This window comes from Glutamicibacter soli, from assembly GCF_052322135.1.
Classification (GTDB): domain Bacteria; phylum Actinomycetota; class Actinomycetes; order Actinomycetales; family Micrococcaceae; genus Glutamicibacter; species Glutamicibacter soli.
Map to the genome: position 1 here is coordinate 114,267 of NZ_CM125969.1, position 110,258 is coordinate 224,524.

Annotated in this window: 116 protein-coding genes, 5 tRNA genes, 3 rRNA genes and 1 pseudogene (2 of these 125 cut by a window edge); 68 read left to right on the top strand and 57 right to left on the bottom strand. The window is 64.3% G+C overall.

Annotation, left to right across the window (positions count from 1 at the left end; translation table 11 throughout):
* The 6 genes from ACTX90_RS00535 to ACTX90_RS00560 all read left to right on the top strand — a co-directional run.
* On the top strand, positions 1–310 hold the final stretch of the coding sequence (locus ACTX90_RS00535; RefSeq protein WP_082123729.1) for a M13 family metallopeptidase. It extends 1,664 nt beyond the left edge of the window; only the last 310 of its 1,974 coding nucleotides appear in the window; its start codon lies beyond the left edge, outside the window; the stop codon is at positions 308–310.
* A gap of 76 nt (positions 311–386) precedes the next feature.
* Positions 387–1,946, top strand: coding sequence for a lysine--tRNA ligase (gene lysS, locus ACTX90_RS00540; RefSeq protein WP_047117704.1), 1,560 nt, complete (start codon positions 387–389; stop codon positions 1,944–1,946).
* 5 nt (positions 1,947–1,951) lie between these two features.
* Entirely contained in the window at positions 1,952–2,119 is a 168-nt protein-coding gene (locus tag ACTX90_RS00545; RefSeq protein WP_181728182.1) for a hypothetical protein, read from the top strand.
* 136 nt (positions 2,120–2,255) lie between these two features.
* Positions 2,256–2,576: a histone-like nucleoid-structuring protein Lsr2 gene (locus tag ACTX90_RS00550; protein ID WP_047117705.1), complete on the top strand. Its 321-nt coding sequence runs from the start codon at positions 2,256–2,258 to the stop codon at positions 2,574–2,576.
* A gap of 264 nt (positions 2,577–2,840) precedes the next feature.
* On the top strand, positions 2,841–5,354 hold the full coding sequence (locus ACTX90_RS00555) for an ATP-dependent Clp protease ATP-binding subunit (RefSeq protein WP_047117706.1): 2,514 nt from the start codon (positions 2,841–2,843) through the stop codon (positions 5,352–5,354).
* A 110-nt stretch (positions 5,355–5,464) separates the two neighbouring features.
* Positions 5,465–5,929, top strand: a complete 465-nt coding sequence (locus tag ACTX90_RS00560) for a hypothetical protein (RefSeq protein WP_146956171.1) — start codon at positions 5,465–5,467, stop codon at positions 5,927–5,929.
* On the opposite strand, the gene ACTX90_RS00565 is transcribed toward ACTX90_RS00560, so the two are convergent.
* Genes ACTX90_RS00565 through ACTX90_RS00580 form a run of 4 tightly spaced genes read right to left on the bottom strand, consistent with a single transcriptional unit; the run spans position 5,926 to position 8,459 of the window.
* Complete coding sequence (locus tag ACTX90_RS00565; protein ID WP_113608004.1) at positions 5,926–6,372, bottom strand: iron chaperone; 447 nt, start codon at positions 6,370–6,372, stop codon at positions 5,926–5,928. The genes ACTX90_RS00560 and ACTX90_RS00565 overlap by 4 nt on opposite strands.
* A gap of 11 nt (positions 6,373–6,383) precedes the next feature.
* A complete protein-coding gene (locus tag ACTX90_RS00570; RefSeq protein ID WP_047117709.1) occupies positions 6,384–6,791 on the bottom strand; it encodes a VOC family protein in 408 nt (135 codons plus the stop codon).
* A 48-nt stretch (positions 6,792–6,839) separates the two neighbouring features.
* Complete coding sequence (locus tag ACTX90_RS00575; protein ID WP_113608005.1) at positions 6,840–7,238, bottom strand: helix-turn-helix domain-containing protein; 399 nt, start codon at positions 7,236–7,238, stop codon at positions 6,840–6,842.
* A gap of 3 nt (positions 7,239–7,241) precedes the next feature.
* Entirely contained in the window at positions 7,242–8,459 is a 1,218-nt protein-coding gene (locus ACTX90_RS00580) for an MFS transporter (RefSeq protein ID WP_181728183.1), read from the bottom strand.
* 131 nt (positions 8,460–8,590) lie between these two features.
* Between ACTX90_RS00580 and ACTX90_RS00585 the strand changes: the two genes are divergently transcribed.
* The gene (locus ACTX90_RS00585; protein ID WP_047117660.1) at positions 8,591–9,097 is read left to right on the top strand and encodes an amino-acid N-acetyltransferase; all 507 of its coding nucleotides are present in this window, start codon (positions 8,591–8,593) and stop codon (positions 9,095–9,097) included.
* 1 nt (position 9,098) lies between these two features.
* Here the strand turns inward: ACTX90_RS00585 and ACTX90_RS00590 are convergent, their stop codons facing one another.
* Together ACTX90_RS00590 and ACTX90_RS00595 are read right to left on the bottom strand one after the other, a co-directional pair.
* Complete coding sequence (locus tag ACTX90_RS00590) at positions 9,099–9,899, bottom strand: DUF1206 domain-containing protein (RefSeq protein ID WP_113608006.1); 801 nt, start codon at positions 9,897–9,899, stop codon at positions 9,099–9,101.
* A 52-nt stretch (positions 9,900–9,951) separates the two neighbouring features.
* A complete protein-coding gene (locus ACTX90_RS00595) occupies positions 9,952–10,860 on the bottom strand; it encodes an iron-sulfur binding domain-containing protein (protein ID WP_047117662.1) in 909 nt (302 codons plus the stop codon).
* 84 nt (positions 10,861–10,944) lie between these two features.
* Between ACTX90_RS00595 and ACTX90_RS00600 the strand changes: the two genes are divergently transcribed.
* Positions 10,945–11,547: a hypothetical protein gene (locus tag ACTX90_RS00600; RefSeq protein ID WP_047117663.1), complete on the top strand. Its 603-nt coding sequence runs from the start codon at positions 10,945–10,947 to the stop codon at positions 11,545–11,547.
* Positions 11,548–11,566: 19 nt separating this feature from the next.
* On the opposite strand, the gene disA is transcribed toward ACTX90_RS00600, so the two are convergent.
* Genes disA through ACTX90_RS00615 form a run of 3 tightly spaced genes read right to left on the bottom strand, consistent with a single transcriptional unit; the run spans position 11,567 to position 15,231 of the window.
* Complete coding sequence (disA, locus tag ACTX90_RS00605; protein WP_047117664.1) at positions 11,567–12,640, bottom strand: DNA integrity scanning diadenylate cyclase DisA; 1,074 nt, start codon at positions 12,638–12,640, stop codon at positions 11,567–11,569.
* Between the two features lie 33 nt (positions 12,641–12,673).
* Positions 12,674–14,068: a DNA repair protein RadA gene (gene radA / locus ACTX90_RS00610; RefSeq protein ID WP_047117665.1), complete on the bottom strand. Its 1,395-nt coding sequence runs from the start codon at positions 14,066–14,068 to the stop codon at positions 12,674–12,676.
* Between the two features lie 20 nt (positions 14,069–14,088).
* Positions 14,089–15,231, bottom strand: a complete 1,143-nt coding sequence (locus ACTX90_RS00615) for an FUSC family protein (RefSeq protein WP_047117666.1) — start codon at positions 15,229–15,231, stop codon at positions 14,089–14,091.
* Between the two features lie 216 nt (positions 15,232–15,447).
* On the opposite strand from ACTX90_RS00615, the gene pstS reads away from it, so the two are divergent.
* The 6 genes from pstS (at position 15,448) to ACTX90_RS00645 (ending at position 20,466) form a co-directional block, all read left to right on the top strand.
* Entirely contained in the window at positions 15,448–16,566 is a 1,119-nt protein-coding gene (pstS, locus tag ACTX90_RS00620; RefSeq protein ID WP_443442684.1) for a phosphate ABC transporter substrate-binding protein PstS, read from the top strand.
* 115 nt (positions 16,567–16,681) lie between these two features.
* Positions 16,682–17,617 (top strand): phosphate ABC transporter permease subunit PstC, encoded by a 936-nt coding sequence (gene pstC / locus ACTX90_RS00625; RefSeq protein ID WP_047117668.1) that lies wholly within the window; start codon positions 16,682–16,684, stop codon positions 17,615–17,617.
* On the top strand, positions 17,617–18,759 hold the full coding sequence (gene pstA, locus ACTX90_RS00630; RefSeq protein WP_082123726.1) for a phosphate ABC transporter permease PstA: 1,143 nt from the start codon (positions 17,617–17,619) through the stop codon (positions 18,757–18,759). Before pstC ends, pstA begins: the two co-directional genes overlap by 1 nt.
* Before the next feature lie 49 nt (positions 18,760–18,808).
* On the top strand, positions 18,809–19,588 hold the full coding sequence (gene pstB / locus ACTX90_RS00635) for a phosphate ABC transporter ATP-binding protein PstB (RefSeq protein WP_047117669.1): 780 nt from the start codon (positions 18,809–18,811) through the stop codon (positions 19,586–19,588).
* Positions 19,589–19,792: 204 nt separating this feature from the next.
* On the top strand, positions 19,793–20,269 hold the full coding sequence (locus tag ACTX90_RS00640) for a hypothetical protein (protein WP_113608008.1): 477 nt from the start codon (positions 19,793–19,795) through the stop codon (positions 20,267–20,269).
* A complete protein-coding gene (locus ACTX90_RS00645; RefSeq protein ID WP_047117670.1) occupies positions 20,269–20,466 on the top strand; it encodes a helix-turn-helix transcriptional regulator in 198 nt (65 codons plus the stop codon). The genes ACTX90_RS00640 and ACTX90_RS00645 overlap by 1 nt, the downstream gene beginning before the upstream one ends.
* A gap of 24 nt (positions 20,467–20,490) precedes the next feature.
* Here ACTX90_RS00645 and ACTX90_RS00650 read toward each other — a convergent pair whose 3' ends face one another.
* The 4 genes from ACTX90_RS00650 to ACTX90_RS00665 form a co-directional block, all read right to left on the bottom strand.
* The gene (locus ACTX90_RS00650; RefSeq protein WP_047117671.1) at positions 20,491–21,510 is read right to left on the bottom strand and encodes an inorganic phosphate transporter; all 1,020 of its coding nucleotides are present in this window, start codon (positions 21,508–21,510) and stop codon (positions 20,491–20,493) included.
* 5 nt (positions 21,511–21,515) lie between these two features.
* Positions 21,516–22,130 carry a hypothetical protein gene (locus ACTX90_RS00655; protein ID WP_047117672.1) on the bottom strand — a complete coding sequence of 205 codons (615 nt, stop codon included), beginning with the start codon at positions 22,128–22,130 and terminating at the stop codon, positions 21,516–21,518.
* A 242-nt stretch (positions 22,131–22,372) separates the two neighbouring features.
* Entirely contained in the window at positions 22,373–23,584 is a 1,212-nt protein-coding gene (locus ACTX90_RS00660; protein ID WP_231736035.1) for an MFS transporter, read from the bottom strand.
* Positions 23,585–23,658: 74 nt separating this feature from the next.
* Positions 23,659–24,324: a hypothetical protein gene (locus ACTX90_RS00665; protein WP_113608010.1), complete on the bottom strand. Its 666-nt coding sequence runs from the start codon at positions 24,322–24,324 to the stop codon at positions 23,659–23,661.
* 113 nt (positions 24,325–24,437) lie between these two features.
* On the opposite strand from ACTX90_RS00665, the gene ACTX90_RS00670 reads away from it, so the two are divergent.
* Positions 24,438–24,513, top strand: a tRNA-Lys gene (locus ACTX90_RS00670).
* A gap of 63 nt (positions 24,514–24,576) precedes the next feature.
* Here the strand turns inward: ACTX90_RS00670 and ACTX90_RS00675 are convergent.
* Positions 24,577–25,158, bottom strand: coding sequence for a TetR/AcrR family transcriptional regulator (locus tag ACTX90_RS00675; protein WP_237562437.1), 582 nt, complete (start codon positions 25,156–25,158; stop codon positions 24,577–24,579).
* A 302-nt stretch (positions 25,159–25,460) separates the two neighbouring features.
* Here ACTX90_RS00675 and ACTX90_RS00680 point away from each other — a divergent pair, with 302 nt between their 5' ends.
* Positions 25,461–26,384 (top strand): alpha/beta fold hydrolase, encoded by a 924-nt coding sequence (locus ACTX90_RS00680; protein ID WP_052772150.1) that lies wholly within the window; start codon positions 25,461–25,463, stop codon positions 26,382–26,384.
* 10 nt (positions 26,385–26,394) lie between these two features.
* On the opposite strand, the gene ACTX90_RS00685 is transcribed toward ACTX90_RS00680, so the two are convergent.
* The 7 genes from ACTX90_RS00685 to ACTX90_RS00715 form a co-directional block, all read right to left on the bottom strand.
* A complete protein-coding gene (locus ACTX90_RS00685; RefSeq protein WP_443442685.1) occupies positions 26,395–28,131 on the bottom strand; it encodes an MOSC domain-containing protein in 1,737 nt (578 codons plus the stop codon).
* Between the two features lie 46 nt (positions 28,132–28,177).
* Positions 28,178–28,765 (bottom strand): dienelactone hydrolase family protein, encoded by a 588-nt coding sequence (locus tag ACTX90_RS00690; RefSeq protein WP_047117675.1) that lies wholly within the window; start codon positions 28,763–28,765, stop codon positions 28,178–28,180.
* 75 nt (positions 28,766–28,840) lie between these two features.
* Positions 28,841–29,092: a hypothetical protein gene (locus tag ACTX90_RS00695; protein WP_047117676.1), complete on the bottom strand. Its 252-nt coding sequence runs from the start codon at positions 29,090–29,092 to the stop codon at positions 28,841–28,843.
* A 65-nt stretch (positions 29,093–29,157) separates the two neighbouring features.
* Positions 29,158–30,762 (bottom strand): ABC-F family ATP-binding cassette domain-containing protein, encoded by a 1,605-nt coding sequence (locus ACTX90_RS00700; RefSeq protein WP_443442686.1) that lies wholly within the window; start codon positions 30,760–30,762, stop codon positions 29,158–29,160.
* 267 nt (positions 30,763–31,029) lie between these two features.
* Positions 31,030–31,731: a class I SAM-dependent methyltransferase gene (locus ACTX90_RS00705; protein ID WP_047117678.1), complete on the bottom strand. Its 702-nt coding sequence runs from the start codon at positions 31,729–31,731 to the stop codon at positions 31,030–31,032.
* A 56-nt stretch (positions 31,732–31,787) separates the two neighbouring features.
* Entirely contained in the window at positions 31,788–32,759 is a 972-nt protein-coding gene (locus tag ACTX90_RS00710; RefSeq protein ID WP_443442687.1) for an SRPBCC family protein, read from the bottom strand.
* Between the two features lie 10 nt (positions 32,760–32,769).
* Complete coding sequence (locus ACTX90_RS00715; RefSeq protein ID WP_113608014.1) at positions 32,770–33,108, bottom strand: ArsR/SmtB family transcription factor; 339 nt, start codon at positions 33,106–33,108, stop codon at positions 32,770–32,772.
* A gap of 298 nt (positions 33,109–33,406) precedes the next feature.
* On the opposite strand from ACTX90_RS00715, the gene ACTX90_RS00720 reads away from it, so the two are divergent.
* From ACTX90_RS00720 to ACTX90_RS00755, 8 genes are all read left to right on the top strand, one after another.
* Positions 33,407–34,630 (top strand): sigma-54-dependent transcriptional regulator family protein, encoded by a 1,224-nt coding sequence (locus ACTX90_RS00720; protein WP_443442688.1) that lies wholly within the window; start codon positions 33,407–33,409, stop codon positions 34,628–34,630.
* A 235-nt stretch (positions 34,631–34,865) separates the two neighbouring features.
* Positions 34,866–36,389 (top strand): acetaldehyde dehydrogenase ExaC, encoded by a 1,524-nt coding sequence (gene exaC / locus ACTX90_RS00725; protein ID WP_443442689.1) that lies wholly within the window; start codon positions 34,866–34,868, stop codon positions 36,387–36,389.
* Between the two features lie 155 nt (positions 36,390–36,544).
* A complete protein-coding gene (gene adhP / locus ACTX90_RS00730) occupies positions 36,545–37,570 on the top strand; it encodes an alcohol dehydrogenase AdhP (RefSeq protein ID WP_047117683.1) in 1,026 nt (341 codons plus the stop codon).
* Positions 37,571–37,723: 153 nt separating this feature from the next.
* Positions 37,724–38,137, top strand: coding sequence for a DUF779 domain-containing protein (locus ACTX90_RS00735; protein ID WP_443442690.1), 414 nt, complete (start codon positions 37,724–37,726; stop codon positions 38,135–38,137).
* A gap of 294 nt (positions 38,138–38,431) precedes the next feature.
* Positions 38,432–39,628 carry an epoxide hydrolase family protein gene (locus tag ACTX90_RS00740; protein ID WP_443442691.1) on the top strand — a complete coding sequence of 399 codons (1,197 nt, stop codon included), beginning with the start codon at positions 38,432–38,434 and terminating at the stop codon, positions 39,626–39,628.
* Between the two features lie 63 nt (positions 39,629–39,691).
* Complete coding sequence (locus ACTX90_RS00745; RefSeq protein ID WP_443442692.1) at positions 39,692–40,150, top strand: pyrimidine dimer DNA glycosylase/endonuclease V; 459 nt, start codon at positions 39,692–39,694, stop codon at positions 40,148–40,150.
* 38 nt (positions 40,151–40,188) lie between these two features.
* Positions 40,189–40,626, top strand: a complete 438-nt coding sequence (locus ACTX90_RS00750; RefSeq protein WP_188949773.1) for an acyl-CoA thioesterase — start codon at positions 40,189–40,191, stop codon at positions 40,624–40,626.
* Positions 40,623–40,955: a DsrE family protein gene (locus ACTX90_RS00755; RefSeq protein WP_443442693.1), complete on the top strand. Its 333-nt coding sequence runs from the start codon at positions 40,623–40,625 to the stop codon at positions 40,953–40,955. Before ACTX90_RS00750 ends, ACTX90_RS00755 begins: the two co-directional genes overlap by 4 nt.
* 70 nt (positions 40,956–41,025) lie before the next feature.
* On the opposite strand, the gene ACTX90_RS00760 is transcribed toward ACTX90_RS00755, so the two are convergent.
* From ACTX90_RS00760 to ACTX90_RS00790, 7 genes are all read right to left on the bottom strand, one after another.
* Positions 41,026–42,009 carry a diaminopimelate dehydrogenase gene (locus tag ACTX90_RS00760; RefSeq protein WP_443442694.1) on the bottom strand — a complete coding sequence of 328 codons (984 nt, stop codon included), beginning with the start codon at positions 42,007–42,009 and terminating at the stop codon, positions 41,026–41,028.
* A gap of 238 nt (positions 42,010–42,247) precedes the next feature.
* Entirely contained in the window at positions 42,248–42,409 is a 162-nt protein-coding gene (locus tag ACTX90_RS00765; RefSeq protein ID WP_188949768.1) for a DUF8730 family Cys-rich protein, read from the bottom strand.
* Positions 42,410–42,442: 33 nt separating this feature from the next.
* Complete coding sequence (locus tag ACTX90_RS00770; protein WP_047117752.1) at positions 42,443–42,721, bottom strand: metal-sensitive transcriptional regulator; 279 nt, start codon at positions 42,719–42,721, stop codon at positions 42,443–42,445.
* Between the two features lie 43 nt (positions 42,722–42,764).
* Positions 42,765–43,136 (bottom strand): thioredoxin, encoded by a 372-nt coding sequence (gene trxA / locus ACTX90_RS00775; RefSeq protein ID WP_443442695.1) that lies wholly within the window; start codon positions 43,134–43,136, stop codon positions 42,765–42,767.
* Between the two features lie 24 nt (positions 43,137–43,160).
* Positions 43,161–44,048, bottom strand: a complete 888-nt coding sequence (locus ACTX90_RS00780; protein ID WP_443442696.1) for a sulfite exporter TauE/SafE family protein — start codon at positions 44,046–44,048, stop codon at positions 43,161–43,163.
* 10 nt (positions 44,049–44,058) lie between these two features.
* A complete protein-coding gene (locus ACTX90_RS00785) occupies positions 44,059–44,664 on the bottom strand; it encodes a rhodanese-like domain-containing protein (RefSeq protein ID WP_188949762.1) in 606 nt (201 codons plus the stop codon).
* Positions 44,665–44,696: 32 nt separating this feature from the next.
* Positions 44,697–46,094, bottom strand: a complete 1,398-nt coding sequence (locus ACTX90_RS00790; RefSeq protein ID WP_443442697.1) for an MBL fold metallo-hydrolase — start codon at positions 46,092–46,094, stop codon at positions 44,697–44,699.
* Between the two features lie 256 nt (positions 46,095–46,350).
* Between ACTX90_RS00790 and ACTX90_RS00795 the strand changes: the two genes are divergently transcribed.
* Positions 46,351–46,551 (top strand): hypothetical protein, encoded by a 201-nt coding sequence (locus ACTX90_RS00795; protein ID WP_443442699.1) that lies wholly within the window; start codon positions 46,351–46,353, stop codon positions 46,549–46,551.
* A 6-nt stretch (positions 46,552–46,557) separates the two neighbouring features.
* Positions 46,558–46,740 carry a hypothetical protein gene (locus ACTX90_RS00800; protein WP_188949756.1) on the top strand — a complete coding sequence of 61 codons (183 nt, stop codon included), beginning with the start codon at positions 46,558–46,560 and terminating at the stop codon, positions 46,738–46,740.
* Here the strand turns inward: ACTX90_RS00800 and ACTX90_RS00805 are convergent.
* Both ACTX90_RS00805 and ACTX90_RS00810 read right to left on the bottom strand, forming a co-directional pair.
* Positions 46,737–47,189 carry a hypothetical protein gene (locus ACTX90_RS00805; protein WP_204676262.1) on the bottom strand — a complete coding sequence of 151 codons (453 nt, stop codon included), beginning with the start codon at positions 47,187–47,189 and terminating at the stop codon, positions 46,737–46,739. The two genes, ACTX90_RS00800 and ACTX90_RS00805, sit on opposite strands and share 4 nt — an antisense overlap.
* Before the next feature lie 20 nt (positions 47,190–47,209).
* Entirely contained in the window at positions 47,210–47,863 is a 654-nt protein-coding gene (locus tag ACTX90_RS00810; RefSeq protein ID WP_443442701.1) for a GntR family transcriptional regulator, read from the bottom strand.
* A 130-nt stretch (positions 47,864–47,993) separates the two neighbouring features.
* On the opposite strand from ACTX90_RS00810, the gene ACTX90_RS00815 reads away from it, so the two are divergent.
* On the top strand, positions 47,994–50,825 hold the full coding sequence (locus ACTX90_RS00815) for an FAD-binding and (Fe-S)-binding domain-containing protein (RefSeq protein WP_443442703.1): 2,832 nt from the start codon (positions 47,994–47,996) through the stop codon (positions 50,823–50,825).
* A 60-nt stretch (positions 50,826–50,885) separates the two neighbouring features.
* Here ACTX90_RS00815 and ACTX90_RS00820 read toward each other — a convergent pair whose 3' ends face one another.
* The 3 genes from ACTX90_RS00820 to ACTX90_RS00830 all read right to left on the bottom strand — a co-directional run bounded on the left by ACTX90_RS00820 (position 50,886) and on the right by ACTX90_RS00830 (position 52,571).
* Positions 50,886–51,497 carry a heme-binding beta-barrel domain-containing protein gene (locus tag ACTX90_RS00820; protein WP_047117696.1) on the bottom strand — a complete coding sequence of 204 codons (612 nt, stop codon included), beginning with the start codon at positions 51,495–51,497 and terminating at the stop codon, positions 50,886–50,888.
* A gap of 15 nt (positions 51,498–51,512) precedes the next feature.
* Complete coding sequence (locus ACTX90_RS00825) at positions 51,513–51,968, bottom strand: Fur family transcriptional regulator (protein WP_443442705.1); 456 nt, start codon at positions 51,966–51,968, stop codon at positions 51,513–51,515.
* 126 nt (positions 51,969–52,094) lie between these two features.
* The gene (locus tag ACTX90_RS00830; protein WP_053797173.1) at positions 52,095–52,571 is read right to left on the bottom strand and encodes a MarR family winged helix-turn-helix transcriptional regulator; all 477 of its coding nucleotides are present in this window, start codon (positions 52,569–52,571) and stop codon (positions 52,095–52,097) included.
* Positions 52,572–52,697: 126 nt separating this feature from the next.
* Here ACTX90_RS00830 and ACTX90_RS00835 point away from each other — a divergent pair, with 126 nt between their 5' ends.
* From ACTX90_RS00835 to ACTX90_RS00850, 4 genes are all read left to right on the top strand, one after another.
* Complete coding sequence (locus ACTX90_RS00835; protein ID WP_443442707.1) at positions 52,698–54,044, top strand: TIGR01777 family oxidoreductase; 1,347 nt, start codon at positions 52,698–52,700, stop codon at positions 54,042–54,044.
* Between the two features lie 288 nt (positions 54,045–54,332).
* Entirely contained in the window at positions 54,333–55,472 is a 1,140-nt protein-coding gene (locus ACTX90_RS00840) for a hypothetical protein (protein ID WP_443442709.1), read from the top strand.
* Positions 55,473–55,674: 202 nt separating this feature from the next.
* The gene (locus tag ACTX90_RS00845) at positions 55,675–57,327 is read left to right on the top strand and encodes a thiamine pyrophosphate-binding protein (RefSeq protein ID WP_443442710.1); all 1,653 of its coding nucleotides are present in this window, start codon (positions 55,675–55,677) and stop codon (positions 57,325–57,327) included.
* 148 nt (positions 57,328–57,475) lie between these two features.
* A complete protein-coding gene (locus tag ACTX90_RS00850; protein ID WP_443442712.1) occupies positions 57,476–58,453 on the top strand; it encodes a hypothetical protein in 978 nt (325 codons plus the stop codon).
* On the opposite strand, the gene ACTX90_RS00855 is transcribed toward ACTX90_RS00850, so the two are convergent.
* Together ACTX90_RS00855 and ACTX90_RS00860 are read right to left on the bottom strand one after the other, a co-directional pair.
* The gene (locus tag ACTX90_RS00855) at positions 58,450–59,751 is read right to left on the bottom strand and encodes a D-arabinono-1,4-lactone oxidase (protein WP_181728185.1); all 1,302 of its coding nucleotides are present in this window, start codon (positions 59,749–59,751) and stop codon (positions 58,450–58,452) included. The two genes, ACTX90_RS00850 and ACTX90_RS00855, sit on opposite strands and share 4 nt — an antisense overlap.
* Positions 59,748–60,938 carry an alanine racemase gene (locus ACTX90_RS00860; protein WP_113608025.1) on the bottom strand — a complete coding sequence of 397 codons (1,191 nt, stop codon included), beginning with the start codon at positions 60,936–60,938 and terminating at the stop codon, positions 59,748–59,750. The genes ACTX90_RS00855 and ACTX90_RS00860 overlap by 4 nt, the downstream gene beginning before the upstream one ends.
* 135 nt (positions 60,939–61,073) lie before the next feature.
* Here ACTX90_RS00860 and ACTX90_RS00865 point away from each other — a divergent pair, with 135 nt between their 5' ends.
* From ACTX90_RS00865 to ACTX90_RS00900, 8 genes are all read left to right on the top strand, one after another.
* On the top strand, positions 61,074–61,838 hold the full coding sequence (locus ACTX90_RS00865; RefSeq protein WP_047117702.1) for a hypothetical protein: 765 nt from the start codon (positions 61,074–61,076) through the stop codon (positions 61,836–61,838).
* Positions 61,839–62,528: 690 nt separating this feature from the next.
* Positions 62,529–64,054 (top strand): 16S ribosomal RNA (locus ACTX90_RS00870).
* Between the two features lie 579 nt (positions 64,055–64,633).
* Positions 64,634–67,772 (top strand): 23S ribosomal RNA (locus tag ACTX90_RS00875).
* Positions 67,773–67,924: 152 nt separating this feature from the next.
* Positions 67,925–68,041 (top strand): 5S ribosomal RNA (gene rrf / locus ACTX90_RS00880).
* Together the 16S, 23S and 5S rRNA genes form the textbook arrangement of a ribosomal RNA operon.
* 207 nt (positions 68,042–68,248) lie before the next feature.
* Positions 68,249–69,118 (top strand): glycerophosphodiester phosphodiesterase, encoded by an 870-nt coding sequence (locus ACTX90_RS00885; protein WP_443442715.1) that lies wholly within the window; start codon positions 68,249–68,251, stop codon positions 69,116–69,118.
* 5 nt (positions 69,119–69,123) lie between these two features.
* Positions 69,124–69,807, top strand: a complete 684-nt coding sequence (locus ACTX90_RS00890) for an alanyl-tRNA editing protein (protein WP_443442717.1) — start codon at positions 69,124–69,126, stop codon at positions 69,805–69,807.
* Positions 69,788–70,519 carry an AzlC family ABC transporter permease gene (locus ACTX90_RS00895; protein WP_047118191.1) on the top strand — a complete coding sequence of 244 codons (732 nt, stop codon included), beginning with the start codon at positions 69,788–69,790 and terminating at the stop codon, positions 70,517–70,519. The genes ACTX90_RS00890 and ACTX90_RS00895 overlap by 20 nt, the downstream gene beginning before the upstream one ends.
* Positions 70,516–70,833, top strand: coding sequence for an AzlD domain-containing protein (locus ACTX90_RS00900; RefSeq protein ID WP_047118190.1), 318 nt, complete (start codon positions 70,516–70,518; stop codon positions 70,831–70,833). The genes ACTX90_RS00895 and ACTX90_RS00900 overlap by 4 nt, the downstream gene beginning before the upstream one ends.
* Before the next feature lie 36 nt (positions 70,834–70,869).
* On the opposite strand, the gene ACTX90_RS00905 is transcribed toward ACTX90_RS00900, so the two are convergent.
* A complete protein-coding gene (locus ACTX90_RS00905; protein ID WP_047118189.1) occupies positions 70,870–71,076 on the bottom strand; it encodes a hypothetical protein in 207 nt (68 codons plus the stop codon).
* A gap of 190 nt (positions 71,077–71,266) precedes the next feature.
* Between ACTX90_RS00905 and ACTX90_RS00910 the strand changes: the two genes are divergently transcribed.
* Complete coding sequence (locus ACTX90_RS00910) at positions 71,267–71,575, top strand: thiamine-binding protein (protein WP_047118188.1); 309 nt, start codon at positions 71,267–71,269, stop codon at positions 71,573–71,575.
* Positions 71,576–71,864: 289 nt separating this feature from the next.
* Positions 71,865–72,554, top strand: a complete 690-nt coding sequence (locus ACTX90_RS00915; RefSeq protein ID WP_443442720.1) for an O-methyltransferase — start codon at positions 71,865–71,867, stop codon at positions 72,552–72,554.
* 9 nt (positions 72,555–72,563) lie between these two features.
* On the opposite strand, the gene ACTX90_RS00920 is transcribed toward ACTX90_RS00915, so the two are convergent.
* Positions 72,564–72,956, bottom strand: coding sequence for a hypothetical protein (locus ACTX90_RS00920; protein ID WP_047118187.1), 393 nt, complete (start codon positions 72,954–72,956; stop codon positions 72,564–72,566).
* Between the two features lie 138 nt (positions 72,957–73,094).
* Between ACTX90_RS00920 and ACTX90_RS00925 the strand changes: the two genes are divergently transcribed.
* A complete protein-coding gene (locus tag ACTX90_RS00925; protein ID WP_047118186.1) occupies positions 73,095–73,610 on the top strand; it encodes a GNAT family N-acetyltransferase in 516 nt (171 codons plus the stop codon).
* Positions 73,603–74,430 (top strand): spermidine synthase, encoded by an 828-nt coding sequence (locus ACTX90_RS00930; protein ID WP_443442722.1) that lies wholly within the window; start codon positions 73,603–73,605, stop codon positions 74,428–74,430. Before ACTX90_RS00925 ends, ACTX90_RS00930 begins: the two co-directional genes overlap by 8 nt.
* Here ACTX90_RS00930 and ACTX90_RS00935 read toward each other — a convergent pair.
* Positions 74,427–74,966, bottom strand: coding sequence for a DUF2087 domain-containing protein (locus tag ACTX90_RS00935; RefSeq protein ID WP_082636919.1), 540 nt, complete (start codon positions 74,964–74,966; stop codon positions 74,427–74,429). The two genes, ACTX90_RS00930 and ACTX90_RS00935, sit on opposite strands and share 4 nt — an antisense overlap.
* A 101-nt stretch (positions 74,967–75,067) precedes the next feature.
* Positions 75,068–76,519, bottom strand: a complete 1,452-nt coding sequence (locus ACTX90_RS00940) for an NCS2 family permease (RefSeq protein ID WP_181728130.1) — start codon at positions 76,517–76,519, stop codon at positions 75,068–75,070.
* Positions 76,520–76,688: 169 nt separating this feature from the next.
* On the opposite strand from ACTX90_RS00940, the gene ACTX90_RS00945 reads away from it, so the two are divergent.
* Positions 76,689–77,666 (top strand): universal stress protein, encoded by a 978-nt coding sequence (locus ACTX90_RS00945; RefSeq protein ID WP_113607556.1) that lies wholly within the window; start codon positions 76,689–76,691, stop codon positions 77,664–77,666.
* Between the two features lie 129 nt (positions 77,667–77,795).
* Here the strand turns inward: ACTX90_RS00945 and ACTX90_RS00950 are convergent, their stop codons facing one another.
* Together ACTX90_RS00950 and ACTX90_RS00955 are read right to left on the bottom strand one after the other, a co-directional pair.
* Complete coding sequence (locus tag ACTX90_RS00950) at positions 77,796–79,451, bottom strand: C40 family peptidase (protein WP_443442725.1); 1,656 nt, start codon at positions 79,449–79,451, stop codon at positions 77,796–77,798.
* A gap of 544 nt (positions 79,452–79,995) precedes the next feature.
* Positions 79,996–80,367, bottom strand: a complete 372-nt coding sequence (locus ACTX90_RS00955; RefSeq protein ID WP_443442727.1) for a metallopeptidase family protein — start codon at positions 80,365–80,367, stop codon at positions 79,996–79,998.
* Positions 80,368–80,502: 135 nt separating this feature from the next.
* On the opposite strand from ACTX90_RS00955, the gene ACTX90_RS00960 reads away from it, so the two are divergent.
* From ACTX90_RS00960 to ACTX90_RS00975, 4 genes are all read left to right on the top strand, one after another.
* A tRNA-Glu gene (locus ACTX90_RS00960) sits at positions 80,503–80,575 on the top strand.
* 55 nt (positions 80,576–80,630) lie between these two features.
* A tRNA-Asp gene (locus ACTX90_RS00965) sits at positions 80,631–80,704 on the top strand.
* Positions 80,705–80,753: 49 nt separating this feature from the next.
* A tRNA-Phe gene (locus tag ACTX90_RS00970) sits at positions 80,754–80,826 on the top strand.
* 60 nt (positions 80,827–80,886) lie between these two features.
* A tRNA-Asp gene (locus ACTX90_RS00975) sits at positions 80,887–80,960 on the top strand.
* Between the two features lie 78 nt (positions 80,961–81,038).
* Here ACTX90_RS00975 and ACTX90_RS00980 read toward each other — a convergent pair.
* Together ACTX90_RS00980 and ACTX90_RS00985 are read right to left on the bottom strand one after the other, a co-directional pair.
* Positions 81,039–81,881 (bottom strand): DUF8083 family protein, encoded by an 843-nt coding sequence (locus ACTX90_RS00980; protein WP_047118250.1) that lies wholly within the window; start codon positions 81,879–81,881, stop codon positions 81,039–81,041.
* Positions 81,882–81,896: 15 nt separating this feature from the next.
* Entirely contained in the window at positions 81,897–82,697 is an 801-nt protein-coding gene (locus ACTX90_RS00985) for an exodeoxyribonuclease III (protein ID WP_053797186.1), read from the bottom strand.
* 104 nt (positions 82,698–82,801) lie between these two features.
* Here ACTX90_RS00985 and ACTX90_RS00990 point away from each other — a divergent pair, with 104 nt between their 5' ends.
* Complete coding sequence (locus ACTX90_RS00990) at positions 82,802–83,854, top strand: 3-hydroxyisobutyryl-CoA hydrolase (RefSeq protein ID WP_443442729.1); 1,053 nt, start codon at positions 82,802–82,804, stop codon at positions 83,852–83,854.
* Positions 83,851–84,747, top strand: coding sequence for a 3-hydroxyisobutyrate dehydrogenase (mmsB, locus tag ACTX90_RS00995; RefSeq protein ID WP_047118178.1), 897 nt, complete (start codon positions 83,851–83,853; stop codon positions 84,745–84,747). The genes ACTX90_RS00990 and mmsB overlap by 4 nt, the downstream gene beginning before the upstream one ends.
* On the opposite strand, the gene ACTX90_RS01000 is transcribed toward mmsB, so the two are convergent.
* Positions 84,742–85,245: a MarR family winged helix-turn-helix transcriptional regulator gene (locus ACTX90_RS01000; protein ID WP_047118177.1), complete on the bottom strand. Its 504-nt coding sequence runs from the start codon at positions 85,243–85,245 to the stop codon at positions 84,742–84,744. The genes mmsB and ACTX90_RS01000 overlap by 6 nt on opposite strands.
* Positions 85,246–85,316: 71 nt before the next feature.
* Between ACTX90_RS01000 and ACTX90_RS01005 the strand changes: the two genes are divergently transcribed.
* From ACTX90_RS01005 to ACTX90_RS01020, 4 genes are all read left to right on the top strand, one after another.
* Positions 85,317–86,462, top strand: coding sequence for an acyl-CoA dehydrogenase family protein (locus tag ACTX90_RS01005; protein ID WP_443442731.1), 1,146 nt, complete (start codon positions 85,317–85,319; stop codon positions 86,460–86,462).
* Positions 86,463–86,638: 176 nt separating this feature from the next.
* Complete coding sequence (locus ACTX90_RS01010; protein WP_047118176.1) at positions 86,639–86,845, top strand: hypothetical protein; 207 nt, start codon at positions 86,639–86,641, stop codon at positions 86,843–86,845.
* Positions 86,842–87,282 carry a hypothetical protein gene (locus tag ACTX90_RS01015; RefSeq protein WP_443442732.1) on the top strand — a complete coding sequence of 147 codons (441 nt, stop codon included), beginning with the start codon at positions 86,842–86,844 and terminating at the stop codon, positions 87,280–87,282. The genes ACTX90_RS01010 and ACTX90_RS01015 overlap by 4 nt, the downstream gene beginning before the upstream one ends.
* Positions 87,279–87,578, top strand: coding sequence for a winged helix-turn-helix domain-containing protein (locus tag ACTX90_RS01020; protein ID WP_443442733.1), 300 nt, complete (start codon positions 87,279–87,281; stop codon positions 87,576–87,578). Before ACTX90_RS01015 ends, ACTX90_RS01020 begins: the two co-directional genes overlap by 4 nt.
* 6 nt (positions 87,579–87,584) lie before the next feature.
* Here ACTX90_RS01020 and ACTX90_RS01025 read toward each other — a convergent pair whose 3' ends face one another.
* From ACTX90_RS01025 to ACTX90_RS01035, 3 genes are all read right to left on the bottom strand, one after another.
* Positions 87,585–87,971, bottom strand: coding sequence for a hypothetical protein (locus tag ACTX90_RS01025; RefSeq protein ID WP_443442734.1), 387 nt, complete (start codon positions 87,969–87,971; stop codon positions 87,585–87,587).
* Between the two features lie 107 nt (positions 87,972–88,078).
* Positions 88,079–88,903 (bottom strand): NAD(+) synthase, encoded by an 825-nt coding sequence (gene nadE, locus ACTX90_RS01030; protein WP_443442736.1) that lies wholly within the window; start codon positions 88,901–88,903, stop codon positions 88,079–88,081.
* A 92-nt stretch (positions 88,904–88,995) separates the two neighbouring features.
* Positions 88,996–89,433 carry a MarR family winged helix-turn-helix transcriptional regulator gene (locus ACTX90_RS01035; protein ID WP_047118172.1) on the bottom strand — a complete coding sequence of 146 codons (438 nt, stop codon included), beginning with the start codon at positions 89,431–89,433 and terminating at the stop codon, positions 88,996–88,998.
* 39 nt (positions 89,434–89,472) lie between these two features.
* Here ACTX90_RS01035 and pyrE point away from each other — a divergent pair, with 39 nt between their 5' ends.
* Positions 89,473–90,030 (top strand): orotate phosphoribosyltransferase, encoded by a 558-nt coding sequence (gene pyrE, locus ACTX90_RS01040; RefSeq protein ID WP_181728131.1) that lies wholly within the window; start codon positions 89,473–89,475, stop codon positions 90,028–90,030.
* A gap of 140 nt (positions 90,031–90,170) precedes the next feature.
* Complete coding sequence (locus tag ACTX90_RS01045; protein WP_443442738.1) at positions 90,171–90,383, top strand: AsnC family protein; 213 nt, start codon at positions 90,171–90,173, stop codon at positions 90,381–90,383.
* A 50-nt stretch (positions 90,384–90,433) separates the two neighbouring features.
* Here ACTX90_RS01045 and ACTX90_RS01050 read toward each other — a convergent pair whose 3' ends face one another.
* From ACTX90_RS01050 to ACTX90_RS01065, 4 genes are all read right to left on the bottom strand, one after another.
* Complete coding sequence (locus tag ACTX90_RS01050; RefSeq protein ID WP_443442739.1) at positions 90,434–91,159, bottom strand: ABC transporter permease; 726 nt, start codon at positions 91,157–91,159, stop codon at positions 90,434–90,436.
* The gene (locus ACTX90_RS01055) at positions 91,156–91,938 is read right to left on the bottom strand and encodes an ABC transporter ATP-binding protein (protein ID WP_244910900.1); all 783 of its coding nucleotides are present in this window, start codon (positions 91,936–91,938) and stop codon (positions 91,156–91,158) included. Before ACTX90_RS01055 ends, ACTX90_RS01050 begins: the two co-directional genes overlap by 4 nt.
* A gap of 78 nt (positions 91,939–92,016) precedes the next feature.
* Positions 92,017–92,256 (bottom strand): hypothetical protein, encoded by a 240-nt coding sequence (locus ACTX90_RS01060; RefSeq protein WP_443442741.1) that lies wholly within the window; start codon positions 92,254–92,256, stop codon positions 92,017–92,019.
* A 106-nt stretch (positions 92,257–92,362) separates the two neighbouring features.
* On the bottom strand, positions 92,363–93,160 hold the full coding sequence (locus ACTX90_RS01065; RefSeq protein ID WP_113607713.1) for an HAD-IIA family hydrolase: 798 nt from the start codon (positions 93,158–93,160) through the stop codon (positions 92,363–92,365).
* A gap of 197 nt (positions 93,161–93,357) precedes the next feature.
* On the opposite strand from ACTX90_RS01065, the gene ACTX90_RS01070 reads away from it, so the two are divergent.
* The 7 genes from ACTX90_RS01070 to ACTX90_RS01100 all read left to right on the top strand — a co-directional run bounded on the left by ACTX90_RS01070 (position 93,358) and on the right by ACTX90_RS01100 (position 100,347).
* Entirely contained in the window at positions 93,358–94,011 is a 654-nt protein-coding gene (locus ACTX90_RS01070; protein WP_082123777.1) for a TrmH family RNA methyltransferase, read from the top strand.
* A 122-nt stretch (positions 94,012–94,133) separates the two neighbouring features.
* A complete protein-coding gene (locus ACTX90_RS01075) occupies positions 94,134–95,381 on the top strand; it encodes a M23 family metallopeptidase (RefSeq protein WP_443442743.1) in 1,248 nt (415 codons plus the stop codon).
* Positions 95,382–95,526: 145 nt separating this feature from the next.
* The gene (fbaA, locus tag ACTX90_RS01080) at positions 95,527–96,549 is read left to right on the top strand and encodes a class II fructose-bisphosphate aldolase (RefSeq protein WP_047118166.1); all 1,023 of its coding nucleotides are present in this window, start codon (positions 95,527–95,529) and stop codon (positions 96,547–96,549) included.
* A 2-nt stretch (positions 96,550–96,551) separates the two neighbouring features.
* On the top strand, positions 96,552–96,965 hold the full coding sequence (locus ACTX90_RS01085; protein WP_053797195.1) for a DUF3151 domain-containing protein: 414 nt from the start codon (positions 96,552–96,554) through the stop codon (positions 96,963–96,965).
* A 100-nt stretch (positions 96,966–97,065) separates the two neighbouring features.
* Positions 97,066–99,267 (top strand): RHS repeat-associated core domain-containing protein, encoded by a 2,202-nt coding sequence (locus ACTX90_RS01090; protein WP_443442744.1) that lies wholly within the window; start codon positions 97,066–97,068, stop codon positions 99,265–99,267.
* The gene (locus tag ACTX90_RS01095; RefSeq protein WP_147407300.1) at positions 99,252–99,611 is read left to right on the top strand and encodes a hypothetical protein; all 360 of its coding nucleotides are present in this window, start codon (positions 99,252–99,254) and stop codon (positions 99,609–99,611) included. Before ACTX90_RS01090 ends, ACTX90_RS01095 begins: the two co-directional genes overlap by 16 nt.
* Positions 99,612–99,945: 334 nt before the next feature.
* Positions 99,946–100,347, top strand: coding sequence for a hypothetical protein (locus tag ACTX90_RS01100; RefSeq protein WP_047118159.1), 402 nt, complete (start codon positions 99,946–99,948; stop codon positions 100,345–100,347).
* Positions 100,348–100,643: 296 nt separating this feature from the next.
* Here ACTX90_RS01100 and ACTX90_RS01105 read toward each other — a convergent pair.
* Positions 100,644–100,790 (bottom strand): annotated as a pseudogene (locus tag ACTX90_RS01105) (IS110 family transposase); the annotation flags it as partial.
* 750 nt (positions 100,791–101,540) lie between these two features.
* On the opposite strand from ACTX90_RS01105, the gene ACTX90_RS01110 reads away from it, so the two are divergent.
* Both ACTX90_RS01110 and ACTX90_RS01115 read left to right on the top strand, forming a co-directional pair.
* Positions 101,541–102,176: a DUF4956 domain-containing protein gene (locus ACTX90_RS01110; RefSeq protein WP_047118158.1), complete on the top strand. Its 636-nt coding sequence runs from the start codon at positions 101,541–101,543 to the stop codon at positions 102,174–102,176.
* Positions 102,176–103,027, top strand: a complete 852-nt coding sequence (locus ACTX90_RS01115) for a polyphosphate polymerase domain-containing protein (protein WP_443442746.1) — start codon at positions 102,176–102,178, stop codon at positions 103,025–103,027. Before ACTX90_RS01110 ends, ACTX90_RS01115 begins: the two co-directional genes overlap by 1 nt.
* Before the next feature lie 103 nt (positions 103,028–103,130).
* On the opposite strand, the gene ACTX90_RS01120 is transcribed toward ACTX90_RS01115, so the two are convergent.
* The 4 genes from ACTX90_RS01120 to ACTX90_RS01135 form a co-directional block, all read right to left on the bottom strand.
* Positions 103,131–103,799 carry a response regulator transcription factor gene (locus ACTX90_RS01120; protein WP_047118157.1) on the bottom strand — a complete coding sequence of 223 codons (669 nt, stop codon included), beginning with the start codon at positions 103,797–103,799 and terminating at the stop codon, positions 103,131–103,133.
* Positions 103,796–105,256 carry a sensor histidine kinase gene (locus tag ACTX90_RS01125; RefSeq protein ID WP_231736031.1) on the bottom strand — a complete coding sequence of 487 codons (1,461 nt, stop codon included), beginning with the start codon at positions 105,254–105,256 and terminating at the stop codon, positions 103,796–103,798. Before ACTX90_RS01125 ends, ACTX90_RS01120 begins: the two co-directional genes overlap by 4 nt.
* Entirely contained in the window at positions 105,240–105,653 is a 414-nt protein-coding gene (locus tag ACTX90_RS01130; RefSeq protein ID WP_113607565.1) for a hypothetical protein, read from the bottom strand. Before ACTX90_RS01130 ends, ACTX90_RS01125 begins: the two co-directional genes overlap by 17 nt.
* Positions 105,654–105,878: 225 nt before the next feature.
* The gene (locus ACTX90_RS01135) at positions 105,879–106,364 is read right to left on the bottom strand and encodes an Lrp/AsnC family transcriptional regulator (RefSeq protein ID WP_047118154.1); all 486 of its coding nucleotides are present in this window, start codon (positions 106,362–106,364) and stop codon (positions 105,879–105,881) included.
* Between the two features lie 106 nt (positions 106,365–106,470).
* On the opposite strand from ACTX90_RS01135, the gene kynU reads away from it, so the two are divergent.
* Both kynU and ACTX90_RS01145 read left to right on the top strand, forming a co-directional pair.
* The gene (kynU, locus tag ACTX90_RS01140; RefSeq protein WP_443442748.1) at positions 106,471–107,751 is read left to right on the top strand and encodes a kynureninase; all 1,281 of its coding nucleotides are present in this window, start codon (positions 106,471–106,473) and stop codon (positions 107,749–107,751) included.
* A gap of 121 nt (positions 107,752–107,872) precedes the next feature.
* Complete coding sequence (locus ACTX90_RS01145) at positions 107,873–109,255, top strand: amino acid permease (RefSeq protein ID WP_443442750.1); 1,383 nt, start codon at positions 107,873–107,875, stop codon at positions 109,253–109,255.
* Here ACTX90_RS01145 and ACTX90_RS01150 read toward each other — a convergent pair whose 3' ends face one another.
* A complete protein-coding gene (locus tag ACTX90_RS01150; protein ID WP_443442752.1) occupies positions 109,256–109,552 on the bottom strand; it encodes a hypothetical protein in 297 nt (98 codons plus the stop codon). It lies immediately after the preceding gene.
* 341 nt (positions 109,553–109,893) lie between these two features.
* Between ACTX90_RS01150 and ACTX90_RS01155 the strand changes: the two genes are divergently transcribed.
* Positions 109,894–110,258 carry the 5' portion of a thymidine kinase gene (locus tag ACTX90_RS01155; protein WP_047118150.1) on the top strand. It continues 259 nt past the right edge of the window, so the window shows 365 of its 624 coding nt (coding positions 1–365); the start codon lies at positions 109,894–109,896; its stop codon lies beyond the right edge, outside the window.

Genomic DNA, 110,258 nt, shown 5'->3' on the forward strand with positions numbered 1-110,258 from the left:
CGACCTGGGCGGGCTGGGCATCGCCTACAAGGCCTACAAGCTCGAGCTCGCCGCCAACGGCATCGTCGAGGACGAGGTCATCGACGGCGTCACCGGCGACCAGCGCTTCTTCTATTCGTGGGCCGAGTGCTGGCGCACGCTGATCCGCCCGGAGACCGCGGTCATCCGGGTGACCACCGATCCGCATGCGCCCGGGGAGTTCCGCTGCAACCAGGTGCCGAAGAACCTGGACGCATTCCACAAGGCCTTCGAGACCAAGCCGGGGGACGGCATGTGGCTTGATCCGGAGGATCGTGTAGTGATCTGGTAGACCGATTGCCGGGCGCGGAAGGCACAGGCCTTCCGCGCCCGGCGCGTTAACCGCGCTGTGAGGTGTAAGTCTGGTCATGATCAGGCCAACACCCCCGGAATCACACGTAGAATGGGATACTGTGACTTCCGAAATTAATTCCGCACAGGCCCCTGATCCGAACGACCAGCGTCAGGTCCGCACCGATAAGCGCAACCAGCTGCAGGCACTTGGTGAGGAAGCCTACCCAGTTGGCGTTGCCCGCACCCATTCCCTGCAGGAGGTCCGCGAAAAGTACGCGCACCTGGAAGCGGGCCAAGAGACCGAGGACGTCGTCGGCATTGCCGGCCGCATCGTCTTCATGCGCAACACCGGCAAGCTGTGCTTCGCCACCCTTCAGGAGGGCGGCCCGCAGGGCGTCGGAGTCCGCCTGCAGGTCATGCTCTCGATGGCGAACGTCGGCAAAGAGCGCCTGGCCCAGTGGAAGTCGCTCGTCGACCTGGGCGACCATGTTTTCGTTTCCGGCAAGGTCATCTCATCGCGCCGCGGCGAGTTGTCCATCATGGCCGACTCCTTCCAGATGGCGTCCAAGGCGCTGCGCCCGCTGCCGGTGCTGCACGCCGACCTGAATGAGGAAACCCGCGTCCGCCAGCGCTACGCCGACCTGATCGTTCGCAACGAAGCCCGCGAGATGGTCTACAAGCGCGCCGCCATTGTCCGCGCCGTGCGCAACACCCTGGAGAACCACGAATACGTCGAGGTCGAAACCCCGATGCTGCAGCTGGTGCACGGCGGCGCCTCGGCCCGCCCGTTCAAGACCCACCTGAACGCGTTCGACCAGGAAATGACCCTGCGCATCGCGACCGAGCTGTACCTCAAGCGCTGCGTCGTGGGCGGCGTGGACCGCGTCTTCGAAGTGGGACGCATCTTCCGCAACGAAGGCGTCGACTCGACCCACTCGCCGGAGTTCACCACCCTGGAGTGCTACGAGGCCTACGCCGACCAGTACGTCATGGCCGACCGCATCAAGGAGATCATCCTCAACGCGGCGGACGCCATCGGTGCCGGCCGCACCATCGAGACCTCCAAGGGCACCGTCAACCTCGACGGCGAATGGCGCTGGCTGAGTGTCTACCCGGGCCTGTCGGAAGCTGTTGGCGTTCAGATTACCCCGGAGACCGAGGCCTCGGTGCTGCGCGAGATCGCCGAAAAGCACGAAGTGAAGTTCGACCCGGCCTGGGGCGCCCAGAAGCTGGTCATCGAGCTGTTCGGCGAGATCGTCGAGCCGACCCTGATCGACCCGACCTTCGTCTGCGACTACCCGCCGCTGGCCCAGCCGCTGGCACGCCCGCACCGTTCCAAGCCGGGTGTCATCGAAGCCTGGGACCTGATCATCGGCGGCATGGAGCGCGGCACCGCCTTCTCCGAGCTGATCGACCCGGTCATCCAGCGCGAGCGCCTGACCGAGCAGTCGCTGATGGCCGCCGGCGGGGATCCGGAAGCCATGCAGCTGGATGAGGACTTCCTGCGCGCACTTGAATACGGCGCCCCTCCAATGGGCGGCATCGGCCTGGGCATCGACCGTCTGGTCATGCTGTTTACCGATGTAGGTATTCGCGAGACAATCTTGTTCCCACTTCTCAAGCCGGAGGCGTAATTACCATGCCATTTGTAGAGGCGTTCGTTCCCAGCATCGCGCTTGGATTGCTTTTTTGGTACGTAATGAAAGCACTTACCAATGCAGACCGTAAAGAGCGGCAGGCGGAATCAGAAGCGGATGCGCTAATTGAGAACCGAACTGAATCGGATACTCGTTCAACGCGCGAATAAGCTATTCCTGATAATTCCTTGTGAATTGATCTTCTAATTCGAAATGTTTCGTATTAATGTCTATACTTGAGCTACGAAATTGGAGTAACGCTTGCAAGCACTACTCAACGACATTAGAGCCGGAGGGAATTCTCAAATGGCACGTCAGGTTCAAATTGCGCTGATTGATGATATTGATGGCAGTGAAGCAACCGAATCCATTGCCTTCAGCATCGCTGGTCAGCATTTTGAGATCGATTTGAACGATGAGCACGCTGCGCAATTCCATGCGGCCTTGGAGCCTTATATTGAGGCAGCGCGCTCCTCGAAGCAGACCGCAGCGAGTGAAGCCCCGGCAATTCGTGCCTGGGCCAAGGAAAACAACATCAAGGTAAACGCCCGTGGGCGCCTGAATGCCGATGTTGTCGACGCCTACAATGCAGCCATGCGCAAGGGTGGCCGCAACCGCGCCAAGTAATGCGAGCGCTAGGAATAAGCCTCTATTTTAGGAAGCCCGTACTTTTTAAGTGCGGGCTTCCTGCTTTAATCACTTGCTGAAGAAAATTTCTCTCGCTATTTACTTGGTGTACTAATAAATGAATTTCTATCTACTTGCGGTTATCTTCTCGAACCGAAGCGAACGCGAAGCGGCCGCATCGGTTATCCCCGTGGCGAACAAGGGAGAATTGCTGGCCCCGGGTGCGTAGCATCGAACTATTGGTAAGCAAGGAGTGTGCCGAAGATGTTTGAGAGATTTACCGACCGTGCCCGTCGAGTTGTCGTGCTCGCCCAGGAAGAGGCGCGCATGCTCAACCACAACTACATCGGCACCGAGCACCTGCTGCTCGGTCTAATCCACGAAGGCGACGGGGTGGCCGCGAAGGCCCTCGAGTCGCTGAATATTTCGCTGGGTGCCGTCCGTGAGCAGGTTCAGGAGATTATCGGCAAGGGCCAGCAGGCTCCTTCCGGTCACATCCCGTTCACTCCTCGCGCCAAGAAGGTTTTGGAGCTCTCGCTGCGCGAAGCGCTGCAGCTGGGCCACAACTACATCGGTACCGAGCACATCCTGCTCGGGCTGATTCGCGAAGGCGAGGGCGTCGCAGCCCAGGTGCTGGTCAAGCTCGGTGCCGACCTCGGTCGTGTGCGCCAGCAGGTCATCCAGCTGCTCTCCGGATACCAGGGCGGCAAGGAAACCGCCTCGGCCGGCGTCAGCTCGGGCGGCCAGCAGGAAGGCGTGCCGGCAGGCTCGGCAGTGCTGGACCAGTTCGGCCGCAACCTGACCGCGGCAGCCCGCGAGGGCAAGCTCGACCCGGTTATCGGCCGCGAGCACGAGATGGAACGCGTCATGCAGGTTCTCTCCCGCCGCACCAAGAACAACCCGGTCCTGATCGGTGAGCCGGGCGTCGGCAAGACCGCAGTCGTCGAGGGCCTGGCCCAGTCGATCGTGCGCGGCGACGTGCCCGAGACCATCAAGGACAAGCAGCTGTACACCCTGGACCTCGGTTCGCTGGTGGCAGGCTCCCGCTACCGCGGCGACTTCGAGGAACGCCTGAAGAAGGTCTTGAAGGAGATCCGCACCCGCGGCGACATCATCCTGTTCATCGACGAGATCCACACCCTGGTCGGTGCCGGTGCCGCCGAAGGTGCCATCGACGCGGCGTCGATCCTCAAGCCGATGCTGGCCCGTGGCGAGCTGCAGACCATCGGTGCCACCACCTTGGACGAGTACCGCAAGAACATCGAGAAGGATGCGGCCCTCGAGCGCCGCTTCCAGCCGATCCAGGTCAAGGAACCGTCCGTCGAGCTGACCACGCAGATCCTGCGCGGCCTGCGCGACCGCTACGAGGCGCACCACCGCGTGACCATCACCGACGGCGCGCTGCAGGCAGCGGCCCAGCTGGCGCACCGCTACATCTCGGATCGCTTCCTGCCGGACAAGGCGGTGGACCTGATCGACGAGGCCGGCGCGCGGCTGCGCATCCAGCGCATGACCGCTCCTCCAGCCCTGAAGGAGATGGACGAGGAGATCGCCACCGTCCGCCTCGAGAAGGAAGCTGCCATCGACGCGCAGGACTTCGAAGGCGCTGCATCGCTGCGCGACAAGGAGTCCAAGCTCATCGAGGCCCGCAACGAGAAGGAAAAGGCCTGGCGCAACGGCGACCTTGACGAAATTTCCGAGGTCACCGAGGATCTGATCGCCGAGGTTCTGGCGAACTCGACCGGCATCCCTGTCGTGAAGCTGACCGAGGAAGAGTCCACACGCCTGCTGAACATGGAAGACGAGCTGCACAAGCGCGTCATCGGCCAGGATTCGGCCATCAAGGCCATCTCCCAGGCAATCCGCCGCACCCGTGCAGGCCTGAAGGACCCGAACCGCCCGGGCGGCTCGTTCATCTTCGCCGGCCCGACCGGCGTGGGCAAGACCGAGCTGGCCAAGGCGCTGGCGGAGTTCCTCTTCGGTGAAGAAGACGCGCTGATCACCCTGGACATGTCCGAGTACTCGGAGAAGCACACCGTTTCCCGTCTGTTCGGTGCCCCTCCGGGCTACGTCGGCTACGAAGAAGGCGGTCAGCTGACCGAGAAGGTCCGCCGTCGTCCGTTCTCCGTGGTGCTGTTCGACGAGGTGGAAAAGGCCCACGCGGACCTGTTCAACTCGCTGCTGCAGATCCTTGAAGACGGCCGCTTGACCGACTCGCAGGGCCGGGTGGTGGACTTCAAGAACACCATCATCATCATGACCACGAACCTGGGTACCCGAGACATCTCCAAGGGTGTCATGACCGGTTTCCAGGCTTCGGGCGATACCCGCACCGGCTACGAGCGCATGCAGGCCAAGGTCCAGGAGGAGCTGCGCCAGCACTTCCGCCCTGAGTTCCTGAACCGCGTTGACGACATCGTGGTCTTCCCGCAGCTGAGTCAGGAAGAGATCGAGGAGATCGTCGACCTGTTCATCGGACGACTGCGCAAGCGTCTGGACGAGCGCGGCATCACCATTGAGCTGACCGCCGCCGCCCGCACCCTGCTGGCACAGCGAGGCTACGACCCGGCCATGGGCGCCCGCCCGCTGCGCCGCACGATCCAGCGCGACATCGAGGACCAGCTCTCCGAGAAGATCTTGTTCGGCCAGATCGTCACCGGCCAGAAGGTCACCGTGGACGTCGAAGGCGAGGACGAGCAGCGGAAGTTCGTCTTCCACGCCGAAGGCGGCCCCGGTGAACTTGAAGGCGAACCGGCACCGGCAGCGCTGGAAAGTTAGGGCAAGCACTAAACAACCCGCGGGGCGCGGACCTGGAGCAATCCAAGTCCGCGCCCTGCGGGCTTTAACATTCCTTGGGCAACCGGCCTGCTGGCCGGTAGGCTCGGAATATGTCTGCAGCTCGCAAATATTCCATATTGCTGATCGGGCTCGGCGCAGCGCTGCTGCTCTACGCAGGGTCCTATCTGCTACTGCGTGCGGGTCTTCCCGCCCAGCTGGTCCGCCACCTCGGGCCGGAGGGGGCAGGCTACGATTCGACGCCCCTGGTGCTGGGGGTGGTTGCCGCGATCGCTGCGGCTGCGTTCGGCATCGGGGTTTGGACCTGCAACGACCTCACATCGCTGGGGCACTGGTATGCCGGACCCAAAGCGATCGTCGTGTGTTCCCTGGCTGCCGGCTACGCGGTCCTGGCCTTGGGCCTGGGAATGATGCTGGCTGCCAGCATCCCCGGAGCCGAAGACCAAGGCGCGAACGTGATCGGATTCAGCTTGCTCGCGCTGCTAGCGGGTTTTAGCGCCGCGGACGCGGTGCTGAGCGGAATCCTGCCCGCGGCGCGGCCGGAGGCCCTGGGCTAGTTTCCGACGGCCTTGCCGACCAGCGCGGCGACCTGCGCCTCGAGCCGTTCGTCCAGCGAGGTGATGGCGTAGGCGGTCGGCCACATGCTTCCCTCATCAAGCTGGGCCGCGTCGTTGAACCCGAGGGTCAGGTAGCGGGCCCCGAACTTCTCCGCGTCCTGGACGAAGCACAGGATCTGTCCGTCCAACGCGTAAGCGGGCATCCCGTACCAGGTCCTGGGCTCGAGCTGTGGCGCGGTTGTGGTGATGATGTGGTGCAGCCGTTGGGCGATTTCCTTGTCGCTTCCGCTGTAGGAGGCGATCTTGACTTCAACGTCCTGGCGGGCTTGGGCCGCTTTTTCGGCTTTGGTCATGCGCTTCTTCGGGGCGCGGACCTCCGCCGCGCGTTCTTTCATGGCCGCTTTCTCCGCGGCGCTGAAGCCTTCCTGATCGGTGGTGGTCATGATGTTTGCTCCTAAGCTGCCTGATTGATGCGGATCATGTTGCCCGACGGATCCCGGAATGCGCAGTCGCGTGGTCCCCAAGGCTGCTGCATGGGTTCCTGCAGCACTTCGGCCCCGCCTGACGACAAGGAGTCGAACAGCGAATCGAGATCCGGCACGGTGAGCACCAGCCCTCCCATGGCGCCCTTGGCGACCAGCTCACCGAGCGCTTGCGCGTCCTCGTCGGAGCGGCCCGCGCCAGGCGTCGAGAGCACCAGATTCAGGCCGCCTTGGGCAGGGACGGACAGCGAGACCCAGCGGAACCCTGCGTTGGATACGTCGGAGACCACGTCCAGCCCCAAACCGTCACGGTAGAAGCCGAGGGCTTCGTCCACGTCCAGCACGGTGACCGGGATGTATTGCACTGAAATGTTTGTCATGGTTTCAGGCTAGGGGAGCCTGCTGCCGCGACGCTTCTCCAAAACTGCTCAGAATCTTTCGGGCCGCAGAAGGACCTTGGCAATGCATGACGGGATCTGTTCGGTCTGCGAATGCTCGCGTTCCCGGTAGGCCGAGGGGGACTCCCCGACGACTTCGGTGAAGCGGGTGCTGAAGGAGCCCAACGACGTCCATCCCACCTGCATGCAGGCATCCGTGACTCCCACCCCGGAACGCAGCAGGTGCATGGCCCGTTCGATGCGCCGGGTCAGCAGGTAGGAGTGCGGAGTTTCGCCGTAGGCCCGTTTGAACTCGCGCGAGAAGTGCGCCGGGGACATGAGCGCGCGCTGAGCCATGGCGGGCACGTCCAGCGGCTCTGCATAGTGCCGGTCCATCAAATCCCGTGCCCGGCGCAGGTGGGCCAGCGTTTTCAGCATCTTGGCATCCATGGGCTAGGAGCTCCTGCGGCGCCGGAACACCAGGAACAGGCCGAGCAGGGTGCAGCTGAGGTAGATGCAGACCACGGCGATCCAGCCAGCGGTGAAGCCGCCCGGGGAGCTGATCAGCAGGCCCATGGCCAGCGGGCCGATGGTGAATCCGCCGAACTGCCCTGCCGAGACGATGCCGCTGGCGCTGCCCATCCGGCTGATTGGAATGGCGCGCAGCAGGGCGGCCATCAACACCACCGAGACGCCCAGCGCCGACGCGCCGTGAAGCACCACGGCAAGCCACAGAAGCACGGCCGAATGAGCCTGCTGGGCCATCAGGAAGCCGAGGCCTCCGGCGGTGGCGAGCACTGCGAGCAGGAGCAGCAGCTTCGGCGCGGGAACGCCGCGGGACATCATCCTGCCCCAGCCCACGCGGGCGCTGACGCCCACCACTCCGGCCACTGCGGCGGTGAGGCCGCCTGCAACCAGCGAGAAATCCAGTTCGCGCACCGCAAAAAGCGGGATGTAGACGTTCGTCGCTTGGACGCCGATGCCGTTGATGAAACCGAAGAGGGCCAGCGCGAAAACGATGAAGCGGGTAGAGGCGGTATCCGGGCTGGCCGCCTGCCCGGACACCGAACGGGGCGCCGCGGCCGCCGGAGCCTGCAGCAGCGGGACCGCCGAGACCACCTTGATGGCAAGAACGCCCAGCAGCGCGGCGACCACGGCGCCAATCAGCGACGCGCCGTGCCAGCCGATGACCGCAGCGAGCATAGGGAAACCCACGCTGCCGATCAGCTGGGACACCTGGACGCCGGACTGCTTGATGCCAGTCCAGGCGATGCGTTGGTTCTTCGGCACCCGCTGGGCGAGAATGCGGTTGGTGACCCCGTTGGGAAATGACTGGGCGAAGCCCGAGATGCCGGAAGCAACCAGCAGGAAGGCGTACCCCGCCGGCAGCGCGGCAAAGCCCATGGCCAGCGCGGCCATGCCGAAGACCAGCAGGAGCAGCCGGATATCAGGTTGCCGATCGGCGAACTTGCCGAACGCCACGTTGCCGATGGCCGCGCAGCCGAAGCACACGGTGGCGAGCAACCCGAACTGGGTCTCGCTGATGCCCAGATCCCTGATGACCAGGTCGCTGGTGGCACTGAGTCCGTAGTTCAGCAGCGGGGCGATGCCAACCGCTGCAAGAAGGATGGATAGCAGCCCCATTCCCGGGCGAGCTGTGCTCTGCGACATTCTCATCCTTCACTTCAGCCGGTAGTCATCACCGACACCAAGTTTGGCACAGGTCACGTGGCACGGTGCGCTCCGTGACATATCGGCCGCGAAGCTCGAATCCATGATCCTGCGGGCATAGGATTTGAAAGGTGAATACTTTTACCGTCCGTTCAGCGAAGACCACCGATGTCCCTGCAATCCGGAACCTCGTGCGACCACTGGCCGAGGAGCGCATTCTGCTGGACAAGGAAGCGGTGACCTACTACGAGTCCATCCAGGAATTCGTGGTCGCTGAAGACGCAGACGGGAACGTAGTCGGTTGCGGCGGTCTTCACGTGATCTGGGAAGACATTGCAGAGATCAGGACCTTGGCCACCTCCGCAGATCTGCGTGGCAAGGGCGTGGGGCACGTACTGCTTAAGGAGCTGCTCCAGAGGGCACGCCAGGTAGGGGTGCACCGTGTCTTCTGCCTGACCTTCGAGGTGAAGTTCTTCGAGCGCCAGGGCTTCAGCGTCATGGCCGACCAGAGCGCCGTGGACCCGTCGGTGTACCAGGAAATTCTGTTGTCCCGCGACGAGGGTGTGGCCGAATTTCTGGACTTGGCTAGGGTCAAGCCGAATACGCTGGGCAACACCCGGATGATTATTTCCCTCTAGCTCAATCCTCCATGGTGTCGAACCGGGAACGGAAGACCAGAAACAGCGCATAGGACAGCAGGCCCGCGCCGACGAGTACCAGCGCAAAGGGGCCGAACTGCTGCTCGCCCAGAGCCTTCAACGCCCCGTCGATACCCGTCGATTCCTCGGGATCGCCCTGCACTGTGGAAACGATGAACAGCAGACCCGCCGCTGCCAGCACCAGGCCCTTGGCCGGATAGCCAACGACGCCCGAGACCGTAATCGCCTTGCGCAGGGCGCGATGGCCGGTGGTCTGCAGGTCCTTCAGGAATCCGCGAGTTATTCCGCGGTATACGAAATAGCCGCCGACCCCGATCAGCACCACTCCCAAGGCGATCAAGGCTCCGCGGCCTGCGGTGGAGCGCATCAGCATGGCGCTGAAGGAGCTGGTGGTCTGCCCCGAATCGCTCTGGTTGCCGAGAGCGAATTGCAAAAATGCGCCGCTGAGTCCGAGGAAAACTATTCCGGTGCCCGCGGATTTAAGCCTTCTGAACGCTTTGGGTTGGGGCAGCGCTGCCTGTGCGAGGGACCAGAGGCCCAGCAGGGCAGCTCCGATCGCGCAGACCCACAGGAGCACGATCCCCCAGGGTTGCCCGGCCAGCGTCTGCAGCGCCCCGCTCTGGTCGGCTTCGGCGCTGCCACCCCTGGCCAGCACCAAGGCAAGAAAACCGAGCGTCGCGTGCAGCACCGCATTGGCCACGTAGCCGAGCCGCGCCGCGCGTTGGAACCATGGGTTCCGGGCCGTCTGGCGTGCCTTGCCGGCAGCAGAAGAAATGTCCATGACCCTAGCTTAGGGGCGCATCCGTATTCTGGCACAGGCTTTCGGCCATCGCTCAGGAGGGGAGCCTGACGCCTTCCGGGTCGGCAACCGCCAAGCCGTCCTTGAGCAATCCCGCCAGCGCCCGCTCGCGCTGCTCCAGCGGGGATTCGAGCTTGCCCAAAGCGACATACATCGCGTGGGTTTGCGCAGAAAGATCCGCCAGGAACGTCGTCTCCGGCACCGGATCTTCGTGCTCGCGCAGGATTGCCATGATGGCCCCGCGCACCTGGCGGTCCGTGCCGTGCCAGGCCTGCCCCTTGGGGGTGTAGTGCGGTTCCGGCCTTCCTGCAGTGATCCAGGCGCAGTCATCGAAGACCGGGCACAGCTCGCACTTGGGGCTGCGTGCGGTACAGACCAGCGCGCCGAGCTCCATGACGGATATGTTCCAGAGGTTCGCCTCCCGGCGGTCGTCCGGCTGCACCTCGCGGGCCCGGGCGAACTCGCTGGCGCGGGGGTTGGGTTCGGGCAATGCCATGCCGCCGAACACCCTGGCCTGGACGCGGCGGATGTTCGTATCAACCACCACGGTAGGCTCGCCGAAGGCGAAGCAGGCGATGGCAGCTGCGGTGTAGTCTCCCACTCCGGGCAGCGCCCGCAGTTCGGCTTCGGTCTGCGGCACCTGGCCGTTGTATTCGGTGGTGATCTCAACCGCCGCGGCATGCAGCCGCTGGGCGCGGCGCGGATACCCGAGCCTGCCCCAGGCTTTCAATGCCTCGGACAGCGGTTCGGCCGCCAGATCTTCAGGAGTTGGCCAGCGTTCCATCCACTCTTCCCAGACCGGAAGCACCCGCACCACCGGAGTCTGCTGCAGCATGAATTCACTGACCATGACTTCCCACCCGGTGACCCCGGGGCGGCGCCATGGCAGGTCGCGTTGGTTGTTCAGGTACCAGTGATTGATCTTCTCGTGAATTTGCTGCACCCATCCACTCTAAGTCAGCTGATTCACGGTGCAGAACCGCTGGATATCACACGGTGCGGGCGTGCAATGAACTAGCCTTAAGCCATGAGCAACACATCCGGGGGCAAGCCATCGGCCCGCGTCTATCGGCGCCGGCGCATCACCGTGGCTGTTTTGGCTCTCGTGCTTGTCGGACTCATCGTCTGGGGCGTCACCGCGGTCGTCGGAATGTTCGGCGCAGACGACGAACCCAAGGGGGCGAACCCGACCCCTGTCGAAGCTTCGCCCAATGCCTCCGAGCCCTCCGGGGAAACGGAATCCAACGCCTGCAAGGCCGGGGAAATCACCATTACCGCATCCACCGACAAGCAGTCCTACGCCTCGGAAGAGGACCCGGTGCTCACCCTGGGAATCGAAAACACGTCCAAGCGCGACTGCGAGCTGAATGTCGGCACCAGCCAGCAAGAATTCCTGATTTCCAGCGGCTCGGACAGGATCTTTTCCACGGTCGACTGCCTGAGCAACGGCGAAGACGTCGTGCTGGCTTTTGCCGCCGGGCAGAAGGAAAGCGCGAAGTTCACCTGGAACCGCAACCGCTCCGCCCCGGGCTGCAAGGCGGTCAACGCCAAACCGCTGCCGGGAACCTACAAGTTCACCGCGGCGATCGGCGAGATGACCAGCGACCCGACGACATTCGTGCTCAAGTAGCCGACCGCCCGGCGCGAGCCTAGATGTAGCGGTCAAGCAGCGAGGACTCGGCCATGCGCGCAAGTCCCTCGCGGATCGAGCGGGCACGCTGCTCGCCCACGCCCTCGATCTCCATCAGCTGGCTGGTCGACGCGGCCATGAGCAGCTGCAGGTTGTCGAAGGACGCAACCAGGCGCTCGCCGATGGCCTTGGGCACCGTGCGGATCTGCGACAGCAGGCGGTACCCCTTGGGGGTGAGCGTATCTTCCTGGTCTGCTGTCGAATTCGGGAACAGGATCTTGGTCAGCGCCTCGGGCTCGATCAGCTGGGCATCGGAAATCTCGTGCAGCTTCTCCAGCGCCGCCTCGATGTCCAGTTCCTGCCCCTCGGCGTGGGAGTAGTCGCGCAGCAGCAGCTGGTTGTCCACCTGGATGCCGGCCAGCAGCTCGGTGTGCTGGGAGGCCAGCAGGCGGCCGTCCGCGCCGAGCTCGAGCACTGAACGGGAAATTTCTTCGCTGGTGCGGCGCAGCATCTCAGTGCGTTGCAGCACCGCCAGCACCTCGCGCACCGTGGCGGTGTCCTCGATCTCCGCGGCGGACAACGCGCTGGTCACCTGGTCGAGCCGGTGGCGGTAGCGTTCGAGGGTGGCAATCGCCTGGTTGCCGCGCGCCAGCAGGCGTTCGGCCGGCTCGAGCACATGGCGCTCGCCGGCGGCGTAGAGGGTAATGGTCTGCATCGACTGCGACACCGAAATCACCGGGAAACCGGTCTGCACCGCGACGCGTTCAGCGGTGCGGTGGCGGGTGCCCGATTCCTGGGTCTCGATGGCCGCATCCGGCATCAGCTGCACCCCGGCCTGCAGGATCTGGCGGGCCGAGGCGTCGAGGATGATCGCGCCGTCCATCTTGGCCAGCTCGCGCAGGCGGGTGGGGGTGTAGTCCGTGTTGATCCGGAAACCGCCCGAGCAGATGGATTCGACCTCCTTGTCGTGCCCCAGCACGATCAGCGCGCCGGTGCGCCCGCGCTGGATGCGTTCCAGCCCTTGGGCCAGCTCGGTGCCCGGGGCGATCCGGGCCAGGGTGGAGAGTAGTTCGGGGGCGGGATGCGATTTCAACGTGCGTCCTTTCAACGGGCAGCAGCTCCCATTTTATCGTGTGGGCTTCTGCCTCTGGTTGAACGCGATATCCAGGGCCTGGGCAATGTTCTCCACCTGGAAAACGCGGATGCCGTCCGGGATGTTCTTCAGCGGCTCGGGTGTCGCCGGGGCCATGGCGAAGGAGAAGCCCAGACGCTGGGCCTCGGTGATGCGCCGCGCGATTTCCGGAACCTGGCGGACCTCGCCGGCCAGCCCCACCTCGCCGAAGGCGACGAAGTCCTGCGGCAGCGGGAACTCGTTCAGCGAGGAGGCCAGTGCCAGCGCGCAGGACAGATCCGCGGCCGGCTCGCTGATCTTCACCCCGCCGACCGTGGCGATGTATGAATCCATGGAGGACAGGTCCATGTGGGCGCGGGCCTGCAGCACCGCGACCACCATCTGGGCGCGCGCCGCATCCAGCCCGCTGGTGGCACGCCGCGGGGCTGGCCCGCTGCCGCGCGAGAGCAGGGTCTGCACCTCGGCGACCAGCGGCCGCCGGCCTTCCAGCGTGACCGTGATGCAGGTCCCCGGAACCGGGTTCCGGGTGCGGGTGACGAAGAGCTTGGAGGGGTCGGTCAGCGATTCGATGCCGTCCTCGTTCAGGTCGAAGCAGCCGACCTCGTCCGTTGCCCCGTAGCGGTTCTTCAATGCGCGAAGTATGCGCAGGCGGGAATGCTTCTCCCCGTCGAACTGGCACACCACGTCAACCAGGTGTTCCAGCAGGCGTGGACCCGCCACCGAGCCTTCCTTGGTCACGTGCCCGACCATGATGGTGGTCATGCCGCGGGTCTTGGCCGAGTTGATGATGGAGGCCGCCACCTCGCGCACCTGGGAGACGCCGCCGGCTGCGCCGTCGACCTCTGCGGAGGAGAAGGTCTGCACCGAGTCGAGGATGAGCAGCTGCGGGTTGATCTCCTGGATCTGGCCCAGCGCCAGCGAGAGGTCGGTTTCGGCCGCCAGATAGAGGTTGTCCGCGACGGCATTGATGCGCTCGGCGCGGGACTTCACCTGCGCTGCGGATTCCTCGCCGGTCAGGTAGAGCACCTTCAGCCCGGTGTGGGCCGCCTTGGCCGCGACGTCCAGCAGCAGCGTGGACTTCCCGACCCCGGGCTCCCCGGCCAGCAGGATGGCCGCGGCCGGCACCAGGCCGCCGCCCAGCACGCGGTCAAGTTCCGAGACCCCGCTGGGCCGGAAGGCGGCTTCTGAGCCGTCGATCTGGGCAATGGGCTTGGCCGGATGCGCGACCTTTGCCGCGGGGGCGGTGCGCGCGGAGACCACACCGACCTCTTCCACGGTGCCCCAGGCCTGGCATTCGCCGCAGCGTCCCACCCATTTAACCGTGGTCCAGCCGCATTCGGAGCACTTGTAGCTCGCGGTGGATTTGCTGCGCGTGGAAGTTTTGGCCATGGGTTAATGCTAGCGACCGGCTAGGACAACTTGGGCAGCACCTCGATGGCGGCCTCGTGGTCGCGTCCGGCGGCTTCCAGCAGATCCACCAGCATCGGGCGCAGCAGTAGCACCAGTCCTTCGCCCTGCAGGCCCTCGACACCCAGCGCCCGCGGGTCGAGCTGCGCGGCGGCGGCCTCCAGCTGGCTGCGGGCGCCCTTCTCGAACTTGCGCTGACCGGCCAGATTCGGCTCGCGCACCGAGTGGGCCAGCGCATTGATACCTTCGGAGATCTCGCGCAGCAGCGGCGCCAGGCTGGCGGATCCTTCCGGGGTCAGCGCGCTGTTGCTCAGCACCGAGGAAAGCCTGCGGGCGAAAACACGGGCGTTGCGGGCGGCCCAGTCGTAGTGGTTGAAGCGTTCGGAGAGCCGGGTGAGCTCCTCGCGGTGCCGCCGCCCGGCCGGGGAGAGCATCGCGATTTCCTGGGCCGCCCTGAACGCTCCGGGCAGCTGGTCCAGGTGCTTTTGGGTGGCGCGGGCCTTGATCAGCGCGTGGAACGCCGCCCGGCGGTCGTCATCCCGGATCGCCCAGGAGCATTCGAGCATCGCCTCGGAGAGCTCCTTGAACAGTTCCGAGAGCGCTGCCACCGGGGTGCGGCGCGGGTCCGAGGGCCACAGGATGATGATCAGCAACGCCAGCACCGAACCGGTCAACGCGTCCAGGGACCTGGAGAACGGCCCGTCCACGCTGATCGGCAGCAGCACCACCAGCGCCGACTGCATACCCAGCTGGGTGGAGAAGATCGGGCCCGAGTCCAGATAGCGGGCCACCACCAGGCTCAGCGACATCACCACCGCCGCCTGCCAAATGCCCTGCCCGAGCAGGTGCATCAGCGTATCGCCCAGGGCCACGCCCAGGGTGCACCCGAGCGCCACCTCGGCGGTGCGGCGGATGGTGGTCGCCCCGCCGAAGCCCAGCGAGATCAGTGCGCTGGTCGCCGCGAAGATCGGCTGGGTATGCCCCAGCATCGTGTCGGCCACCCAATAGGCGCCGACCGCGCCGAGGGTCATGCGGATGATCCGCGGCAGGGAGTTCCCGGCGCGGGCCAGCCCGGCGGCGTTGCGCCGGGCCAGGAAGTTCACGAGGTCTCGGCGATTGCTGCCGGAGGTGCGAGCGGTGGCCATGAGCCTAGTCTTTCATGAGCCGCGCAGGCTCCCGGGGCAGAGACACAGCAGATGCGGTGATCAGGATCACTGCAAGTTAAAGGCGTTGTTAACCTTTCGTTCACCTTCGCTGGGGGATCTGGTTACTTTGGCTCCTTAGCCTCGTAAGTGAAGCGGGACAAATGACCGCTGAAGGTTCAGATTCTTATCTACCGACTCTTATGGGGAGTAACTCTCGTGAAGCTCAATCGTCTTGGCAGTGCAGCTGCTGTTCTTTCCGTCGCAGCTCTCGCACTGACCGCTTGCGGTTCGGACAACCCGACCGGCGCCGGCGCGTCGGCATCGGGCGAAGCCCCGGCCGCCAACGCCGAAGTCACCGGCACCCTGACCGGCATCGGCGCGTCGAGCCAGAAGTCGGCCATGGAAGCCTGGATCACCGGCTTCAAGGCCGAAAACCCGCAGGCCAACGTCCAGTACTCGCCGGACGGCTCGGGCGCCGGCCGCAAGGCCTTCCTGGCCGGCGGCGCGCAGTTCGCCGGTTCGGACGCCTACCTGAAGCCTGAAGAGGCAGAAGAGGCCAAGCAGGTCTGCGGCCCGGACGGCGCATTCAACGTCCCGGCCTACGTTTCCCCGATCGCCGTGGCCTTCAACCTGGATGGCGTGAAGGAGCTGAACCTCGACGCGGCCACCATCGCCAAGATCTTCAAGAAGGAGATCACCACCTGGAACGATGAGGCCATCGCCAAGCAGAACCCGGACGCCACCCTGCCGGACACCGCGATCACCGTGGTGCACCGCAATGACGAGTCCGGCACCACCGAGAACTTCGTGGAGTACCTGAAGGCCGCCGCAGGCGACGTGTGGACCTACGACGTCTCCGGCGACTGGCCATCGGACATCCAGTCGGAGAACGCCAAGGGCACTTCCGGCGTGGTCTCCACGGCCGGCTCGACCGACGGCGCCATCACCTACGCCGACTTCTCCGCGGTGGGCGACCTGTCCGCCGTGAACGTCAAGGTCGGCGACGAGTACACCAAGATTTCCTCCGAGGCCGCAGCCAAGGCCCTGGAGACCGCGACCCCGGTCGAGGGAGCCGCCAAGAACGACCTGGCCCTGGACCTGGAGCGCGACACCACCGAGGCCGGCACCTACCCGATCGTGCTGCTCTCGTACCACATCTTCTGCACCACCTACAAGGACCAGGCGACCGTTGACCTGGTGAAGGCCTTCGGCAACTACGTCGTCTCGGCCGACGGCCAGAAGACCGCTTCGGAATCGGCCGGCAACGCCCCGCTGTCGGCCAGCATGGAAGAGAAGGCAGCGGCTGCCATCGATTCCATCACCGTCGCCAAGTAGCACCCCGCCGGGAAACCGGCATCCGGTGTGGGCGGGCAACCGCCCACACCAAACCCCCTCCACCCCCGCAGCGCAAGCTGCAACACCCCTCCAATATCCGTAAAGGCTTAAGCCAATGACTACCAATGCTTTGACGAGCAAGTCATCGACTTCCGGCCGCGCCGGGGACAAGATCTTCTCCGGCGCCGCGCTCGGCGCCGGTGTACTGATCCTGATCACCCTGTTCGCGGTGGCGGTCTTCCTGCTCATCCAGGCCCTGCCGACGTTCTTGGCCGATCCGGCCGATATTTCCGGCGGCGCCGGCTTCTTCTCCTACATCGCTCCGATCATCGTCGGAACCGTCGTCGCAGCGGCCATCGCCCTGCTGATCGCCACCCCGGTCGGACTGGGCGTGGCGCTGTTCATCTCGCACCTGGCCCCGCGCCGCATCGCCGGCCCGCTGGGCTACGTGATCGATCTGCTGGCCGCCATCCCGTCGGTCATCTACGGCGCCTGGGGCTACATGGTGCTGGCCCCGGCGCTGGTTCCCGGCTACGACTGGCTGGCCACCAACCTGGGCTTCATCCCGATCTTCGAAGGCCCCGCCAGCCAGACCGGCAAGACCATGCTCACCGCCGGCATCGTGCTGGCAGTGATGGTGCTGCCGATCATCACCTCGCTGTCGCGCGAAATCTTCCTGCAGACCCCGAAGCTGCATGAGGAAGCCGCCCTGGCCCTGGGCGCCACCCGCTGGGAAATGATCACCACCGCAGTGCTGCCCTTCGCCCGCCCAGGCATCATCTCAGCCACCATGCTCGGCCTGGGCCGCGCACTGGGCGAGACCATGGCAGTGGCACTGGTGCTCTCCACCGGCAACCTCATCCCGTCGCTGATCAAGTCCGGCAACCAGACCATTGCCGCCGAGATCGCGCTGAACTTCCCCGAGGCCTTCGGGCTGCGTCTGGCCGAGCTCATCGCCGCCGGCCTGGTCCTGTTCCTGATCACCCTGGTCGTGAACATGATCGCCCGGGCAATCATCGCCCGCCACAAGGAATTCTCCGGAGCCAACTGATGAGTGCCATGACTACTTCCGAACGCAGCAACACCACGACGCAGCCGACGCCTCCGAGCCGCAAGCGCAATTCGCTGGCCAAGGGCAAGCTGCCCAAGTGGGCCATCCCGGCCATCGCCGGCGGCTCGATCATCCTCGGCGCGGCGGGCTCCACGCTGACCGGCTTCCACGTGGCGAGTTTCGCCATCTACTCCGCAGTCATCTTCCTGATCGCCGCCTCGGTGGCCACCACGGTGGTGGAGGGCAAGCGCCGCGGCAAGAACGCGACCTGGACCTACCTGATCTACGCTTCCTTCATCCTGGCGCTGATCCCGCTGGCCTCGGTGCTCTACACCGTGCTGGAAAAGGGCCTGCCGGGCATGAACATGCACTTCCTGTTCAGCTCCATGAACGGCGTGACCGGCGCGGTCGACAACCAGACGGTCGAAAACGGCACCCCGGTGCTCGGCGGCGCCTACCACGCGCTGATGGGCACCTTGCTGATCACCCTGTGGGCCACCGTGATCTCGGTGCCGGTGGGCATGCTCACCGCCATCTACCTGGTCGAGTACGGCAAGAACGGCCCGCTGGCCCGCGCCATCACCTTCTTCGTCGACGTGATGACCGGCATCCCGTCCATCGTCGCAGGCCTGTTCGCCGCCGCCTTCTTCGGCCTGATCCTGGGCCCGAACTCGCGCATGGGCATCGTCGCGGCCGTCGCCTTGAGCGTGCTGATGATCCCGACGGTGGTCCGCTCCACCGAGGAAATGCTCAAGATCGTCCCGAACGAGCTGCGCGAGGCTTCCTACGCGCTGGGCGTGCGCCGCTGGCGCACCATCCTGAAGGTGGTCATCCCAACCGCGATCTCCGGCATCGCCTCCGGCGTGACCCTGGCCATCGCCCGCGTCATCGGCGAAACCGCCCCGATCCTGGTCACCGCCGGCATCGCCAGCAACATCAACCTGAACGTGTTCGCCAACTGGATGTCCACGCTGCCCACGTTCATCTACTACCAGATCATGACGCCGACCAGCCCGACCAACGTCGACCCGTCGATCCAGCGCGCCTGGGCAGCTGCCCTGCTGCTGATCCTCATGGTCATGGCGCTGAACCTGGCCGCCCGGCTGATCGCCAAGCTCTTCGCTCCAAAGAAGGGCCGTTGAGCCAGCGCTCCGGCCCTCGACACCCCAAGAATTTTCAAGGATAAACACCATGGCAAAACGCATCGACGTCAACGACCTGAACGTCTACTACTCCAAGTTCCGCGCAGTTGAGGGCGTGTCCATCAACATCGAGCCGAAGTCGGTCACCGCCTTCATCGGCCCGTCGGGCTGCGGCAAGTCCACCTTCCTGCGCACCCTGAACCGCATGCACGAGGTCATCCCCGGCGGCCGCGTCGAGGGCGAGGTCCTGCTGGACGGCGACGACCTGTACGGCCCGGGCGTCGACCCGGTGACCGTGCGCAGCCAGATCGGCATGGTCTTCCAGCGCCCGAACCCGTTCCCGACCATGTCCATCAAGGACAACGTGCTGGCCGGCGTGAAGCTGAACGGCAAGAAGATCTCCAAGTCCGACGCCGACGCGCTGGTGGAGAAGTCGCTGCGCGGCGCGAACCTGTGGAACGAGGTCAAGGACCGCCTGGACAAGCCGGGCTCGGGCCTCTCCGGCGGCCAGCAGCAGCGCCTGTGCATCGCCCGCACCATCGCGGTGAAGCCCGACGTGATCCTGATGGACGAGCCGTGCTCCGCCCTGGACCCGATCTCCACCCTGGCCATCGAGGACCTGATCAATGAGCTGAAGAACGACTACACCGTGGTGATCGTGACCCACAACATGCAGCAGGCCGCACGCGTCAGCGACAAGACCGCCTTCTTCAACATCGCGGGCACCGGCAAGCCGGGCAGGCTCATCGAGTACAACGACACCGCCGCCATCTTCTCCAACCCGGAGCAGAAGGCCACCGAAGACTACGTCTCAGGACGCTTCGGATAAAGATTTCGTCTACCGCCTGCCGTCAGCAGGCCGGTAGGTGAACCGGAAGGGGGGTCTTCCGGGGATCCTGGAGGGGATCACCGCCAGCGGCGCACCGAAAGGTGCGCCGCTGGTTTTTAAACCTTGATGTAAAGCAACCTTGACTGTAAAGGAAGCTTAACTATAGATTGATGCCACGAGGAAGAACCGACAGGAGGAAGAGCGATGACCGAGATCAAGAAGTCGGCCTGGGGCCGCATGCGTTCGGGCGGGAACACCCGCACACTGCTTTTGCTGAGCTTCGGAGGAGGCCTGGCCGCCGCGCTGGGTGTTGCCGCGCTCGTTGCCGCCGCGGGGCCCGAGGAGCGGTTCCTTGCCACGTTGCTGGCCTTCGGGTTCAGCTTCTGGCTCCCGTTCTCCGCGCTGCTCTGGGTGCTGCTGGTTGACCGCGGGACCATGCGCGACGCGCCGCGCAACGTCGAGGACTCGGTGGAATACCGCTGGAGCGAACGCGCTTCGGCAGGGGTGTTCCGCGACATGCTGGTGCTGCTGGGTGCGGGCGCGGCTGTGCTCAGCGTCTTGGAGGTCGCCATCGACCTGACGCTGCGCTGGCCGCTGCACCTGGTGCTCGCAGGCCTGGTGGTCCTGGCGATGGTGGATTTCGGCATCCGGATGCAGCTGAGCAAGGGGGCTGAGGGCTAGTGCGCAATTCACTGGCCGAACGGCGCAAGGACAGGGGATTGTCGCAGCAGGCGCTCGCCGACGAGCTGGGGATCTCGCGCCAAAGCATCATCTCCTTGGAGAAGGGCCGCTACGACCCCTCGTTGCCGCTGGCGTTCAAGCTGGCCGCGCTGTTCGGGTGCCCCATCGAGGACTTGTTCACGCCGGATCCGGACTAGCCCGGCCAGTCGCCGGGAAAACCGCTAGAACAGCGGGCTGATGGCCAGCGTGAGCACCGCGCCGCCGAAGACGCATACCACGGGCGTCAGTACCCAGTGCCAGGCCACCCTGGCGACATTGCGCCAGAAGACCGACTCGAAGGCCTGGTTCTTGCCGGCGCCGACGATGCCGCTGGTGACGGTCTGGGTGGTGGACAGCGGCAGATGGAAGACCAGCGAGCCGACGAACAGCATGATGGCGGAGACGCCCTGGGCGATCATTCCGCGCATCGGGTCGAAGTTCACCAGGCGGCGTCCCAGCGTGTGGGTGATGCGCCAGCCGCCCAGCAGCACGCCGAAGGACAACGCGGCGCCGGCGGACAGCTGGATGGCCCAGGTGACCGGCCCTGGGTCCATGGCGTCCCCGGTGATCAGCACCAGCGCGATCAGCGCGCCGGTGCGCTGGCCGTCCTGCAGGCCCAGCCCCAGGGCCGAGGCGCAGGCGGTGACCGCTTGGCCGGCGCGCGAGACCTCGTTCACGGTGCGCGAGGTGTCGTGCCGAACCAGCCACATCGCCGGGATCACCACCAGGTACGACAGGGTGTAGGCGATGATCGGGGAGATCAGCAGCGGCAGCAGGACCGAGCCAACCAGCAGCGCCCAGGCCCCGGACATCGACGCATCCCCCATGAAGGCCGCGGCGCCGCTGGCGCCCACCAGGGCGGAGAGCAGCGAATGGGTCGAGCTCATGGGCAGGCCGCGCCACCAGCAGTAGAGCCCCCAGGCACCGGCCGTCAGCAGGCCGCAGATCACCAGCTTCAGCCCGTCGATGCCGTCCGGGACGTTGAAGTTCAGCGCGTCGACCAGCGCGGTGCTCAATCCCGAGGTGGCGATGGTGCCGAGGAAGGCGAAGAACGATGCCACCACGACGGCCACCACCGGGGTCAGCGCCCTGGTGCGCACCGCGGCGGCCACCGCTGTGGAGGCGTCCCTGAAACCATTGAGCACGGCGTAGCCCAGGGTCAGGACCACCGCAACGGCGGTAAGGGACGAAATAACGGTCATGGGTCTTAGGACTCCTTGACCAGCACGCGGCCCAGGTGATCGGCGAACTGGCGCAGGGTGTTGGCGGTGAGCATCAGGTGGTCGGCCACGCGCTGGTGGCGGTGGATGGTGCTGGCCTTGGAGAAGCCCGCGATTTCATCCACCCACACCAGGTGGGTCCTCGCCGCGCGTTTGGAGGACTGCACCATCTGCAGCCAGTTGTCTTCCAGGTCGTCCAGGTTGCCAAGGTGCTGGACGGAGTCGGAGGCCAGGTCGGCCAGCTGCGAGATGAGCTCGAGCTGCTCTGAGGAGCGCTCAGAAAGCGGGGTGGTGCCGATGTTCATGATCAGCTCTCCGGTGCCGCGCAGCTGTTCCATGGTTTCGTGCAGCAGCCTCGAGAGCGTGTACATGTCCTCGCGGGGCAAGGGGCTGATGTAGCTGGTTCGCAGGTGGGTCAGCACCGCGTGGACCAGGTCGGAGGCCTCGGCCTCCGCCGCGGCCAGGTCGCGCAGCTGCTGGGGGCGCCCCTCGGGGTTGCCGATCATCTCGGAAACGCTGGCGACCGAGCGTCGAATCGTTGCGGCGAGGTCGCGCAGCAGCTCAATGCCGCGCGAGGCTGAGGGAAAAATCTGGAACTTCACTTTGTACGGCGCACCATTCGACTAGGGCATGCGGGCAGGTACCAACGCAGAACAGTTTACGTCGTTGAAGTGAACACAAGAATTGTGGTGGTGCCGGACCGGGAACGCCTCTCGGCGGAAGGCCGCTCTAGGCGGCAGAGTTTTGGAGCCCGGGGTTACCAGCAGCCCGGCACCGACTCCTAGTTTTCTCGCTTGAAGCGCTTGCTGTCAACCGCCTGCCCGACGGCGTGCCGTTTCTCACGTTATCGCCGCAGCGACTTCTCGATTCCGCTGATCCCCAGTAGCGCGCAGCAGAACCAGATCGCCCCGGCAGGGCCCATGCCAGCTGCCACGGTACTTGCGATAATCGGCAAACCTACTTGTCCGAGCCGGTTTCCCATGAGCCGGAGAGCCAGCGCGGCACCCCGGTCGGCCGGTTCCACCGAGGTGGAGATCATGGTCATGGTCAGCGGCTGGCCAAGTCCCAGGAAGAAACCGCCGACCAGCATCGCGGCGCCCGAGATCCACAGCGAGTCGATGAAGAACGGCGCGATGGCGATGGTGGCGGCCGCCAGGTACAAGCTGGTGGTGAGCAGGGCCGGGCGGCTGAAGTGCGCGGATAGCTGCGGGATCACCAGGCGCGAGACCACCGAGGCGCAGCCGCGGATGGCCAAGAGCACACCAACTGCCACAGGTGTGACGTTATGTTGCTCGGCGACCAGCGGCAGGAAGGCGGTGAGGATGTCCAGCATGGACAGCAGTGTCAGCGCCGCGAGCATGTGGGAGGTCATGCCGCGAACCCGCAGGATGGCCCAGGCGGAGGTCTTGGGGCGGGCCGATGCCGCGGAAGCGGTGTTCTTGGTGGTCGACGGCTGGAAATTGGCCAGCAGCAGCGGGGCCGCCAGCAGCGAGCAGCCGGCACCGATCCACAGTGACAGGCTGATGCTGGCGATGCGCTCTGGGGAGTCGGCCGCGGTGCCGGTGCCCAGGATCAGGCCTGCGGCCAGCGGACCGAGGAATTGGCCGGCGGAATACGCGGCGGTGAACCAGCCGAATCCCTTATCCAGTTCGCTGTCGGGCAAAAAGCGTGCGATGGAGGACTGGCCGCCGATGGTGAACATCAGGTGCCCCATGCCCAGCACCGCGCTGGCGGCCGCGACCAGCAGCGCGTTGGGGGACAGGGCGATGCCAGCGCCGCCGAGCGCCAGCAGGACGACGCCGCCCAGCATCAGGTAGCGGATCTGGCGCATGCGGGAGCTGAGCCGGCCCATGGAAATCGCTGTCACCAAGGGCAGCAGCGCGAAGGCGGCCGTGGCCGCGCCAACCGTCACCGGACCGGAACCCAGCGCAATGAGCTTGTAGGTCGTGACCGGGCGGATTACGTTCAAGGCCGTCTGGGACAGCAGCGCGGTGGCAATCAGCACCAGGAGCCAGCGCATGGCGCCCGAGGATGCCGCCTTGTTGTTTGCGCCCACGCACCGGCCCTTCGCTTGAGGAATTCTGCCGTCCCAATCCTAAGGCCACAGGGAGGCGGAGCCGATTTTTGTTGCTAGTCCAGCGTGCCCTGGCGCCACATTCGGGCGCAGATCTCCAGATCCTTGGCGGTGTTGTCCAGCGAGCGCGCCCGCAAGGTCAGGTTGGTGCCGCGCTCGCTGCTGGCCAGGTCCGCGGCGTCGGCGTGCTCGGTCATGCCCAGGGCCAGCACTCTGCAGTAGGCGGCGGTGCGCTCAAGGGCGTGGGCGAAGTCCCCGTTGAAGGCCCCTGAGAGAATCGAGCTGGTCATCTTCTTCAGCTCCTCGGCGCTGGGCGGCTCGGCGGCGCCGGCGACGATGCGTTCGACCTCTGCGCGGTGGGCTCCGGCGGAGAACCGTGCGGCCATGACGTCGGGCATGTTCAAGGTGGCGGTGCGGACCGCGTACAGGCGCCAAAGCGCGCCGGGCAGCGAATGCGCCGGGGCCTCGCTCCAGAGTTCGGCGAGCACCTCGATGCCCTCGTCCTCGGCGACGGCAATCAGCCTCCGGGTGACCTCCGGGTCGTCGTTGGCCAGCCCTTGCTGGACGAAGGCGCGCGCGGACAGGTGCGCGGCCTCCGATATCCGCGCGGGATCGGCCCCGCCTTCATAGGGCTCGAAGTCGATCGGGGCGAAGGGGCGGGGTTTGTGATGCCGGTACCCCGACTCGTGGGCGGTTTGCGATCCGGAACGTGCACCTCTCATGGCGACTAGGTTACTCCCTTATCCTTGGCGTTTTCCGCTGCTTGCGACGTGGATCGGCCTCGATTAAGGATGGACGGGCACTTCAGGTAATATGGTTTCTGGCCGTAGGCCGTGCGCCTTTAGCTCAGCTGGTAGAGCACTGGACTTTTAATCCATTGGTCGCGGGTTCGATCCCCGCAGGGCGCACCAGACAAAACCCCGCCACCCCGGCTTCACCGGAGGAGGCGGGGTTTTCCGTGTTCCGGCAGGAGGCTAGCTATCGAGGCAGGCGGCCAGGGCGCGGCGGATGACCGGCGCGAAATCCAGCGAGTCGTCGACCGTGATCCGGTGCAGCAGTGCGCCGTCGAGCGTGGCCATGATGAATCTCGTGCAGCCCAGGGGGTCTTTGGCGCCCAGGGCGGCCAGCGTCGCGGTTGTCCAGTGTTCGAAGACCCTCCGGTTGTCCTTCAGCGGCGCAACAAGTTCCGGAGAATGGGCCAAGTCGATGAACAGCGCGTAGCGGGCCAGCGTCCTGCTGCGGAAAATCCCGCTTTGGGTTTCCAGCATTCTGGTGAATGCCTCCTCTGCCTCCGCGCGCTCGAGGATTGGCGCAGCTTGGCCGAAATCCTCGCGTTCGCGCTGGGCAAGGTGCGATGCGACGCCCTCGAGCAATGCCTGCTTGGTACGAAAATAGTTGGATGTCGATCCTGCTGGCAGCCCGGCTGTCTGGTCGACGCGGGCATGGCTTAGTGCCCGCACTCCTTGCTCGCCGAGGAGCGCAAGTGCTGCGTTCAAGGCCCGCTCTGCCCGGGAACTTGGGTTGGAAGTGGAAGTCTCCATAATTTCATTCTCCATCACTATAATCATAGTGACAATTCATTGTGGACGTAGTATTGTGTGAGAGTGGGCAAAGCTCTCAAAGTTGAATACGCCATGTTGTTGGCGCGAGCCGGTCTGGGCGTTAGGCGACAGGAAACCCTCGGGTGCTCCTGCGGGTCCTTCCAAATGACCCGAGCGCGAGCATGCGCCCTGGCTTTTGGCCAAGGTTAGTCGATAAGCCTGGGTCCCTTCCCGCGGTCCCCGATGCGTGATTGCTTGGCGCGCGGCAACACGGCGGTGAGAAGGATCCCAAGAATTTCACTGTGGTGGGATACAAAATGACTACGGAAAGCCAAGCATGGCCGGCCATGCCGGTGGTGGCTGGGGTCGACCACGAATTCCTGGAAGTCGCCGGTGGGCAGATGCACGTGGCGGCTATGGGGTCCGGCGACCCGGTGCTCCTGTTGCACGGATTCGGTCAGACGTGGTGGCAATGGCGAGAAATCATGCCGGCACTTGCGGCTCAGGGGTATCGGGCCATCGCGCCCGACCTTCGCGGTGAGGGATGGACTCGCCTGCCGTACCGGGACATCGATAGGACCCGCCGAACTCGAGACATCCTGGAATTGCTCGACGTTTTGGATCTGGGCGAGGTTCGCATGGTGAGCCAGGACATGGGAGCCGTTTCTGCATTCCAGCTGGCGATGCACTACCCGGAACGAATAACCAGTCACGTGATGATTGCCGTGCCGCCTCCGCAAATGCGATTTGATCTGGGCATGATGCCAGGCATGAGGCACTTGTGGCACCAGGAAGCGCTGTCCATGCCGAAGCTCGGTCCCTGGCTCATGCGCTCGGGACGAATGACCCGCCATTTCTTCTCGCCGATTTTCATGGTCCAGCCCCTGGACCAGGCAGTGGTCGACCAGTATCAGGCAATGATGAGCCATGAAAACTCCGCACGGGCCGCCGTGCCCCTTTGCCGCCGTATGGTCCTCCCGGAGCTGATGCGGATAATACGAGGCAGCTACAGGGCTGAACGCTTTGCCATGCCATCATTGTTCATTTTCGGAACCAAGGATGCTGGGTTCCCACCGGCAGTCGTGCGCAGGGCTTTCGCTGATACTTCCATTTATGGGACTGATGTGCGCTTGGAAATTATCGAGGACGCCGGGCATTTCATAGTCGACGAACAACCAGCGGCGATCATGAAGGCGATTTCCGAATTCTTCGACTCGCTCAGGCCGGACCCCAGAGAGTAGCTCCGCATGCCTAGAGCTGCAGTTCCAGGTCCTCGGCGGGAGCCGCCATGCAGGCCAGAATCTGGTTCTCCGCCACCCGGGCGCCAGGATCCAGCGGGTAGCCGACGCTGCCGCGGCGCAGCGTCAGTGCGCATTCGCCGCAGGACCCTGCCCGGCAGGAGCTGTTCGGGGTGAGCCCTCGGGCCTCCAGCGATTCAAGCAGCGTGCCGTCCTGCGGGCGCCAGGTGAATCCCGCCGCGCCGGAGGAGAAGAAAATCCGTGCCGGGGCGTACTGCTGCAGCAGCTCGCCCAGGTCGGCGGCGGGGGAGGCAAAGGTTTCCCGGTGGACGTGCTGCGGCGCGATGCCGGCCAGCTCGCAGGTCTCCAGTGCCAGCTGGGTGAATCCGGCCGGGCCGCAGATCACCACGCTGTCGCAGGACTCGATGGCCTGGGCCAGCTGCGCCGCGGTTGGCCGGCCTGCCCGGGAATCGACGTGGCTGATCCGGGCGGGCAGCCCCAGGCCGCGGGCCAAGGCGCCAGCGCGCGTGAACAGCTCGCCACCGGGCCCGCGCTCCACATGGAACAATCGCAGTTCATTCAATTCAGGTGCCTGGCCGGCTCCGCGAAGCAGCCCCAGGGCGGGGGTGATGCCGATGCCGGCGGTGAGCAGCGCGGTGCGGCCGTGCAGCACGCGGCGTGCGGTCATGGTGCCGTGGGGTCCCGAAGCCAGCAGCTTGTCCCCGGCCCGCAGGCCGGCCATCTTCTGCGAGACGGTTCCGGCGGTGCGCACGGCGATGCTGATGACGTCCCGGTGCACCGCGGTGATGGTGTAGTTGCGCCACAGCGGGTCGGGCAGGTGCACCCGCAGATGGGTGCCCGCCTCGTCGTGGGCCGCGATCCAGCCGTGCGGGTCGCGCAGCGAAATTTCCACCGCATCGCCGTCCAGCTGCCGGCGCTCGATGACCTCGAGGTAGCGCGGGGTGCGCTTGGCAGGCGCCAATGCCAGCGCGCGCCGGTCTTCGGAATCAATGCGGATCTCGTCCCCTGCCTGCAGCGTCCCGCCGGCCAGGACCGTGCCGTAGACGCCGCAGTGCAGGTGCCCGAAATGGCTTGCCAGCAGCCGCGGCCCGTTGACGTCCACTTGCGTGGTGGCGGGATTGACCGACGTGGCAGGGCAGCGCTCGATGGACTTGGTGATCGCGATCCGGGTCTCGCCGATACGCAGGACCTTGCCGATCAGCTCGAACTCGCCGAAGGCCGGCACCCCGTCCAGCAGGATGTTGCCGCGGTAGCGTAGCGGATCCAGCGTGACGCCCGCGGCCTTCGAGAGCGCCTCGACCGTGCGGGGGTTGATCAGCGAGATGCCAGAGAGGCGGGAATCGAACATCCCGTGGGAGGCGGCGACCAGGGTGCGGGCATGGCCTCCCTGCGCCGGGATGTGCGCTGCCATGTAGTCAGCGGCCGCCGAGCGCTCGCCGGCATCGGAGGAGTCGAAGGTGAAGGGAGCGGCCCCCGTGGCCGCCGGGGCTGTCACCGTGATGAATGGGGGAGCGGAGACGACCTGCCACTGTTGCAGGGACGTGTCGTTTTTCAGCGCGGTGAAGGAGCCGCAGGACTGCCACTGCCCGTCCGCGACAGGGGTGCTGCCGTTGCCCAGTGCGACGGCGCGGTCCCCGGCTACCCCGCCCTCGGCGCTCACCGCGGCGCGGGTGAGCTCCTCGGCGGGCAGGCCCTTGACTGGGAAACGGAACAAACGCTCGATTCGCATATCAAGATTCTAGTGGGCGGGGGAATTGCCGGGCAGGTTGATGGCCCTAGATGTCGGCCAGGAACTTCTTGATGCGCTCCATGACCAGCGCGCGAGCCTGCGGGTCGTGGGACGGCAGCGAGCTGTCGGTGAACAGGTGCTTGTCGCCGGGGTAGGTGAACAGCTGCGCGAGCCCCTCGCCCTGGTCGTTGACGAAGCGTTCGGCCGCCTCCAGGTCGCCCTCGCGGGCGAAGAACGGGTCGTTGTCCATGCCGTGGATCTGCACCGGCACGGCGGTCGGCCAGGGGCCGAAGCTCCATTCGGCATCCAGGTCCACGAATGACTCGAGCAGGACGGCGCCCAGCGCGCCCGGACGCTGCTGCGCGCACTGCTGGGCCAGGGCCGCGCCCCAGGAAGTGCCGATGTAGACCAGTTCGTCGGGCAGGTTCTTGAACAGCTTGTCCACGCGCTGCTGGATCTTGTCCTCGCCGACCTTGTTGGCCAGCAGGATGCCAGCCTCCAGATCCTTGGGAAGCTTGCCGGCGAACAGGTCCACCGGGTGCACGGTGTGCCCTTCGGCCCGCAGTTCCGCGGCCATTGCCTGGACTCCCGGGGTCAGGCCCTGGACGTGGTGGAATAAAACAATGGTTGCCATGGGAAAACTCCTAGGATCGGCTCGATGCGAGCCGGAATTCGGGGGTGCCGCGGTCCAGCGGGGCCGCGGCGGTGCTCAGCGTTCGTCGACCAGGTTGTCGATGCGTGCCGGCAGGTGCTCGATGGCGTGGGCCCAGCCGGGCATCTGGCTGTTGATTTCCACGCTGTAGCCCTCGGCCAGGTGGAACTCGGCGCAGGTCAGATCCTCGGCTTCCGTCCCCGCGTCGTAGATGAAAGCTCGTCGGATATCCTCCCAGAGCAAGGTGGCGGACTGGTCGATGACCAAGCCGGCGTCGACGACTTCTACGGTGCGCTGCGGGTAGGACATGGTTGAACTGCTTTCGGTCCTGGGCGTTGTGCTTTATTCAAGTCTACGCGGGCTTCCTGCATGAATCACGCCCCTGAGACCTCGACCTTGGCCAGATTCCGCGCGGAATCAAGGCTGAGCGCGTAGTCCAGTCCCAGCTGCGCGAGGAAGTCCTGGTCGTGGCTGACTACCAGCAAGGCGCCGCGGTAGGCATTCAGGGCTTCGGCCAGCTGGCGCACGCTGTCGATGTCCAGATTGTTCGTGGGCTCGTCCAGAATCAGCAGCTGATTCACAGGAACCGCTACCAGCAGGCAGGCCAGGTAGACGCGCAGCCGTTCGCCTCCGGAGAGGGTTCCCAACGGGCGGTCGACGTTGGCGCCGCGCAGCAGCAGCCGGGCCAGCGTATTGCGGATGGTCCCGGAGGGGACGTCCGGAGCCGCGCGCTGGACGTTGTCCAGGGCGCTGAGCGTATCGTCCAGTCCCGCCAGCTGCTGGGGCAGGTAGCCCACCCGGTCCACATGCAGAGTTCCGCTGATCCCGTCGGAGGGCTCGGCTCCGGAGAGCAGCTGCCGCAGCAGCGTGCTCTTGCCCGCGCCGTTGGGGCCGGTCAGCGCCACGCGCTCGGGGCCCTGCAGCAGATGCCAGCTGGTGCCGTCGTCCAGCTCAAGCACCCGCCGCCCGGCCGGCAGCCCGGGATCGGGAAGTTCGAGGTTGATGTGCTCGATCTCCCTGATCCTTGACTGCGCCTGGTCGACGTGCTGCTGCGCGGCGTCGATTTTCGCCTCGTACTGGGCGCGGGTCTTGCCGGCGTTCGCCTCGGACTTCTGCTTCAGGGAGTTGGCCAGGATGCGCGGCATGTTGCCGCCGAGCTGTTCGGCGCGGCCCTTGCGTTTGGTGCGCGCCAGCTTGGTCTCCGCTTCGGCGCGCTGCCGCTTTTCCACCTTCAGCGCGGAGCTGGCGGTTTTGGCCGCCTGCAGCGCCGCCTGCTGCTCGGTCGCCAGCTGCTCCTGGTACAGGCTGTACGGGCCGCCGAAGAAGCGCAGCTGTCCGTGATGCAGTTCGATGGTGTGCTGCATCTGCTCCAGCAGCTGCAGGTCGTGGCTCACTACGACGAGTGTTCCGGGCCAGGTGCGCAGCAGCCCGTACAGCAGCTGCCGGGTCTGGCCATCGAGGTTGTTCGTCGGCTCGTCGAGCAGCGTGACGGGCTTGCGCGCCAGGCGCAGCCCGAGGACCGCCAGCAGCATGGTTTCGCCGCCGGACAGCTCGTCGACCCGGCGCGACAGGTCCAGGCCGCCGAAGCCCAGCGGGGTCAGTTCGGCCTGGATCCTGGCTTCAAGGTCCCAGTCGGAGCCGACGGCGTCGAAATCCTCCGGGGCGACGCTGCCCGCCTCGATGGCCTGCAGCGCGCGGTAGGCAGGGGCGATGCCCAGCAGGTCCGCAAGCGTTGCGTCCGATTGCAGGGTGATGTTCTGCGCCAGGTAGGCGACGTCGCCAGCCGCCGAAACCTGTCCGGAGCTGGGGGCCAGGCGCCCGGCGATCAGCTTGAGCAGGGTGGATTTTCCGCTGCCGTTGGCACCGATCAAGCCGCTGGCGCCGGCGGGGAAGGTGCCGTCAAGCTGGGAGAGCACCTGCTCGCCGTCTGGCCAACAGAAGCTGAGGGAGGTCAGGGTGATGGGTGGGGTCAAGGCCATGGTGGCTCCTGTGAAGGCTGAGGAGGCAACCGGGAAAAGACGTCGTTGGAGGGTTCGTGGCAACAGCTGGGGAACCGGGGAAACGGAAATCTGCACCGGAAGCCGTGAATGAACGTGCGCCGCTGAATGGGGCGCGAGACTGTTCGAGGCTATGCGCAGATGAGATCCATGGTTTCGAGTGTAACAGGCGCACCCGGCCGTGGGGCTGGGCAGAAAAAATCGGGGCGTGCCGCCAGGCATGCCCCGATTCACAACTTGCTGTTCAGCTTACTTCCACGCGCGGTGCACCGCGACGATGCCGCCGGTCAGGTTGCGGTACTCGACGTTCTTCCAACCCACGTTGACGAACTTGCGGCCCAGCTCTTCCTGGCCCGGCCAGGCGGCGATGGACTCGGCCAGGTAGGCGTACGCCGAAGGATTCGGCGAGACCATGTAGCCCAGGGCTGGAATCACGCGCGGCAGGAACTGCTGGTAGGCGACCTTGATCGGGGTTACGGTCGGGGTGGAGAACTCGGCAACCACAATGCGTCCGCCGGGCTTGGTGACGCGGTGCAGCTCGGACAGCGCCTTCTCGGTGTCGTCAATGTTGCGCAGGCCGTAGGAGATGGTCACCGCATCGAAGGTGTTGTCCTCGAATGGCAGATCGTGGCCGTCGCCGTAGACGAATTCCAGCTCGGGGTAGCGCTTGCGGCCCTCGGCGAGCATGCCGTGGGACATGTCGCACGCGGTCACGCGCGCGCCGGCCTTGGCCAACGGCACGGACGAGGTACCGGTGCCGGCTGCCAGATCCAGGATGCGCTCTCCGGGCTTCGGGGCGATCGCCTCGGTGGTGATCTTGCGCCAGTAGTTCACAATGCCGCCGGTCATCAGGGTATTGAGCAGATCGTACTTTGGAGCAAGATTGTCGAACATTTCCTGAACCTGATTCGCCTGCTTGTCCAGGCCTGCGCGCACATTGTGGGTACTCATGACACTAAGTGTTTCACATTTGCCCCGGCCCTTATCGCGATTGTGGGGCGTATCGCTCAGAGCAGTGATTCAAGGCGTGCGTAGCTGGCCTCCATTCCCTCGATCATTCCGGTGGCCAGCACCATGTCGCGGGTTTGGGCGTCGGGGTAGGTGATGACCAGGCTGAGCAGGGTGCCTGACTGCACCGGGGTGAACGTCGTTTCATTGACTGTTGCCGGGTAGTCGGTGTCGATCATCTGCTCGGTGAAGGATTCGAAGCTGCGCGGGGTGCTGGACAGACAAACGCCGGCGAATCCGAACCCCTGGCCTTCGACGCCGGAATTCGGCTCCCACCAGTAGCGGTAGCTGTCTCCCACCTCCTTGGGCAGGATGCATTCGGTCATCTGCCAGCCGTCGGGGCCCAGCAGCCAGCGCTTCATGAGCTCCGGATCGTGGTGTGCGTACCAGACCTGCTCCTGGGTGCCGCGGATGAGGCGGCTGACGCGCACCTGGGTGTCGGAAAGCAGCTGGGCTTCGGTGGCGAAGGTCTGCGCGTAGTTGCGCAGGTCGATCAGCACCTGCTCGATCTGGCTCATGGCCGAACGCGTGCCATCGATCATGCCCATGGCGACCACCTGCTCGAGCTCCTCGGCCGAGTCGAAGTTGGCGGTGATGGTCAGCTTGGACCCCTCCTCGTGGGGGTCGAAGCTGAAGACGGTGCGGGTGGCGGGAAGGTCTTCGTTCACTGATCCGTCGGAATGGGCGAAACCGTCGGTGACCTCGAAGAACTTGTGCTCGACGACCTCGTTCCAGATCCAGTATCCGTGGAACTGCTCGCCTTCAGGCGAGGTCATGTAGTAGTTGCTCCGGCCTCCGACCGCGCCGTCGTGGCGCGTGAAGGTGGCAGGGTATTCAACCGGGCCCCAGAACTTTTCGATCTGGCGGGGGTCGAGATAGGCATCCCAGAGCCGGGAAACGGGGGCCGGGAAATTGGCGTGAACGGTCAGTGTCAGCGTTTCCGGGTCCTTGAGTACGGAGGTGACAGGCATGGCGAAATCCTTAGTCGGTTTCATCTGCGAGGAAGTCATCGAGCCGGCTGATGCGCTGACGCCAGATGTCCTCGTAGGCGGTTAGCAGTTCCTGGACGTGTCGGATGGTGTCCGGCTGGCCGCGGACGATGCGTTCGCGGCCACGTGCGATCTTGGTAACCAGGCCCGCCGCTTCAAGGGCGGCCACGTGCTTCTGCACCGCGGCAAACGACATGTCGTAGGCCGCGGCCAGGTCGCTCACGCGCACCTCGGCGCTTAACGTCCGCCGCACGATGTCTCGTCGTGTGGCGTCTGCCAAGGCGCGGAAGACCTTGTTTACCTGTTCATCGCTCAACTCATATACAACCATTTGGTTGTATATTACTCCCGCTGCGCGCCAGAGGGAAGGGGGCGGATCAAATTAGTTCTCCGGAGCCAGCATTGTGTTTAAAGGGGAGATAAATCACCTATTATGCAAGGTGTTAAGTCTCCTATGGATCGCGTCCGACCAGCGGCGACGCCGCCGTTTCGTGCGCGGAGTCCAGGGGCCGTGGACCGGATCAACAGGATGATCACTACAAATCCCCACCCGCATGCCCTAGTGTGTAAGGTACGCATGGGAAAGTGACCTGCGTTACGCTGAATTTTTACAGGTATCTGGAGTCACGGTGGGCGAAACTGGCATGGACTGGTCGGCTGCGGCGAGCCAAGCGCGCAAAGCGCACGAGCTCTTGGGGTCGCATCTGGCTGACCTTGACGCGCTTCCATTGAGGAACGTCGTTCGCGAGTCGTGGCGGCGATCCCTCTCGAACCCTGCGCAATTCAGCTATCCCTCGATGCTCAGCGACGACAGCCTTCGTCTGGCGCGGGAGCGCAGCGAACTGCAGCGCATTTGGCCTGTTTTCGAAAAGTTGCTGGTTCCCGCCGCCAGCGACGCTAATCTTCTGGTGGCCCTTGCCGACGCGCAGGGGACGCTGCTGTGGGTTGCCGGCAACCACGGAGCCATGGACGGCGCTGAAAATGTCGGGTTCAGCGCGGGCGCGAACTGGGGCGAATCTTCGGTGGGCACGTCGGCTCCAGGGCTGGCGCTTGCGACGGGAAGCGGCGTCCAGGTTTCCGGCGCTGAGCACCTCTATGAGCACGTGCACCACTTGAACTGTTCCGCGGTGCCGATCCGCAACCCGCGGACCGGCCGCATCATCGGCGCGGTTGATCTGACCGGCGGTGCTGATGCGATTGCCGTGCATTCGCTGCCGCTGCTTCAGGCGGCGGTGGCTGCGGCTGAGGGGCAGCTGCTTCTCCCGTCACTGGCTGAGGAGCGGGTGGATGAGGATTTCCTCGATTTGTGCGCCAGTGACGGCCCGCGGCTTTCCGGCAAGCCGTTGTCCCTTCGCCATGCGGAGATCCTGACCATACTTGCGGCCCAACCCCGCGGGCTGAACAGCGCCCAGTTGGTCGAAGAGCTTTTCGAACAGCCCGACAATGCTTCCGAAGGGACCCTGCGCTCCGAGCTGGTGCGACTGCGCAAGGCGCTCGCTGATTCGCCTGACCGCCGCATCGCCGCACGCCCCTACCGCCTGGAATGGGAACTGCAAACCACGCTGACCATGCTCTGGCAGGCCATGGAGGAGGGCGATCTGGAACGGGCGCTGCAGCTGTATCCCGCCGAGATCCTCGTGCGCTCGCAGGCCCCTGGCATCGTTGCGCTTCGCTACCGCGCGCAGATTGCCCTGCGGGAAATGGTGCTGGATCGCGGCACCGCACAGCAGTTGCTGCGGCTTGGAAGGCAGAGCGCGGATTCTCAACTGCTGCTGGCCGCCCTGCGTGAATTGCCGCTGGATTCGCCGGCGCGTTCACTGGTTGTCGCCGAGATTGAAGCGCTGGACGGGTAGTCGATCCCGGAGTTCGTTCGCGTTTTTTTCGCGACACGGCCCGATGCCACGGCGCTTGCCGCGGGGAGTGCGGGTCGGGTCATGTCGTGGAGCCGGTGCACTTCCTGACACCGCTGCGCAGCGTTGCAACGTTGTGCAACCTTCTCGCAACGTTTAAGTGACTAGAGTCACATACCAAGACGGCGAGGCATCCAGCCACCGGCACGAAGCGAAGAGACGAAGGAGTCACGCAGCCATGAGCATCTACGCAAACCCGAACACCGATGGAGCATTGGTCAACTTCAAGTCGCGGTATGAGAACTACATCGGCGGCCAGTGGGTTGCTCCGGCCAAGGGGATGTACTTCGAAAACATCACCCCGGTTACCGGCAAGTCCTTCTGCGAGGTCGCACGATCCACCGCCGAAGACGTTGAAATCGCACTGGATGCGGCGCACGCGGCGGCACCGGCCTGGGGCAAGACCAGCCCGGCGGACCGTGCCCTGGTCCTGAACCGCATCGCAGACCGCATCGAGGAAAACCTTGAAATGCTGTCCGTCGCGGAAACCTGGGACAACGGCAAGGCCATCCGCGAATGCCTCAACGCCGACTTGCCGCTGGCAGTGGACCACTTCCGCTACTTCGCAGGCGCCATCCGCGCCCAGGAAGGCAGCCTCTCGCAGCTCGATGACAACACCACCGCCTACCACTTCCACGAGCCGCTGGGTGTTGTCGGACAGATCATCCCGTGGAACTTCCCGCTGCTGATGGCCGTCTGGAAGCTCGCCCCGGCGCTGGCCGCCGGCAACGCGATCGTCCTGAAGCCTGCCGAGCAAACCCCGGTATCGATCCTGGTGCTGATGGAACTGATCGGCGACCTGATCCCGGCCGGCGTGCTGAACGTCATCAACGGCTTCGGCGTCGAGTGCGGCAAGCCGCTCGCCTCGAACAAGCGCATCCGCAAGATCGCATTCACCGGCGAGACCACCACCGGCCGCCTGATCATGCAGTACGCTTCGGAAAACCTCATCCCGGTCACCCTGGAGCTCGGCGGCAAGTCGCCGAACGTGTTCTTCGAGGACGTGGCGGCCAAGGACGACGCCTTCTACGACAAGGCCCAGGAGGGCTTCACGATGTTCGCGCTGAACCAGGGCGAGGTCTGCACCTGCCCGTCGCGCGCGCTGGTCCAGGAAAGCATCTACGGCGAATTCATGGAAAAGGTCGTGGCCCGCACCAAGGCCATCAAGCAGGGCAACCCGCTGGACACCGACACCATGATGGGTGCCCAGGCATCCAACGACCAGCTGGAAAAGATCCTGTCCTACATGGACATCGGCAAGGCCGAGGGAGCCAAGCTGCTCACCGGTGGCGGGCGCGCGGACCTGGGCGGCGACCTGTCCGGCGGCTACTACGTGCAGCCGACCATCTTCGAAGGCACCAACAACATGCGCATCTTCCAAGAGGAGATCTTCGGCCCGGTGGTCTCGGTGGCGAAGTTCAAGGACTACGACGATGCGATGGCCATTGCCAACGACACCCTCTACGGGCTGGGCTCGGGCGTGTGGAGCCGCAACGGCAACACCGCCTACCGCGCAGGCCGCGACATCCAGGCCGGACGTGTCTGGGTCAACCAATACCACGCCTACCCGGCGCACTCGGCTTTCGGCGGCTACAAGTCCTCGGGCATCGGCCGCGAAAACCACCTGATGATGCTGGATCACTACCAGCAGACCAAGAACCTGCTCGTCTCCTACTCGGAAGACAAGCTCGGCTTCTTCTAAACTGCGATACCCCAACGCAGCCCATCCCCCATCCTCTGTCACCATCCCCACGCACGACCGACAGTTTCACAGACCCCGAAGGCTCGGGGCGGTTCCGGAGCACCAGCTCCAGGACCGGCCCCGGTCTTCGAAAAACACTGCAAAGGACTTTCCCCATGAGCACCATGAAAGCTGCCATCGTTGAAGGTTTCGGCGAAGAACTCAAAGTAGCCGACACCTCGATCCCCGAGCCGGGCCCGGGCCAGGCCCTGGTCAAGCTCATCGCCTCGGGCGTGTGCCACACCGACCTGCACGCCGCCGAAGGCGACTGGCCGGTCAAGCCCAAGCTTCCGCTGATCCCGGGCCATGAGGGTGTCGGCACCGTCGTCAAGGTCGGCGAAGGAGTCACCGAGGTCAAGGAAGGCGACCTCGTCGGCAACGCCTGGCTGGCCAGCGCGTGCGGCAGCTGCGAATTCTGCCGCACGGGCTGGGAGACCTTGTGCGAATCCCAGTCCAACGGCGGCTATTCGATGGACGGCTCCTTCGGGCAGTACATGCTGGTGGACGCGAAGTTCGCCGCGCACATCCCCGAAGGCTCGGACCCGCATGAGATCGCCCCGGTGCTCTGCGCCGGCGTGACCGTCTACAAGGGCCTGAAGATGACCGGCGTGCGCCCCGGCCAATGGGTTGCGATCTCCGGCATCGGCGGCCTGGGCCACATCGCAGTGCAATACGCGGTAGCCATGGGCATGCGAGTTGTCGCCATCGACGTGGCCGATGACAAGCTGGCCCTTGCAACCAAGCACGGAGCTGAACTCACGGTGAATGCCTTTGCGCAGGATCCCGCCACCGTGATCCAGGAAAAGATCGGCGGAACCCACGGCGTGCTCGTAACCGCGGTCCACCCGGCGGCTTTCGGCCAGGCCATCGGCATGACCCGCCGCGGCGGAACCATCGTCTTCAACGGCCTGCCGGCCGGCGACTTCCCGGCCCCGATTTTCGACATCGTCCTCAAGGGACTGACGATCCGCGGTTCGATCGTCGGCACCCGCCAGGACATGATCGAAGCGCTGGACTTCTATGCGGCAGGAAAGATCAAGCCGACTTTCCACACCCGCCCGCTGGAAGACATCAACGCGGTCTTTGACGAAATGCGCCATGCGAAGATCGATGGCCGTGTCGTGATCGACTACACCAAGTAACCATCCAACCCCCAACCCCAACCTCCCCCCAAATCCCTGTGGCCCGGCATGACATCGTCTGCCGGGCCACAGGGGCATGGACTCCCGGAGACGTTTGGAGGACACTGAGCTTAAAGCCAAGGCCAGTGATCCCGAAGACCAGAGGAGCGAGTCATGAGCACGATTACCGAAACCCGTGCGGCGATTGCCGGTGAGGAATTTTCCCGCGTCGCCTTCACCGATGAGTCCCTTCAACTGCTGCGCAAGCTGTGGGGCATCCACGGCCCGCTGATGTTCCACCAGTCCGGCGGTTGCTGCGACGGCTCCTCGCCGATGTGCTATCCGGCCGGCGAATTCCGCACCGGAGGATCCGACGTCCTGCTCGGAGTGCTCTGCCTTGACGACGGCTCCGGCGGCGCCCTGGGCGATATCGATTTCTGGATGTCCAAGGAGCAATTCGAATACTGGAAACACACCAAGCTCACCGTCGACGTGGTGGTCGGCCGCGGTTCGGGTTTCTCCGTCGAGGCCCCCGAAGGCAAGCGATTTCTGATCCGCAGCGAGATCATCGAATTCCCCCAAAGCTGATCTTCTGACGTAAAAGCCCTGGCCGGATTCTCCCTCTTTTTGGGGAGCCAGCGAGGGCAATGAGCGGCGGGTCTGCGCCCGCGGTATGCTGGCCATCAACTGCATCAAGAAGTTGCGCCGGACCCATCGTCAGGTATCGGGATGCCCGGCTCCCGCCCGAGCGTCTGCGTCAAGCCGGCGCCGGCTTGAAGCGTGATAGCCGGTATTCCAGCTCTCCACAACGGCGGCAGCGGCTAGGCTGGCACGACGCAGCCCCACGGGTTGCGCCCCGCCCGTCCACGAGAGGTGCACCGAATGCCGAGCATTCCCTATCAATTCCGCTTCGATGCAGCCGCAGTGGAAGAACTGCGAACCCGCATCGCGCTGACGCGCTGGCCGCAGCGCTTCGCCGCGCACAACTGGGACTTCGGTGTTGACCAGGACTACCTGCGCGACGTGGTGGATTACTGGCGCGACGGCTTCGACTTCGAGGACGCCGAACGCAGGATCAACGCGATCCCCAACTACCTGACGTCCATCGACGGGCTGCCAATCCACCACCTGCACTCCCGCTCGGCGCAGGAGGACGCCGTCCCGGTGCTGTTGCTCCACGGCTGGCCTGGCTTAATCGTCGAGTTCCTCGAGGTCATTCCGAAGCTGTCCGCCCCGGAATCGGCGGAACTGGAATCATTCCACGTGGTGGCACCGTCGTTGCAGGGCTTCGGGGCTTCTCCCGGGATCGGAGAACCGGGGATGACCCCGGTCCGTATCGCGCATCGGATGGCTGCGGTGATGCGGGAGCTGGGCTACGAGCAGTTCGTCGTGCACGGGGGCGACTGGGGCACGCTGCTGGCCACGCACATCGCATCGCTCTATCCCCAGCGGGTGCTGGGACTGCATGTGACATTGACGCACCCAATCCCGCCGGGCGATGTGCAGGATGCCATGGCCCTGGTGCAGGACCACGAACGGAAGTGGCTCAAGGGCAACGAATTCAACGCGCTGGATGGCCGCGGCTACTTCGAGATCCAGAAAACCCGCCCGGAAACGCTGGGTTTCGCATTGAACGATTCACCGGCGGGATGGTGCGCCTGGGTCCTGGACAAGTTTTACCAGTGGACCGACTGCGAACGCGACGGCATCAGGGACGTGCGCCATGCGGTGAGCTGGGAGAAGTCCCTGGCTAACCTGTCCGTGTACTGGTTCACTGACACGATTTCCTCGGCCATGCATTTCTACCGGGAACAGTATCTCGCGCTGCGGAACGGGACCGGGGCGGCCGGCAAGGTCGAGATCCCCACCGGGGCGGGCATTTTCCCCCAGGAAATCCTCAAATCGCCCCGAGCGTGGTTTGAGCGGCGGTTCCCGCTGGTGCACTGGACCGAACATGCAGCCGGCGGACACTTCGGCGCGATGGAACAGCCCGAAATCTTCGCCAGCGACCTGAGGGCCTTCGCCCAGGCGGTTGCCAACCTGAGCCTGGTGGCCTTCGAGCAATCGAAGAGAAGTTGAGCGACGAAAATGCGGTTGAATCGGCCAGACGGCGGCGCGGGGCGCCGACACTACACTTGAAGCATGCGCCTGTGGTCACTTCACCCGTCTCTGTTGGATTCCAAGGGCCTGGTGGCCTGCTGGCGCGAAAGCCTGCTGGCCCAGAGAGTGCTCGCAGGCCAGACCCAAGGGTATGCAAATCATCCGCAGCTGATCCGGCTGCGCAGGCAATCCGATCCGCTGGAGACCGTCGGCGGCTACCTCCAAGGCCTGCTCGTGGAGGCCCTGACGCGCGGCTACAACTTCGACGCGGCAAAAATCCTGCACCCTGCACTGCCCGAGCATGCAGGCTCGGTGCAGGTGAGCACCGGGCAGATCGGATTCGAGGTGGAGCATCTGCTGCGCAAGCTGCAGCAGCGCGACCCGTCGCGCGCGACTTACTTGAACTCGTTGGACACCGGGCAGATTCCCCTGCATCCCTTATTCACCGCGGTCCCGGGGCCCATTGAAGCCTGGGAGAAGGACGCGGCAGTACGTCATTGAAGATGCATAGAAAGTGAATGTTTGTTGCAATGAGCCACATGAGTCGAAGTGAGAACCTCCCCGAGGGCGGGGAAGAAGTAGAAATCCACCTGCGGTGGAGCGACCAGGACAGCCTGGGGCATGTGAACAACGCGCGCGTGGTAACGCTTGTGGAAGAAGCCAGGATCCGCTGGTCCGGACGCCACGGCCAGTCGGACCTCTTTCCCCACGGACTGGTGGTCGCCTCGATGAATCTGGACTACTTGCGACCGGTCTATTACACCTCCAGCGTCATGGTGCGGGTCGGCGTCCAGCGCATCGGCACCAAGTCCTTCGTGGTGCGGCATATCGGGTCCCAGGACGGAACCCCCGTGTTCGACGGCAGCAACGTCATGGTGGCGCTCGCCGAGGACAAGCTCACCCCGCGGGCGCTTAACGAAAACGAGCGCAGCTGGCTCAGCGAGCGGCTTTTCCAAACGAAGGAGGCCGCCCGATGAGCGGCCCCGTCGAACGGCACGTGCTTCTGCACGCCACGCAGGCGCCGGAGGACATCGCCCGGGCCGTGGCGGCGCTCGCAACGCTGGGCGAATCCCTGCCCGGTGCCCGGATCAGCGTGATTGTGAACGGCAAGGCGTTGGCCGGGGTGCGCATGGATGCCGAGCCCATTGATCCAGCCAGTCGCGCACAGGTTTTCGCCTGCGAACTGGGTATGAGCCGCAACGGCATCACGGCCGAAGACCTGCAGGAGGGCTTGGGTACGGTGCCGTCGGCGGTAGTTGCCCTGGCCGCCGGCCAGCTGGACGGCGCCGCCTACATTCGGATCTGAGCCGCGGTCTGCGGTGGAAGCAGATCACGCCATGCCGGAAACCGGCATGGCGTGATCCTTTGGCGCAGTTCTAGAGCATTTCGGCGCGCAGCTGCGCGGCCGACTTGGGCGAGAGCAGCCCGGGGGCGACGTCGAAGACGGTCTGCGCTCCGGTGACGCCTGCCTGGTTCATGCGGTGCACGGCGCGGGCGTAGGCTACGAGCACGCTGGAGGTGAACTCCGGGTTGGAGCCCAGCGCCAACGAGTACTCGATGACCTGCTTCTGTTCGTCGCTGGTGTTGCCGGAGCGGATCACGAAGCCGCCGTGCGGCATGTCGGCGTGCTCGCGGGCCAGGGTCTGGGAGTCGATGAAGTTCACCGTGGTGTCGTACTGGTCGAAGTAGTGCTCCATGGTGACGATGGCTTCGCGCACGGCATCGGCGTCCGCACCGTCCTCGAGCACTACGAAGCATTCGCGCTGGTGCTTGTCGCGGGTGTCCAGCGTGGGGCGCAGGCCGGCGCGGACCTTGTCGATCGCCTCCTGGCTGGGAATCGTGTACTGCACGCCGGCGGCGACGCCCGGCACGCGGCGCACCGCGTCCGAGTGCCCCTGGCTCAGGCCGCGGCCCCAGAAGGTGTACGTTTCGCCGTCGGGCAGCAGCGCTTCTCCATAGACCCGGTTGATCGAGAACATCCCCGGGTCCCATCCGGCGGAGATCAGCGCGGTCTTGCCGGCGGCCTTCGCCGGGGCATCCACGGTCTCGAAGTATTCCGGGATGCGTGCGTGGGTGTCGAAACTGTCCACGGTGTTGTACAACGCGGCGTACTTCGGGCCCTGCTCCGGCAGGTCGGACTTGGATCCGCCGCACAGGATCAGTACGTCGATATCCCCGGTGTGCTGCTCCAGCTCGGTGATGGCAAAGCGCGGAGCCGGGCTGGCAAGCTGCAGTTCCTGCGGATCGCGGCGGGTATAGACGCCGACCAGCTCCATGTCAGGGTTCTTGGCAATCGCCGCCTGCACGCCACGGCCGAGGTTGCCGTAGCCGGCAATGCCAATACGAATTTTTGAAGTCATGGAGCTTGTTTTCCTTTGGGTTGCATCCGGGGATCTGCGGTGGCGCCCCGCGCGCCTGCGGGGCAACCGACCTGCAGCCCGCACGTGGTCAGTACTTCGGATTATTCCAAAGAACGCAGACGCAGGGTAACTGCGCGGCGACTGTGTCAAGGATTCGGCGGACCCGGGACCGCTTAAATGGAATCGGCCCCGCGCCGACATCTTTGCTGGATGTCCGCACGGGGGCCGATTGCAGGGGCTAGCGGCCGAAGAGGCGGCTGAAGAAGCCGGTCTTCGGCTCGGCTTCGTGGCCCTGGCAGCGGTCCCTGGCGGGAACTCCGCGCATGACCGAGTCAACGTGCTGGCCGCAGCCGGCCCAGGTGGTCTTGCCGCATGTCTTGCATGAAACCTGTCGGCACATAGGATGCCTCCTTCTGGCTTGTTAGCCGTAATTTTAGGAAAGTGAAAGGAAGAGCTTTTCCAGCTCTTCGACGGTCAAGCCGTCTTCTGCTTCGGCGGTCTTCTCCGGATCAACCAGGCAGTGCTGCATGGCCGAGGAGACGATGGCGAATCCTGCGCGGTCCAGCGCGGTGGACACGGCAGACAGCTGGGTAACCACATCGCGGCATTTGCCGTCGTTCTCAACCGAGTTGATGACAGCGTCAAGCTGGCCACGGGCCCGCTTCAAGCGGTTCAGGATTCGCTTGCGTGTGGCGTCGTCTGCGTTGCGCATGATGTGCTCCATTTCGAAAAAGACCGTGGGGCGGACCCCGGGATTAAGACTGGGACTTCTGTGCGTCGGCCATTTCGGCGTGCACGGCTTCCATGTCCAAATTCTTCAGCGAGGTGATCAGCTCTTCCAAGCCGCGGGAGTCCAGTGCGCCGGGCTGGGAGTAAACCAGCACGCCGTCCTTGAACGCCATCAGCGTCGGGATGGAGGTGATCTGGGCGGCGGCCGCCAAGCTCTGCTGCGTCTCGGTGTTGACCTTGCCGAAGGTCACGTCCTCGTGCAGGCCGGCAGCGGTGTCGAAGACGGGCGCGAAGTTTCGGCACGGGCCGCACCAGGCTGCCCAGAAGTCGACCAGCAGCATGGGGGAGGACTTGACGGTTTCAGCGAAGTTCGTCTCGGTCAATTCTAGCGGTTTCATGGGTACTCCTTGGGTAGATGTGAGCTAGTCCGCAGCCGGTGCCAGCGGAGCAGGGGCCTTGCGCCAGGGGCAGATCGTGGCCAGCGCAGGGATCTTGGTGCAGAGCACCCAGACAAGCGCGGCGACTGCGGCGGCAATGGCGAGGATGAGTCCTGCCGGATGCGGCAGCTCCTGGGACAGGACGAAGACGCCCATGACCAGGACGAAGTAGCCGAATCCTCGGCGCAGCTTCTTCGCCGGCACCATGGCGGTCAGTCGCGCTCCGATCAGCGAGCCGATGATCGCCGCTGCCGTAATGGACAGGGTCAGCGGCCAGTTGACGGAGGTGGAGTTCAGGTGCCCCAGCATGCCGGAGGCCGAGTTCAGCGAGATGACCAGCAGGGAGGTGCCTACCGCGTGCTTCATATGCAGGCCTGCCAGCAGCACCAGGGCCGGGACGATGAGGAATCCGCCGCCGGCTCCCACCAGGCCGGTGACCAGGCCGACCACCAGGCCGACGGGGATGTACATCAGCAGGGACCGCCCCTTGGCCGCGGACTCGGAGCCCTTCTTCCGTCCGCGGATCATGTTCCTTGCACTGGCCAGCATGATGACGGCGAAAGCCACCATCAGCACCGCTCCGGGAATGGCCGCGCTGGCCAGCCCGCCAAGGAACGCGCCGCTCATGCTCGCGGCCGCAAAGACCAGGCCGGGAACCCAGCGGATATTGCGGGCCCGCGCATGCGGCAGCAGGCTGGCCAGCGAGGTCACGCCCACCACGAACAGCGAGGTGGTGATCGCTTCCTTGGCATCCATGCCCGCAACATAGGTGAGCAGTGGAACCATCAGGATGGAACCGCCGCCACCCAGCAGACCCAGGGTCAGGCCGACGACGACCGACAGTGCCAGGACCAGAATCAATAATGGTTCCACGTCGAGTCTCCTACTTGCTGTTCGGGTTCAGCAGCTGCCCGGCGTTGGGGATCTGGGCCAGGGGGTTGGCCTTGCCGGCGGTGCTGACCTGGTTCCACGGCATCTTGGACAGCATGCTGGCCATGGCGCAGGAGTTGCTGGCCGCCGAGTAGGTCAGGCCCGCTCCGATCGCCGCCGACAGGTAGCCGAGCTTCGGGTGGATCAGCTTTGAGGCGATGAAGCCCAGCAGCACCAGCGAGCCGGCGGTCATGCGGACCTGGCGGTCCATGGCCCAGCGCTGGGTGCCGCGCACCACGTTGCCGCCGGACTTCTCGTAGGCGGCGATGCCGCCGTCGAGCACGCTGCCGGCGTCGATCTGGATGTCGACCAGCTTCTGCTGCGCCTGGGAGGCGCGGGTGCCGGACTGGCAGACCAGCACGATCTGCTTGCCCAGCTTGCGGGTCACGTCGTGGGCGTGTTCAGCGACCAGGTCCAGCGGCAGGTTGTAGGAGCCCGGGATGTGCACGGATTCAAACTCCGCGGGGGTGCGCACATCCAGGACTGCTACGCCGGATTCATCGGAAGCCAGCAGCTTCTTCAGGGTCGGTGCGTCCATGACATCAATGGGGGTGCTCATACTTGAGGGGGTGTCCTTCGTAGGGGGTGGGGTTAGGCGTTGGTCTTGTTCATGGCGGCATCCCAGCCGGCGTAGCTGCCGGCCAGTTCGACCACGTCGTACCCGGCGTCGCGCAGGGCGCTGGCAACGATCGAGTTGCGCAGGCCGCTCTGGCAGTAGGTGACGATCTTGCCGTCGGTCGGCAGCTCGTCCAGGGTCCACAGGGCGCGGCCGCCGGAGATGTGCTTCGCGTTCGGGATGGCTCCGGCGTTGAACTCGCCGCGGCCCCGGACGTCGAGCAGCAGCGCGTGCTCGAAGTTCTCCAGCTCGGCCGGGTCGACGCTCGGCGGGGTGAAGGCCGGCAGGCCTTCGAGGGTGGTGGCGTAGCCGGATACTGCATCAATGCCCACGCGCATCAGGTGGTCGCGCATTTCCTGCGCAGCTTCCAGGTTCTCGGCGAACAGGATCAGCTGGCGGTCGTCGGCTTCCGGGTCGAAGGCCCAGGCGCCGAAGTTCGCCATCTTGGCGATGGCCGGGATGGCCAGGGCGCCGGCGACGGTGCCTTCGGCGACGGCCACGTGTCCGCGGGTGTCGACGAAGACTGCCTCATGGGCCGCGGTCTGCTCGATGATCTGCTCTGCGGTGAACTCGACCAGCTGCGGCAGGGTGCCCAGCACCTTGGCACCGTCGCGGTTCTGGCGCTTCATGCGGGCGAAGTAGGCGTGCGCATCGGGCTGTCCGTCGAGCAGCTCGGCGATGAAGCCTTCCTCGTCGTTGGCGGCCAGGTAGCGGCCCCACCAGGCGAAGTTGCGCTCGTAGCCCACGGTGGTGGAAGGGACGGCGCCCAGTGCCTTGCCGCAGGCGCTGCCCGAACCGTGGCCCGGGTAGACCTGGATGTGGTCCGGCAGTTCCAGGAAGACGTTCTTCAGCGAGGTGAACAGGTCCTTGGCTCCGGCGAAGCGGGTGTCCACGCCGCCGGCTGCCTCGTCCAGCAGGTCCGGGCGGCCCAGGTCGCCGGCGAAGATGAAGTCGCCGGAGAGCATGTAGCCCGGCTGGTCGCTGAAGGCGCCATCGGTGATGAGGAACGAAAGGTGCTCCGGGGTGTGGCCCGGGGTGTGGCGGGCGGTCACGGTGATGTTGCCCAGCTTGATGGTGTCCTTGTCCATCAGGCGCTCGGCCTCGAAGCCGTACTGCCAGTCGGCTCCGCCTTCGCCCGAGACGTAGGTGGCCGCGCCGGTGGCGGCGGCCAGCTCGCGGGTGCCGGAGAGGTAGTCGGCGTGGATGTGGGTTTCGGTCACCGCGACGATGCGCATGCCGTGCTTGGCGGCCAGCGCCAGGTAGTCGGAGATGTCGCGACGGGCATCGACCACGATGGCCTCGCCCTTGGCCTGGCAGCCGATGAAGTAGCTGGCCTGCGCCAGGTCCTCGTCGTAGAAGCGTTCCAAAAGCATGGTGCGTCCTTTCGTTGGGGTGTCTGCATCTACCGTAACCCATACCCCCGGGGGTATGTCAAAAATAGGGGTGGGGGTATACGCGGAACCGGGATGCCGCGACGGCCGCCCGCCGGGCCCGGCGGGCGGCCAATGCTGGCAATCGCCTTGGAATCCCGGGGATTGCGACCGTCCACCCCGGACGGTGCGTAGCGTGAAGGGACGTTCAGCCGGCGGGTGCAAGCGCCGCCGGCATGCAGATCAAGGAGAGGACACGATGTTCAACCGCCATCCCACCGACCCGCCCATCAACCCCACCGACCCGACCGGTCCCATCGCGCCGCCCAGCGACCCGACGGCCCCGGACGGCCCGGTAATCGACCCCACCGGTCCGAGCGACCCGCCATTCGACCCGACCGCGCCGCCGATTCCGCCGGAGCCTGAAACCGCCCCGGAACGCCAGCGCAACGAAAGGTAGGAAATCATGGGAGAAAAGCACATTCCCGAAAAATTGCACCCGGCCCCGGAAGCGGACGCCGCGTCGAAGGACCATGTCTCTGACCCGAAGCACTCGGATGACACCGGGCATGATTGGAGCGACGAGGGAGGCGCCACCGAGGAAGGCTCTGCGGCGCCCAGCGATGCCGGTGCGCCCGACCGCGCCTAGTGGCGTGGGAAGAGTGCGAGCCAGCGGGTGATCCGCTGCTGGTCCGCGGGGCTGAACAACACCAGGCAGCGCAGGCCCTCGGCGGCGGGCTGCAGGACTGCGGCCTCGTCCCTCGCGGCGTGCGCCAGCGCATCGCCCGCCGGGGAATCCGCCCCGGCGTGGGCGCCAGTGGCCATGAACAGCGGGGTCGGCGAACTGTGCAGGGTTTCGAGGATCCCGAGCCTGCCGCCCAGGAAGGACTCCAGCTCATCGGCGCGGAAGTGCCCGGCGGTCCCGCTGACGGCCAGTTCCACCGCGGGAATCCGCCGTGCGCCGCGCCGTCCCACACCCAGCACCCGGGCGCGGAACTCTGCATGGTGCACTTGCAGAGGCTCCAAGCCATCCAGCCTGCGTTCCCAGTCGTCCCCGGTCCCGGGGGCAGTGGACTGCTTGCGTGCGAACAAGCCCATGGCGTCGATCCCGCTTTCGTCTAGGTGAGGGTATCCAGGTGCGCGGCGAGCTTGGCGCTCGCCGTCTGCAGGTGGTCGGCCAGTGCCTGGGCGGCCTCTTGCCGGGATCTGGCGGAGATCAGCTCGAGCAGGCGCGCATGCTCGGCGGCGATGTCCCGGGTGGATAGCAGCGTAGCATCCTGCACGTGCGTCATGCACAGCCGGATTTCGTCCGTGAGCTGCGCATAGATCGCGCTGGTTCGCGGCGAGCCCAGCGCCTGCACCAGGGCTGCGTGGAAACGCACGTCGGGTTCCACGATTTCTATGGGGGAGGCGTTGGACAGCGCGGTGATCTGGGCGTTCGCCTCCAGCGCGGCTTCGGGCACTTGGCCGGTGCCGGCCAGCAGGCGCACGGCTTCGGCCTCGATGATGGCCCGGGTCTGGTAGATGTCGCGGGCGTCCGCTGCGGAAAGCACCCGCACGCGTGCGCTTTGGTGCGCGTTGCGCGTGAGCAGTCCGCTGGCCACCAGGTTCTCCAGGGCGGCCTTGGCGGTGGGGCGGGCGACCTCGTAGTGCGCGGCCACATCGACCTCGCCCAGCGGGGTGCCGGGAGCCAGCTCGCCGCTGAAGATGCGTTCGCGCAGCGACTTGATGACGGCCTGCACTACCGAAACCACTCCTAGACGGGCAGCCACGTGCGTCCTTTCGGGAAGAAGTACATTTGACCTACCAAGTATTCCACGCCACGTACTACCATGGCATGTGTACTTGTAAGACAAAATCCGCAGACGGCAGGGCCGGCCTGCAATCTAACAGGAGCGCACCATGGCATTGAGCACGCCAGCACTCGGCGAAACCACGGTTTCATCCAGCATCCTCGACCTGGTCGGCGAGTCCGACCGGGTGATGACCCGATCCATCGACCGCGTGGCCTACGCCTCGGATGCGTCGCACTACCTGTACACCCCGCAGGCGGTGGTGCTGGCTAAGGACGCCCGCGAGGTCTCCGAGCTGCTGGCCGCCGCGAACCGGAACCACCAGCCGGTGACCCTGCGCTCCGGCGGCACCTCGCTGGCCGGGCAGGCCAGCGGCGACGGCCTGATGATCGACGTGCGCAAGAATTTCCGCGGCATCACCGTGCTGGATGGCGGCCAGCGTGTGCGCGTCCAGCCCGGTGCCACGATCCGCCAGGTCAACGCCCGGCTGGGGGTCTACGGCAGCAAGCTGGGCCCGGACCCGGCCAGCGAGGCGGCCTGCACCGTGGGCGGGGTGATCGCCAACAACTCCTCCGGAATGGCCTGCGGCACCGAGTTCAACACCTACCGCACCCTTGAATCGATGACCTTCGTGCTGCCCAGCGGCACCATGATCGACACCGCCGCCCCGGACGCCGACGCCCAGCTGGCCGCCGCCGAACCGCAGCTGGTGGCCACCCTGGAAAAGCTGCGCGACCGCGTGCGCTCCAACCCGGACTCCGTGGCGAAGATCGAGAAGCACTTCGCGCTGAAGAACACCATGGGCTACGGCATCAACGCGTTCCTGGACTTCGACTCCCCGGCGCAGCTGATGGCCCACTTGATCATCGGCTCCGAAGGCACGCTGGCCTTCGTGGCCGAGGCGGTGTTCCGCACCGTGCCGATCCGCAAGCTGGCCATCGCCACCCTGGCGGTCTTCGACAACCTGGATCTGGCCACCCGCGCCCTGCCCGAGCTGCTGGATTCGGGCGCCGCCACCCTGGAGCTCATGGACTCCACCTCGCTGCGCGTGGGACAGTCGCTGCCCGGCGTGCCCGAAGCCATCATGGGCTTCGAGGTGGACCAGCAGGCGGCGCTGCTCATCGAATACCATGCGGACAGCGACGAGGAACTGCGCGGCCTGCAGGACGCCGGGCAGAAGCTGCTGGACACGGCCGCGCTGCGCGCCCCGGCGGTGCTCTCCCCGGATGCGAAGAACCGCCAGGCCGCTTGGAAATTCCGCAAGGGGCTGTACGCCTCCGTGGCCGGGGCCCGCGTCTCGGGCACCACCGCGCTGCTGGAGGACGTCGCGGTGCCGGTGCCGTCGCTGGCTGAAACCTGCGGCAGCCTGCAGGAGCTGTTCACCGAATACGGCTACGAGGACTCGGTGATCTTCGGCCACGCCAAGGACGGCAACATCCACTTCATGCTCACCGACCGCTTCGAGGGCGAGCGGGCGCTGAACCGCTACAACGGATTCAACGACAAGATGGTGGACCTGATCCTGTCCAAGGGCGGCAACCTGAAGGCCGAGCACGGCACCGGCCGCGCCATGGCCCCGTTCGTCCGCGCCCAGTACGGCGACGAGCTCTACGACGTGCACCTGGAACTCAAGGCCGCCTGCGATCCGCGCCTGATGATGAACCCCGGGGTCATCATCGACGAGGACCACTCGGCCCACATCCGCAACATCAAGCTGAACGCCACCATCGAGGTGGAGGCCGACCGCTGCGTCGAATGCGGCTACTGCGAGCCGGTCTGCCCCTCCAAGGACCTGACCCTCACCCCGCGCCAGCGCATCGTGGTGCGCCGCGCCATCGCCAAGGCGGAGGCGGAAGGCAACCGGGAGCTGGCCGCGGAGCTTGAGAAGGACTACGACTACAACGGCGTGCAGACCTGCGCCGTGGACGGCATGTGCGTCACCGCCTGCCCGGTGGGCATCAATACCGGCCTGCTGGTCAAGCGCCTGCGCCGCGAGGACGCAAACCCCGCGCTGGCCGCCGGGTTCAAGACCGCGGCCAAGGGCTGGGGCGGCGCCACGCGCGCCGGCTCGCTGGCCCTGAGCGTGGCTGACAAGTTCCCCGTGGGCCTGGTCCGCGGGGTCACCGATGCGGCGCGCAAGGTCATCAGCACCGATGTCATGCCGCGCTACGACGCGGAACTGCCCGGCGGCGGCAAGGCCCGCAAGCCGCTGGCCGGAATCCTGGGCGCCGCCGGCACCGAACCGCTGGCCATCTACCTGCCGGCCTGCGTGAACTCAATGTTCGGCCCGGCCGGCGAGGGCCAGGGCGTCGCTTCGGCGTTCACGCAGCTGCTGCACGCGGCCGGCGTCTCGGTCTACGTCCCGCAGGGCATCGAGTCGATGTGCTGCGGCACCCCGTGGAGCTCCAAGGGCTACGCCGACGGCCACGACCTCATGGCCCAGCGGGTGCTCGACGAGGTGGCGGCGGCGCTGCCGGGCAGGAACCTGCCGGTCATCTCCGACGCCTCCAGCTGCACCGAGGGCTTCGCCCACACGCTGGAAGAGCACGGCTACACCGTGGTGGACCTGCTCGCCTTCACCGCCCAGCACCTGCTGGAAAAGCTGCCCGAGGGCCGGAAGGTCTCCTCGCTGACCCTGCACCCGACCTGCTCCTCCACGCAGATGGGGCTGAATCCCGATTTGGAGAAGGTGGCGCGGGCGGCCGCGGACACCGTGAACGTGCCGGTCAATTGGGGCTGCTGCGCCTATGCGGGCGACCGCGGCATGCTGCATCCGGAGCTGACCGCCTCCGCCACCGCCGCCGAGGCAGCCGAGGTGCGCGAACTCGATGCCCAGGCCCATGCTTCCTGCAACCGCACCTGCGAGCTGGGCATGACGCGCGCAACCGGCAAGGACTACCGCCATGTGATCGAATTGCTGGCGGAAGCAGTCGCGCGGTAGGCGCAAGGCCGGACGGCGGCGGGGCCGGGTGCGATATTCGCATCCGGCCCCGCCGCCGCCTTATTCTCCCGGATGGAAGCGCTTGACCCGGTGCAGGGTATTGACGTCGGTATGGCGCATTTCCGCGCCGAGGGCCACCAGGCGCAGCAGCAGGTCCGAGGTGTAGCTGAAGCTGCCGTCCTCGTGGAAGGTGAAGGAGCTGCTGAACTCCTTGATCTCCGCGCGTTCCATCAGGTACTTGTTCTGCAGCACCCCGTAGGAGGGATCTCCCGGGGTGGCGTTGAAGTGCACGGTGGTGTCGCGCGGTCCGGCGGTGCTACCGGCCAGCACCGCGATGCCGCGGCCGAAGACCACGTTGCGCATCACCTGGCTGTTCTCGCGGTCCCAGAGCAGGAAGCCGATTTCGTCGTGGAACGGGTCCATGGCCTCCTCGCCGTGGCGCCAGGCCGTCATCGAGTAGTTCAATCCCCACAGGGTCTGCTTGCCGTTTTCCTGGATCGGGATGGGCTTGAACACCGCGCGCTCGTAGTAGCCGGTTTCGCTCGTTTCGTCGGTGAGGTTGTGGTAGGAAAGGTCGACCCCGGCATTCCCCTCCCATTCGCCGACGAGCGGGGTGAGTGGACCGAGCTTCTGCGGTCCCTGGATGGTCGAGGTTCTTGCCAAGACGGTCATGGCTGGGTTCTCCGATCAGTGAGTGGTAATCGTGGTGCCGTGTGGTGCGGCCGGCGGGATGCCGGGTCGGCATTCAGGGCAGAGCCCCCAGTAGGTGACTTCTGCTTCCTCGATCGCATACCCGGTAGCGTCCAGGGGCCTGAGGCACGGGGCCTTGCCGACAGGGCAGGGGACATCGGCGATGCGTCCGCAGGCGCGGCAGACCAGATGGTGGTGGTTGTCCCCGCGGGCCAGCTCGAAAACCGCCGGGGATCCGGGCAGCTCGATGTTGCGCAGGATTCCGGCGCCGGTCAGGGTGTGAACGACATCGTAAACGGCCTGGGTCGACACGCGGCCGATGCGCTGCCGCGCGCCGGCGGCGATTCGCGCGACATCGATGTGGGAGCGCAGGAGCAGCTCGTCGAGGACCGCACGCCGCGGCCGGGTGACGCGCATTCCCAGCTCCCGCAGTTGCGTTTCGAGCTCTTTCATGCCGGCCTTCCCGCAATTGAATTGATCAATTCCAATGTAGGCACAATATTTGCATTAAGCAAGAGTTGCTTCAAGCAAGTCTTTGGATGTGCGAGCTCATGGTCCGGAACGCTGGATTGGCGACGGCTACAGGGGCAGGTGAGTGCTGTTCGGCTGGGGGATGCTGTGGCCAACCAGGCCGTGCAGCTTGTCCAGGGCAGCCGCGCAGGCGGCCCGCTCCGCGGGTTCCAGCAGGTCCAGGGCCTCGCTCAGGTCCTGTCGTCGGCGTTCGGTGACCTGCTGCACGACCTGGCGGCCCGAGGCCGTCAGCTCCAAGGTGACCACACTGCGGTGCGCGGGGTCCGAGCCCCGCGTCAGGTGCCCGGAGGCATTGAGCCTGTCGGCCAGCCGGGTGATGGATGAATTGCCCACGCCCAGTGCCTTGGCGCAGTCGCTGGATGTCGACCGACCCCGGCGTTGCAAGGTCAGCAGCAGACGGAACTGGGGCAGGGATACCTCGAGCTGTTCAACGCTGCTCAGCGCCAGCCCCACGAGGTCCTGCGTGGCGCATTCGAAAGCCGCGAGCTCCTGCTCCGAGGTCTGCGGCCGATCCTGGATTCCCATGGAAACCAGTTTGTCACAAGAGCGCCGGCCGGCAGGGTCTGCCGCGTGGCATCGGGCGTGGGCGGAGCTCCTTGAAACTTGCTTGAAGTCGTATCCGCAAGTGGCGAAAACTGATTGAATGTGGGCATGGCCGTCATTCTTGAAACAGCAATACCGTTCCCCGCCGACGAAGTGTTCGCCTGGCACGAGCGGCTCGGCGCGATGAGCCGGCTGCTTCCTCCATGGCAGCCGGTCCGCGCAGTGCGCCAAGCGGAAAACCTGCGCGACGGCAGCTCCGAGCTGGCGATGCCTGCCGGATTGCGCTGGCACGCCCGGCATCTTGCCGACGGGTATGTGCCCGGTCGCGTCTTCGTGGACGAGCTGGCGCCGCAGGGGCTCGCTCAGGCGCCGCTGCGGCCGATCCGCTGGCGCCACGAGCACCACATCCTGCCCGACGGGCCGCAGCAGTGCGTGCTGCGCGACGAAGTCAGCACCAATATGCCGCAGAACATGGTGCGGCGCATGCTCGCCTACCGGCACCGTCAGCTGTCCGAGGACCTGCGGGCCCACCAGCGCGCGGCGCAGCACGGCCTGAAGCCGCTGACCGTCGCACTGACCGGTTCGCACGGCATGGTGGGAACCTCCCTGGGTGCTCTTCTCGAATCGGGTGGGCACCGGGTCATCCGGTTGGTTCGTTCGGCCCCCCAAGGTCCGAATGAACGCCTTTGGAATCCCGCGAGCCCCGACGAATCCTGCCTGGATGGGTGCGACGCGGTCGTCCATCTGGCCGGGGCGAGTATCGCCGGGCGATTCAATAGTGAGCACCGCAGGAAGATCCGCGACAGCCGCATCGAGCCCACGCGCCGGCTGGCGCAGCTGGCTGCGCAATCCGGTGTCGCGGTCTTCATCAGCGCCTCGGCCATCGGCCTGTACGGCGCCGACGCCGGAGAAGACGAGCTGACCGAAGACGCCCCATACGGCCGGGACTTCCTTGCGGAAGTTGTCCGCGACTGGGAGCAGGCGGCCCAGGCGGGGCCCGATGGCGGCATGCGCCGGGTCCAGGTCCGCACCGGTCTGGTGCAAAGCCCCACCGGCGGGCTGCTGCGCCAAATGCGTCCGCTCTATGAAGCAGGGCTGGGCGGCAGGCTCGGCGATGGCCGGCAGTGGCAGTCCTGGATTGGACTGGATGACCTGGTGGACATCTATCACCGCGCACTGTGGGACAGCGAACTGCAGGGTCCGGTCAACGCGACCGCGCCCACCCCGGTGCGCAACAGCGAGTACTCGGCCGTGCTGGCCAAGGTGCTGCACCGCCCCGAGATCTTCCCGGTGCCTGCCTTCGGGCCGCGGCTGCTGCTGGGCGACGAAGGTGCGCAGCTGCTGGCGTTGGCCAGTCAGCGGGTCGTTCCCGCGAAGCTGTCAGCCCGAGGCCACACCTTCCGCTCCGAAGAGCTTCCCGATGCGCTGGCCCACCTGCTGGGCCGAGAGCTCTAGGCGCAGGTCCTGCGTCGGCACCCTTGGCGGGCTGTCAGCAGCGGGGTCTTGCCGTATTCGCGATAAAGTGTGCCACATGACCTCCTAAACATATATGCGAGTTGTCGTATGCACCGCAGGCCTTGAACTCGATGTCCTATTGCGAGACGGTCGCCGGTTCGGAAGGCCTGCGGCGCCCCCACGTCATAAGGTATCGCGCGCGTACGGCAACCGTGCGTGGAATTCCGTCTTCCCGGATGATTCCGAACAAATCCGACCTTTCGGATACGATCTGACTAGCATCTTTATTTGGCGTCCAGAAACGCCGAAAACCGTCGGCAGTCGCCGACGGCCAGTCCGGCGATCGCTTGGAGGGCGGCCATGACGCAACACGCGGAGTCCCAAGATGTTCCGACCGACGCTTTCGATGCGATCGTCAGGGATCTCCAGACGCTGCGGATCGAAGCAGGCGACGTTCCCTACGCGGAAATCGTCCGCCGTATCGGGAAGCTGCGCGAGCTCTGCGGAGTAGATGCCGTCGCCGAGAGGCCTGCCCGAACCACTGTCTATGATGCTTTCCGCCTCGGCCGGACACGTATTAATGCCGAGCTTGTGGGGGAAATCGTGCAAGCCCTGGGCTGTTCGCCGGAGGAAGCGAAAACCTGGGAACGCAGATGCCTCCAAGCCCGTCTCGACCAAGCAGCAGCCAAGCGGCAGGCGTCCGCCGCCCCGCAGCCATCGCCAGCCGCGCCGACAGTTCACATCGTTTCCACTCTCGGACAGGAAAATACAGCTCCCAGCAGGCGACGGATATATATACTCCTTTCGGCATGCTTGATACTGAACCTGGCGGGTTTCTGGCTAGTTGATGCGGCAGGGCTTCGGCTTTATCTGGACATGATCGGCACCGCTTTAGCCGCCATCGCCTGCGGGCCGTGGGCAGGGGTGCTTGTCGGTCTGGCGACCAACATCATTGGGCTGTCGATTACCGATTCATCGGCAGCGGCCTTCGGCCTGGTGAACATGACCGGGGCACTGGTCTGGGGGTACGGTGCGAAGCTGATCAAGCGCAACTCGGCGTTGCCGAAGTACGTTCTGCTCAACGTCGTGGTGGCTGTTGCATGTTCGGTGGTATCGAGCATCATCCTGGTTCTGCTTTTCGGAGGTATGACGGGGCACGCCTCGGAAACGACGATGCAGTCCATCCTTGCCAGCACCAGCTCGCTGGGCCTGGCGGTGTTCGAAGCTAACCTGATGTATTCGTTGGTGGACAAGCTGTTGACCGGATTCATCGTGATTGCACTGCTCGGACTCGTCAAGCAGTGGATCCGCGTCCCTGTCTACGAGCATGTTTCAGAGCATGCGCTGGATTCCCTGAACCGCGCCTACCGCTTGACGAAGACCGGATTCGGTTCCTTGCGGGCCCATCAGGGACGGGCCCTGGGATAGCCCGTTCAGCTCCGCGAGGAGCCCGGGACGCCCGCGCCTAGCGCAACACCACGATTCTGCCCTATCATCAATGAGTCAGGAAGCGCGACCAAGCGGATTCCGGCGCTCTCAAAAGGGGCGATACCCGTTGCCGAAACGCAACCGGTAGCGGCAGACATATATGGAATTTTCTTCAGCACCATACTTTTGAAAAGAGTCCATGATGTCTAGCGTTTCTGCCGCCATCGCCCATGCCCTCAAGCCACTTGCACCGCAGATCTTCGGTCTGATGGGCAACGGCAACGCACATTTCCTCGACGCGGCCGTGCGCCAAGGGTTCACCTATACCGCAGTTCGCCACGAATCGGCCGCGGTATCGGCCGCGGACACCTATTTCCGCATCTCCAACAAGCTCTCCATCGCTTCCACCACCTACGGCGCCGGCTACACGAATGCCGTGACCGCGCTGGCGGAGGCCGCCGCTGCACGCACCCCGCTGCTGTTCGTCACCGGCGACGCACCGACCTCGGGACTGCGCGGCTGGGACGTGGATCAGGCCGCCATTGATACCGCGGTACGCGCCCCGCGCTACGTGGTGGACCGGGAAACCCCGGGAGCCATCGCGTTGCAGGCCGCCGCGCATGCACTGCGCGAGCAATGCCCGGTGGTCCTGGCCATCCCCTACGACCTTGCCGCCCTCGAGACTTCCGAAACGGAACTTCCGGACTTCGCCGCCCTCGGCCCCACGCCGCCCGCCCCGGAATTGAACTCCACCCAGCTTGAACAGGTCAGCTCGCTGCTGGCAGGCGCCCAGCGCCCGCACATCCTCTACGGCCGCGGCGCCATCGACGCCGCACCGCTGGTCAAGGAGCTGGCAGCCAAGATCGGCGCCACCACCTCCGGTACCCTGCTGGCCCGTGACCTGCTGGACTACCCCTACGATCTGGGAATCACTGGCGGCTTCGCCACCGAGAGGAACGCCGAGATCATCGCCCAAGCGGATGTCCTGCTGACCCTCGGTGCATCGCTGAACCAGTTCACCATGCGCTTCGGGGGCCTGGTCAACGAGTCCGCCACCCTGATCCAGATCGACCTGGCTGCCACCGCCACCAATCCACGGGTGGACTACTTCGCCACCGCCGATATCAGCGCCGCCGCCGCGCACCTGCTCCAGTCGGTGCCAGCGGCCGAAGCCTCGTGGGCCAAGGAGCTGGACCTCGCCGCGCTGCGTACCCGCCCTCTCGGCGACGCTAAGACCGCCGACGGCTTGCTGGATCCGCGCCGCGTGGCCAGCGAAATGGAGCGGATCCTGCCGGCCAACCGCGTGCTGGTGCAGGATGGCGGGCACTTCATCGGCTGGGGACCCATGTATTGGTCCACCAGCGGCGCCCGATCGCTGACCTGTGTCGGCACCGCCTACCAGTCCATTGGCCTGGGTATCGCTTCGATGGTAGGCGCCGCCGCCGCGGCCGATGGACGTACCGTGGTGCTGGCATCCGGCGACGGCGGCTTCCTCATGGGACTGGCAGACCTGGAATCCATCGTGCGCACCGTCACAAGCGGTGTCATCGTCATTTACAACGATTCGGCATACGGAGCCGAGGTGCACCAGTACGGATCGATCGGGCTGCACGAGGATCCGATGCTGATCCCGACCGTGGACTTCTCGGCACTGGCCCAAGGCATGGGCGCCACCGGCATCAAGGTTGAAACCTTGGATGACTTCGGCAAAGTCAGCGCATGGGTGGAAGCCGGGGCGCAGGGCGTTTGCCTTGTGGACGCACGCATCTCGGCGCATGTCCGAGCTCCGTACATGGAGGAAGTCCTGGAGGCGAACCGCAAGGCCGCCGGCGCTGCAGCATCACAATCGGATTAAGATGCTGGTCAGCGCGGTCCCCACCGCGTAGGGTTGCAGGGTGCACAAGTTTTTGGTTGGAACAGCGGGCCTGGGGATCGGGGCGCTGTTAATGCTCCCTGCAACCCCGTCTTTAGCCGCACCCACCGGCCCGAATGACGGGGCCGGTGTGACCGCACCCCTGCTGTCCGAAACTTCCCTGCGCGTGGCCACGATGGCAACCGACCTGAGCGGGGAGGAACCCGGAGACCTGTATCGGGATCTGCTGACCCGGACAGACACCGAAGCCCTACGCGTGGCCGATGCAATCAGCGTCGCGAATCCCGACATCGTGGTGCTGACCGGCATGGATGCCGATCCGGATGCGGTAAATACCTTCATCTCGGACTACCTGAACAGCCCGGACGACGAACATACCGGTGTCGGCTACGCCTACTCCTATCTCGCAATCGGCTCCAGCGGAGTGCAGAGCGGCGCGGACCTGGACGGAGACCGCGTGGTCGGAGGCCCGGGCGATGCCTGGGGCCAGGGCGCATTCGCCGAACAGTCCTCGACTGTGGTGCTGTCCAAGTATCCGATCAACCAGCCGGACGTCGTTTCCGTGTCGGCGCTGAAGTGGGACGAGGTGGCAGGCAACAAGCTCTCAAGCTCCGAGCTGAGCGGTGCCGTGGCCGCGTCCATTCCGGTGATGCACAACGGGCTGTGGGACATCCCCATCGAGTATCGCGGTGAACGCGTCCATATCCTGGCGGCCCAAACCGAGCCAGCCCAGAGCAGCTACGGCTTCGGCGCACCACGCCAGAAGGACCAATTGAAGGTCATCTCCGACTACATCGCCGGGGAAGACTACGTTGTCGCAGACGACGGAGCCAAGGCTGGAGGCATCGACGAGAACCGCATCGTGGTGACCGGTGCATTGGCGCAGCGCACCGAGTTCACCGCAGCCGCGTTGGCTCTGGGCGATGAGCTCGGCCGGGATGACGCGTTGAACGACTCGGGGAACTTCGTCATTCCCAATCGGGGCTGGAACGTGCTGGGCCAGGGCCGCATCGGCGCCGAAGCCCCGGAAGATTTCCAGTTGCTGCCGGGCGCAACGCCCGAGAGCATCGAAACCTCCGACCTGATCTGGACCGACGTCCAGTTCTAGGCGTTCAGCAGTTCACGCAGGTAGCCGTTGACGAACCGTCCCTGGGGATCGACCTGCTGCCGCACGGCCTGGAAATCCTTGAACCTCGGATACAACTGGGTGAGCTCGGCCGCCCGCAGCGTGTGCTGCTTACCCCAGTGCGGACGTCCGCCGTGCGAACGCAGGATTGATTCCATGTCCGGGAAATACTGCGGGACCCGATCCCGGATATAGCGGTGCACCGCGATGTAAACGCTGTTTCGGCCGCTGGCAGTGCCCAGCCAGGTGTCGTCGCCGGCAGTTGTCCGGACTTCCAGCGGGAAAACGACAGGTGCGGGTCGAAGCTCGAAATAGCGGCGCAGTTCCGCAAACGCGGCAGCGAAGTTCTCCAGCGGCAGCGCGTACTCCATCTCGGTGAACTTCACCCGCCGCGGGCTGATGTAGGTCTGGTTCCACGACGCGGTGTAGCTGCGGTCTGAAAGGACCCGGCTGGCGAACCAATTGAGCCGGGGAATCATGCGCGGCATGGCGGCGCCTAGCGAACAGATGGCCTGCAGCCCGCCATTGGACAGCAGTTCGTCGTTCACCCAGGTCCTGAGCCTGTCCGGCATCTTCGCCGGGGCATCGCCCGGCAGCCGCGTATTGGTTTTCACCTGGGCATTGCCGGTACCCGGGAACCAGAAGAACTCAAGATGGTCTTCCTGGGCCGCTCTTTCGACAAAACTTTCGGCCAACGGGTCGATGGCCTCGATGGTCTCGGTTGCGTGCATCATGTAGTGCGGGACGCACCGGAGCCGGACATGGGTGATGACACCCAACGCGCCCAATCCGACACGAGCCGCCTGGAACAGGTCCGGGTGCTCCGTGGCGCTGGCACGCACCTGCGTCCCGTCGGCCAGCATCAACCGCAGGCCGGTGATCGCGCCGCTGAATCCGGTGAATTTCAGGCCGGTGCCGTGGGTTCCGGTGCTGATGGCACCGGCGATGGACTGCCGGTCAATGTCGCCCATGTTCTCAAGCGCCAACCCGAAGGGCTCCAGCAGGTCAGGAACCTGCCACAACCTGGTCCCGGCCCGGAACGTCACCTCATGCGTGAGCGCATCAACTTCCTCGATTCCTTGGAGGCCGTCGAGATCCAGCAGGATGTCGTTGGTCTTCGCCAGCGGGGTGAATGAATGGCCGGCGCCCACGGTGCGTACGGTGTGCCCATTGAGCGCCGCCGATTCGAGCAACCCGCCCAGCTGGTCCAGGGAGGCGATCGACTGGCGCATCGTCGGAGCGGCAGTCACGGTACCGGCGAAATTCTGGAAGGTGCTCACAGGAAGGCTTTCCCTTCGCCTCGATAGGTTGGCCATTGGCCGCTGATCTTGTTCTTCGAGTAAACGGCTACCTTGTTGATCCGTTCTGCCGGCTCCCCGGATTTTGCATGGCGCAGCCATACGGTATCGCCGATGTTCAAGCGGTGCGCGGTCGGTCCGGTGAGCGGGGTCTGGACCTCGCCTGCGCCTTCCAATGGAAGGTAGCGCAGCTTGCGGGGGTGCTCGATGCTCGGCAATCGGTCCTTGCCTGCCGGACCTGATGCGGTCCAGCCGCCGCCGAGGATGGTGATCGTCTGGTGATCCGGTCTGCGGACTACCGGGAACCCCAGGAACAGGGCGGGGGAGGGGGAGAACGAGCGGAAGGAGTCGAACAACGCCGGGGCGAAGAGGCCGGAGCCCGCTGCCAGCTCCGTCACCGCTGCTTCCTGGGTGGTGGTTTCAAAGGATCCCGTGCCTCCGGCATTGACGAAACGCAGGTCCGCGATTCCTCGCACTCGGCTCACGGCCTCGGCGCGCCGCTCGGCAAGCTCGGCAGCGCTGCGCTTCCTAAGCGCCCGGGCGATCCAGGCCTTGGGGGCGAACCCTCCATCCGGAACCGAGGCGATCTGGGATTCGTAGGCCATGAGCCCGTCCAGTTCGAACCCCTTCCGGCGCTGGACCTCCTCGGCGAGTGAAGCCAGATCCTCCGGCTCGGCTAACGGAGACCGCGCTGCCCCGATACGCAGTCCCGCCGTCGGATAGTACGCGGCATCCAGTTCAAGGGCGACCTTCAGTGGGTGATGGTGCGGGACGATCCGATCGATGAGATCCAGTTGCGCAACGGAGTCGACCATCACCGTGATCTCAGCGCGGGCTTGCTCGCTGGTTGCCCAACGGCTGATAGCCTCCGTGTCGGTCTGGGGATAGGCCACCACCAGGTCCTTCAGCCCATGGCTCGCTAGCCAGAGTGCTTCGCCCAGGGTAAAACACAGCACTCCGCTGAACCCGTCGGCGGCCAGTGCCCGTTCAAGGGCCTTGCGGACGCGCAGGGATTTGGAGGCGACGCGTATCGGGATTCCTCCGGCTCGTTCGCGAAGGGCGATCACGTTGGCATCGAAGGCATCAAGATCCAGCAATGCTACTGGTCGTTCGTTGACCCCGGCTTGTTTCACAGCGTGGTTGTACCGTTTGGCCTGCGCGTTCTTCATATCCCAACTCTTCCATCGGTGTTTGGGTCTTTCAAGGACTGGGCCGAACATGATTGGCATTCCGAGGATATTCAGGTATCGGAAGCATCCGATTCACGGAAACTTACAGGTTTGGCTCGATATGCTGGCACCATCATGAGCAAAGATCCCATTTCGATGACGGTCATCGGCAACGATGGCAAACCACGTACTGTAATCCAGGACGCCATCATGAAAGGTGTCGGCGTCCAGCGACCGCTGGTTCTTGCATATTTGAAACGGCTGCGCCGCAAGCACCCCGAGGCCACGGCGGCAGAACTCGCCAAGATTGCCGAGCGCGACTACTTGAAAATCGTGACCGGTTCGGGAGCAGCCGTTGGCGGCACCGCAGCCATCCCCGCGGTGGGCACCGGTGCCGCACTGGGCCTGTCTGTGGCAGCCACCCTTGGATTCCTCGAAGCTTCTGCACTATATGCGCAGACCCTTGCTGAGCTCCACGGAATTGCCATCGAAGACCCGGAACGATCCCGAGTGCTGGTTATGGGTGTGCTGATGGGTGAGGAAGGCAGCGCCATGATCGCCGGCCTCACCCGGCAGGCGGCCGGGCGCGGCGGCGGGCCGATCAAGGGGTGGGCCAAGGCCTTCGGCGCGAACAAGTCGACGAGCTTCTATGCTTCACTGCAAAAAACGATGCAGAAGTCGTTCATGCGCAAGGTTGTAGGCACCCAAGCCGCAAGCGTTGTCGGCAGGATCGTTCCCTTCGGCGTGGGAGCTGTCATCGGTGGCGCCGGCAACCGTTTCCTGGCCAAGCGTGTTGTTGAAACTGCAGCAGTCGCCTTCGCTGGGATTCCCACCATGGCCCCAGACCAGCTGGAATTGGATGATCCGCGGATCATCGACGTCGAAGTCATCGAAGAATAGTAGAGGTCAAGCGCAACCCCGTAAATATAGAGTGGCTGCCCGGGACCGGGAGTTTTCATGTGTCGGGCGGGTGTCGAGCGGGGCGCAACGGGATAAAGAATTCCGGTTAGGGCGGGCCGCAGTCGCTTAAAACCGCGCGTTCTCGGGCGTTAAGCGCATAAAAAGCCAGTAATGAACACGATTCTGTTTTTATGTGTCCACGCTCACCGCCCCGCAGCACCCCGCCGATTTGCAGACCCCCGACAACCCGTGTATAGTTTTTCCTTGTCGCCACGAGCCGGACGGAACACCAACCGACCAGGACGAGGCGGCGAAAACCCCGGAAAATCAAGGTTTTCCACACCATGTGTGGATAAGCTGGAATTGAATGGGAATCAAAGAATACTGGTTCAAATCACAAAGAATCGATTTGACTTTCAGAATTCAATGATTATAGAATATGAATATAACGCTGGACGATATCGCCTCCTGGAATAGGGGTGGCGGAGAACCGGTAAGTGTTTGTTGTTTGAGAACTCAATAGTGTGCCAAGTTTGTTGATACCAAATTATTTTTTGTTTGGTGAATACGAAACATTTTGCTTGGGATGATGCACCCCCGTGTGTTGTTCCGAGTGTTTTTATTCGCCAGGATTTCATCACCACGTGTGGCCCCGTCTTTTTCCGGTGGGGTTGTGGTGGCTTTTTGTTTTTTATGGAGAGTTTGATCCTGGCTCAGGATGAACGCTGGCGGCGTGCTTAACACATGCAAGTCGAACGATGAAGCCCAGCTTGCTGGGTGGATTAGTGGCGAACGGGTGAGTAACACGTGAGTAACCTGCCCCTGACTCTGGGATAAGCCCGGGAAACTGGGTCTAATACCGGATATGACTTTTGACCGCATGGTTGAGGGTGGAAAGATTTATCGGTTGGGGATGGACTCGCGGCCTATCAGCTTGTTGGTGAGGTAATGGCTCACCAAGGCGACGACGGGTAGCCGGCCTGAGAGGGTGACCGGCCACACTGGGACTGAGACACGGCCCAGACTCCTACGGGAGGCAGCAGTGGGGAATATTGCACAATGGGCGCAAGCCTGATGCAGCGACGCCGCGTGAGGGATGACGGCCTTCGGGTTGTAAACCTCTTTCAGTAGGGAAGAAGCGAAAGTGACGGTACCTGCAGAAGAAGCGCCGGCTAACTACGTGCCAGCAGCCGCGGTAATACGTAGGGCGCAAGCGTTATCCGGATTTATTGGGCGTAAAGAGCTCGTAGGCGGTTTGTCGCGTCTATCGTGAAAGTCCGAGGCTCAACCTCGGATCTGCGGTGGGTACGGGCAGACTAGAGTGATGTAGGGGAGACTGGAATTCCTGGTGTAGCGGTGAAATGCGCAGATATCAGGAGGAACACCGATGGCGAAGGCAGGTCTCTGGGCATTTACTGACGCTGAGGAGCGAAAGCATGGGGAGCGAACAGGATTAGATACCCTGGTAGTCCATGCCGTAAACGTTGGGCACTAGGTGTGGGGGACATTCCACGTTTTCCGCGCCGTAGCTAACGCATTAAGTGCCCCGCCTGGGGAGTACGGCCGCAAGGCTAAAACTCAAAGGAATTGACGGGGGCCCGCACAAGCGGCGGAGCATGCGGATTAATTCGATGCAACGCGAAGAACCTTACCAAGGCTTGACATGTTCCAGATCGCCTCAGAGATGGGGTTTCCCTTCGGGGCTGGTTCACAGGTGGTGCATGGTTGTCGTCAGCTCGTGTCGTGAGATGTTGGGTTAAGTCCCGCAACGAGCGCAACCCTCGTTCCATGTTGCCAGCGGGTTATGCCGGGGACTCATGGGAGACTGCCGGGGTCAACTCGGAGGAAGGTGGGGATGACGTCAAATCATCATGCCCCTTATGTCTTGGGCTTCACGCATGCTACAATGGCCGGTACAATGGGTTGCGATACTGTGAGGTGGAGCTAATCCCTAAAAGCCGGTCTCAGTTCGGATTGGGGTCTGCAACTCGACCCCATGAAGTCGGAGTCGCTAGTAATCGCAGATCAGCAACGCTGCGGTGAATACGTTCCCGGGCCTTGTACACACCGCCCGTCAAGTCACGAAAGTTGGTAACACCCGAAGCCGATGGCCTAACCACCTTGTGTGGGGGGAGTCGTCGAAGGTGGGACTGGCGATTGGGACTAAGTCGTAACAAGGTAGCCGTACCGGAAGGTGCGGCTGGATCACCTCCTTTCTAAGGAGCTAACCAGTTTTGGTTGCCCATGTCTGTGCCCGAGTGTGGTGCAGGTGGGTTGCTCGAGGGTGGAATGTCAATGAACTCAACACTGGGAAACGGGTTTTCGAGGGCGATCGTGTGGTTGTTTTCGGGGGTTCGGGTGTTGGCATGGTTTGTGTTGTGTGGCGTGTGTGGTTTAGTACGCAGTGCCGGCCCTCTTGTGGGGTTGGTGGTGTTGGAAGGGCGCATGGGTCGTGTGATGCGAATGGGTATGTTTGGTGCACTGTTGGGTTTTGAGGCAACAAGCCTCCTGGCCGCCTGGTCCCTTTGCGGGGTGTGGTGGTTGGGTGCTTGGTGTTTCGGTGTTTGTCCTGTGTCTGCTGGCATGGTGTCCTGGCTGGTCCTTTTGGGGCTGGTGTGTGGGGTGCTGTTGTTGGGGGTGCGGGGTTGTTGTTTGGGAACTGTATAGTGAACGCGAGCATCTTGCAGACAAGATGAGTTGCACGTGCCTGTCCTGGGTGTGTGTGGTGTTTGAGTCTTGTTTGTAGTGATTTTGTTGATTGTTTTATAGCTCAATTTTTGAGAACTTTGTTTTGTGTTGAAGTTTTTAAGGGCGCACGGTGGATGCCTTGGCATCAAGAGCCGATGAAGGACGTGGGAATCTGCGATAAGCCTGGTGGAGTCGATAACCGGACGTTGAGGCCAGGATTTCCGAATGGGGGAACCCCGCACCATGTTATGTGGTGTGACCTGCAGCTGAATGTATAGGCTGTGTGGAGGGAACGCGGGGAAGTGAAACATCTCAGTACCCGCAGGAAGAGAAAACAATAGTGATTCCGTTAGTAGTGGCGAGCGAACGCGGATGGGGCTAAACCGGTTGGTGTGTGATAGCGGATAGGCGTTGCATCATCGGGGTTGTGGGGTCCACATGTACCAGTTCTATCTACGCTGGTGGGATGAGGTGCAGGCGTATAGGTGAATCGGTTGGAATGCCGGACCAGAGAGGGTGATAGTCCCGTAGGTGTAATGCGTGTCTGCCGTTCTTGTGTGGATGCCCGAGTAGCACGGGGCCCGTGAAACCTTGTGTGAATCTGCCAGGACCACCTGGTAAGCCTGAATACTACTTGATGACCGATAGTGAATCAGTACCGTGAGGGAATGGTGAAAAGTACCCCGGGAGGGGAGTGAAATAGTACCTGAAACCGTGCGCTTACAATCCGTTAGAGCAGCCACTTGTGGTTGTGATGGCGTGCCTTTTGAAGAATGAGCCTGCGAGTTAGTGTTACGTCGCGAGGTTAACCCGTGGGGGGAAGCCGTAGCGAAAGCGAGTCTGAATAGGGCGAGTCAGTGGCGTGATCTAGACCCGAAGCGAAGTGATCTACCCATGGCCAGGTTGAAGCGCGTGTAAGAGCGTGTGGAGGACCGAACCCACTTCAGTTGAAAATGGAGGGGATGAGCTGTGGGTAGGGGTGAAAGGCCAATCAAACTTCGTGATAGCTGGTTCTCCCCGAAATGCATTTAGGTGCAGCGTTGCGTGTTTCTTGCTGGAGGTAGAGCTACTGGATAGGCGATGGGCCCTACAAGGTTACTGACCTTAGCCAAACTCCGAATGCCGGTAAGTCAGAGCGCAGCAGTGAGACTGTGGGGGATAAGCTTCATAGTCGAGAGGGAAACAGCCCAGAACGCCAACTAAGGCCCCTAAGCGTGTGCTAAGTGGGAAAGGATGTGGAGTTGCTGTGACAACCAGGAGGTTGGCTTAGAAGCAGCCACCCTTGAAAGAGTGCGTAATAGCTCACTGGTCAAGTGATTCCGCGCCGATAATGTAGCGGGGCTCAAGCACACCGCCGAAGTTGCGTCATTCAAACATGTCATTGGCCTTTGTGGTCCAGTGGTTTGGATGGGTAGGGGAGCGTCGTGTGGACGGTGAAGTCGCGGTGGAAACCAGCGGTGGAGGCCACACGAGTGAGAATGCAGGCATGAGTAGCGAATGACGGGTGAGAAACCCGTCCGCCGAATGATCAAGGGTTCCAGGGTCAAGCTAATCTGCCCTGGGTTAGTCGGGACCTAAGGCGAGGCCGACAGGCGTAGTCGATGGACAACGGGTTGATATTCCCGTACCGGCGAAGGACCGCCCATACTGAGCAATGGATGCTAACCATGACGGATTCCAGCGTTGATGCCTTTTAGGTGTCTTGTTGGTTGGTGTGGTGGGAACCGATGTTGTGAGGTCAGCGTATTAACAGGTGTGACGCAGGAAGGTAGCCGAGCCAGGCAATGGAATTGACCTGGTCCAAGGGTGTAGGAAGAACGGTAGGCAAATCCGCTGTTCATTGTTTCTGAGACCTGATAGGCGCCCCGTTTGTGGGGTGATTCGGTGATCCTATGCTGCCTAGAAAAGCATCGGCGCGAGGTCCCAGTCCGCCCGTACCCTAAACCGACACAGGTGATCAGGTAGAGAATACTAAGGCGATCGAGAGAATCATGGTTAAGGAACTCGGCAAAATGCCCCCGTAACTTCGGAAGAAGGGGGGCCTGCCCCGTGAACCACCCTTGCGGTGGGGAGGCGGGTGTGGGCCGCAGAGACCAGGGGGAAGCGACTGTTTACTAAAAACACAGGTCCGTGCGAAGTCGCAAGACGATGTATACGGACTGACTCCTGCCCGGTGCTGGAAGGTTAAGAGGACCGGTTAGCACACTTGTGTGCGAAGCTGAGAATTTAAGCCCCAGTAAACGGCGGTGGTAACTATAACCATCCTAAGGTAGCGAAATTCCTTGTCGGGTAAGTTCCGACCTGCACGAATGGAGTAACGACTTCCCCGCTGTCTCAACCATGAACTCGGCGAAATTGCAGTACGAGTAAAGATGCTCGTTACGCGCAGCAGGACGGAAAGACCCCGAGACCTTTACTATAGTTTGGTATTGGTGTTCGGTGCAGCTTGTGTAGGATAGGTGGGAGACTGTGAAGCTCGGACGCTAGTTCGGGTGGAGTCATCGTTGAAATACCACTCTGGCTGTACCGGTCACCTAACTTCGGACCATGATCTGGTTCAGGGACAGTGCCTGATGGGTAGTTTAACTGGGGCGGTTGCCTCCTAAAATGTAACGGAGGCGCCCAAAGGTTCCCTCAGCCTGGTTGGCAATCAGGTGTTGAGTGTAAGTGCACAAGGGAGCTTGACTGTGAGAGTGACAGCTCGAGCAGGGACGAAAGTCGGGACTAGTGATCCGGCGGCACCTCGTGGAAGGGCCGTCGCTCAACGGATAAAAGGTACCTCGGGGATAACAGGCTGATCTTGCCCAAGAGTCCATATCGACGGCATGGTTTGGCACCTCGATGTCGGCTCGTCGCATCCTGGGGCTGGAGTAGGTCCCAAGGGTTGGGCTGTTCGCCCATTAAAGCGGTACGCGAGCTGGGTTTAGAACGTCGTGAGACAGTTCGGTCCCTATCCGCTGCGCGCGTTGGAAATTTGAGAAGGGCTGTCCTTAGTACGAGAGGACCGGGACGGACGAACCTCTGGTGTGTCAGTTGTACTGCCAAGTGCATCGCTGATTAGCTACGTTTGGAAGGGATAACCGCTGAAAGCATCTAAGCGGGAAGCCTGCTTCGAGATGAGATTTCCATCCACCTTGTGTGGGTGAGGCCCCCAGCTAGATTACTGGGTTGATAGGCAGGATGTGGAAGCAAGGACCAAAGACTTGTGTAGCTGACCTGTACTAATAGGCCGATGGCTTACAACACACTATCTAAACTGTGTGTCGACAAAATATGTTTTTCTGATTGTTCGCGTTCACTATGCGGTTACGAGACAACAACCTCGAACCACAAAAAGTAAGAGACTTTGCAAGGACGAATCCACCGGATTACCAGTGGTTTGTGTGCTTCGTGATTGTTACGGCGGTCATAGCGTGGGGGAAACGCCCGGTCCCATACCGAACCCGGAAGCTAAGGCCCATTGCGCCGATGGTACTGCACTCGTGAGGGTGTGGGAGAGTAGGTCACCGCCGGACTTAACTTGAGAAGTGGGAGGCTCCAACAGTGTTGGGGCCTTCTGCTGGTTTAACCGGTGGATCCACGGGGCGGGTGGTCTGGCCGGGACGGCCTGCCGGTGGGGTGGGGGAGCGGTGGCTCCCCCTTTTTGTTGTTTAACGGGGAAAGAAGCAACATACCTGAGAACGTTTGGTGAGAGCAGCGCCATACCGCGTAGCGTAGAGACCATGGATACGCTTTTCTACGCGCACCGGGGCAGCTCCCACAAGTTCTCTGAGAACACTCGGGCAGCCTACCTTCAGGCCATCGACGAGGGAGCTGATGGCATAGAGTGTGACGTCCATCTGACCCAGGATGGGATTGTCGTATGCCACCACGATCCGACCGTGGACCGTACCTCGGATTCGACGGGTCTGGTTTCCGGGTTCACGCTGTCCCAGATGAAGGCCATGGACTTCACCGGAGTCATCCCGAACCTGATTCCCGCGGGCTACGGGCAGGAGAATGAACAGCTCCTGAGCCTGGCCGAACTCTTCGAGATCCTCGAGGAACGGGGACAGCCCATTGGCCTGGCCATCGAGATCAAGCATCCCAGCCCGTTCGGGCACTTGCTCGAAGACGGGGTGCTCAAGGTCCTGGCCGACAACCATTTCGATCGTTCTACCGGTACGGCCGGCAGCAAGAACCAGATTGCCGTCACCCTCATGAGCTTCGAACCGGAATCGCTCCGGTACCTCTCCCGCACGGTGAACAAGGAGCTGCTCTGCCAGCTGATCACCGAGGTGGACGCATCGTGGGTGGACGAGCTGGTCTCCACCGGCCAGATCGGGCGCGCAGCGGTGTATGAGGTGCTGTATCGGTCGGTAGCTGAAGGGATCGAGTTCATCGACCAGGGCGGCGCCGGAATCATCGGTCCCGGGGTTGCGTGGACCCGGGCCAATGAGAAAATCGTGCGCGAGTGGCTTGGGCGTGGCCTGACAGCCAGGATCTGGACCGTTGACCGGCCAGCCGACGCGCAATACCTGGTCAACCTCGGCGTAAGCCAACTGACGAGCAACCGGCCTGCTGAACTGCGCAGGGAATTGGAACAGAACTAGGAAACATGAGCACGGCTACAACGCAAGAAAATCTGTATCTGCAGGACACTTATGCTTTTGAAGCCCAAGCGCAGGTGCTTGCCACCGGTGTCGACGAAGACGGAGCGTGGATCGCGCTCAGTCCGAACATCTTCCATCCGCGAGGCGGCGGTCAACCGGAGGACAGCGGGACGGTAAACGGGCACCCGGTCAGCGTGAGCCGCAAGCAGGACGGCCTGGTGATCCTCCACGGCGCACCGGAGCTGGAACCGGGCACGCAGGTGTTCAGCTCAATCGACAAGCAGCAGCGCCTGCTGAACGCGGCACTGCACACCGCAGGGCATGTCGTGGGTTTCGCGGGAGAAGACCGCGGCTGGCAGCACAAGGGCCATTCGCATTTTCCCGGACAGTCCCGTTTGGATTTCGACCCGGCCAGCGTGGACCTGCCCTTGGCGGATGACACGCAGCGTGCAGCCGCCAGGGACTGGCTGCAGGAACGCGTGGATGAATTGCTGTCCGGCGGCGGGGCCGTCATATGCACCATGGACGCCGACGGGCTGCGCACCGTGCGCATCGAGGGAATCAACGCCGAACCATGCGGTGGCACCCATGTCAGCCACGTGAGCGAACTGGCGGACGTGGTGATCAAGGAAGCCAAGGTCAAGCGCGGCGTTTACAAGGTCAGGTACGATGCCCGGCACGCGGAGTAGCCGGCTCACCCCCGCGACGAAGATGGGCCTGTCCATCGCCATTGCGACGGGTCTCTACGGAATCTCTTTCGGTGCGTTGTCCATCGCCGCGGGGCTGAACCTCTGGCAGACCGTTGCCCTGAGCGCGCTGATGTTCACCGGCGGTTCGCAATTCGCCTTCATCGGGGTGATCTCGGGCGGCGGCGCCGCGTCGGCAGCGTTCTCCGCCGCATCCCTGCTGGGCATCCGCAACGCCGTCTACGGGATGCAGATCAAGCAGGCGCTGCGTCCCCGGGGCAGGCATGTGCCATGGATGGCGCAGGTGACCATCGACGAATCCACCGCCGTCAGCTTGGGGCAGGCCGACGTAGACGAAAAACGCCGCGGGTTCTTCAGCGCCGGGGTCGGGGTGTACGTCCTGTGGAACTTCTTCACCATTGCCGGGGCGCTGCTCGGAGAACGCATGGGCGATCCCGCGGCCTGGGGGCTGGACGGGGCAGCGGTGGCTGCGTTCATCGGACTGCTGTGGCCGCGTTTGAAAGCCATGGAGCCGGTGCTCATCGCGCTGGCCGCTGCGGTGGTCACCGCGATCGCGGTTCCGCTGACGAGCCCGGGACTGCCGATCCTCATCACCGCCACCTGCGCCGCGGTCTATGCCCTGACGACCGGACGCCGGAGCAAGCCGGCAACCGAGCACGGAGAGCTGCAGAACGTCCAGGAGGACCGGGCATGAGCGAACTGAGCTGGTGGATCCTTGCAGCCTGCCTGACCGCCTATGCGATCAAGATCTGCGGTTACTTCGTACCGCGCAAGGTCCTGGACTCGCCGACGATGTCCCATGTCGCAGCCACCTTGACCATTGCACTGCTGGCCTCGTTGGTCACCGTGAATGCGTTCACCTCCGGCCAGGAGCTGGTGATCGATGCGCGCATCGGCGCGCTGGCCGCCGCCGTCGTCGCGCTGGTTTTCAAGGCCCCGTATCTGGTGGTGGTGATTGCCGGCGCACTGGCGGCGGTTCTGCTGCGGGCTACCGGATTGGCCGCCTGACACCCCGGCCCGGCCGAGGGGTGCCGTGCAGGCGGATCAATCCGGAGTCCGGGTGGTGCGCCAGTAGCTGTTGATGGCGATGCCCAGAGACACCAGCAGGCAGAGCCCGCCGAAAGCCGCGAACGCGCCGGATAGGCCGGCCAGCGCCGGGGTGATGGCCAAGGCGAAGGCCGCGATGGCCAAGAAAACCAGCAGGAGTATGGTGATCCGCTGCCTCCGCATGACCTGTTCTTCGTGTGTCATTTCCTGCCCCTTCCCGGTAGTTTCCACCGCAAACTGCAAGGAGTAGTGGCTTTGCCGAAGGAAGTGACGCAGTCACCGCATCCTTCTTTCACCATAACAGCGCGGGCGGCTTGCGGACAGGGCACCCGGATCTCTCGGCAGCGGCGCAACACGTTAGGAGTTTCCCCGTGTCCGGTGGGACAGTGGACTCATGATCGTAGCTTTCTCAGTTGCCCCCAGTACCGACAACCCCAACGGCTCCGTGCACGACGCGGTCGCCGAAGCCGTGAAGATCGTCCGGGAATCGGGTCTGCCCAACCGCACCAGCTCCATGTTCACCGAAATCGAGGGTGAATGGGACGAAGTCATGGACGTCGTCAAGCGGGCCACGTTCGCCGCTGGCCAGTTCGGATCCAGGGTGTCCCTGGTTCTGAAGGCGGACATCCGCCCCGGATACACCGGTGAGATCGACGGCAAGCTGGAGCGCCTGGAACGCGCCATCGACGCATCCGGGGCGTAGCCGGAGTGCCGGGGCAATTGCCCCGCCATCGCTCCACCCTGCCGCGGCTGTGCATGGGCAAGGTCATTGGCGTGACCCCTGCACTTCCTGGAGCATCAGGAGTACCCTGAACTCGACAGACCTGTACCGGCCGGTCCGGAAAGCCGCCCGCCGATCACCAGCTGATCTGCGAGGCGTTCTCGGGCGCGCCGGAGGGCTGGCTCCTGCGCGGTTCGCCCCAACGGGTGGCCGGTTCGCAGGGGCGGTGTGCTGCACCAGGCAGCCGGGAACGTGAGGAGAACCAGAGACGATGATCCACCATCTGGCAGACCGTGAGAGCCCTGCAGTCGATGACTACTTGAATGTAGCTCTCGGACTGGAAGTTCCGGAGCTGGAAGCCGGGCGAGAGCATGCCCGCAATGCCGGGTTGCCGCGCATCGAAGTGAGCACCGCGCAGGGCAAATTCCTGCAGCTCCTGGTGGAAATCTCCGGCGCAACCCGCGTCCTGGAAATTGGTACGCTCGGTGGCTACTCGACCAGCTGGCTGGCCCGGGGCGTCGGAGCCCGGGGCAAGGTGGTCTCCTGCGAATTCGAGCCGCTGCATGCATCCGTCGCGCGCGAGAACCTGGAGCGTGCGGGGCTGTCGGACCGGGTGGAGATCAAGCTCGGCGCCGCGCAGGGGACCCGGGAGCGGCTGATCGGCTCGCGCAGCGCGCCGTTCGACCTGATTTTCATCGACGCCGACAAACGGAACAATGTGGTGTACCTGGAGCGCGCTGTGAGACTGTCCCGCTCCGGAACCGTGCTGGTGCTCGACAACGTCATCAGGGCCGGGAAGATCCTCGACGATCCGGCGCAGCACGGGCTGCAGGAAGCGGATCTTCGAGGGGTGCAGGAGTCGCTGCGCTGGCTGCGTGACGAGCCGCGGGTTTCGGCCACGGCGCTGCAGACCGTCGGATCCAAGGGATGGGACGGTTTTGCGCTGGCCCGGGTGCTTTAGCTTCGCCGACTAGCTGCGCGAAGATTCGCGGACGTTCAGAAAGTAATTCTCGTCCGCCTCTTCATCGGCTCCCGGTTCGGCGAATGGCGGGGACTTCATGATCAGCAGGTAGGCGGCCAAGCCGCAGAGTAGGCCGACAGCCGCGCCGGCCCAGCCCGCATACTGGGTATCGCGCAGCAAGCCGCCGGCCGCCGGGCCAACGACCATGGGCGCGACATAAAAATAGGACCCCGACGAGGCAGGACCCCAGAAACGCTCCAGCTTGGCCAGGGTGCTGAATCCGATGACCAGGACCAGGCTTCCCAGCAGGATGACCCAGAAACTCGGGGACAGGCTGACCACCACGGTCAGGCTGGCGATCACTCCACCGGTCAGCGCGGCGAACGACTGGTTCCGATGCACGGACTGACCCCTTTTCCATCAATGAGCTGTAGTTATCCGGCCATCATTTCAAAAACCAGCTGCGACCGCAATCGTACTTAAGTAGGAGGGGTGGTGCGTTCCGGGGCTGGGCCGCCGCCCTGCCGTAGGGTTGGTAGCGTGCCTGAACTGAAAGATTATCGAATCCGCGCGGCAACCGCCGCGGATGTGCGCCCGGCGCTGGAAATGAAGCTGGCTGCCTGGCGGCAAGCCTACAGCGGGTTCCGCGGTGAGGAATTCTTCGCCTTCCACGAGGAACAGCTCGAGGCCCAAGTGGCCTGGTGGGAACGCGGGCTGGCCGGCGGCGCCCAGTTCTACATCGCCGAGGACGCCGAAGGGCGGATCATCGGACTGGCCGGCGGGACGCCGGTCATCGACGAGGACCAGGACGCCGGCGTCGAGATCGAGCTGGGCATGCTCTACATCCTGGCCGACTTCTACGGCTCCGGCCTGGGTGCCCACCTGCTCCAGGTGGTGCTGGGCCAGCGTCCGGCGCTGGTCTGGGTGCTGCAGGGCAACGAACGAGCCATCGCCTTCTACCGCAAGCACGGCTTCGAGCTCGACGGCGTCAGCGAGGAGCTCACCGGGTCGTGGAACGGGCTGACCGAGCTGAGGATGGTGCGCCGCAATGGCTAGGGACGCCGCGCCGACGCTCGTGGGAAGCTACCCGATCGACACCGGGCTGGCGGAGATCGAATCCGACCCCTACGGGGCCAACCGCTACATCCTCAAGGTCAACGGGGTGCCCTCCTCGCATGTGGACCTGGACGACCCGGGCTACCTGGACTTCGAGTACATGCGCTGGATGGAGCCGATCTTCCTGACGGGCTACCCGCCGGAGGACTACGACGGCCGCGCCCGCAAGCTGCGGGTGCTGCACCTGGGCGGCGGGGGCTGCTCGATGGCCCGCTGGGTCGCCTCGCGCTACGAGAACGCCCGCCAGGTCGTGGTGGAGCTGGATGCCAAGCTGGCCGAGCTGGTGCGCACCAACTTCCAGGTGCCGCGCGCCCCGCTGGTGCGCCTGCGCGTGGGGGATGCCGGGCAGGTGCTTCCCACGCTGAGCGAGGACAGCCGCGATATCATCATCCGCGACGTGTTCGCCGGCAGCACCACCCCGCGCCAGCTGACCACCGTAGGCTACGCCTGCCAGGCCCAGCGCGTGCTGGACGCGGGCGGGGTGTACATCCTGAATTGCGGCGACACCGCGGACCTGGCCGGGGCGCGGGCCGAGGCAGCCACGCTGCTGTCGGTGTTCAAGCACGTGGCGCTGATCGCCGATCCGCCCATGCTCAAGGGCCGGCGCTACGGGAACATCGTGTTCCTGGCCGGCGACGAGCCGCTGGCCCTGGGCCCGGCCTTCGAACGCAGCCTGCGCACCGCGCCGCTGCCCGCGCAGCTGGTGTCCGACTCGGCCGTCGCGCGGTTCGCCGGCTCCGCGGCACCCATCGAGGACTAGGCTTCCGGCAACCGGTCGCCGCGGCGGTAGCTGGATCCGTCGGCGGCGCGCAGCAGCAGGCCGTGGTCCACGAGGTAGCGGCGGATCAGCGCGGTATCCGGGTGGAATACCCGCAGCCGCTCGTTGAGCTGCTCCTCGCGCAGCTGCTCGTCCCCGTCGATGACCGCGTCGCGCAGGTACGCCATGACCTGCAGCCGGTCCGCCGGCTTGGCAGGCAGCGTGTGCAGCTTCGTGCCGGTGAAAAAGCGGTTGATGCCGCTGCGGTCGGCCTTGGCGGTTCCCGCCGCGGCCAGGGTGTCGGCCAGCAGCTGCTCGTTCAGCTCCCAGGTCCCGCCCGCCCCGAGGCGCAGCAAGCCGATCTGCTCCCAACGGGCCAGGTCCTTGGCCCTGCGGGCCCCTGCCGCTTCCTGCTCGGGGTCCTGCCCGGTGAGCACCTGGCCCAGCAGCTTGCGCATCGCCGGGTTCTTCAGCCCCGCCGCCACCTGGATCCAGGCTCCCGCCGGGGAAGTCCCCGGTGTTTCGTTGTGATCTGCCATGCCCCCATGCTAGCGAAGCGGCACGGGCCCGTCCGGGAACGGCGGCGGCCCGCCCCGAGGGAATCGGGACGGGCCGCCGCGCGTGGCTGGAAGGGGTATGCCTACTTGACCCCGGCCCAGTCCTCGATCAGTCCGATGCCGAAGAACAGCACGAAGGCGGTAGCCACAACCCACATCAGCGGGTGGATTTCCTTCGCGCGGCCCTGGGTGGCGCGGATGAAGACGTAGGAGATGAAGCCTGCGCCGATGCCGTTGGCAATGGAGTAGGTGAACGGCATCAGGGTGAAGGTCAGGAAGGCAGGCAGCGCTACGCCCCAGTCGTTCCACTCGATCTTGGTGATCTGGGTGATCATCATGAAACCGACAACCACCAGGGCCGGGGCCACTGCCTCGAATGGCACCAGGTAGATCAGCGGGCTGAGGAACATCGCCACGATCATCAGCAGGCCGGTGAAGACCGAGGCCAGGCCGGTGCGGGCGCCCTCGCCGATGCCGGCACCGGATTCGACGAAGATCTGTGCCGAGGAGCTGGAGGTGCCGCCGCCGACGATAGCGCCGGCCGCATCGACCAGCAGCACCTTGTCCACGTTGGGGATCTGGTCGTTCTCATCCACCAGGTCCGCCTCTGCGGCCAGGCCCACCATGGTGCCCATGGCGTCGAAGAAGATGGACAGCAGGATCACGAAGGCCAGCAGCGAGGCGGCCGTCGGGCCGATCTTGGCGAAGGCGCCGAACAGGCTCACCTCGCCGATCAGCGACAGGTCTGGCAGGTGCCAGTCGGGCAGCGAGGGAACCACCAGCGACCAGCCGTTGGTCTCGGACTCGCTGACGTGGAACACTGCCTCGAAGATGTTGGCGACGATCGCGGAGACGACGATGCCGATCAGGATCGCGCCCTTGACCTTGCGGACTACCAGGGTCATGGTAAGCAGCAGGCCGATGATGAAGACCAGGATCGGCCATCCCATCAGCTGGCCGTCGAAGCCCAGGCCCACCGGCACGGTGGTGTGCGCGGCATCCGGGACGCGCTGCACGAAGCCGGCGTTGACCAGGCCGATCAGGGCGATGAACATGCCGATGCCCACGACGATGGCGGTCTTCAGCCCCGCGGGGACCGCGTTGAACACCGCGGTTCTAAACCCGGTGAGCACCAGGATGAACATCACGATGCCGGCGATCACCACCAGACCCATGACGTCGGCCCAGGTCAGTTCCGGGTTGGTGGTCACGGTGATGGCCACGAACGCGTTCACGCCGAGGCCCGTGGCCATGGCGAACGGGCTGCGGGCCCAGATGCCCATGATGATGGTCAGGATGCCGGAGACCAAGGCGGTCACGGCGGCCACGCGCTGGATCCCCAGCTCGCCGCCGGAGGAGTCGGCGCCGGAGAGCACCAGCGGGTTGAGCACCACGATGTAGCTCATCGCGAAGAACGTGGCGATGCCACCGCGCAGTTCGGTGGAGAAGGTGGAGCGCCGCTCCGAAATCTTGAAGTAACGGTCAAGGCGTTCGCGCATACTACTGGCAGGCGCTGATTTTGTGGAGGAGGACATAGGAAAATTCTAGGTGCTTTCGGGCTCATTCCAATACCCAATTCGAATCTGAGTAGGCTCTGCGTGAAATCTTTAGATCCAACTCACATGATGGCGCACCAACGAAGTACATTGGGTGTAAGGGGCATCACGCCCACGTGAAACCGGAAGTAGTTGAGGAGCGGGTCTGATGAGTGACGAAGCACCAGTCGCAGCTGAAAAAATCGAAGGCATCGTGGTCGGCGTCGACGGATCGCAGCAGAGCAAGTGCGCACTGCGCTGGGCCGAACGCGAAGCGGTGCGCCGCGGAAGCGTGCTGAACATCGTTTCGGCCTACACCATCCCGGTTTTCGCCGCCTCCTCCATGGATGCGGGCTACTCGACCCTCGACGACGACCTGATCCGCGGCGGCGCCGAGGACATCGTGCGCCAGGCGCGCAAGGAGCTGGAAAACAGCGAGGCCACCATCCGCACCTACATCGAATCCGGCGACCCGTCGGGTGTGCTGCTGGACCTGAGCAAGGACGCCGAGCTCGTGGTGGTCGGCACCCGTGGCCGCGGCGGATTCGTGGGCCGGTTGCTCGGCTCGGTTTCCTCGGCCCTGCCGGCGCACGCCAAGTGCCCGACGGTGGTTGTTCCGCTGGCCGTGGCCAAGGAACAGGAAGGCGACGCAGCGGCTGCAGCCGCCGCGGCGCGCAAGTCGATCGTGGTCGGCGTCGACGGCTCGGACCGCGCCCGCGCCGCGGTGCTGGCCGCAGCGGACGCCGCCATAGCCAGCGACCTGACCCTTCGCCTGATCTGCGCGGTCGCCCCGGTGGGCGCCGCGCTGGCCTGGATGCCGGCGACGGTGGACCAGGAGGCGGTGCTCGAGGACGTGCGCTACCAGATGAGCGTCGGCGTGGCCTGGCTGTCCTCGCACTACCCGACCCTGAAGATCGAGACCGATGTAATCAGCGGCCCTCCGGTCGAGGTGCTGATCCGTGAATCCGAGCACGCGGTGCTGACCGTGACCGGTTCGCGCGGCCGCGGCGGCTTCGCCGGCATGCTGCTGGGCTCGACCTCCCAGGGCGTACTGCACCACTCCAAGGGCCCGGTCATGGTGGTTCCGGATTCCGACGACCCGCGCCTGGCGGACCGGAAGAACTTCGACACCCGCGCCAACGACTAGCATCCAGGCCGCCGCGCAAGCCTGACGTGCCCCCGGGGAGCGATCCCCGGGGGCACGCTGCTGTCTGCGCCGGAAAACAGCAGAGCACCCGCGGGGACTTCCCTGCGGGTGCTCTGCTGTGGCCTGCTCCTAGTAGCGGGCGGCCTTCGAGTGGAGGTTGTTCACCCAGCTGAGCGGGGTGACCGAGATGCCTGCATTCGGGTTGCGTGCGTGGACCACTTGGCCGTTGCCGATGTAGATGGCCACGTGGTAGAACGAGGATCCTCCGTTTGAGGAGGAGAACACCAGGTCGCCGGGGCGCAGGTTGTTCAGCGACACGTACTGCGGTGCAGCGAAGAACTGCTGGGTCGAAGTGCGCGGCAGGCTGATGCCCGACTTGCCAAATGCCCGCTGGGAGAAGCTGGAGCAATCGAAGGCGTTCGGGCCGTTGGCGCCGTAGACGTAGTACTTGCTGTTGTCACTGGCGGTATTCAGTGCCCAGGAAATTGCAGCGCCGTAGCTGCGTCCGCTGCTCTGGGGAGCAACTTCCTGCTCCTGCTTGGGAGCTTCGGTCTTCTGCGGCTTCGGCTTCGGCTTGGGCTTCGGGGTTTCCTTCGGCTTTTCGGTGGCCTTGGGGGTTTCTTTCGGCTTCTGCGTTGCCTTCGGGGTTTCCTTCGGCTTTTCGGTGGCCTTCGGGGTTTCCTTCGGCTTCTGGGTTTCCTCGGCCTTTGGAGTCTCGGCAGGCTTCTGGGTTTCTTCGACCTGCGGGGTTTCGGTCTTCTGCGGCTTCGGAGCGCTCTCCGGCTCAGGAGCCAAGGTCGGAGTGACGGTATCCACTTCGTCCAGCGGCTGCGCTTCAGGCTTTGGCTTCACGGTTGGCTCGGCGGTCGACTCGTCGACTTCCAGTTCCTGCGGCGCATCCACGGCCAGCGGCTGGATCGTGCCGGTCTGGCTTGGCTTGACGACCGGTTCGTCGTCGGCGCTGAGGGTTTCCTGCAGGGCGGTTTCGCGTTCCGCCTCTTCCTGCTTTTCGACCTGCTTGCGGACCTCGGCTTCTTCCTGGTCCTTCAGGCTTGCCAGGTTGCTGATCAGCTCGTCGCGCAGGTCCTGCTCTGGCTTGATGGCGGCCTGGTAGGTGGCCAAGGTGCTGTTGGCGGTCGACGCGGAGGCATCGTAGTTCGCCGCGGCTTCTTTCGCTGCGCTTTGCGCGGCGTCTGCGTAGGATTCCCAGGAAGAGACCAGAGCCTCGGCCTCGGTGGCCGAATTGACCGACTGGACCTGCTGCTGGCTCAGGGTGTCAATGGTGGCGGCCTTGTAGAAAAGGTCGTTCGAGTCGTCGCTGTTCAACAGGATGCCGAGCGTGGAGTTGCCGGCGCCGTTGCGGTAGATGTCCGAAGCGATGGCGCCCAGATCGGTCTGGCTCTGTTTGAGGTACTGCTTGGCATACTCCAGCTGCTTGACGGCCTTTTCGGCGTCGGCGGTGCGCAGATCGCGCTCCTCGCCTGCGGTCAGCAGCGACTCCTGGGCCTCGGCGGCCGCCGTTTCGGCCTGGAGCAACTCGGCACGGCTGGAGGCCAGCGAAGCTTCCAGGCGCGCGATCATCGCATTGGTGGAGTCCTTGTCCTTCTTGGCTGCCTCGATCTCCGCTGCACTAGGCAGGCCGGAAACCGAACGCTCGGCTGCGATCGACACGGTGGTCGGGAATGACGTAGTGGTTGCTGCTGAAGCGGGTGCTGCTCCGGCAAGGCAGGTAACTGCCAATGCAAGAGTGCTCGCTGCAACGCCGAGCGTGTGGCGGTAAGCCATATCGTTCCTCACTGATTCCAAGAGATGACATTGGGGCAGTTTCAATCCGTGATCATCCAACGGGGTTAGGTCACGATTTGGATAAGCCCCAAATAGCACACTATGCCAACATCGGTACCGTTCGCAACAGTAGTCACACCAGTCACACGAATTACATTGACGGAATTATGAGACTGAAAATGCCTGTGATGTGGAGCGACGTGAAAACGGGGGCTGGGTTCGCGGCCGATGGAAACTCTCGAAGATCACCGGTCCCCTTTCCCAGTTCGTGGTTAACGGGGCCATCGAGTGACGAAAATGTAACGGTCGATCACTGCCGACCGCGACACCGATTTTTTGACCTCTTAAACGTGCGGGCGAAATCCGCCGCGTGACCCGGTTGCGGCGCTCCGCTGACTGCGCGATGAGCCGGGCACGGACCGGGTGACTTGCAAACACAGAAGGGGTTTCTCTGTGAGGTCGGACACCGCCGCTGGGGCAGGTGGCTGCAATCTCACCGTATTTTGTGACGCACATCTCAGAAAGACTTTTTCGGGAAATGCGCTCATGACCACCCTAATTCGTGCAGTCTGGCGTCGTCGATGCCGAAGTGGTGGGCTACTTCGTGCATGACCGTAATCTTGATTTCGCGGACAACATCCTCTCGATTTTCGCAGGCCCGAAGCGTGGGATTTTTGAAGATGGTGATGCGGTCGGGAAGGGCTCCAGCCTCCCATCCCTGATCTCGTTCGGTCAGTGCCACTCCGTCGTAAATCCCCAGAATCTCGGTGTTTTCCGGCTCTCCGGGGAGTGGCTCGTACTCGTCTTCAATAAAGAAAACGACGTTATCCATCATGTCCAGGGCCTGCTGCGGAATGGCGTCAATAGCCTCCTGAGCCAGGGCGTCGAACTCGTCGTCGGGCATCTGTAGATCCATGCCTCCAGCCTAGGTCGACGACCCGCTTTTGGGGTGGTTCGAGAGGTTGCGAATGCCGATTTTGCGAAAACAAAAAAGCCCACGTATAGTTATTGGAGTCCGCAGCGGAGACGAAAGAAACCGCAGCTGATATAGGCCCCCATCGTCTAGCGGCCTAGGACACTGCCCTTTCACGGCAGCGGCACGGGTTCGAATCCCGTTGGGGGTACAAACAGCCACTTTGTGGTTGTCAGATGGAGAAATCCATCGGCTTGCGAAAGCAAGGCCCTGTAGCGCAGTTGGTTAGCGCGCCGCCCTGTCACGGCGGAGGTCGCGGGTTCAAGTCCCGTCAGGGTCGCTCAATTTACTAGCAATAGTAAATTAGGTGTCCAAATATTGTGACGCCAGGCTCTGTAGCTCAGTTGGTAGAGCGTTCGACTGAAAATCGAAAGGTCACCGGATCGACGCCGGTCGGAGCCACGCAGGCCCTCGGGTAACCGAGGGTTTTACTGTGTGAATTGGGATTATCCCAAAACACCAGGCCCTGTAGCGCAGTTGGTTAGCGCGCCGCCCTGTCACGGCGGAGGTCGCGGGTTCAAGTCCCGTCAGGGTCGCAGTACATGAAAGCTCCAGTTCAAGCGAACTGGAGCTTTTCCCTTTCCCGGAACGGGCCCGGTTTCGCTTGGGTCCGGTTAGTTGGCCCGGCCCAGCTGGCGCGGGCCGATCCATCGATTGCTCAGGCGCCGGTAGGCCGCCGCGGCCATGGTCATGTCGCCGTCCTCCAGGGCCTGGATTCCGTGCATCAGGTCGTTCACGGATTCATCGGGCCAAACGATGTCCGCAAGCAGCCCGTAATCCAGCTCGATCACCGACTGCGGGTCGAAGGATTCAAGCCAGCCGCCCAGTGACCCCAGTTCTTCGAACAGCGGTGCCTGCGGCGCGTGGGTAGCCATGGTCTGCACCGCCCAGGCCAGGCGCTCGATGGCCTGCTCAAGCGGAACCAGCAACCGAACTGTCCGCAGCCGCTCCCCGACGTAGAGGACCTCGCACTCGTCGTCATCGCGGAACAGCGAGAACCAGCTCAGCGGGATGCCCCAGGTGGAGGTCCGGGTGTGCAGGTGCGTCAGGTCAGCGGCAAGCTTGTCCGTGTCCACGCGCTGCCCGTTCGCGCGGCGGGCGGCCGGCGGGATCAGCAGATCGAAAACTTCGGCGCGCATGGCTTCCTCCGCCTGCTCCGCGGCCAGCAGGCTCCGGGCCTGGATCTGCGAGGGGCAGTACCGGGTATGCTCGGCGCCCTGGTAGTCGAGGATCTTGACGGTGCGGAAGGTTTCCTGCTCGGTGTGGGGGAACGGGTCGGAGACGCCGCGCAGGGTTCGCTCCCACAGCTGCTGGTTCTCCAGCACGTCGAGCTGGTCCGCGCTGCGCCCGGGGGTGTTGATGATAATGGACTGGGCCCAGTCCTCGAACGCGGACAGCGGTTCGTAGACACGCAGGTGCGCGGTCGCTGCCGTCAGGTCGTACAGGGGCCCAGTCATCTTCATTCCCCTAATCTATCCGTCCAGCTCCACAATTACCGGCGCATGGTCGCTCGCGCCCTTGCCTTTGCGCTCTTCGCGATCAATGCTCGCGCCGGTGACCCGCGCGGTGAGGGCCGGCGAGGTCAACGAGAAATCGATGCGCATGCCTTCGCCCTTGGGGAAGCGCAGCTGGGTGTAGTCCCAGTAGGTGAACTGGCCTTCGGTGTGCGGGCGGACGACATCGGTGAATCCGGCGTCCTCGAAGGCCGCGAAGGCCGCGCGTTCGGGAGCAGAAACGTGGGTCAGCTCGTTTTCCAGGAAGAAGTTGATGTCCCAGACATCTTCGTCCTTCGGGGCGATGTTCCAGTCGCCCATGAGCGCAATCTGCGCCTGCGGATCGGCTTCCAGCCAGCCGACGGTGTCCTGCTTGAGCGCGTCGAGCCAGCTGAGCTTGTAACCCATGTGCTCGTCATCCAGGGCGCGGCCGTTGGGGACGTAGAGGCTCCAGATGCGCACACCGCCGCACGTCGCGCCGATGGCACGCGGCTCTAGAATCGGGTTCTTGCCGCCCTTGCCGAATTCCGGCTGCCCGGCGAAACCGCGCTGCACGTCGTCCAGACCGACGCGCGAGGCAATGGCCACGCCGTTCCACTGGTTCACGCCGCAATGCGCGACTTCGTAGTCGTTGTTCTCGAACAATTCCCACGGGAAATTGTCGTCCTTGCATTTCGTTTCCTGGATGGCCAGGACATCCACGTCGGTGCGGCGCAGCCAGTCCTCAACACGGTCGGCTCGGGCACGCAGCGAATTTACATTCCAAGTCGCAATCTTCACTTCTTCAACCTATCAAGTTTGACCGAGCGAGCCACTTCAATTTACTTGGAAGTCCGAGTATATTCGTCTCTGAAGGTGACCCCAATCACTCAAAGGAGAGGCCCTTGCCTGAGATCCTGACCCAGCGCCGCGGACATCTGGGGCTCATTACCCTGAACCGTCCGAAATCCCTGAACGCACTGAATACGGACATGTGCCGCGCCATCCTGGACGCGCTGCTGCAGTGGCGCGATGATCCGGAGATTGAACACGTGGCTGTTGTCGGGGCCGGCGACCGGGCCTTCTGCGCCGGCGGGGATATCGTCGCCATCTACCAGGACATCCTGGAGCGCAATGGTTCCTCGGAAGAATTCTGGCGGGTCGAATACCAGCTCAATGTCTTGATCGACGAGTACCCCAAGCCGTATATCGCGTTCATGGACGGAATTGTGCTGGGCGGAGGCATCGGCATCTCGGCTCACGGGAGCCATCGCATCGTGACCGAAACGAGCCGGTGCGGCATGCCGGAGGTGGGCATCGGATTCTTCCCGGATGTCGGGGGCACCCACCTGCTATCCCGCGCCCCGCGGGCGGCAGGACGCCTGGCGGCGCTGACCGGCATGAAGTTCGGCGCCGCGGACACCATGGCGCTGGGACTCGCCGATACCTACGTACTGCAAAAGGATCTGGCGGCCCTGCTTGAGGCGCTGCGGACCGAGCCGGTGGACCGCGCGGTGTCGCGCTTCGCGGGAATCCCCGAGGCCGGCTACCTGCACGAAGAGTGGGTCCAGTCCTTCTCCGAGCCGAGCATTCCGGCGGTCGCGGCGGAACTGTCCGAGTTCGAGAACCCACGGGCTGCAGCGGCCCTGGCGGCGCTGGAAGCCGCGTGCCCGAGCTCGGTGCGGCTTGTGGACGAGCTGCTGCGGGATGCCGGGGCCGACTTGCGCGCGGACTTGGCCCGCGAGTTCCGGGTGGCCGTGCATCGGCTCGACGACCCGGATTTCGCTGAGGGCATCCGTGCCGCGGTGATCGACAAGGACCGAAAGCCGCAGTGGAACGAACCGCTGGAAAACTTCAGCCCCGAGCAGCGCACGGCCAGGCATTTCAGGCCGCTGGCCGGCTCCGAATTGAATTTCACCCTGATTGACCAGGGACTATGCGAAAAGAGTGGACGATGAGCAATCTGCCAGTTATTGGATTCCTGGGACTAGGGCACATGGGACTGCCCATGGCCATCAATCTTCACCGGGCCGGCTACAAGCTTAAGGGCTTCGATGTCGTCCCTGCGGCGGTGCAAGCCGCGGCGGATGCCGGCATCGAAACGGTCGACAGCGGAGCCGACGCGGCGAAGGACGTCGACATCGTGCTGACCATGTTCCCCTCGGGCCAGCATGTGCTGGACGCCTACCGGAGCTACCTGCTCGACGCCGCGGCGCCGAATACGCTGTTCCTCGAATGCTCTACCATCGATGTCGCTCAGGCCCGCGAAGCGGCTGAGCTGGCCGTCGCCGCCGGGCATCGCAGCGCGGACGCGCCGGTCTCCGGCGGAGTGGTCGGAGCCGAAGCAGGGACCTTGACCTTCATGCTCGGAGCCGAGGCCGCGGACCTGGCGGAGATCACTGCCGTGCTGGAGCATATGGGCAAGCGGATCGTGCACTGTGGCGGCCACGGTTCGGGGCAGGCCGCGAAAATCTGCAACAACATGCTGCTGGGCGTTTCAATGATCGGCGCGGCCGAGGCCTTCGTCCTGGGCGAGCGCCTGGGTCTGGAACACCAAGCGCTCTACGACGTCATTTCCACTGCCTCGGGCCAATGCTGGTCGGTGACCACCAATTGTCCGGTCCCCGGGCCGGTGCCCGCGTCGCCGGCGAACCGCGACTACCAGCCCGGCTTCGCCGCGGCGCTGATGGCCAAGGACCTGGGGCTGGCGTCCAGCGCGCTGGAGCATACCGATACCGATGCGCGAATGGGCGCCCTGGCCGCGGCGCTCTACCGCAAGTTCAGCGACGAGGGAAATGCCGGCACGGACTTCTCGGGAATCATCAACGCGGTGCGCGAAGGAACGTTATAGGAAGTCGCCCGAGGCCCTGCGGAAGCGCGAGAGGATCTGGAACAGCTCCCGCGCATCCGCGACCGGCAGGCCGCTGTCGGCGAACAGCTGCTCGTTGAGATCGTCGCGGGCCGCGGCCAGGACATTCGCCCCCTCGGCGGTCAGTTCAAGCAGCCGGGTGCGGCCGTCGGTGGGATGCTGAATCCGGCGGACTAGGCCGGTGGCTTCCAGCCGGTCCACGGAATTGGTCAGGCTTGTCGCATGCACCTGCAGCAGGCGGCTGGCGTGGGTCATGGGCAGCGAACCCCGCTTGGAGAAGCCGAGCAGCGCGAGCACCTCGAAGCGGGCGAAGGTCAGGCCGTGCGGCCTGAGTATTGAATCCGCGCGCTGAAGAAAGATCGAGGCGGTGCGCATGACTGCGGTAATCGCGGCCATGGAGTCCGCCTCGGCATCCCAGCCATGGGAGACCCACTGGTCGCGGGCCTGGGCAATCGGGTCGCGCGGCAATGGTGACGACATTTTCTACCCCCAAAATAAGACCTAGTCCAACAATATACTTGGACATCCTAAGGTTTGGAAGGAGATCCCGGATGGACCTCATGACCGACATTTCGGCGCAACTCACCCAGTCCGAGCGCGCGCGCCTGGCCCAGGTGCGTGAACTCGCCCAAGGCAGGATCCGCAGGCAATCCATCGAGTACTGGAATCGCGAGGACTTCGCTCCCGGGCTGGTGGCGGAGCTCGGCGCCGCGGGCCTGGGCGCGGTGCAGCTGGAGGACTGCTCGCATCTGGCGCGTGGGCTGATCCATGCCGAGCTGGCCCGCGCTGACATCTCCCTCTCCTCGGTGGTGGGAATCCACAATGAACTGGTGCTCGGAATGATCAACGAATTAGGCTCCGAAGCGCAACGCCGAGAGTGGCTGCCGCGTTTGGGCAGGCTTGAGGCATTCGGAGCGTTTGCCATGACCGAGCCGGAGCATGGATCGGACATTGCAGGGGGAATGGCCACCAGCGTGCGCCGGGAAGGTGACGAGTACGTCCTTACCGGGCGCAAGCGCTGGATCGGCATGGGAACCATCGCGGACTTCGCGCTGGTCTGGGCCAGGGAACCGGAATCCGGGGACATCGGCGCCTATCTCGTGGAATCCGGCAGGCGGGGATTCAGCGCCTCCAAGATCGGAAACAAGATCGGCCTGCGCATCATGCAGAATGCCGACATCGAACTGCACGAGGTGCGTATTCCGCTGGAAAACAAGCTTCCCGGAGCCACAGGCTTCGCCGCAGCGAACCACCTGCTCATGCAATCCCGGGCGTGGGTCGGCTGGCAGGCTGCCGGCGCGATGCTGGCGACCCTGGACGTCTGCACGGCCTACGCGGGCAGTCGTGGGCAGTTCGGCAAGCCGTTGGCATCCTTCCAGCTCATCCAGCAGGCACTTGCCGAAATCGCCGGCAATGCCCGGGCCGGGCTGTCCATGATGGGCGACATCGCGCGCAAGCAGGAGGCGGGAAAGCTGACCATGGCCGATGCAGCGCTGGCCAAGTCGACGGCAACCCGGCTGGCGCGGGATGCGGTGGCCAAGGGCCGTGCACTTCTTGGCGGCAATGGGGTGTCCTCGGAATACGAAATGGCCAAGATCTTCTGCGATGTTGAAATCCTCCATACCTACGAAGGCACCTATGAGATCAATTCGCTCATTGTGGGGCGTGCGTTGACTGGAACGGGCGCCTTCGTCTGATTACAGGGGCGCCGCTCGCCGTCTCCTCCCGTTTTGCACGCGCGCCCAGGCTGCCGGCCCTGGAAGATCCGGGGTTGGCAGCCGCTAAAACAAAAACTGAGAAAGTACTTTCCAATACAGAAAGTACTTGTTAGTCTTTTGGTACATCGGAGGAACGGAACCGCGGGAGCAGGATCATGAACAAGATGTCCAATGCCACGTACTCGATCATCATCAGCCTTGCGGGCGTGCTCTTCGCAGCTCTCGCGCTCTTCGCCTACTTCAGCGGCCGCAACGCGCTGATTTTCGTGGGAATGGGAATCTTTTTCGCCGTGACGATGACCATGAGCTCATTGCACGCTCGGCAGCAGGCCGCGGCCCGCGCGGAAGAGCGCGCGTCATGAGCGCCGAAAACAACCTCAACCCGGAACAGCAGCTGGCAGCGCTGGCGCAGGCCCAAGCCGACATGGACCGTGCCGTTGGCTACGGCTCAAGGCTTCTAGGCTGGTACAGCATCATCGTTTCGCTGGTCATCGGCGCCCTCGCTTTCCTGCTGCAGCTGTATCCACCGCAGAAGCACATGGCCGGCTTCATCGTGATCATTGGACTCTACGTGGTGGCGATCCTCGCCGCGTCGCTGGCCTACCGTAAGCTCTACCGTTCGCTTCCGATCGGCGCGTCAAAACGCTACACCTGGGGGTTCACCCTGACCATCGCCTTCTATGCGGCCTCGTTGGCGCTCCTTCCGCAGCAGCTGAGTTCCTGGGCCATCCTGGGGCTGATTTGGATCGTTGTATCGGCCCCGCTACTGATTGTGGGAATCGGTTTGGTGCGGAAATGACCACGCATGCCCGGACCCGACTCAATGACGACTTCTCCAATCCCGTCCGCCTGTCCATCATGGGCGCGCTGAACATGGTGGAGGAGGCGGATTTCAAGTCGCTCAAGGAAGCGCTGGGAATTTCGGATTCTGTGCTGTCCCGCCATCTGAGCGCCTTGGAGGAAAAAGGCCACGTCAAAATCCGCAAGGGATTCGTGGGAAAACGTCCTCGGACCTGGGCCAAGCTGAGCCCCGAAGGGCGCCGTGCCTTCACGGGGCACGTCCAGGCCCTGAAGGAAGTCACCGGCCTGGCCTAGCCGCCGTCATTTCCCGGCGGGCCGTGGTGACCGGGCGGATTTTCCTGCTCGGCTCCACAGCCTCCCTGCCGCAGCGATGAGCAACGGCACGGTCAGCACGGTCCAGAAGGGATCGGCTGGAAGGCCGGTCAGGAGGGCGGCCCCTGCGGCCATCGCCGCAGTCCAAGCCAGCCGGCGCGGGACGCCTGCGGCCCCAGCTACCGCTGAGGACTGGATCAAGCTCAGGTTCGAGACGCTCACCGCCCACAGCGCGAAACTCAGAGGGCTTGCCGAAGCCCTGCCCGAGGGGAGTAGCTCCCATCCGGCGTAGCCGATGTAGATGCCGAGGAGAATTCCCAGCACCGGCCGCCAACCGGCGGCACCCGCCGTGCGGTGTTCGGATCCGGCTTCCATGGATGCGTCCTCGTTTGCCGCGGGGCGGTGCCGTAGCGGCACCGTGGCCGCAGCCTAGCGCCCGAAGTCGGTGAAATCCATGAAACCCTCGTCCAGGAAGACTTCCTCTAGGCTCTCCACCATTTGTCGAGGTTGGTGGCGGGAACGGTCCGCTTATGTCGCGAGAGGATGAAGCGCCGTTCGATCGACAGCGCGGCGGCCTCGTCGATTTCGCGGCCTTCGAGGTAGTCGTCGATCTGCGCGTAGGTCAGTCCCAGTTCGTCCTCGTCGGTTCGCTGAGGCTGGCCGTCCAGCAGGTCCGCGGTGGGAGCCTTGGCCCAGAGCAGCTCTGGGGCGTCCAACTCGCGCAACAGCGCCTGGTTCTGCCGCTTGTTCAGCCCGGCCAGCGGCAGCAGGTCTGCGCCCCCGTCGCCGAACTTCGTGAAGAACCCGGTCACGGACTCCGCCGCATGGTCGGTGCCGATGACCAGCATGCCGCGGTCCCCGGCCACCGCGTACTGGACGATCATCCGCATGCGGGCCTTGGCGTTGCCTCGGTTGAAATCGCTGATCGCAGGATGCCCGGCATCGGCCAGGGCTTCATCCAGTCCCGCCACGGGCTTGGAGATATTGACCTCGAACTCCTGGTCGGCGGCGACGAACTCCATGGCAGCCGCGGCATCCGCCGCATCATGCTGGACCCCGTGGGGCAGGCGGACGGCGATGAATTCGGCGGTGCCGCCGGCTTCGCGCACTTCCTGGACGGCAAGCTGAGCCAGGCGTCCGGCGAGCGTGGAATCGATGCCGCCGGAAATGCCCAGCACGAAACCCTTTGCGCCGGTCGCGGCGAGGTAGTCTTTCAAGAAGTCGACTCGGGATCGCACTTCCTCGGCCGGGTTGATGGAAGCCTTGACGCCCAGCTCTTCTATGATTGCTGCTTGAAGTTCACGCATGTAACTAATCCTAGGTATATCGGAGGCAGGATGCGGTCGTAACTGCGGAAGGGCGGCGAAACTTAACGAGTTCTCAACATTCGCCGCAGCTCCTAGCTTTCTTCGGCGTCCGGGTCCCATCCGAGGTTGCGCGCCATCTTCTCCAGCGTGGCGACCACTGCAGCGTATTCCGAGCCGTCGAGATCCTGTCCCGACTGCGTCCGGATCTTCTCGATCAGTTCGCTGAGCTTCATCAACGAGACGTGGCCGCGGTCGGTGATGGAGAACTCGCCCTCGTCGTGCGAAATCCATCCAGACTCCACCAATTCCATGAGGTGCTCGGAGACCGACGTCGGTTCGTCGGGCGACGCGAAGAATGGCGAAAGTCCGGCGGTCAGTTCCGGCTCGGTGGCGGGTTGCTGTTCCAGGAGATTCAGCACCTGCCATTGCCGGCGTGTCACGCCATGCTCTTCCAGCGTCGCAGCAAACTGCTCGTCAATCAGCGAATCCACCAATTTCAACCAGTAACCCAAGGGGCGTGTAGCGTTCATGGGATCAGCCTAGCGAGGATGCCGACTAGAATCGAGGGTATGAGCGAAACCAGCGCCCGCGGGCGGCTAAAAGAACTGATCCAGGAATTTGCCATTGTGCGTGGCAAGGTCATCCTCTCCTCTGGCAAGGAAGCCGATTACTATATCGACCTTCGCCGGGTCACCCTGCAGCAGGAAGCTTCAGGTCTGGTCGGCCAGGTCATGCTTGATCTTCTGGATGAAGCCGGTCTGGAGTTCACCAACGTGGGCGGGCTGACCATGGGCGCTGACCCGGTGGGCACCGCCATCATGCACACTGCGCGCGAAAAGAACCGCGCCATCGACGCTTTCGTGGTGCGCAAGGCGCAGAAGTCCTACGGCATGGGCCGTCAGGTTGAAGGCCCGAGCGTTGAGGGCCGCAACGTCATCGTGCTGGAGGACACCTCCACCACCGGCGGCTCCGCGCTGACCGCGGTCGAGGGTGTCCGCAAGGCTGGCGGCAACGTCATCGCCGTGGCCGTTATCGTGGATCGCGACACCGGTGCCAAGGAGCGCATCGAGGAAGAGGCCGGCGTGCCTTACCTCTTCGCCTATGGCAAGGACGAGCTGGGTCTGTAGTCTGCAGCTTTCCCGTCAATCTCTTCGACCGCAGGGGCTGGGCGAACCTCAAGGTTCGCCCAGCCCCTGCGGGTTTTCCCGACCCTGAATGCCGTCAACTTTGATTGACTGGCAACATGCCGTCAACTAAAGTTGACCCCATGGATGAGGGGATTCGAACAGCCATCGACTCCGAGGACCACGGAGGTCCCTTGGCGGAGCTTCGGCGTCTGACCGCGGGGCAGCGGGAACTGGCCCGGGCGCAAACCGCCGAGGTGCGCCGGGCGCGCGCCAACGGGTATTCCTGGCAAGCCATCGCATCTGCCCTGGAGATTTCGAAGCAGGCGGCGCACAAGAAGTACGGACGGGTCTAATGGAGCAACCGGCCGTGGGGCTGCCCGGCTGGTTCAAGCAAAGCGAAGCGCTACGGCGTCCGCCGACGCAGGGTCAACGATCCGACCAGCAGGGCGCCGAGAATCCACGCAGCGATGACCAGAAGGCTGGCCCAGGTGCCGCTGTCCTCGGTGCCCGCAGCGACATCGCCCAGCGCGTCGATGGCATGCGACAGCGGCAGCCAATCGCCGATGACCTCCAGCGTCCCCGGCAGCTGCTCGCGTGGCAGGATCAGCCCGGACAGCAGGAACTGTGGAAAGATCAGCAGCGGCATGAACTGGACGACCTGGAATTCGGTGCGGGCGAAGGCGCTGGCCATCAATCCCAGACTGGTTCCGAGCAGGGCATCCAGCGCCGCCACGCTGAAAAGCAGCACCAGGCTTCCGGAGATCTGCAGCCCCAGTACCAGAAGGGCGAACGAGACCGCGATGACGGTCTGCAGCACCGCAATCAAGGTGAACGCCAGCGCATAGCCGAAGATGAACTCGCCCTTGGCCAGCGGCATGCTGAGCAGCCGCTCCAAGGTGCCGCTGCGCCGTTCGCGCAGCGTCGCGATGCTGGTCACCAGAAACATCACGACAAATGGGAACAGCGCGATCATCGCCGGGCCGATGCGCTGGAACACCTCGGTATCGGTGAAAATCCAGGCCATCAAGCCGATCAATAGGCTGGGGACTACCAGCATCAACGCGATGGTGCGCGGGTCGTGTCGGATCTGGGTCAAGACCCGGGCCGCGGTGGTCGCGGTTCGTTTCACGATCCCTCTCCTTCCGCCCGGTGCCGTGCGGTGGACGGGTCGCGCGGTGGCGCGGACCCCAGTCCGCCGGAGGCGATGAGCCTGAGGAATGCGTCTTCCGGGTCGCTGGCGCCGGTGCGCCTGAGCAGTTCGCCGGGGGAGAGCTGGGCCAGCAGCTTTCCGTTGCGCAACAGCAGCATTTCATCGCAGCGCATGGCCTCGTCCATGACGTGGCTGGAAACCAACAGGCAGATTCCGGTCTTCGCCAGCTTGGCGAACAGGGCCCAGAGCTCCGCGCGAAGTACCGGATCCAGCCCGACCGTCGGCTCGTCGAGGATGACGATGTCAGGAGACCCGAGCAGCGCGATGGCGAGGGATACGCGGTTGCGCTGCCCGCCGGACAAGTCCAGCACCAGCCGCTTGGCCTGGTCCTGCAGGTCGGTGGCTTCGATGACTCGGGTGGCTTCGGCATCTGGCAGGCCGAGGACCTTGGCGAAATAGGCGACGTTTTGCTGCACCGTCAGGTCGTCGTAGACGCTGGCAGCCTGCGTCATGTAGCCGACCCTATGCCGCAGGGACTTGTGCCCGGCCGGCTGCCCCAGGACGGTGACCGTGCCGCCGGCGGTGATCTGGTTGCCCACGATGCTGCGCAGCAGCGTGCTCTTGCCGCTGCCGCTGGGCCCCAGCAACCCGACGATGCGGCCCGGGGCCAGCTCGCAGTCGATGTCCTGGAGAACCAGCGATTTGCCTCTCTTGACGCTCAACCGCTGGACCTGGATGCATGCAGTCTTGTTGGTCACACAATGAATTAGAGACCCCTGCCGTGGCAGGGTCAATGCTTGGCGGCGAATTGCCGCCCCGGCGGCCTCGGGAACGGATCAACGGCGCTTGGCCCACAGTCCGACGACCAGCACCAGGTAGACCAGCGCGATGAAGCCGAACAGCTTGTGCTCGCCCCACACCACGGTGTTGCTCATGGAGCAGTGCAGTTCCGCCCCGGCGCCGAGGCATGAGCGCATAGCGTAGTTCACGGCGATCAGCAGCGTCAGGCCCAGATAGAGTCCCACGGCGATGAGCACGAACTTCCAGACCCGCCGCCGGAAACGATAGTTCTCCATGGCACCTAGTATCCGCCCGTGTTCCGTCCCTGCCTAGGGTGGTGGTGCGACAAAGAAAAATGCCCCGGCAGCCGGTTCAGCGGTTGCCGGGGCATGGGAAACTAGGCTACTTGGAAGCGGCCTTGGTTTCGGCCGGATTGGCGTCGGACGGGACACGCCCCTTGACGAGTTCGGCATGCAGGTTGGCAACCGACGGGTACTGCAGGTCAGGGCGGAACGGGAAGGTGTCCATGTCCTCGCGCGCGGTGATTCCCGAGTAGACCAGCGCGGTCAGCAGGCCTGCTTCCATGCCCGCGACGATGTCGGTGTCCATGCGGTCGCCGATCATGGCAGTGGTCTCCGAGTGCGCGTCGATCCTGTTCAAAGCCGAGCGGAACATCATCGGATTCGGCTTGCCCACCACATACGGATCGCGGTTCGTCGCCCGGGTGATCAGCGCGGCAATCGCGCCGGTGGCCGGGAGGCTGCCCTCGGCAGATGGGCCGGTGGCATCCGGGTTGGTGGCGATGAACTTCGCGCCGCCCTCGATCAGGCGGATGGCCTTGGTGATGGCCTCGAAGGAATAGGTGCGGGTTTCGCCGAGCACCACGTAATCGGGGTTCTGGTCGGTCATGATGAACCCGGCGTCGTGCAGGGCCGTGGTCAATCCCGCCTCGCCGATCACGAAGGTGCGTCCGCCCGGGCGCTGGCGCGCCAGGAACTCGGCGGTGGCCATGGCGGAGGTCCAGATGTTCTCCTCCGGCACGTCCAGCCCGGAGGCCAGCAGGCGGGCGCGCAGGTCGCGCGGCGTGTAGATGGAGTTGTTCGTCAGCACCAGAAAGCGCAGGTTGTTCTCGCGCCAGTACTGCAAGAGCTCCGAGGCGCCCTTGAGTGCGTGGTTTTCGTGGACCAGGACGCCGTCCATGTCGGTCAGCCAGCATTCGATATCGTGGACGGTGCGTGCGGCGCGGTTGCTGAGGGTCACGAGGTGTCATTCCTCCATTGGCAGTAGGTGGCGGGAGCTATCTGCGCTGAAAGTTTCCCTGTAACCCAAAGCCTACACAGCATCCGCCGGAGGTGCAGTGAACGGCGGCACTCCCGCGACCTACTACCCTTAAATGTGTGAGCCACGAAGTGAATGAAGCAACCGAGAACACCGCCGAGCACGTCATCGGCGTAGGGCCCTGGGAAGGCGAGCTGCCGCAGGACGAAAAATATGATCCGCAGCTGCTGGCCGAAGGCGACCGCCGCAACGTCGCCGACAAATACCGCTACTGGACCATGGATGCGATCATCGCCGACCTCGACGAGCGCCGCCACGACTTCCACATCGCCATCGAGAACTGGCAGCACGACATGAACATCGGCACCGTGGTCCGCTCCGCCAACGCCTTCTTGGCCAAGGAAGTCCACATCATTGGACGCCGCCGCTGGAACCGCCGCGGCGCCATGGTCACCGACCGCTACCAGCACGTGCGCCACCACGCCACGGTCGAGGAATTTGTCGCCTGGGCCGAAGCTGAAGGGCTGACCATCCTGGGCATCGACATCTTCCCGGATTCGGTGCCGCTGGAAACCTACGACATCCCGCGCAATTGCGTCCTGGTGTTCGGCCAGGAAGGGCCGGGATTGAGCCCGGAAGTCCACGCCGCGGCAAAGGACACGCTGTCCATCGAGCAGTTCGGCTCCACCCGGTCGATCAACGCGGCCTCGGCCGCAGGCATCGCGATGCATGCTTGGATCCGCCGCCACGTCTTCGGGCAAAAAGTAGGTTAACAAGGAATTTATTAATAAGCTCTTTAGTCGAGCATCTGGATTAGTTGCCATTGAACCCCTAGGCTTGGAAACGATATGAATTTGTGATCCGGGGGGATTAATCCGTGCGTCGACGTCATCAGGTGAACCATGACCTTCTGCTGCCCGGGCTTCCCCGACGCAAAAAACCGGTGGTGGTCTGGGGGATATCGACTGCCGCAGCACTGGCGCTGTCCAGCGCCGTGGCGATTCCCCTGGTGGCCCAGTCGGCTGATCCGCGCAACGGAGACATCCCTGTCGCCATCAACGCGTTATCCGACCCCGGGCTGTATAACGATCCGATCCTCGTTAGCCAGGACGCCCCGCTTCATGCATTCGGCGGCTCCGGCAAGGAGCTGGCCATCGACGGACGCCCGCTGCGCATGCTGGCCGGCGCCGACGAATCCCCGGTGGATGAGCAGTCCGAATCGGAGGAGAACTCCACGCTGCTCGCCGGCGAGGTGGGCCAGGTCGGCGAACTCCCCGGCGGCCTGCAGCTGATGCACCCGGTCACAACCCGCCGCATCTCCAGCCCCTACGGCTGGCGGTCGAACCCTACCGGTGCCGGCAACCAGATCCATATCGGCCAGGACTACCCGATCGCCTGTGGTTCCCCGGTGTATGCCGCCGAGGCGGGGACCGTGACGGTGTCCGGCTGGGCGGGGCACTCCGGCATGCGCGTGAGCATCGACCACGGCAGCGACGTGCAGACCGGCTACAGCCACAATTCAAAACTCATCGCCTCGGTGGGCCAGGAGGTCAAGCAGGGCGAGCTGATCGCCCTGTCGGGAACCACCGGCAACTCCACCGGATGCCATGTGCACTTCGAGGTCATCGTGGACGGCCGCTGGCACGATCCGCGCAACTACCTGCCGATCATCCCGGGCCAGGGCCAGGCGATGATCGATTCCTCGCGCCTGACAGTTAATGCCAACAGCGCGCCGAAGGGCGATGGCGGCAAGCCGCCGGTGCGCGACGAATCCGATCTGAGCACCGATCCGGATGTCGTGGTGCCGCAGGATGACACCCCGGTGGTCCCCAAGCCGAAGCCCGGTGCCAAGCCCAAGCCTTCGCAGTCCCAGAAGCCCGCGCCGTCGCCGAGCCAGACCCAACGCCCGGGATCCTCGGCTCCAGACTCCGAATCGCCAAGCGCCAAGCCCTCGCCAAGCACTGCGCCGTCCGAATCCGAGTCGCCCAGCGGATCGGCGAAGCCCACCGGCGAGGCGACGCCGCCAACCGAAGCCCCCTCGACCGGACCGACCCCGAGCAAGAAGCCAACCTCGGCGCCAACCCAAAAGCCGGGCTCGCAGAGCCCGTCCGGGTCCGGCTCCGGCGCCGCCGAGTCGAGCTAGCCCGCGATGCAGCCGGGGCAGGGGCAGAAGTTGGCGTGTCACGAAGACAGATTTAGGTCTGCCGGCCCCTGCAAACCGATAGGATGGACACGAACTGCCGTCGACGGCGACGCGTGAACCCCGCCAATCCTCACAGGAGTGAAGCATGCCTATCGCAACCCCCGATAAGTACAATGCAATGATCGATGCCGCCAAGGCTGGCGGCTACGCCTTCCCAGCGGTGAATGTCACCAGCTCGCAGACCTTGAATGCCGCCATCCGCGGTTTCGCCGAAGCCGAATCCGACGGCATCATCCAGGTTTCCACCGGCGGCGCCGCCTACTGGTCCGGCGCCTCGGTTAAGGACATGGTCGCCGGCTCGCTGGGCTTCGCAGCCTTCGCCCGCCAGGTCGCCAAGAACTACGGCGTGAACATCGCGCTGCACACCGACCACTGCCCTGCAGACAAGCTGGACGGCTTCGTGCTGCCGCTGCTGGCCGCCTCGGAGGCAGAGGTCGCCGCCGGCCGCGACCCGTTCTTCAACTCGCACATGTGGGACGGATCGGCCGAGACCCTGGAAGAGAACCTGCGCATCGCAGCCCAGCTGCTGCCGCGCACCGCCGCCGCCAAGCAAATCCTCGAAGTTGAGATCGGCGCCGTGGGCGGCGAAGAGGACGGCGTGGAGAACGCCATCAATGACAAGCTGTACTCCACCGTCGAGGATGCGCTAGCCACCATCGACGCCCTGGGCGCCGGCGAAAAGGGCCGCTACATCACCGCTTTGACCTTCGGCAACGTCCACGGCGTCTACAAGCCGGGCAATGTGAAGCTGCGTCCGGAGCTGCTCAAGGACATCCAGGACAAGGTCGGCGCCAAGATCGGCAAGGCCAACCCGTTCGACCTGGTCTTCCACGGCGGCTCGGGCTCCACCGACCAGGAAATCGCCGACGCGGTGTCCTATGGCGTGATCAAGATGAACATCGACACCGACACGCAGTACGCCTTCACCCGACCGGTGGCTGGCCACATGTTCGCCAACTACGACGGCGTGCTGAAGGTAGACGGCGAGATCGGCAACAAGAAGACCTACGACCCGCGCGTCTGGGGCGCCAAGGCCGAAGAATCCATGGCCGCCCGCATCGTGGAAGCCGCCCGCCAGCTGGGCTCGGCAGGAAAGAGCCTGAAGTAGCCATGGTCGGAGAGAACCTGCTGGGCATCCCGGCCACGCTGCTGCCGGAGGAAACCGACGTGCTCGCCCGCCTTGAGGCCGGCGACGAAGCGGTGGATCTGGCTGCGAAGTTCCCGTCGTCCTCCCTGGTGTGGGCGCTGCTGGCCGACGAAGCACACGCCGAAGGCCGCACCGTGGAATCCTACGCGTACGCCCGCGTGGGCTACCACCGCGGCCTTGACGCGCTGCGCAAGGCCGGTTGGCGCGGACAGGGTCCGGTGCCATGGAGCCATGAGCCGAACCGCGGCTTCCTGCGCTCGCTGTACGCGCTGGGCCGCGCGGCCGCAGCCATCGGCGAAGCCGAGGAAGTCGAGCGGATCGGGAAGTTCCTGAACGATTCGGATCCGAGCGCCCGGGCGGCCATCGAGGCCAAGTAGCCCGAGAAGCAGCATCCTCGCATCATTGCCCGGGCCGGTCCCGCATCGGCCCGGGCAATCGTGCGCTTCGACGCGTTCGATAGCAAGCAGCGGGATAGCGATGAGCAACGTGCAGCCAAGCTACCCGCTGGGCGCGGTCACCACGCGCGAATACGATGCGGTGGACCGCGTGATCGCCGAAACCGACCCGCTGGGCCGGCGCACCACCGCCGGGTACGACGCCGCCGGACGGCCCACCTGGCAGCAGGATCCGCACGGGCGGCTGTCCGCCACCGCCAGCGCGGGCAACACCCTGGTTCAGCTGCAGCGCGATGCGGCCAACCGCTGCGTGCGCATCACCGATGCCACCCGCGGCGACGGGCGCACCGCGCACACCGACGCCAACGGCCGGCGCACCCGCTGGCAGCGCGATGCCGCCGGGCGCGTGAGCGCCGTGCAGCACCCGGTGTTCGGCACCGTCAGCTACGCCTACGACCTCTCCGGCAACCTGGTCGGTGCCGTGGCCGGAGACCTGGCCCAGTACTGGGACTACCGCGGCGGCGTCCTGGCCGCGCACCGGATCGCCGGCCCGGACGGGGTGGAAACCAGCACGCTGGAACGCGACGAGGACGGGCGCATCACCGCCATCCATGACGCCGACGGCACCACCGCCTACGCCTATGATGCCGCCTGCCAGCTGGTGCGGATGAGCGGGGCGGATGGCACCGTGACCGAGTGGCGCTACGACGCCGCCGGGCGTCTGGCGCGTGAAACCGTGGATGGGCAGACCCGCGACTACGAGTACGACGCGGCCGGGCAGCTACGCGTGCGCTCGACCGATGACACGGCGACCACCTACGACTACGACGGCGCGGGACGGCGCACCGCCGCACACGCGCAGGACGGGACCACCCGTTACCAGTGGTCCGCCATGGGCACGCTGCGCGAGGTCGAGCGCACCGCTGCTACGGGCACCACCCGCCACGAGCTGTGGGTCGACGCGCTGGGTGAACTGGCCGAGGTCGACGGCACCGGCCTGTGGTGGGACACCGCAGAGTATGCACCGCGCGTCCTGTCGGTGGGTGGCCTCTCGGTCACCGCGATGCCCGGCGGGCTGGCCGCGGTGGACGGCACCCTGCTCTCGGCCGGCTGGCGCGGCGAACATCCCACGGCGGCGGCCAACCCCTGGGCTCTGGCAGGACAGTCGCTGCCCGGCCTGTCTGAGGGCCTGGGCCTGGCCGCCAACGGCGGCGTACAGGTTGCCGGGCTGGACTGGCTGGGCGCGCGCGCCTACGATCCGTCCACCCGCGGCTTCTTGTCCGTGGACCCGCTGGAGCCGGTGATCGGTGCCGGCTGGGCGGCCAACCCCTACTCCTATGCGGGCAATGACCCGCTGCACGCCATCGACCCGCTCGGCCTGCGCCCGGTCACCGAAGACGAGTTGACGGCATACCGCGAATCGAACAACGGCGCGCTGGCCGCGGCCGGCGACTGGATGAGCGAGAACTGGGAGTATGTTGTTGCCGGCGCTGCCATTGTGGTGGGTGTCGGATTGATGTTCACGGGTGTGGGCGGTCCAGCTGGACTGGCCCTGATGGCCGGTGCCGGAGCGCTCGTTTCAGGCGGAATCTCCGTGGCATCGCAAAAGCACCAGAACGGAACTGTGGATTGGGGGAAAGCGGGAGTAGATGCCGCCATTGGGGGAGTTTCCGGTGCGTTTGGTGCGGGGACCGGCGCATTAGTAGCTGCCAAATATGGTGGGGGTCTGGCCGCACGCGCAGCAGTCGGTGCTTCGAGCGGTGCTGTTGAAGGTGGTGTGTCGGGCGTTGCGGGATACGCGGTGGGAGACGGGCCGCACACCGTGCAAGGGTACGTGCAATCAGGCCTGACCGGGGCAGGGATCGGCGGAATAACAGGAGGGGTTACCGGGTACAAACCTGCATGGTTGAACCGCGACACCGCCAGCACCTTCAGGTTCGGAATTTACCGGTCCGGGTACACGCATGGCGAGACCCTCCTGTACCGCGCGGGTGACAGCACGAGCACCTCTCCGTGGGGCAGATTCTGGTCCAGTGATCGTCCAGTCAGTATTGAGCAGGTCAGAAACGACAAGGCGGTCCTTCCGGTGTGGCCCACGGGTGACGCGAGCCCCATCGACAGCGCATACCGTGCCTCGTTCACGCCGGGCACAACCACTTATTCAGGGACTGTGGCGCCCCAGACGGGCAATGATGGCACTATTTATCCTGGAGGGACAAATCAGACCTATATCCCGAACCCGTGGGACCGAGGGGAGATCATTGAATCATGGCAGCTGAACTAGAACGCAAATCGTTCGGGCAAGTTGCGGAGCAGTTGCGTGAACTGTCTTCGTACGTGAAACACGAGCGCCTCACGGCAGCCGCCCAGACATTCAGGGCGTTCGCCAGTGAACTTGAGGCGGGTGTCCGTCCTGATCGGCTGCGGCAGATCACCCGGGAACTGCAAGAGGCGCTGCGAGCCGGTCCCATGAGCATCAGCGATCATCCGGTAACGAATTCAAGCGGGGAAGTGGATTCTCAAGCTACGGCAAGATTTGCGGTGCTGATCGGGGAGCTGCGCAGATTCGCCCGGCACAACGGCGGACGGACCGGTCTATTCGGCTTGCTGGGTAGCCGGAAACGGTAGGTTGTACTTCATGGAGTCCTTCGCGTTGAATTGAATGCCAATCCGCGATCACACAAGCGACATTGCTTGCTCACGGTACCCACCGATGTGTACGCAGAATCCGGCTACGTGAAAATTACGACCAGGTGGATGCCGAATAGGATTAGCGGTCCCGAAGTTCCGTGGCAGCCAAGTTGAAGCGGCTGACGGAACTGGGAGGGTGCTGAGTGACGTTCGGTCGTCAGCTTGTCGCGATGTCTGGAAGCTTCGAACACAGTGGTTGCGTGGAGATTGCAACAGTGAGCATCGAATCGCCGTTCGAGGAAGATGACTGTAATGGAAGTCGGTGGAGACAATGATTGAGAAAGCTGAGCGCAAACCGCGTTATGCCAAGGGGGCCGACGCCGTGTCCTGGGCCGTTGCCATCGCCGCTCCATTGTCGGCAGTTGCGTTGTCTCTGTCCTTCGTGGGGGTGGGTGTGCTTCCACTGCTTTTGCTGGGAGTAGCCGTAGGAGTGCTGTGTGGATCTGCGATGTACTATTTTCTGCGTCCAAATCTGGCTGGTGTGGCGCTTTCACTAGTGGTCTTCGCCAGCATTGCGCTGCTTGGCCTGACCGAGAGCCGATGGCTGGGTTTGTGGCCAACGGAATTGGTGAGTGCGGCGTCCGGGGCCATTATCGGGGCACACTTCAGGTTCCTGGCGGATCGGCGCTATTCGAGAACCGGCAATGTGTCGCGTCGTGAGGGAAGAGTTTGAAGAACGCTCGGTTCAGGGTCCGCCGAATCAATAATGGCGCCCGCATTTTTCTTCGCAGTGCGTTATATGACGTCGAGGCAATCCCGCCGGGGCGGTTATGTCAGCTTTCCGTGTAGGGCAAGTAGCTTCCCAATAACTCATAAGCGAAATCTGTAGACATCGGCGCGTGGACTCCAACCTTTACTTGTCGTCGTGACGTTATTGGTTCAACAAGCCGATCGAACCCGCTGGAAGGGCGGTGCCGGACGCCGGGACAAGTGGTAGTCGCTATTCAGGGGGTGCCCCCATGTTTAAATTCAAGCAATTTTCAGCTCTGGAACATCATAAAGTGACCCACCCCGGATCATCGCGAACAGCACCGTCAGCCGGCGGTGAGCCAGGGCGATGAGCGCCTGATTATGCCGTTTGCCTTGGCCTCGTTTCTGGTCATAGTAGTCACGGCTTGCAAGGTACTTTGAGGGAATGTGGCAACTAGAAAGTGCCCAGAAGTACGAAAAGACTGCATTTGAACTTGAGCGCGGTGTCACGCCACAACGGCTATATCGAATCTGCAAGACGGTTTTGGGCACGGTCACCGGACACCATGATGGTCTGTTGGTAATTTACGTTCAAAAATCTGACGGATCACCGGCCTCCAGAGAAATTGAAAATATAATGTTTTACTCAAAGAAGTTCAAGCTTTCGCGCGCCGAACCGTTATTGTTGCTACATTCCATTGGACTCCCCGTGGATTCCGGTGGTAGGCATTAAAAGGTCATCTGACGCACTGTATCTAATGAAATAGGCGACCGTACACCTAGGGACGAAGTGCGGAAGGACTACGCACTGGGGGTGTGGGTCGAATCTTCCGATGGGTGCATCAGGCAGATCTGGCTCCTGAAAGGGGCACCGCAAGCTGGTGAGCTGCCTGGTTCAGCGATCTAGTTGATAAGAAGACGCTGGAGTTGGTCTATCTTCTGATCGCTTCCGGAGGCACCCGATCCGCCCTTGACTCCTCGTGCGCCGGGGTCCCTTGTTCTCTCGGGTGATTGATGCGGGTTTTTCAGGGCCTCCACCGGTAGCGCCGGACCGTCAGTTGTTGTCATGCATCCCAAGACGCACATGAGAGTCTTCTCATCGGCTTCTTTTATTTCCTTCATTTGGCCTTCCTACTCTTGAAACAAGAGATGAACTTTCGGTGAAAGGTAAATAAAATGTTGTCATTCTGGATGGGTTTGGCCGCCAACGTCGTTGGCATGACCGTGCTGGTGTACTTCGTCTACTTCCGCCGGCACTTCCGCCGTGATCTGGTCCTTGCCTACATCGCGTTGAGCATGGGCATCTTCGCGGTCACCATGCTGCTGTCCGGCTCGGGCGCCGGGGTTGGCCTGGGCATGGGCCTGTTCGGCATCCTTTCGATCATCCGCCTGAGGTCTGACACCCTGACCCAGGAGGAAGTTGCCTACTACTTCATCTCGCTGGCCATCGGCCTGGTCAACGGCCTGCATCCGGACCCGGCTTGGTTCTCCCCGGCGGTGACCGCGGCCCTGGTCGTGGTGATGTTCTTCGCCGACCATCCCGGCTTCGCCCCGCGCACCCAACGCCAGACAGTGACCCTGGAAAAGGCCTACCCGCGCTCGGAAGATCTGGCCCGGGCCCTGGAGGAGCTGCTGGGCGCCAAGGTCCTGCGTACCGTGGTCATCGAGCTGGACATGGTCCGCGACCTGACCATTGTGGACGTGCGTTTCCGGGTCGGCCCGAGCCGCGGCGAGCGGGAATCCGGCGGTTCGTACCAGCTGGCCAACGCGCCCCGGCAGAATGCGCCGGTCGCCCAGGAGACGTGGTCCTGATGCAGCCGCTCGCAGGCCGCGCCAAAGCCGCGCTGGAAGAAGCAGTGGTGTGCCGTGCACCTATCGGCCTAGACGAGGTGATCGACCAGGCGGCCCTGCAGACCCGCGTGGACCGCAAGTTCCTGCTCACCGCCCAAGAGTTCACGGCCCTGGCGCAGCGGCTGCGGGAGGATTTCAAGATCATGGAGATCGACGGTCTGCGGACCTTCCGCTACGAATCGGTCTACTTCGACACCGAGGATTTCGCCCAGTACCGCGCGCACCGCCAGGGGCGCCGGCGCCGCTACAAGGTGCGCAGCCGCACCTATGCGGACACCGGGCTGTCGATGTTCGAGATCAAGACCAAGGGCCTGCGCGGCGCCACCGTGAAACACCGCATCGAACAGGAACTGGACGACGCGGGGCGGCTGACCGACAGCTCGCTGGAGTTCCTGAACCAGGTGGTGTCCAGGGAATACGGCGAAGAGGTGCCCGATTTGATGCCGGTGCTGGACAGCTCCTACATCCGCAGCACCTTCGTGAACCCGCTGGACGGGGAACGGGTCACCTGCGACGTGGAGCTGGAGTACGCCAACGGCCGGCAGCAGGTGCAGGGGCCGGACTTGGTGGTGGTGGAAACCAAGTCAGCGGACGGGCGCGGAGTCAGCGACCAGGCGCTGGCGGCACTGGGAATCCGCCCGGTGAGCATGAGCAAGTACTGCATCGGCATTGCGCTGCTCAATCCGCAGCTTCCTGCCAACAAGTGGAGCCGGCTGCTGGAGCAGCGTTTCGGGTCGTCCCGGCATGCCAGCGGTCCGCGACCCGCTTCGAAGCTCCGGGGCACCGGGCCCTGGCAGGCCGCCGCTAGCTAGCGCGGCCGGCGCCTCCGGCCCCCTCCACGGAAGGCGCTCCTCAATGCCTTGGCCGCCAGCCCCGCAAGGGGACAGGCGGCCAAGGCATTGGTTTTGCGGGATCCTAGGATTCGCGGGCCAGCCTGTAGCCGACGCCGCGCACCGTCTCGAAACGCTCCCCGCCCAGCTTGTTGCGCAGGTAGCGCACGTACACGTCCACCACGTTGGAGCCGGGGTCGAAGTCGTAGCCCCAGACCCTGGAGAGCAGCTGCTCGCGGCTGAGCACCAGCCCCGGGTTGCGCAGGAAGGCCTCGGCCAGTGAGAATTCCCGGGCTGACAGGTCCACCTCGACACCGTCGACAGTGACCAGACGGCGCAGCAGATCCATTTCCATGTTTCCGTGCGAAAGGACCGAGACGTCGGAGGACGAGTCTTCGGTGCGCAGCCGCAGCCGCACCCGGGCCAGCAGCTCGTCGAAGTGGAAGGGCTTGGCCATGTAGTCGTCCGCGCCGTTCTGCAACCCGGCCACGGTGTCGTCCACGCTGTTTCGGGCGGTCAGGATGATCACCGGGACGTCGATGTGCGATTCGCGCATCCGACGCAGCAGGCTGAAGCCGTCCTCGTCCGGCAGCCCCAGGTCCAAGATGATCAGCTCGAAATTCCCGGACCGGGCCTGGGCGTAGCCCTCGCGCGCGGTGGCGCAGACGGTGGGGATGAAGCCGGCGGCCTTCAAGCCCTTGGCAATGAAGGAGCTGATTCGCGGTTCGTCTTCGATGATCAGGATGAGGCTCATACGCTGTGGGCTCCTTCGGCCAAGGGGATGTCGATGTAGAACGTCGAACCGCTGCCGGGCACGGAATCCACCCAGACCGATCCGCCGTGGGAATCGGCGATGGCCGATACGATATTCAGGCCCAGCCCGGAGCCCTTGGCCCGGTCGCTGTTCTGGCCGCGGCCGAAGCGCTCGAAGATCCGTTCAAGGTCTTCGGGGGCGATGCCCACGCCGGCATCGTGCACCCAGAGGCGCAGCACCGGCGCCTTGTCCTGCTCTTCGAGCATGGCCGAGCCTAAATCGATGCGCGAACCCTCGTCGGAGAATTTCACGGCGTTGGCGGCCAGTTGCAACATGGCCTGGGTAATGCGGGCCGGGTCCAGGGTGACGTTGGCTTCCTCGCGGTGGCCGATGCGCCAGTCGCGGTTTCCCAGCGCGCGGACCTTGTCCAGGATTTCGTCCAGCAGGGTGCCGATGTCGGTCGGCTTGGCGGACAGGAAATCCGCGCGATTGGCCCCAGCCAGGGTCATCAGGTCGTTGATCAGCAGCGACATGCGCTTCAGTTCGTCCAGTGCGATGTCCTTGGTCTGGGCGACGTCCTCGGAATCCTGGACATCCATGAGCTCCAGGTGGCCGCGGATGATGGTCACCGGGGTGCGCAGCTCGTGGCCCACGTCGTCCAGCAGCTGGCGCTGGGAATTCAGTGCGTCCTGAAGCCGGTCAAGCATGTCGTTGACGGTGACCGTCAACTCCGCGAACTCGTCGTCCCCGGTGACCTCGATGCGCGAGGACTGGTCGGATTCGGAGATCTGGCGGGCGGTGTCGCGCAGCCGGCGGATGGGTTCGAGCATGCGCCCGACAATCAGGTAGGCCGCACCTCCGGCAAGCAGCATTACCACCAGGCCCACGCCGAAGAACACCATGAACTGCTTGTTGATGCGGCTGACTTCGGCCGTGTAGTCGTAGGCCAGCACGAAGCGTGCTGGCTTGGGGTCGGAGGAGAGCTGGATCGGAACCACGATGGCGCGGTATTCGCTCAGTTCAGTCTCGAAATTCTCGATGCGCACATGCTGGTCCGCGGCGCTGGTCTTGGCCCATTCCAGGAACTGCGGGTCTTCCTCCAGCCGCATTTCCACGGTGGCGGGGGCAGTCCACTGCAGCTGGTCAGCGCTCAAACCCACCATGCCCTGGTAGCGGGCGGGCAGCGTGCGCTGCATGGCGGTGTAGAGCAGGTCCTCGGCGTGCTTGAAGCCGTTGCCGGTCTGCGGATCGATGCCGGTTTCCGCCAGCACCCGGAATTCCTCCACGGTGCGGGTCAGTGAATCATCCAGGCGCGCGTTGAGCTCCTGGCGTTCGTAGACGTAGATCGCGGCACCGGAGACCGCCAGGGCGAAGCCAACCAGAAGGATCATCGAGGCGAGCACGCGGGCTCGGATGGAGACCCGGCGACGCGGCGGTCTGCTAGTCGTCGTCATCATCGTCGTCATCGTAGGCGTCGTCGTCCCAAGCGTCGTCATCATCCACTGGGGCCTTCGGCGGAAGCGGTTTGACCGGACCTTGGGTGGGCTTGGGAGAGCTGGTTTTCGAAGGCCTCGGCTTGCTGGAGGCCGAGGGGCTCGCCGAGGCCGACGGGCTGGCCGGTTCCTTGGGGTCTTTGCTCGGGGTAGGCGCGGCCGACGGGTCGGCAGGTTCCCCGGTACGCTCGGCGAAGCCGGCGTCCTCGCTGGGCACCTCGGATTGGTGGACGACGATGCCCGGGCCCAGATCCCTCTGGGAAGGTCCGGAGACCAACTGAGCCAGAGCCGCGATTCCCGCTCCGATGATGGCGAGAGCCGCGACCAGGCCAATCGCCCGAAGCGCTATGCGTTTTCCCATGTCCTCATTCTCGTCGTGCCAGATGAGACGAACATGAGAAAACGGCTCATCGTGTGGTGTGCTCCCCAATCGCAGCAAGGCTCATGATACGGCCATGTGAAATAAAAATCATCAGGTCATCGAGGGTTCGCAGAATTCTTCGAATGATGTGGTGCGACGGCGCAGTCCGCAGCGCAGGCACCTGGATTTCAGCGGATGTTCACCTGACGTCCACCGGCACCCCGGCTAGCGCAGGTGCTCGAAGATGATATTCGTCTGCGTGGAGGAGAACGCACGGTTAGATCCCAGATGGCTCGCGACGAAAGTGCGCAACTCGTCGATGGACCGGGTGGCGACCCTGATGAGCAGGTCCGGGGTGCCGCCGAGCACGAAAACGTCGCGGACCGGAGGCAGCGCCGCCAGGGCCTTGGCCGCGGGAAGCATCCGGTCCCTGGCCTGCGGGGCGACGATCACGGAGATCATCGCGTTGACCGTGACACCCAGCAGCTTCTCGTTGATCTTGGCCTCGTAGCCCTCGATCACCCCGCGGGTGCGCAGCATCTTGACGCGTCCCAGGCAGGTCGAAGGAGCCAAGCCCACCCGCTGCGCCAAGACGTTGTTCGCCAGGCGGGCATCCCGGCTCAGTTCGACGAGGATCGCCAAGTCAACCTCGTCGATGTGAACGGAATTCGCCGAGTCGGCCCCCGAAACTGCCCATACTGAATCCGGCACGGATCAGCCTCCCTATTATTTGCAAAAATTCGGAACCCAAGAAATTTTCCTGCTTCTGATTCTACGATGGAGGGACATTCATGGCATCCAGGAAGGGAAGCACAGCGTGCAGACGGTACACACCCGCGAGGAATTGGCACAGCTCGACGCGCAGGATCCGCTGCGCCGGTTCAAGAACCGCTTCGCACTGCCCGAATCGGTGATCTACCTCGACGGCAACTCGCTCGGTGCGCTGCCCCATGGCGCGGCCGAACGCGCGGCGCAGGTCGTCACCGCAGAATGGGGCCAAGGCCTGATCCGCTCCTGGAACGAAGCCGGCTGGTTTGAGCTTCCGCTGGTGCTCGGCGACAAGCTGGGCCAGCTGCTGGGAGCGAACCCCCGCGAAACCGCTATCACGGACACCACCAGTCTGAACCTGTTCAAGGCGCTGGCCTCCGCGCTGCGCACCCAGAAGTCTGATGCGCCGCACCGCCGAGTCATCATCACCGAACGGGACAACTTCCCGACCGACATCTACATCGCCGAGGGACTGGCCGACCTGGTCAACTCGCTGTCGCAGGAAACGGGTGTGCCCTACGAGGTCAAGCTCATCGATGACGAGGCCTCGCTGCGCGCGGCCCTGGGTGATGACACCGCCGTGCTGGCGCTGTCCCACGTCAACTACCGGACCGGTTCCATGTGGGACATGAATCAGATCACCGCCGCCGCCCACGACGCCGGCGCGCTGGTTATCTGGGACCTGGCCCATGCCGCCGGTGCGGTCCCGGTAGACCTGAACGGCGCGGACGCGGACTACGCGGTGGGCTGCACCTACAAGTACCTCAATGGCGGGCCCGGATCCCCGGCCTTCATCTGGGTCAACGCCCGCCACCACGACCGCTTCTGGCAGCCGCTGTCCGGCTGGTGGTCGCACAACGCCCCGTTCGAGATGGCCGAGCACTACACCCCGGCCAACGACGTGCGCCGCTTCATGTGCGGCACCCAGCCGGTGACCTCCCTGGCCATGATCGAGGTCGGGCTGGATATCGCCCTGGAAGCGGATATGGACGCGGTGCGCGCCGCCTCGCTGGAACTCACCGACCTGTTCATCGAGCTCGTCGAGACCCGCTGCGCCGACCACGGCCTGGAACTGGTCACCCCGCGCGAGCACGCCCAGCGCGGCAGCCACGTCAGCTTCCGCCACGAGCACGGCTACGAGATCATGGCGGCGCTGATCGCCCGCGGCGTCATCGGAGACTACCGCGAGCCGGAGGTCCTGCGTTTCGGCATCACCCCGCTGTACCTCTCGCGCACCGACATCTGGGATGCGGTGGAAATCCTGCGTGAGATTCTGCACACCGGCGACTGGCAGCGCGAAGAGTTCACGGTCCGAAATGCCGTGACCTAGGCGGTATCCGCCAGACCCCGGATCTTCGGCGAAGATCCGGGGTGAAAGCTCCCGAGTACGCTTAGACGCGGCGCGCAAATGAAGATCCGCGTGCCGCACACGTACACAGCAGGGAGCATCGTTGGCGCAGCAGCCGGTTGGAACCAAGGGGCCCGGCCCCGGCCTGAAGAAATCGCTGACCCCTGCCCAGATGGCGATGATCGCCCTGGGCAGCGCCATCGGCACCGGACTGTTCGCCGGCAGCAAGCTCGCCATCGCGATGGCAGGCCCCTCGGTCATCTTCAGCTACGTGCTGGGGGGAGTGATCGCGCTGCTGGTCATGGGAGCGCTCGCCGAAATGACCGTGAAGCAGCCGGTGGCCGGCTCCTTCGGCGTGTACGCCGAACGCTACCTCGGCCGCTACGCCGGCTACCTGACCAAATACATGTACTGGTCAGCGCTGATCTTTGCGGTCGGCACGGAGGTCAGCGCCATCGGCGAATACATGCAGTTCTGGTTCCCCGAGGTGCCCGGGGTGCTGTGGGTGCTGCTGTTCTCCGCCGCCCTGCTCGCGGTGAACTTCTCCAGCGTGAAGGTCTTCGGCACCACCGAATACTGGTTCTCCGCCATCAAGGTCTTCGCGGTCATCGCCTTCATCGTCATCGCCGCCTGGCTGGTGTTCCACGACCCGGCCGACGGCTTCGGGTTCGCGAACTACAGCGTTGATTCGGGCTTCTTCGCCAACGGCCTGTCGGGCACCTGGAGCGCGGTGATCGTGGCGATCTTCTCCTACATGGGCATCGAAGCGATTTCCATCGCGGCCGCCGAGGCCCGCAACCCGCAGCTCGCGGTGCGCAAGGCCTTCAAGGTCTCCTTCCTGCGCCTGCTGCTGTTCTACGTGCTGACCATGGCGCTGATCCTTGCCATTGCGCCGACCAGCGAACTGATCTCCGGCGGTTCGCCGTTTGTCACCGTCATGGATCAGGTGGGCATCCCCTTTGCCAGCTCGGTGCTGAACTTCGTGCTGATCATCGCGGCCCTGTCGGCGATGAACGCCCAGCTCTACGCGGCGACCCGCATGCTGCACTCGCTGGCAGATGCAGGCCATGCCCCGAAGCTGGCGCACCGCACCAGCCGCAACGGCTCCCCGGTGCATGCAGTGTGGATGTCAGGCGGAGGCATCGCCGTGGCGGCGATCGCCGTTGCGGTGCTCCCCGAGGGAGGCTTCGGCCTGATGATGTCGCTGGCCACCTTCGGCGCGCTGGCCACCTGGTTCATGATCCTGTTGACCCACGTCAGCTTCCGCCGTCAGGCCGCCCGCGAGCGCAGCCCGCTGGAATTCAAGCTGCCGGGCTACCCCGCGGCTTCCATCCTCGGGGCGGCGCTGCTGGGCGGGCTGCTGCTGACCACGTTGTTCGTCGAGGAATTCAAGTTCACGCTGGTCTTCGGCCTGCCGTTTGTGGTCGTGATGTCGCTGCTGTACTGGCTGGTTTTCGCCCGCCGGCAGCCCGTGGCGCGCAGCTGACTACGCGCGCAGCCGGAAGAACGAGCTGCCCGCCACCAGATGCGATCCGGGGATCAGGGCGATCTTCAAATCGGGATTGAACTGGCCCTCGATCTGGGTTCCCGGATCTACGGCGGCGCTCAGCGCCGTCGGATCGAGCGGTTCCAGAATCCATTCGCGCGGGCCCGCGCCGATATGCAGCAACCCGGTGCCGCCGTCCAACTGCAGCCAGGCGCTGATCCAGTCATTGGCGAAGCGGGGCAGGGGGTTGGCTGTCAGCGGCTTCGCGGCCAGGCCGAGATGGGTTTGCTTGCTCATGGGTCCACGCCTTTGCAGGTTGTTGTCCTTGCCCGAAGCGCCGGATGCGCCGCGAGCCGCTTCGTCATCCGAGCCACCCGCCGTACAACTGTGTGGGGTTGGCGCCTGATCGGTCGGAGCCTTGCCGGAACCCGTGGGGTTCCCAGCGATCAGATCTCGTGAAGCTGGCTCCATGCTATAAAACCGTTTCGGTGCGGGGGAAGCGGCGGCGGCGATCCGCACGCCGCTCGGTCACAATTGGTCGCGGAACGACATGCAGTGTCATGGAGGAATGGGTCCCGGGCGCTAAAATCGTAGGTGGTCTGCCGCTGGCAGGCCGATGGATTCGACAAGGGGCGACTGTGGCCAAGCTGTATTTCCGATACGGGGCAATGAACTCGGGCAAATCGACGAGCTTGCTGCAGGCCGCCTTCAACTACGAAGAGCGCGGGCAGCGGATCCTGCTGGCCAAGCCCGGGGTGGACACCAAGGGGGAGAGCTCGATCGTTTCCCGGCTCGGACTGAGCCGTGCGGTGGACCTGATTGTGTCGCCCTTGGACAACGTCCGCGAGCAGTTCGCGGCACTGGCTTCGGGCGACGACCCGGACGCGCTCGTCCCGCACATCGACGCTCCGCCCGTGGCCTGCCTGCTGGTGGACGAAGCCCAGTTCCTGAGCCGGCAGCAGGTCGACGACCTGTTGCGTATTGCAGTGCTCGATGACGTTCC

Coding starts and splice junctions, on each gene's coding strand:
- ACTX90_RS01125 (WP_231736031.1), bottom strand. CDS start 105,256: ATGATGACGACGACTAGCAGACCGCCGCGTCGCCGGGTCTCCATCCGA.
- ACTX90_RS00710 (WP_443442687.1), bottom strand. CDS start 32,759: ATGCCTGTCACCTCCGTACTCAAGGACCCGGAAACGCTGACACTGACC.
- ACTX90_RS00950 (WP_443442725.1), bottom strand. CDS start 79,451: ATGGCTTACCGCCACACGCTCGGCGTTGCAGCGAGCACTCTTGCATTG.
- ACTX90_RS00945 (WP_113607556.1), top strand. CDS start 76,689: ATGAGTGACGAAGCACCAGTCGCAGCTGAAAAAATCGAAGGCATCGTG.
- ACTX90_RS00895 (WP_047118191.1), top strand. CDS start 69,788: ATGCCCGGCACGCGGAGTAGCCGGCTCACCCCCGCGACGAAGATGGGC.
- ACTX90_RS00835 (WP_443442707.1), top strand. CDS start 52,698: ATGGCCGTCATTCTTGAAACAGCAATACCGTTCCCCGCCGACGAAGTG.
- ACTX90_RS00795 (WP_443442699.1), top strand. CDS start 46,351: ATGTTCAACCGCCATCCCACCGACCCGCCCATCAACCCCACCGACCCG.
- ACTX90_RS01000 (WP_047118177.1), bottom strand. CDS start 85,245: ATGTCGTCACCATTGCCGCGCGACCCGATTGCCCAGGCCCGCGACCAG.
- ACTX90_RS00590 (WP_113608006.1), bottom strand. CDS start 9,899: ATGGACATTTCTTCTGCTGCCGGCAAGGCACGCCAGACGGCCCGGAAC.
- ACTX90_RS00760 (WP_443442694.1), bottom strand. CDS start 42,009: ATGACTTCAAAAATTCGTATTGGCATTGCCGGCTACGGCAACCTCGGC.
- exaC (WP_443442689.1), top strand. CDS start 34,866: ATGAGCATCTACGCAAACCCGAACACCGATGGAGCATTGGTCAACTTC.
- lysS (WP_047117704.1), top strand. CDS start 387: ATGATCAGGCCAACACCCCCGGAATCACACGTAGAATGGGATACTGTG.
- ACTX90_RS00665 (WP_113608010.1), bottom strand. CDS start 24,324: ATGAGAGGTGCACGTTCCGGATCGCAAACCGCCCACGAGTCGGGGTAC.
- ACTX90_RS00600 (WP_047117663.1), top strand. CDS start 10,945: ATGAGCAACACATCCGGGGGCAAGCCATCGGCCCGCGTCTATCGGCGC.
- ACTX90_RS00575 (WP_113608005.1), bottom strand. CDS start 7,238: ATGGATGCCAAGATGCTGAAAACGCTGGCCCACCTGCGCCGGGCACGG.
- ACTX90_RS00740 (WP_443442691.1), top strand. CDS start 38,432: ATGCCGAGCATTCCCTATCAATTCCGCTTCGATGCAGCCGCAGTGGAA.
- ACTX90_RS01095 (WP_147407300.1), top strand. CDS start 99,252: ATGGCAGCTGAACTAGAACGCAAATCGTTCGGGCAAGTTGCGGAGCAG.
- ACTX90_RS01150 (WP_443442752.1), bottom strand. CDS start 109,552: ATGAGCAAGCAAACCCATCTCGGCCTGGCCGCGAAGCCGCTGACAGCC.
- ACTX90_RS00705 (WP_047117678.1), bottom strand. CDS start 31,731: ATGAGTACCCACAATGTGCGCGCAGGCCTGGACAAGCAGGCGAATCAG.
- ACTX90_RS01100 (WP_047118159.1), top strand. CDS start 99,946: ATGATTGAGAAAGCTGAGCGCAAACCGCGTTATGCCAAGGGGGCCGAC.
- pstB (WP_047117669.1), top strand. CDS start 18,809: ATGGCAAAACGCATCGACGTCAACGACCTGAACGTCTACTACTCCAAG.
- nadE (WP_443442736.1), bottom strand. CDS start 88,903: ATGCGTGAACTTCAAGCAGCAATCATAGAAGAGCTGGGCGTCAAGGCT.
- ACTX90_RS01005 (WP_443442731.1), top strand. CDS start 85,317: ATGGACCTCATGACCGACATTTCGGCGCAACTCACCCAGTCCGAGCGC.
- ACTX90_RS00860 (WP_113608025.1), bottom strand. CDS start 60,938: ATGAAGAACGCGCAGGCCAAACGGTACAACCACGCTGTGAAACAAGCC.
- pyrE (WP_181728131.1), top strand. CDS start 89,473: ATGAGCGAAACCAGCGCCCGCGGGCGGCTAAAAGAACTGATCCAGGAA.
- ACTX90_RS00690 (WP_047117675.1), bottom strand. CDS start 28,765: ATGGCAACCATTGTTTTATTCCACCACGTCCAGGGCCTGACCCCGGGA.
- ACTX90_RS00790 (WP_443442697.1), bottom strand. CDS start 46,094: ATGCTTTTGGAACGCTTCTACGACGAGGACCTGGCGCAGGCCAGCTAC.
- ACTX90_RS01015 (WP_443442732.1), top strand. CDS start 86,842: ATGAGCGCCGAAAACAACCTCAACCCGGAACAGCAGCTGGCAGCGCTG.
- ACTX90_RS00700 (WP_443442686.1), bottom strand. CDS start 30,762: ATGGCCTTGACCCCACCCATCACCCTGACCTCCCTCAGCTTCTGTTGG.
- ACTX90_RS00830 (WP_053797173.1), bottom strand. CDS start 52,571: ATGGGAATCCAGGATCGGCCGCAGACCTCGGAGCAGGAGCTCGCGGCT.
- ACTX90_RS00750 (WP_188949773.1), top strand. CDS start 40,189: ATGAGTCGAAGTGAGAACCTCCCCGAGGGCGGGGAAGAAGTAGAAATC.
- ACTX90_RS00800 (WP_188949756.1), top strand. CDS start 46,558: ATGGGAGAAAAGCACATTCCCGAAAAATTGCACCCGGCCCCGGAAGCG.
- ACTX90_RS00735 (WP_443442690.1), top strand. CDS start 37,724: ATGAGCACGATTACCGAAACCCGTGCGGCGATTGCCGGTGAGGAATTT.
- ACTX90_RS00685 (WP_443442685.1), bottom strand. CDS start 28,131: ATGCGAATCGAGCGTTTGTTCCGTTTCCCAGTCAAGGGCCTGCCCGCC.
- ACTX90_RS00935 (WP_082636919.1), bottom strand. CDS start 74,966: ATGGCAGATCACAACGAAACACCGGGGACTTCCCCGGCGGGAGCCTGG.
- ACTX90_RS00910 (WP_047118188.1), top strand. CDS start 71,267: ATGATCGTAGCTTTCTCAGTTGCCCCCAGTACCGACAACCCCAACGGC.
- ACTX90_RS01060 (WP_443442741.1), bottom strand. CDS start 92,256: ATGGAGAACTATCGTTTCCGGCGGCGGGTCTGGAAGTTCGTGCTCATC.
- trxA (WP_443442695.1), bottom strand. CDS start 43,136: ATGAAACCGCTAGAATTGACCGAGACGAACTTCGCTGAAACCGTCAAG.
- ACTX90_RS01045 (WP_443442738.1), top strand. CDS start 90,171: ATGGATGAGGGGATTCGAACAGCCATCGACTCCGAGGACCACGGAGGT.
- ACTX90_RS00940 (WP_181728130.1), bottom strand. CDS start 76,519: ATGTCCTCCTCCACAAAATCAGCGCCTGCCAGTAGTATGCGCGAACGC.
- ACTX90_RS00815 (WP_443442703.1), top strand. CDS start 47,994: ATGGCATTGAGCACGCCAGCACTCGGCGAAACCACGGTTTCATCCAGC.
- ACTX90_RS00930 (WP_443442722.1), top strand. CDS start 73,603: ATGGCTAGGGACGCCGCGCCGACGCTCGTGGGAAGCTACCCGATCGAC.
- ACTX90_RS00805 (WP_204676262.1), bottom strand. CDS start 47,189: ATGGGCTTGTTCGCACGCAAGCAGTCCACTGCCCCCGGGACCGGGGAC.
- ACTX90_RS00785 (WP_188949762.1), bottom strand. CDS start 44,664: ATGAGCACCCCCATTGATGTCATGGACGCACCGACCCTGAAGAAGCTG.
- ACTX90_RS01035 (WP_047118172.1), bottom strand. CDS start 89,433: ATGAACGCTACACGCCCCTTGGGTTACTGGTTGAAATTGGTGGATTCG.
- ACTX90_RS01020 (WP_443442733.1), top strand. CDS start 87,279: ATGACCACGCATGCCCGGACCCGACTCAATGACGACTTCTCCAATCCC.
- ACTX90_RS00905 (WP_047118189.1), bottom strand. CDS start 71,076: ATGACACACGAAGAACAGGTCATGCGGAGGCAGCGGATCACCATACTC.
- ACTX90_RS01090 (WP_443442744.1), top strand. CDS start 97,066: ATGAGCAACGTGCAGCCAAGCTACCCGCTGGGCGCGGTCACCACGCGC.
- ACTX90_RS01025 (WP_443442734.1), bottom strand. CDS start 87,971: ATGGAAGCCGGATCCGAACACCGCACGGCGGGTGCCGCCGGTTGGCGG.
- ACTX90_RS01130 (WP_113607565.1), bottom strand. CDS start 105,653: ATGGGAAAACGCATAGCGCTTCGGGCGATTGGCCTGGTCGCGGCTCTC.
- ACTX90_RS00640 (WP_113608008.1), top strand. CDS start 19,793: ATGACCGAGATCAAGAAGTCGGCCTGGGGCCGCATGCGTTCGGGCGGG.
- ACTX90_RS01010 (WP_047118176.1), top strand. CDS start 86,639: ATGAACAAGATGTCCAATGCCACGTACTCGATCATCATCAGCCTTGCG.
- ACTX90_RS01065 (WP_113607713.1), bottom strand. CDS start 93,160: ATGGACGGCGTCCTGGTCCACGAAAACCACGCACTCAAGGGCGCCTCG.
- ACTX90_RS00715 (WP_113608014.1), bottom strand. CDS start 33,108: ATGGTTGTATATGAGTTGAGCGATGAACAGGTAAACAAGGTCTTCCGC.
- ACTX90_RS00765 (WP_188949768.1), bottom strand. CDS start 42,409: ATGTGCCGACAGGTTTCATGCAAGACATGCGGCAAGACCACCTGGGCC.
- ACTX90_RS00560 (WP_146956171.1), top strand. CDS start 5,465: ATGTCTGCAGCTCGCAAATATTCCATATTGCTGATCGGGCTCGGCGCA.
- ACTX90_RS01085 (WP_053797195.1), top strand. CDS start 96,552: ATGGTCGGAGAGAACCTGCTGGGCATCCCGGCCACGCTGCTGCCGGAG.
- ACTX90_RS00550 (WP_047117705.1), top strand. CDS start 2,256: ATGGCACGTCAGGTTCAAATTGCGCTGATTGATGATATTGATGGCAGT.
- ACTX90_RS00545 (WP_181728182.1), top strand. CDS start 1,952: ATGCCATTTGTAGAGGCGTTCGTTCCCAGCATCGCGCTTGGATTGCTT.
- ACTX90_RS00680 (WP_052772150.1), top strand. CDS start 25,461: ATGACTACGGAAAGCCAAGCATGGCCGGCCATGCCGGTGGTGGCTGGG.
- pstA (WP_082123726.1), top strand. CDS start 17,617: ATGAGTGCCATGACTACTTCCGAACGCAGCAACACCACGACGCAGCCG.
- ACTX90_RS01115 (WP_443442746.1), top strand. CDS start 102,176: ATGCAGCCGCTCGCAGGCCGCGCCAAAGCCGCGCTGGAAGAAGCAGTG.
- ACTX90_RS00820 (WP_047117696.1), bottom strand. CDS start 51,497: ATGACCGTCTTGGCAAGAACCTCGACCATCCAGGGACCGCAGAAGCTC.
- mmsB (WP_047118178.1), top strand. CDS start 83,851: ATGAGCAATCTGCCAGTTATTGGATTCCTGGGACTAGGGCACATGGGA.
- ACTX90_RS00675 (WP_237562437.1), bottom strand. CDS start 25,158: ATGGAGAATGAAATTATGGAGACTTCCACTTCCAACCCAAGTTCCCGG.
- ACTX90_RS00980 (WP_047118250.1), bottom strand. CDS start 81,881: ATGACTGGGCCCCTGTACGACCTGACGGCAGCGACCGCGCACCTGCGT.
- ACTX90_RS00955 (WP_443442727.1), bottom strand. CDS start 80,367: ATGGATCTACAGATGCCCGACGACGAGTTCGACGCCCTGGCTCAGGAG.
- ACTX90_RS00885 (WP_443442715.1), top strand. CDS start 68,249: ATGGATACGCTTTTCTACGCGCACCGGGGCAGCTCCCACAAGTTCTCT.
- ACTX90_RS00755 (WP_443442693.1), top strand. CDS start 40,623: ATGAGCGGCCCCGTCGAACGGCACGTGCTTCTGCACGCCACGCAGGCG.
- radA (WP_047117665.1), bottom strand. CDS start 14,068: ATGGCCAAAACTTCCACGCGCAGCAAATCCACCGCGAGCTACAAGTGC.
- ACTX90_RS01120 (WP_047118157.1), bottom strand. CDS start 103,799: ATGAGCCTCATCCTGATCATCGAAGACGAACCGCGAATCAGCTCCTTC.
- ACTX90_RS00565 (WP_113608004.1), bottom strand. CDS start 6,372: ATGACCACCACCGATCAGGAAGGCTTCAGCGCCGCGGAGAAAGCGGCC.
- ACTX90_RS00555 (WP_047117706.1), top strand. CDS start 2,841: ATGTTTGAGAGATTTACCGACCGTGCCCGTCGAGTTGTCGTGCTCGCC.
- ACTX90_RS00570 (WP_047117709.1), bottom strand. CDS start 6,791: ATGACAAACATTTCAGTGCAATACATCCCGGTCACCGTGCTGGACGTG.
- adhP (WP_047117683.1), top strand. CDS start 36,545: ATGAGCACCATGAAAGCTGCCATCGTTGAAGGTTTCGGCGAAGAACTC.
- ACTX90_RS00845 (WP_443442710.1), top strand. CDS start 55,675: ATGTCTAGCGTTTCTGCCGCCATCGCCCATGCCCTCAAGCCACTTGCA.
- ACTX90_RS00770 (WP_047117752.1), bottom strand. CDS start 42,721: ATGCGCAACGCAGACGACGCCACACGCAAGCGAATCCTGAACCGCTTG.
- ACTX90_RS00900 (WP_047118190.1), top strand. CDS start 70,516: ATGAGCGAACTGAGCTGGTGGATCCTTGCAGCCTGCCTGACCGCCTAT.
- ACTX90_RS00825 (WP_443442705.1), bottom strand. CDS start 51,968: ATGAAAGAGCTCGAAACGCAACTGCGGGAGCTGGGAATGCGCGTCACC.
- ACTX90_RS00695 (WP_047117676.1), bottom strand. CDS start 29,092: ATGTCCTACCCGCAGCGCACCGTAGAAGTCGTCGACGCCGGCTTGGTC.
- fbaA (WP_047118166.1), top strand. CDS start 95,527: ATGCCTATCGCAACCCCCGATAAGTACAATGCAATGATCGATGCCGCC.
- ACTX90_RS00890 (WP_443442717.1), top strand. CDS start 69,124: ATGAGCACGGCTACAACGCAAGAAAATCTGTATCTGCAGGACACTTAT.
- pstC (WP_047117668.1), top strand. CDS start 16,682: ATGACTACCAATGCTTTGACGAGCAAGTCATCGACTTCCGGCCGCGCC.
- ACTX90_RS00580 (WP_181728183.1), bottom strand. CDS start 8,459: ATGTCGCAGAGCACAGCTCGCCCGGGAATGGGGCTGCTATCCATCCTT.
- ACTX90_RS00615 (WP_047117666.1), bottom strand. CDS start 15,231: ATGGCCACCGCTCGCACCTCCGGCAGCAATCGCCGAGACCTCGTGAAC.
- ACTX90_RS00745 (WP_443442692.1), top strand. CDS start 39,692: ATGCGCCTGTGGTCACTTCACCCGTCTCTGTTGGATTCCAAGGGCCTG.
- ACTX90_RS00915 (WP_443442720.1), top strand. CDS start 71,865: ATGATCCACCATCTGGCAGACCGTGAGAGCCCTGCAGTCGATGACTAC.
- ACTX90_RS00650 (WP_047117671.1), bottom strand. CDS start 21,510: ATGACCGTTATTTCGTCCCTTACCGCCGTTGCGGTGGTCCTGACCCTG.
- ACTX90_RS00865 (WP_047117702.1), top strand. CDS start 61,074: ATGAGCAAAGATCCCATTTCGATGACGGTCATCGGCAACGATGGCAAA.
- ACTX90_RS01110 (WP_047118158.1), top strand. CDS start 101,541: ATGTTGTCATTCTGGATGGGTTTGGCCGCCAACGTCGTTGGCATGACC.